Origin of the sequence: Demequina pelophila (assembly GCF_000971175.1) — a bacterium.
In the GTDB taxonomy this organism is placed as follows: Bacteria; Actinomycetota; Actinomycetes; order Actinomycetales; family Demequinaceae; genus Demequina; species Demequina pelophila.
Genome location: NZ_BBLY01000004.1, coordinates 234367 through 347100, shown reverse-complemented (window position 1 = coordinate 347100; position 112734 = coordinate 234367). Strand labels below are relative to the sequence as shown.

The window sequence follows — 112734 nt, the reverse complement described above, 5'->3', positions numbered from 1 at the left end:
TCGGGGTGCCGTCGGACCACACCGCGTCGTCGGCGATCGTGTACTTGACGACCATCGGGTCGTCGCTGATCAGCTCGACGTTGCCGAAGTCCTCGTTGACGTGGATCTGCGCGTTCTCGTCGTAGTAGACGAAGCTCGAGCGCACGCGCTCGTTGATGACCGAGTTGTAGGTCGAGTACGTGGCGGCCGTGAGGTCGTTGTACCCGTTCCACTCGACCTCGCCGGCCGAGTAGAAGATCGTGTCGGTGTTCGAACCCGAGGCCTCCGTGGCGCCCGTGGTCGGATCGGCCGACGTCGCGTCCTCGTCGGACGTGTCGCTGGTCGAGGTGCAGGCGGCGAGGGCGAGCGTCGCGACGGCGACGACTGCGGCTCCCCTACCGAACTTGCCGAACTTCATTGTGGTTTCCTCTCGCATCAGACGCGTCGTCGGACCGACCCGGGGTTTCGGGAAAACGACGACGCGTGATGTGCCGGGGGTGGTTCCCCGCGACGCGGTCAAGAGTAGGAAAGAATCGGTAACAAACAGGTTTCGACCGGCATGGTCGTGGGGACGCCCGGCATCGATGTGACGTTTTTCACACGCATCACGGCGTCAGGGGCGAGCAACGCAACACGGAGTGTGCGTATATGCGGGCCGGGGCGGCGCGTGGGCGGCGCCCGGGCCCCAGCGCCGGGGCGGCCCGGTGTCGGACCCCCCTGTCAGGCTGTGGGCATGCCTCTCGAGCTGCTCATCGCCCTCCTGTCCCTCGCCTGCGGCGCGGCCCTCGGCTACGTCCTCGCCTCCCGGCGCGCCTCCTCCTCGATGGCCGATGCTGCGGTGGCCCGGGCGCGCATCGGCGCCCTGGAGGGGGCGCTCACCGAGCACAAGGAGGCCTCGCGCCGGCGCGAGGCGGAGCTGCGCGCGGAGCACGAGCGCTACGTCGCCCAGGTGCGCGCCGACGAGGCGCGCCTGCGCGAGCAGTTCGGCGCCGTGAGCGCCGACGTGCTGCGCGCCAACCAGGAGCAGCTCGTCGCCATGGCGCAGGAGCGCCTGACGCGCGAGCGGGAGGCCGGCGCAGCCGAGCTCGCCAAGCGGGAGGAGTCGGTGCGCCGCATGGTCGAGCCGCTCGCGAAGACGCTCGATGCGGTGCGCGCGCAGACGGTCGAGGCGGCGCAGGCCCGGGAGGCGGGCCAGGCGCGCCTCGCCGAGCAGGTGCGCCAGATGCTCGAGGCCACGGAGAAGGTGGGGCGCAAGGCGGACGACTTCATCAACACGCTGCGCCGGTCCGACGTCCGCGGCAACTGGGGCGAGGTGCAGCTGCGCCGCGTGGTGGAGCTCGCCGGCATGGTCCAGCACGTCGACTTCACGGAGCAGGACACCGTGCGCGACGAGAACGGCGCCGTCCTGCGTCCCGACCTCACCGTCCGCCTGGCCGGCGGCCGGAGCATCGTGGTCGACTCGAAGGTCGCGCTCGTCGCGCTGCTCGAGGCGTTCGAGACGGACGACGAGGCGGTGCGCGCGGAGCGCCTGCGCGCGCACGCCACCCATATGAAGAGGCACGTGGACTCGCTCGCGGCCAAGCGCTACTGGGCGCAGTTCGACTCGGCGCCCGAGTTCGTGGTCATGTTCGTGCCGTCGGAGGCGTTCTACCAGGCGGCGCTCGAGCAGGACCCGGCGCTGCAGGAATACGCATACGCGCACCAGGTGCTCATCGCGACCCCCACCACGCTCGTGGCGCTGCTGCGCACCGCCGCGCTCGCGTGGCGCGAGGAGTCCCTCGCCGCCAACGCCCGCGCGGTGCTGGAGAACGGCCGCGAGCTGTACGAGCGCCTGGGCACCCTGGGCACCCACGTGGGGCGGCTGGGCCGCTCGCTCGAGCAGGCCGCCAAGCACTACAACGCGGCCGTCGGCTCGCTGGAGTCGCGCGTCATGGTCAGCGCGCGGCGGTTCGGGAACATGCAGCACCTCGAGGCGCGGCTCGAGTCTGTGGAGCCCGTCTCGGGCGACGTGCGCGCCCTCACCGCGGCGGAACTGGTCGACGACGAGGCACGGGAGGGGGCCGGCTCCGACCAGGAGGAGGCGAAGACCGAGCCCATCACGCCGTGACGGCGCGCGCGGCCTCCTGAGCCTTGAGGTCCGCGCGGATCTCGCGCGGGAGGGAGAACATGAGGTCCTCCGTCGCGGTGCGGACCTCCTGCACGGTCTCGAAGCCGCGCCCGGCGAGCGCGTCGAGGACGCCGCGCACCAGGATCTCCGGCACGGACGCGCCCGAGGTCACGCCCACGGTCTCCACGCCGTCGAGCCAGGACTCGTCGAGCTCGCTCGCGCGGTCGATCCGGTAGGCCGTGGTCGCGCCGGCCTGCAGCGCCACCTCGACCAGGCGGACCGAGTTCGACGAGTTCGCGGAGCCCACCACGATCACCAGGTCGCACTCGGGCGCGAGCTTCTTCACCGCCACCTGGCGGTTCTGGGTGGCGTAGCAGATGTCGTCGCTGGGCGGGTCCTGGAGCGCGGGGAAACGCTCGCGCAGGCGGCGCACGGTCTCCATCGTCTCGTCGACGGACAGCGTGGTCTGGGACAGCCACACGACGTTCTCGGGGTCCGGCACCTCGAGGTCGGCCACGTCCTCGGGCGAGTTGACCACGATCGTGTGCTCGGGGGCCTCGCCCGCCGTGCCCTCGACCTCCTCGTGGCCGGTGTGGCCGATCAACAGGATGGTGCGCTCGTCGCGCGCGAAGCGGATGGCCTCCTTGTGCACCTTGGTCACCAGGGGGCACGTCGCGTCGATGGTGAGCAGGCTGCGTGCCGCGGCCGCGTCGCGCACCGCAGGAGCGACACCGTGCGCGGAGAAGACCACGCGTGCACCCTCGGGCACCTCGTCGGTCTCGTCCACGAAGATCGCGCCGCGCTCGGACAGGGTCTCGACCACGTACTTGTTGTGGACGATCTCCTTGCGCACATAGATAGGTGCGCCGTGCAGCTCGAGCGCCTTCTCCACCGCGATGACGGCGCGGTCCACGCCGGCGCAGTAGCCTCGCGGGGCGGCGAGCAGGACACGCTTGGCACTCGTCTCAGGCATGGGCTCCATCCTACGTGGCAGGCTGTGGGGCGTGACAGACGCCCCCTTCCCCACCAACGACCGGGCGCCCGCCACGCTCCCCGAGCGTTCCACGGACACCACGCCCGAGCGGCCGTGGCCGGTGCGCCACCTCTCCCCCAAGATCCGCGACTACGTGGCGAGGCTTCCTGCCGTGTGGGTCGAGGGCCAGGTCCTCAACGTCAAGACATGGCGCCACCTGGTGTTCCTCACGCTGCGCGACACGGAAGCGGACATGTCGATCCGGGCGACGCTGCCCGAGTCCGCCGTGCGCGCGCTGGGCGTCGACCTGGTCGACGGCACGCGCGTGGTCATCCACGCCAAGCCCGAATGGTGGGTCAAGGGCGGCTCGCTGCAGCTGGGCGGCGACGCCGTGCGCCAGGTGGGCGTGGGCGACCTGCTCGCACGGATCGAGGCGCTCAAGGAGTCGCTCGCCGCAGAGGGCCTCTTCGATGCGGACCGCAAGCGCCCGCTGCCCTTCATCCCGCGCACGGTGGGGCTCGTGTGCGCCACCCAGGGCGACGCCGAGCACGATGTGGTCGAGAACGCCACCCGCCGCTGGCCCGCCGTGCGCTTCGAGATCCGCCGGGTCACGGTGCAGGGCGCCCGCGCCGTGCCCGAGACCACCGCGGCGCTTGCCGAGCTCGACGCGCGCCCGGACATCGACGTCATCGTGGTCGCACGCGGCGGCGGGTCCTTCGAGGACCTCGTGGCCTTCAGCGACGAGCGCCTGATCCGCGCGGCGGCCGCGTGCGCGACCCCGGTCGTCAGCGCGATCGGGCACGAGAAGGACTCGCCCCTGCTCGACCTGGTCGCCGACTACCGGGCGTCCACCCCCACGGACGCCGGCAAACGCATCGTCCCCGATGCCCAGGCCGAGGCGACCGGGATCGCCCGTGCTCGCGCCGCCCTGCGCACCGCACTCGCCGCGGGCACGGCCCGCGAACGCCAGCACCTGGCCCAGCTGCGCACCCGGCCGGTGCTCGCGCGCCCGGAGGCCATGCTCGCGCCCTTCGTCGACGAGGCGCTGCGGTGGCGCGACGCGTCTGCCCGCGCGGTCGCGGCGCGCCTGGACGCCGAGCGCTCCCGCGTCCGCGAGCTCGCCGCATCCGTGCGGGCGCTGAGCCCGCAGGCGACGCTCGACCGCGGCTTCGCCGTCGTGCGCACGGAGGACGGGGTGATCGTCCGCGACCCGGCCGCGGCGCCCACAGGCACCGCGCTGCGCGTGCGAGTCGCAGGTGGGGAGATCGCGGCGCAGGCGCGCTGAACGGCGCCCGGTACCGTAGCCCCATGCCCGACTCCCCCTTCACCCGCCCCCTCGAGACCCTGTCCTACGAGGAGGCGCGCGACGAGCTCGTGGCGATCGTCGCCCGGCTCGAGGCCGGCGCCGCGACCCTCGACGAGTCGGTGACGCTGTGGGAGCGCGGCGAGGCCCTCGCGGCGCGCTGCCAGGAGCTGCTCGACGGCGCGCAGGACCGGATCGACGCGGCACGGGCGGCGGACGATGCTCGGGTCGGCGGGGATGCCGCGGGCGCCGCTGCGGCCGGGGACGAGGCGGATGCGGGAGTCGTCGGAATCGTCCCGGACCAGGGCTGACACGCCCGCGCGGGGTGGGACCGAGGTCCCGCCCGGACGTGCCAGACTGGGCGCCATGACGACGGAGTTCCGCATCGAGCACGACACCATGGGCGAGGTCCGGGTCCCGGCCGACGCCCTCTTCCGGGCCCAGACGCAGCGGGCGGTGGAGAACTTCCCCATCTCGGGCATCACGCTCGAGCGGCGCCACATCGAGGCGCTCGCGCGGGTGAAGAAGGCCGCCGCGCGCGCCAACGCCGAACTGGGGGTCCTCGACGCGGACATCGCCGACGCGATCGTCGCCGCCGCGGACGAGGTGGCCCGGGGCGACCACGACGCGCACTTCCCCGTCGACGTCTTCCAGACCGGCTCCGGCACGTCCTCCAACATGAACACGAACGAGGTGCTCGCCTCCCTCGCGACCGCGCGTCTGGGCCGCGACGTTCACCCGAACGACCACGTCAACGCGTCGCAGTCGTCCAACGACGTGTTCCCCACGTCCGTGCACGTGGCCGCGACCGCCGCGATCGTGGGCGACCTGGTCCCCGCGCTCGAGCAGCTCGCGCGCGCGCTCGAGGCCAAGGCCGAGCAGTTCGCGGACGTCGTGAAGTCCGGCCGCACGCACCTCATGGACGCCACCCCGGTGACGCTGGGTCAGGAGTTCTCCGGCTACGCGGCCGCGGTGCGCCACGGCATCGAGCGGCTGATCGTCGCCCTGCCCCGCGTCGCCGAGGTGCCCCTGGGCGGCACCGCCGTGGGCACCGGCATCAACACCCCGGCCGGCTTCCCCCAGCGCGTCATCGCCCTCCTCGCGGAGGACACGGGCCTGCCCATCACGGAGGCCCGCAACCACTTCGAGGCGCAGTCCGCGCGCGACGGCCTGGTCGAGGCCTCGGGCGCGATGCGCACCATCGCCGTGTCCCTCACCAAGGTGTGCAACGACCTGCGATGGATGGGCTCGGGCCCCAACACCGGCCTCGCGGAGATCCGCCTGCCGGACCTCCAGCCCGGCTCCTCGATCATGCCCGGCAAGGTCAACCCCGTGGTCCCCGAGGCGGTCCTCATGGTCTGCGCCCGGGTGGTGGGGAACGATGCGACGGTCGCCTGGGCCGGCGCCTCCGGGGCCTTCGAGCTCAACGTGCAGATCCCGGTGATGGCGCTGGGCGTGCTCGAATCGGCCCGCCTGCTGGGCAACGCCTCGCGCGTGCTCGCGACCCGCACCGTGGAGGGCATCGAGGCGAACGAGGACCGCGCGCGCCGCTTCGCCGAGGCCAGCCCCTCCGTGGTGACGCCGCTCAACCGCGTGATCGGGTACGAGAACGCCGCCACGATCGCCAAGCACGCGGTCAAGGAGGGGCTCACCGTCCGCGAGGCCACGATCGCCCTCGGCTTCGTCGAGCGCGGCGAGATCACCGAGGCCCTGCTCGACGAGCTGCTCGACGTCACCACCATGCTGGGGCGCTGAGGCGAAGGCGACCCGGGGCATCGTCCCCGGCCGGCGCATCGGCCACCGCCACCGCACCACCCCCTCCGGGACCTGAGTCCCGGGTGAGCGGGTAGACTCCCGGACCGTCCCCATCAGCATCGCCGCGGGGGCGGCGATGCCGGGAACGTCTCGCCGCCGCCCGCGGTTGCCCCCTGCAGGAGGTTCCCCATGGCGCGCACGCGAGTCCTGATTCTTGGCGGCGGCTACGTCGGCCTGTACACCGCCCTCACCCTGCTGAGGAAGGCGCGCGACCGCGTCGAGGTCACCGTGCTCGACCGGCGCCCCTACATGACCTACGCCCCCTTCCTGCCCGAGGCCGCCGCCGGGTCCATCGAGCCTCGGCACGCCGTGGTGCCGCTGCGACGCGAGCTCGAGGGCGCGCGCATCCTGCAGGGCCGCGCGACCGCGATCGATCACGCCGGCCGCACCGTCACCGCGGCGACGGACCTGGGCGAGGAGTTCACGGTCGAGTACGACGAGGTGGTGGTGGCGCTCGGCGCGGTGTCGCGCACGCTGCCCATCCCCGGCCTCGCGGAGTTCGGCATGGGCTTCAAGTACGTCGAGGAGGCCATCTCGCTGCGCAACCGGGTCCTGGGCCGCATCGCGCGCGCCGCGACCACGACGGACCCGGCGCAGCGCCGCCGGCTGCTCACCTTCGTATTCGTGGGCGGCGGCTTCGCCGGCTGCGAGGCCTTCGCGGAGACCGAGGACATGGCCAAGGCCGCGCTGCGCTACTACCCGGAGCTGTCCGGTGAGGACCTCAACTTCGTGATGGTGGAGGCGGCGCCGCGGATCCTGCCGGAGATGGGTCCGGAGATGGGCGAGTACACCCGGGTCGAGCTCGAGCGGCGCGGCATGCGGGTGCTGCTCGAGACGCGGCTCGAGGGCTGCGTCGACGGGCGCATCGAGCTGTCGAACGGCGAGCGCTTCGAGGCGGACACGGTGGTGTGGACGGCCGGGGTCAAGCCCTCGCCGGTGCTCGCGGCGTCCGATCTGCCGCTGGGTCCGCGCGGTCACGTGAGCGCGGCGGCGACGCTGCAGGTGGTCGACGCGGACGGCGTGCCGGTGCCGGGCGCGTGGGCCGCGGGCGACTGCGCGCAGGTGCCCAACCTGGTCGAGGGCGAGGGCGACTGGTGCGCCCCGTCCGCGCAGCACGCGGTGCGTCAGGCCAAGCACCTGGGCCGCAACCTCGCGGCGCACCTGTCGGGGGCGCCGCTCGCGGAGTACCGCCACCGGCACCTCGGGCTGGTCGCGTCGCTGGGGCTCAACAAGGGTGTCGCGTCCGTGATGGGGGTGAAGCTGCGTGGCTGGCCCGCGTGGGTCATGCACCGCACGTACCACCTGCTCGCGATCCCCACCTTCAACCGCAAGGCGCGCGTGGCGCTCGACTGGACGGCGGCGGTGTTCTTCCGGCGCGACCTGGTCTCGATGGGCCGGCTGCACGAGCCGCGCCGGGCCTTCCAGGAGGCGGCGCGCAGCTGACCGCGCCGTCCCGTCCTTGGACACTGCGCACGGATTGGCCGACGACACGCCGGTCTCGGGGCGCGATCGTGGCCCCGCGCGCGGCGCGTCGGGCTCGAATCCGTGCGGAGTGTCCGGCCGTGTGGGGGCCGGGGTCGCTTCGGCGGGGTCAGACGCCGGCGACGTCTCCCAGCAGCTCCTCGACCAGGCAGGCGGCCTGCGCGTCGCGGGCGACGTCGTCGAGGGCCTCCGCGCCGAGCTCGAACGACCACACCTGCACCACCGAGACGCCCAGGAGGACGTCCTCGCGGACCGTGGCGTGCGCCTCCTCGGGCCAGTCGGCGCGGGCGCGCAGGCAGGCCGCGACGCGGGTGGCCGACAGGGCCGTCACGAAGTAGCGCGAGCCGTCCTCCGCGAGCAGCCCGGCCTCGAAGCGCGCGTCCTCGAACTCGACGGCAGAGACGGACGGCGCACAGCCGTCGGTCCAGGCGGCGACCAGCCGGCGGAATCCGTCCGCGCACATCGCGCCCTGGCCGTGCTCCCCCACCGTGACCGTGCGGCCGTCGGGGGTGCCGAGCCGGATCGGCAGGTGCGGGGCCGCGCCGGCGATGGCGGCCGCCTGCGTGAGTGCGTCACGGGACAGTGTCATGCCGGACAGGTTAGGCCCGGACCCGCGATTAGCGCAACACCCTCATTGCGTTATTTCTCTCACCGGCACCCCGTCACCCCTCCACACACGCCGGCCCGGAATCGCCGCGAAATCGCTGATATCCGCGCGACACGCCGCCGACACGCCGAGGCGTGTGTGGAGGAGTGTCAAAAGTGTGTGGAGGGGTGACGGGGGCGGGTCAGGCCGATGCGATCGTCGGCTTCGGCGCCCGGCCCTTGCAGCAGTCGGTCGGGCAGACGTCCTGCCACGGGCCCAGGTCGGTGAGCGCCACGCGCTCGCGCGGCGAGCCCGCGCCGGCACCGCCGACGCCCGCAGCACCGGCACCAGCACCGTCACCCACGTGCCGCTCCTCCACCAGGTCGACGAGCCCGGCCACGAAGCGCGGATCGACGCCCACGGTCGGCACGCGCACCGCCGGCAGCGACCGGCCCTCGCACGTCTCGAGCGCCTCGTTGTCGAGGTCCCAGGCGACCTCCATGTGGTCGGACACGAAGCCGATGGGCGAGATCACCAGCCCCGACACGCTCCCGGGCAGCGCCTCGATCGCGTCGTTGATGTCGGGCTCGAGCCACGGCACCTCGGGGGATCCCGAGCGCGACTGGAACACCAGCGACCACTCGACGCCGGGGAACTCGTCGGCGACGCGGTCCATCACCAGCGCGGCGACGGCCCGCTGCTGGGCGACGTACCAGCCGCCACCCGCGTACCACTCGTTCGCGCCGCCGGTGGGCACGGCCTCGCCCGAGGGCAGCGCCTCGCGCGGGCCCGACGCGTCGGCCGCGGCGGTGGGGATCGAGTGGGTCGCGAACATGACGTGCGGCGCCTCGCCCGCGCCCTGGGCGGCCAGCGACCGCAGCCCGTCGCGCACCGCGGAGACGTTGGGCTCGACGAAGCCCGGGTGATCGAAGTACTGGCGCACCTTGTGCAGCTCGACCTCGCCCTCGAGGCCGGCCTCCGCGAGCGCGGCCGCGAGGTCCTCGCGGTACGCCCGGCAGCCCGAGTACGAGGAGAACGCGGTGGTCACGAGGACCAGCACGCGCCGGTGGCCGTCGGCGTGCAGCTCCTGGAGCGCCTCGGCGAAGTACGGCGCCCAGAACCGGTTGCCCCAGTAGACGGGCAGGCCCAGCCCGCGTCGCGCGATCTCGCCCTCGAGCGCCGCCTTGAGCTCGCGGTTCTGCTCGTTGATGGGGCTGATGCCGCCGAAGTGCCGGTAGTGGTGCGCCACCTCCTCGAGCCGCTCGTCCGGGATGCCGCGGCCGCGCGTGACGTTGCGCAGGTACGGGATCACGTCGTCCTGCCCCTCGGGCCCGCCGAAGCCGGCGAGCAGGATGCAGTCGTACGTGGCCGGCGGGGCCACGCGGGACGATGCGGCGAGGGGCGCCGGCGTCGCCTCGGGGGACGATGCGGTGGCGACGGGGGACGGGGACGGCAGCGGGGACTGCGGGTGGGTCATGACGCGAGGACCTCCAGGGCCTCGGCGGTCGTCACGCGGCGACCGGTGTAGAAGGGGAGCTCGTGGCGGACGTGCCGGCGAGCCTCGGTGTAGCGCAGGTCGCGCATCATGTCGACCAGGTCCGTGACCTCGTCGGCCTCCATGGGCAGCAGCCACTCGTAGTCGCCCAGCGCGAAGGCCGCGACGGTGTTGGCGACCACGCCCGTGTACTTGGCGCCCATCATGCCGTGGTCGCGCAGCATCGCCGAGCGCTCCTCCTCGGGCAGCAGGTACCACTCGTACGAGCGCACGAAGGGGTAGACGGTGAGCCAGTCGCGCGGGCGCTCGCCGCGCAGGAAGCCCGGCACGTGGCGCTTGTTGAACTCGGCGTCGCGGTGGACGCCGGCCGCGGACCAGGTGAGCCGGGTGTCGGCGAGCAGCTCGGTGGCGTGCAGCTCGCGCAGCGCGAGCTGGAGGTCCTCGAGCACGGGGCCGTGGAGCCACAGCATCACGGTGCCGTCGGCGCGCAGGCCGGACACGTCGTAGATGCCGCGCAGGGTGACGTCGTGGTCGGCGAGCTCCTCGACGGCGGCGTCGAAGTGCTCGACGATCTCGCCCAGCTCCTCGTCGGGAGCCTCGAGGAGTCCGTCGAGAACGGAGAACAGCGTGAATCCAACGGTGGAATCGGTCATGACACCATCCAACCGCATCCGAAGGGGCCCGATTTCCCCCGCCGGCCCCTGGCGCGGCGGGCGAGATCGCTGGACACGCCCCACATCCCCGACCCGCGCCTCGGCCCCGCCCTCGGTCAGGCCTCCGCCCGCGCCTCGGCGCCCACGATCGCCGCCAGGCCCGTCAGCCCGGCCGCGGATCCGACCAGCTCGAGCCCCTCCTCGGGGCGGGTGTCCGCGACCCTGGCGGGCGCCGCATCGGCCCACTCGACCGCGTGGGTCGCGACCACCTGGCCGGCGTGGAGCGGCACCCCGAGCAGCCGGGACGCGTCGGCCAGCGCGAAGCCCGAGACGTCCTCGCCCGGCGTCACCGCGTAGGACAGCCGGACCACGTGGCGGCCGTGGGCGGCCTCGCGCAGCCAGGCCCACTTGGCGGTGGCGTGGGTGAGCGCCTTCGCGCGCGTGACGCCGCCGATCGCGAGCACGCCGGTGCCGCGCGGCGCCTCGTCGAGCTCGGGCGCGTCGAGCACCAGGGTCACCAGCGCGACCCGCCGGTCGACGCCGCCGGGAGGCTCCGGCAGCCCCGGCAGCAGCGCGTGCGCGGCGGGCTGGGGCAGGGCCACCACGAGGGTGTCCGCCACGAGCGTCCCTCCCCCGGCGCTCACGTGCCATGCCCCGTCCACCCGGGCCACCGCATCGGCCCCGGTCCCCGGGACCAGGCGCGCGCCGGCGCCGGCGGCGGCCTCCGCGAGCGCGGCGGTGAGTCTCCAGATGCCTCCCCGGATGCCCAGCACCGCGCTGCCCGCGGGGGCGAGGCGGCGCCGGCGCTCGGCGAGCGCGGTGAGGCTGCCGGCGTCGCGCAGCTGCGCAGGCAGCGACGGGTCGATCGCGGCGAGGGGGAGATCGTCGAGCGGGCGCGAGTAGACGCCCTGGAGGACGGGCGCGACCAGCCGGTCCGCGACGGCCGCGCCCAGCCGGGAGCGCACCAGCGCGCCCACGGTGACGTCGTCGGGCACGTCGTCGAGGCCCTTGGAGCGCTCGAGCGCGGCCGCGACGGCCGGGCCGAGCCCGATCACGCGGCGCACCTCGGGATCGAGGGGCCGGGTGGGGATGCCCAGCCAGCCGGTGCGGGGCAGCGGGTACGCGGCGTCGGGGGCCACCACCCAGGCGGGACGCGGCTCGGGCGCGACCACGTCCGCCTCGAGCCCCAGCTCGCGCGCCACGTCGAGCACGATCCCGCCGCGGGTGGCGAAGGACTCGGCGCCGGCGTCGAGCGTGAGCCCGGCGAGTTCGTGCGGGCTCACGCGCCCTCCCCACCGGCGGCCCGGCTCGAGCACGGTGACCAGCGCGCCGCGGCGGGCGTGGCGGCGGGCCGCGAGCAGCCCGGCGACGCCGCCGCCCAGGACCAGGACGCGCTCAGCCATCCGCGTGGACCACGTCGACGATGCGCTGCAGCGCCGCGGGGTCCGTGTCCGGCGGCACCCCGTGGCCCAGGTTGACCACGTGGCCGGGGGCCGCGGCGCCGCGCGCGAGCACGTCGCGCACATGGCGCGCGAGCACGTCCGCGGGCGCGGCCAGGCGGGCCGGGTCGATGTTGCCTTGGAGGGGCAGGCCGGGGACGATGCGCGCGGCCTCGTCGAGCGGCAGCCGGTAGTCGACGCCCATCGCCGTCGCGCCCGCCTCCGCCATGGGGCGCAGCAGGTGCGAGCCGTGCGCGGCGAAGTGGATCCGCGGCACGGGCAGGTCGGCCACGGCGGCGAGCGCCGCGGCGGAGCCGGGCAGGCAGTGCGCGACGTAGTCGGCGGGCGCGAGCGAGCCGGCCCACGAGTCGAACAGCTGCACCGCGGAGGCGCCCGCGAGCACCTGCGCGCGCAGGAACAGCCCGGCGGCCCGCGCGGTCCAGTCCGCGAGCGCGTCCCACACGTCCGGCGCCTCGACCATGAGGCGGCGCGCACCCAGGTGGTCGCGCGAGGGCCGGCCGTCGACCATGTACGCGGCGAGCGTGAAGGGCGCGCCGGCGAACCCGATCAGGGGCGTGCCGCCCAGCTCCGCCACGGTGAGCCGCACCGCCTCGCGGATGGGCTCGAGCCCGCGGTCGAACGCGCCGCCGTCGCCGGGCTCGCCCAGTTCGGGCAGCGCGGCGACGTCCGCCAGGGTGCGCACCGGCCGCGCGAACACCGGGCCCACGCCGGGCGCGATCTCGACGGCCACGCCGGCCACCTTCATGGGCACCACGATGTCGGAGAAGAAGATGCCCGCGTCCACCCCGTAGCGGCGCACCGGCTGGAGGGTGATCTCCGCCGCGAGCGCCGGGGTGAGGCACGCCTCGAGCATCGAGGTGCCGCGCCGCGCCTCGACGTATTCGGGCAGCGACCGGCCGGCCTGGCGCATGAACCACACGGGACGATGCGCGGGAGGCTCCCCGCGCAGCGCCGCCAGGAGCGGGGCGTCGGCCAGGCGGCCGTCGGCGGCCGGGTGGGCGGGATCGAGAACAGTGGCAGGGACTGGCATAACCATGATTCTGCCGTGTCCGCGACCCGTGGAAGAATCGCGTCATGGCTCTCCTGTCCCTGATTGCCAGCCACCGCAACCGCGACCTGTCCGTGCTCGACCAGCTCTCCGTCGGCGCCGACGGACTGGGCCGGGCGCTCGTCGATGGATCCGATGCGGTGGCCGGCGCCGTCGTCCTTCCCACCTGCAACCGCTTCGAGGTCTACGTCGAGGCGGACGATGCGACGGTCGCCCGCCGCGACGTCGTCGCCACGATCGCGCGCGCCTCGGGCGCCGCGCCCGCGGACGTCGAGGCCGCGCTCACCCCGTACGAGGACGACGACGCGGTCCAGCACCTGCTGTCCGTCGCCTCCGGGCTGGACTCGATGGTGGTGGGCGAGCGCGAGATCTCCGGCCAGGTGCGCCGCGCGCACCTCGAGGCGCAGCGCCTCGACCACCTCACCCCGCGCCTGGACCGGCTCTTCCAGTCCGCGCTGCGCACCTCCCGGGTGGTCGCATCGTCCACCGGCCTGGGGACCTCGGGACGCTCCGTCGTGTCCGTGGCGCTCGACCTGGCCGGCACGGGCGTCGACTGGGAGGGCGCGCGCGTGCTCCTCGTGGGCACCGGCGCGCTCGCCGAGACCTCCGTGGGCGCCCTCCAGGGGCGCGGCGCGCACGTCATGGGCGTGCACTCGCCGTCGGGCCGCGCGCGGGAGTTCGCGCTGCGTCACCGCACGGAGGCCGTCGACCACGACGCGCTCCCGCTCGCGCTGCGCGAGGCGGACGTGGTGCTCGCCGCGTCCGGCCGCGAGGAGGTGGCGCTCACCGCGGACCTGCTCGCGACCGCGCGCCACGGCGCCGAGTCGCACCCCATCACCCTCATCGACCTGGCCCTCCACCGCGACATCGACCCCGCGGCCCGGGAGCTGCCGGGCGTCACGGTCATCGACCTCGACGAGGTGGGCGCCCGCGCGCCGCACGAGTCGGTGCACGCGATCGAGGCCGCCCGCGCGATCGTCGCGCACGCGGTCGCCCGCTTCGAGTCGCACGAGGCGGAGCGCTCGCTCGATCCGGCCGTGGTCGCGCTGCGCGAGCACGTGTTCGGCCTGCTCGAGCGGGAGATCGCGCGCGTCGCGCCCGCCGCCGGCGCCTCCCCGGAGGCGGTCGCGCAGGCCGACGCGATCGAGCAGGCGCTGCGGCGGTTCGCCCGCACCCTGCTCCACACCCCGACCGTGCGCGCCCGCGAGCACGCCGCCGCGGGCGACTCGGACCGCTACCTCGACGCGATCCGCGCCCTCTACGGCATCGACCTCGACGTGCCGCTCGACGCGTGCCCGGCGGAGCAGATCGCGTCGCACCCGGGGCGCACCATTTAGCGAACGCGCGCATTGCCATAATCGCGTCCGCTGGGCTACGTTAGGCAGGCCTGACCCTCGGCCGGGGGTGGTCACCGCCTGCTGAAGGAGCCCGATGCGCCAGCGCGCCCTCGTCGCGATCGCCGCCGCGATCGTGCTGGTGCTCGCGGTCGCGGCGTCGCTCGCCATCGGCGCCCGCGCGATCGACCTGGGCACGGTGTGGCAGGCGCTCACGGACCTCGACCCGGCCGACCCCGAGCAGCTCATCGTCAGCACGTCGCGCGTGTCCCGCACCGTCATCGGCGCGCTCGCCGGCGCGGCGCTGGGCGTCGCGGGTGCGCTCATGCAGTCGCTCACCCGCAACCCGTTCGCGGACCCCGGCCTGCTGGGCGTCAACGCGGGCGCCTCGCTCGCCGTGGTGATCGCGCTGTCCACGGGGATCGCGACCGGCTTCGCCGCGCAGGTGCCGCTCGCGTTCGTGGGCGCGGGCCTGGCCGCGGTGCTGGTCTACGCGATCGGCGCGCGCGGCGCCGCCGCCGGCACGCCCGTGCGCCTCGCCCTCGCCGGCGTCGCGCTCACCGCCCTGATCTCCTCGGTCACCTACGCGATCCTGCTGGTCAACGACTCGACGCTCGACCAGTACCGCCAGTGGGTCGCCGGCTCGCTCACCGGCCGCCGCCTCGAGGACGTCACCGCGCTCGTGCCGCTCGTGCTCGTCGCGATCGCGGCCGCGCTGGTCTCCTCCCGCCAGCTCGAGGCCGTCGCGCTCGGCGAGGACGCCGCCCGCGCGCTGGGCGTGCGCATCGGCACCGTCCGCGTGCTCGTCATCGTCCTGGTCACCCTGCTCGCCGCCGCGGCCACCGCCGCGGCCGGACCCATCGTCTTCGTGGGCCTCGCCGTGCCCCACCTGGCCCGCGCGCTCGTGGGCGCGTCGCTGCCCTGGCTGCTCGCCGTGAGCGCCCTGGGCGGCGCGGCGCTCGTGCTCGCGTGCGACGTGCTCGGACGCGTCATCGCCCCGCCAGGCGAGGTGGGCGTCGGCATCACCACCGCCTTCCTGGGCGGCATCGTGTTCGCGCTCATGGCCCGCCGCATGAAGGTGGTGGAGCTGTGAGGACGCTGCGCCTGGGCCCCCTGGGCATCACCACGCACCGGCGCACCCTCGCCGTGGGGCTCGTGCTGCTCGCGGCGCTCGCCGCGGTCGCGATCTTCGCCCTCACCTCGGGCCAGTCGAACGTCACCGTCGCCGACGCGCTCAGGGCGGCCGTGGGCATCCCCGTGGGCGCCCCCGCGGACTTCATCGTGGGCCACGTCCGCGCTCCCCGCGCGCTCACCGCGATCCTCGTGGGCGCCATGCTCGGGCTCTCCGGCGCCGTCCTCCAGTCGCTCACCCGCAACCCGCTGGCCTCCCCCGACTTCATCGGCATCAGCGCCGGCGCGGGCACGGGCGCCGTGCTCACCATCTGGCTCATCGGCGCCACCTCGCTGTGGGTGACCGCCGCCGGCGCGATCACCGGCGCGCTCCTCACGGCCGGGCTCATCCTCGCGCTGTCGTGGCGGCGCGGCGTGGTGCCGCTACGGCTCATCCTCGCGGGCATCGCCATGGGCTTCGTCGCCCAGGCCGCCACCCAGTACGCGCTCACCCGCATGGACGTGCACGACGCCGGCAACGCGCTGGGCTGGCTCGTGGGCGCCGTCACCGGCCGCACGTGGACCCACGTCACCGTCGCCGCCGCGATGCTCGCCGTCCTGCTGCCGCTGATCCTGTGGCACGCCCGGTCGCTGCGCACCATGGAGATGGGGGACGATGCGGCGCGCGCCCTGGGCATCCCCGTCGCCTCCGCGCGGGGCGTCCTGGCCGTCGCGGCGGTCGTGCTCGCCGCGGGCGCCGTCGCCGTGACCGGGCCGATCGGCTTCATCGCGCTGGTCTCCCCCGCGCTCGCGCTGCGACTCACCCGCTCCGCCGGCGTCACGCTCATCCCGTCCGCGCTCATGGGCGCGCTGCTGCTGCTGACGGCCGACCAGGTCGCCCAGCTGATGCCGTCCACCCTGCAGTTCCCGGTCGGCATCTTCACCGCCGCCGTGGGCGCCCCGTACCTGCTGTGGCTCGTGTGGCGCGCATCCCGAGGAGGTCCGTCATGACCCGTCTCCAGACCCAGGGCGCCGTGATCGGCTACGGCGGCCCGCCCATCGTCCGCGGCGTCGACGTCGCCATCCCGGACGGGCGGATCACCGCGATCGTGGGCCCCAACGGCTGCGGCAAGTCCACCCTGCTGCGCGCGCTCGTGCGCCTGCTGAACCCCTCAGAGGGCACCGTCACGCTCGACGGCGAGGACATCCACCGGGTGCCCACCCGCGAGGTGGCCCGGCGCATCGGCCTGCTGCCCCAGGCGCCCCTCGCGCCCGCCGGCATCACCGTCAAGGAGCTGGTGGCGCGCGGGCGCACCCCGCATCAGAAGGTGCTGCGGCCGTGGACCGCGGCCGACGAGACGGCCGTGATGTCCGCGCTGCACTCGACGGCGTTGACGGACATCCAGGACTCCGTGGTCGACGAGCTCTCGGGCGGCCAGCGCCAGCGCGCGTGGATCGCGATGACGCTCGCGCAGGACACGCCGCTCATGCTCCTCGACGAGCCCACCACGTTCCTGGACATCGCGCACCAGTACGAGGTGCTCGACCTGCTCCACCGGCTCAACGAGCGCCAGGGCCGCACCATCGTCATGGTGGTGCACGACCTCCACCAGGCCGCCCGCTACGCGCACCACCTGATCGCCATGCACGAGGGCACGGTGGCCGCCGCCGGCGCCCCCGCGGAGGTCCTCACCGCGGAGCTCGTCCGCGACGTGTTCTCCCTCGAGGCCCGCGTGCTCGCGGACCCGGTCACCGGCACGCCCGTCATCGTCCCGGCCGCCCCTCCCGGCGGCATCCACACCCAGCCCTCCCGCTGACCCCACCGAAAGGAACTCTCATGTCCCTCCGCTCCACGCAGGCCCTCGCGCTCGCCGCCGTCGCGGCGCTGTCGCTCGCGGCCTGCTCGGCCGACTCCGGCACCACCGCATCGTCCACGCCCGAGGCGGGCTCGTCGGATGCCCCGGCCGAGACCACCGGCGCCTTCCCCGTCACCCTCGACACCGTCATGGGCGAGGTCGTGGTCGAGTCCGAGCCGCAGCGCGTCGTGACGCTCGGCTCGCACGAGCACGAGTACCTCTACTCGCTGGGCGTCGCCCCGGTCGCGGTGCCGGTCAGCTGGCAGGGCTACGACAACGGCACCGGCCCGTGGGCCGACGAGGCCCGCCTGGCCGTGGGCGCCGAGCCCGAGCTGTTCGAGCCCGGCTCCACCACCTACGACGCGGAGGTCATCGCGTCCTTCGAGCCCGACCTCATCGTCGCCACCTACCCCAACCACACGATGACGCAGGAGGAGTTCGACCTGCTCTCCGGCATCGCCCCCGTGGTGACGCGCCCGGCGACCGACGCCGACGGCAACGAGACCGCCGAGTGGAACGTCTCCCTCGAGGACGAGCTCATGCTGCTGGCGCAGGCCACCGGCACCACCGAGAAGGCCGAGGAGGTCATCGCGGAGATCGACGCGCTGTTCGCCGAGGTCCGCGACGCGCACCCCGAGTGGGAGGGTCTCACCTCGCAGGTGGGCGGCATGTACGAGGGCCAGGCGTTCGTCTACGCGGCCAACGACACCCGCAACCAGTTCCTCGCCAACGTGGGCCTCGACGTCGCCTCGATCGACGGCACCGGCGAGGCCTGGATGCAGCTGAGCGCCGAGCAGCTCGACATCCTGGGCGACCTTGACTCCGTCGTGTGGCAGGTCGCGACCACGCCCGACGCCCGCGGCGAACTCGAGGCGCTGCCCCTGTACCCGTCGCTGAAGCTCGCGGAGAACGGCGGCGCCATCTGGCTGTCCGACCCGATCCTCGAGGGCGCGTTCTTCGCCAACTCGCCGTCGTCGATCCGCTACGCGATCGACGCGTTCGTGCCCATGCTGGAGGCCGCGCTCGACGGCGACCCCGCCACCGAGGTGGTGGAGTTCTCCTCCGAGGGCTGACGCCTCACCCCTCACCCCCGCGCCTCACCACCCGCGCGCGCCACGGGCCCGTATGTCGGACGATCTCCGGATCCATCCGACATACGGGCCCGTTTCTGCACCTCTGCAGGACGATGCGCGGATCGGTCCGACATACAGGCTGGCCGGCCCGCCCGGAAGCACCTACAGGTCGAGCCGCTCGAGCATGTCGGTGACGAGCGCGGCGACCGCGGAGCGCTCCGAGCGCTCCAGGGTCACGTGCGCGAACAGCGGGTGGCCCTTGAGCGCCTCGATCACCGCGGCGACGCCGTCGTGACGGCCCACGCGCAGGTTGTCGCGCTGGGCGACGTCGTGGGTGAGGATCACGCGCGAGGACTGGCCGATGCGCGACAGCATGGTGAGCAGCACGTTGCGCTCGAGCGACTGGGCCTCGTCGACGATGACGAACGCGTCGTGCAGCGAGCGGCCGCGGATGTGCGTGAGCGGCAGCACCTCGAGCATGCCGCGCGCCATCACCTCCTCGACCACCTCGCCGGACACCATCGCGCCCAGGGTGTCGAAGACCGCCTGCGCCCAGGGGTTCATCTTCTCCGACTCGGAGCCGGGCAGGTAGCCCAGGTCCTGCCCGCCGACCGCGTACAGCGGGCGGAACACCATGATCTTCTTGTGCTGGCGGCGCTCCATGACGGCCTCGAGGCCGGCGCACAGCGCGAGCGCCGACTTGCCGGTGCCCGCGCGGCCGCCCATCGACACGATGCCCACGGACTCGTCCAGGAGCAGGTCGATCGCGATGCGCTGCTCGGCCGAGCGGCCGTGGATGCCGAACACCTCCTGGTCGCCGCGGACCAGGCGCACCGCGCCGTCCTCGGTCACGCGCCCCAGCGCCGAGCCGCGCGAGGAGTGGATCACCAGGCCCGTGTGCACGGGCAGCTTCGCCAGGTCCTCGCCCGCGAGCGCGGGGTCCGGCGCGGCGGAGCGGCCGTGCTCCCACAGCGCCGCCATCTCCTCGTCGCCCATCTGGATCTCGCGCATGCCGGTCCAGCCGGAGTCGACCGCGAGCTCGGCGCGATACTCCTCCGCCTCGAGGCCCAGCGCGGACGCCTTGACGCGCATCGGCAGGTCCTTCGACACCACCGTCACGTGGTGGCCCTCGGCGCTCAGGTTCGCCGCGACCGCGAGGATGCGCGTGTCGTTGTCCCCCAGGCGGAAGCCCGAGGGCAGCACGTCCGTGTTCGTGTGGTTCAACTCGACCCGGATGGTGCCGCCCACCTCGTTGATGGAGACGGGCTCGTCGAGCTTGCCGTGGTGGACGCGCAGCTCGTCGAGCGCGCGCAGCGCGGACCGGGCGAAGTAGCCCAGCTCCGGGTGGTGTCGTTTGGCCTCGAGCTCTGTGATGACGACCACGGGCAGGACCACCGCGTGCTCCGCGAAGCGCTTGATCGCGCGCGGATCCGACAGCAGGACGGACGTATCCAGCACGAACGTGCGCAGTGCGGTGTCCTGGTCGGACTCGGTGGTGTGGAGGGTGCTCGGCTCGACGGTCAACGGTGCTCCCAGCGGTTTGGCCGCGGGGCGCCAGCCGCCCCGCGGCGGTCGGCTACGTCAGTCCGGTTCCGGTCCGACGGTGTGTTGATCCCACGTCACCGACGCTACGCCCCTCGGGAGCCGATCGACAGTAGCGAGTGCAGGAATTCACACGAATGTAACTCTGCCCCCGCGGCCGGGCGTGTCCCCCGAGCGGCGGGCGCGGGGCGCCGCCCGGGCGACCGGTGCATCGTCCCCGGGGACGATGCACGGGGCCGCCTCAGCGGCCCAGTCGCCTCTCGCGCTGGCTGAAGTCGCGCAGCGCGCGCAGGAAGTCGGTGCGGCGGAAGTCGGGCCAGTAGGCCTCGCAGAAGTAGAACTCCGAGTGTGCGGACTGCCACAGCAGGAAGCCGCCCAGGCGCTGCTCGCCCGAGGTGCGGATCACCAGGTCGGGGTCGGGCTGGCCCTTGGTGTAGAGGTGCTCGGCGATGTGCTCGACGGAGAAGTCCTGCGCGACCTGGTCGAGGGACAGGCCCGCGTCGGCCTCCGAGCGCAGGAAGGAGCGCACGGCCTCCGCGATCTCGTGGCGGCCGCCGTAGCCCACCGCGACGTTGACGTGGAGCCCGGTCGCCTCGACCGTCCGCGCGACCGCGGCGGACAGCCGGGTCGCGGTCTCCTCGGGCAGGAGCCGCATGTCGCCCACGTGGCGCAGGCGCCAGCGGCCGTCGTCGGCGAGGGTCTCGACGGCGCCGGCGATGATCTCGAGCAGGGGCGCGAGCTCCTCGGGGTCGCGCTCGAGGTTGTCGGTGGACAGCAGCCACAGCGTCACCACCTCGACGCCCGCGTCCTGCGACCACTCGAGCAGGTGGGTGATCTTGTCCGCGCCGCGCTGGTGGCCGTCGGAGGCGCTCGCGCCCATCTGCTTGGCCCAGCGCCGGTTGCCGTCCAGGATGACGCCCACGTGGCGCGGGACGGCGGCCTTGGCGAGGGAGCGCGCCAGCCGCTGCTCGTACAGTCCGTACAAGAGCGAACTGAGTCGCATCGGAGCTCCTGTCTCACGGGGTGGCGGCCGTGTCACCACCGTACTCCGCGCCGCTAACCTACGGTAACGTAGGTCCATGGCTGAGAACCTTCCGGAGCCGGGAAAGCCCCTCCTCCGCGGCTGGTTGCACCTGGGTGCCGCGCCCGTCGCGCTCATCGCTGGGCTCGTCCTCACGGCGGTCGCACCGACGCTCGCCGGCCGCATCTCCTTCGCGATCTTCACCCTGACCGCCGTGCTGCTGTTCGGCACCTCCGCGGTGTATCACCGCGGCAACTGGTCGGAGCAGACCCGCGCAGTGCTGCGCCGCATGGACCACGCGAACATCTTCCTCATCATCGCGGGCACGTACACGCCGCTCACGGTGATGCTGCTCGACCACCCGACCAACGTGTGGGTGCTGTCGATCGTGTGGGGCGGCGCGCTGCTGGGGCTGATCTTCCGCGTGGTGTGGCTGGGCGCGCCGCGGTGGATGTACACGCCCATCTACGTGGCGCTCGGCTGGGTCGCGATCGGGTTCATCGGCCCGTTCTACGAGGCCGGCGGCGCGGCGGTCGTCGCCCTCGTCATCGTGGGCGGCCTGTGCTACACCGTGGGCGCGATCATCTACGGCACCAAGTGGCCTCGTGGATCGACCCGGTACTTCGGGTTCCACGAGATCTTCCACTCACTGACGATCGCCGGCTTCGTCTGCCACTTCGTCGCCGCCTCGCTCGCCGCCTTCCGCGGGGCCTGACGCCCCCTCGGGAGACGCGTCGCCGGGGCGCTTCGACGCGCCCCCGGCCCGGGCATCGTCCCGTGCCGCGCGTTCCGCGGCCTCCTTGGCGCGGACCTTGCGCAGGTGCCTGCTGAGCGAGCGGGACAGCAGCACCGTCGCCACCACCACCGCGAACGTCACCACGAATGCGAGGAACCCGGGGCCGCCGAGAAAATCCTGGGACATCTCCACCTCTCTGTCGGGACTATCCTGCCGCATTATGGGCACCCCGAATCCCGGACACGACGAGCTGGCCTCCCCGGCGCTCCCGCGCCTCAGCCGCAGGAGCTGGACCCTCGTGGGGCTGGGGCTCGCCGCGCTCACCGCGGTGGTCGCCTGGTTCGCCTTCACGCTCGCGGACGAGCCGGTCCGCTGGCGCGACGTGGGCTTCGCCATCGTCTCCCCCACGGAGGCCACCGCGACGTTCGACGTGTTCCTCTATTCCGAGGCGGGCGCGACGTGCACGGTGCGGGCGCTCGACGTGCGCTACGGGGAGGTGGGCGTGGCGACCGTCGAGGTCGACCGCGCGGACGGCGCCGAGCAGCGCGTCACCGCCACGATCCGCACCACGGAGGAGGCCACCTCCGTCACCGTCCAGGGCTGCGTCGCGCGCTGACGCGTTTTGGGGTCGCGGCCCCGCCCTTGCTACCCTTTTCCTTCCGTCAATGAGGAGTGACACGTGACCGAGAGCACCGGAACCTGGCTGACCCAGGAGGCCTTCGACCGCCTGCAGGCCGAGTACGACCAGCTGGTCAACGTGGGCCGCGTCGAGATCGCCAAGGAGATCGACGAGCGCCGCTCCGAGGGCGACCTCAAGGAGAACGGCGGCTACCACGCCGCGCGCGAGGAGCAGGCGAAGATGGAGGCGCGCATCGAGCAGCTGCGCCACATGCTGCGCACCGCGACCGTGGGCGAGTCCGCCGACGACGGCACCATCGGCTCCGGCACCGTCGTGACCGCCGAGGTCATGGGCCGCGAGATGCGCTTCCTGGTGGGCTCGCGCGAGGTCGCCGGCGGCACCGACATCGACGTGTTCTCCGCGCAGTCGCCGCTGGGCGCCGCGCTCATGGGCCGCAAGGCCGGCGAGGAGACCGCCTACACCGCCCCCAACGGCAAGGAGATCACCGTCAAGGTGCTCGCCGCGGAGCCGTTCACCGGCTGACGCCTGCTGCTTTCCCGGCGCGCCCCTTCTGCGCTCCGCCTTCTGGGCGCCCCCGTGGGTCCAGGCGCCCTTCCTGGGTCCGGGACACTGAGGACCGCCCCGGGGAGCATTTCGCATCCTTCGGGACGGTGAGGACCGCTCGACCCTGGTCCCACCGGTCCTCACTGTCCCGAAGTGCGCGGATCGTCGCGATCAGCGGTCCCTACTGTCCCGGACGGTGGGGACGGTGGGGGCGGTGACGACGGCGGGGACGGCGGGGACGGCGACGACCGCGGGACACGGGCCGATGCGCGGGCCGGCTACCCGTGGAAGTACCGCTCCCCCGGGGTCATGTCGTCGATCAGGTCCGGCACCGTGACGAGCGTGTAGCCGTCCGCGAGCAGCGTGTCGATGATCGCCGCGTAGGCGGCGCGGGTGGTCGCGTGGACGTCGTGCGAGAGCACGATTGCGCCGCGGTGGGAGTCGTCGATGACGCGCTCGGTCACGATGGGCGTGTTCTTGTCGCGCCAGTCCTCGGGGTCCACGTCCCACAGCACCTGCGGGAGGCCCAGCTCGGCCGCGACCTCGGCGACCGTGTCGTTGGTCGCCCCGTACGGCGGGCGCAGGAGCGTGGGCCGCACGCCCCCGGCGTCCTCGATCGCGTCCGCGGCGCGCTCGATCTCGGAGCGGATCGAGTCCTCGTCGAGGCGCGTGAGCTGCGGGTGATCCCACGTGTGGTTGCCGATCGCGTGCCCGTCGGCGACGATGCGCCGTACCACGTCCGGGTGCGCGGACGCGTTCTTGCCCACCAGGAAGAAGGTGGCCTTGACGCCGCGGTCGGCGAGCACGTCGAGCAGCTCGTGGGTGCCGGCGACCGGGCCGTCGTCGAAGGTCAGCGCGAGGCAGCGCTCCTGCGAGCAGTCGGTGTCGGCCGGCAGGTCCTGGACCGTGGGCGGCGCGGGGTTGGGCGCGGCCGTGTCGGTCGGGGCGGGCACCGGCACGGCGGGGTCCCCGCCGGGGTCGTTGGTCGCGGCGGGGTCGGGAGTCTCGCCGGGCGAGGGGGTCGGCGTGGCGACAACGGGCTGCAAGGCGGGATCCTCCGGATTCAGTGCGGACTCCTGGGCGAGCAGGCCGAACTCGGACAGCGCGTCCTCGGGGTCGACGGCCACACCGATGGGCGTGGTCGACGTCGACACCTGGGCGCGGTCGAACTCGACCCACAGGTCCCCCGACGGCGTGAAGCCCACGGAGTCGAACGCCTCGAGCTCGCCGTCCATCTGCGCGTACAGCATCTGCTCGTCGATGCGCGGGTCCGCGAGCGCGGCGTCCAGGATGCGGTCGAGCAGGGCGGGCACGCGCTCGGGCTCGAACAGCCCGTCCGTCCACACCCGCTCGCGGGCGTCCACGTCGAGCCACACCGTCTCGGACTTGCCGTCGAAGGCCTCGCCGCCCACCTCCGAGCTCGCGAGCCTCACGCCGAGCGCCCGGGTCGACGCGCCCACGAGGTCCCACGACATGGTGAGCTCGGGGCGGGTGTCGCCCGATGCGCTGGTCTCGACCTCGCGAAACCGCGTGAGCCGGTAGTCGGCCGCCTCGCGCAGCAGATCCGTCAGCTCCTCGCCATTCGGCAGCACCGGGAAGGCCACGTAGGTGTACAGGTCCTCGTCGAGGCTCTCCTCGACGGCGACGTCCAGGTCCGCAATGAGCGCCGGATCCACGGTCAGCAGCTCCGGCGCCACGAACTCGGGCTCCGGCGCGGGTGGCGCGGTCACGGCGGGCTCGCTGTCCGCCGTGGCGACGGCCTCCGTGGTCGACGCGACCGGGACGTCCGCGTTGCCGGTGCAGGCCGCCAGGACGAGCACCGCGAGAGCGATCGACGGGGCGGCGAGACGCACGCGGGAGACCTCCTCAGGCTGGACTCCCATCCTGGCACCGCGCGCCCGGGACCGGAAGCCGCGGCGCGCCGTCAGCGCCGCTCGAGCAGGACCACGGCCTCGTAGTGCGTCGTGTGCGGGAACATGTCGAGCAGCCGGCCGCGCACGGGCACCAGCGACGGCATCGCCGCCAGGTCGTGCGCGAGGCTCAGCGCGTTGCAGCTCGAATAGACCACGTGGCGCGCGTCCGTCGCCTCGAGCCACGGCGCCAGGTCGCCGATCCCCCGCCGCGGCGGGTTCACCACGATCGCGTCCGCGACCGCCTCCTGGCCGCGCGCCCACCGGAAGGCGTCGTCGGCGACGAAGGCGACCGACGCATCGTCCCCCGCACTCAGCCGCGCGGACTCGACGGCCTCCGCGCTCGACTCGACGCCCACGACCGTCCGCCCGGGCGCGCGGCAGTGCAGCGCGAAGCCGCCCACGCCGCAGTAGAGGTCCCACACGGTCCGCGGCGCGGACTCCCCCACCCACTGCGCGACCTGGGCGTAGAGCTCGCGGGCGATCGCGGTGTTGGTCTGGAGGAAGCTGCGCGGCCGCGCGTGGAGGATGACCTCGCCCAGGTCCAGCGGCAGGGAGGCGCGCTCGGTGAGCACGATCTCGCGGTCGCCCTCGAGCACCGCGGCGTGCGCCGGCAGGATGTTGAGCGACGCGACCGCGAGCGCGGGCAGCCGCTCCTGGAGCCACGGCAGGTGCTTGACGATGCGCGTGTGCGCCTCGGTCGAGCGCAGCACCAGGCGGACCATGAGCGCGCCGTCGGGCGCGGCGGTCACGAGCACGTGCTTGAGCTCGCCGCGGCGGGCGGGCACGTCGTAGGGCTCGAGCCGCGCGCGGGCGATGAATTCCGCGAGCACCGGCAGCGCGTCGGTGATGGGCGCCGGATAGAGCGGGCACCCGCGCAGGTCGACGCCGCGGCCGGCATCGTCGAGGATGCCCAGCGTGGGCGCGTCGACCGTGCCGCCCACGACCATCTTGGCCTTGGCGCGGAAGCCCTGCTCCGCGCTCACGAGCGGCGCGAGCCAGTCGACGTCCGCCGCGGGCGCGGCGCCGGCGACGAGGCGCTCGAGCGCCGCCTGCTTATCCGCCACCTGGCGCGCGTGCGGCACCTCGAGCAGGGTGCACGAGCGGCACGTCCCGGACTCGTAGTAGGCGCAGCGCACCCGGCGAGTCTAGGTCAGCGGCAGGTCGCCCACCCGGGCGACCCCCGTCCTGACGGGGGACGATGCACGGGCCGGGCCCGTGCATCGTCCCGGGTCAGTCCTCGTGCGAGGAGTCCTCGGGGTGCGGGCGCCGGCGGATGCGGATCTCGCCGGTCTTCGCGATGACGTCGCGCGCGCGTTGGAGCGCGACCTTGGGGCCCTCGCCGAGCGCCCCGGCATCGTCGTCCTTGTCGGCGCGCCAGTCGCTGTGGAGGCTGCGGGCGAAGGCGTAGCCGAAGGACAGGATGGGCACCGCGATCACGGCGCCCACGAGGCCCAGCAGCAGCGTTCCGGTCGCGACCGTGAGCAGGATGGCGAGCGGGTGCAGCGACACGGCCTTGCCGAACAGCCACGGGTAGAGGATGTTGCCCTCGAGCTGCTGGACCAGCAGCACCGCGCCCATCATGAGCAGCGCGGACACCCAGCCCCCGTCGAACAGCGCGACCGCGACCGCGATCGCGCCGGACAGGGTCGCGCCGATGAGCGGGATGAAGGACAGCAGGAAGACGAAGATCGCGATGGGGATGACGAGCGGGACGCCGATGATCCACGCCGCGAGGCCGATGCCCACCGCGTCGATGAACGCGACGAAGACGCTCGTCTGGGTGTAGCGCCGGAGCGTGACCCACGCGTTGGAGCCGGCGCGGTCGATGGTCTCCTTGCGGGACTTGGGCATGAGCCCGACGAACCACAGCCACAGCGTGCGGCCGTCGCGCAGGAAGAAGAACAGCGCGAACAGCGCGATCGCGGAGCCCGCGAACAGGGTGCCGATGGTGCCGGTCACGGAGAACGCGCCGGTGGCCAGGCCCCAGGCGTTGTCCTGGAGGGCGGAGGTGCCGTTCGCGATGACCTCGTCGATCTGCTCGCGCGACATGTGGATGGGGCCGTCGACCAGCCAGTCGAGGAACTGGTTGAAGCCGCTCACCGCCGCGTCGCGCAGGTCGTCGAAGCCGGCGACGATCGAGCTGCCGGCCGCGAAGGACAGCCCCAGGATGACGACGACGAGGCCCACGAGCGACAGCGCGGAGCCGAGCGTGCGGTGGATGCCCCAGCCCTCCATGCGGGCGACCAGGCGCTCGAGCGGCGCCGCGATGAGCAGCGCGATGCCCAGCGGCAGCACCACGGTGGCGAGCTGAGTGAAGCCGGTGGCGAAGACCCACACGACGATGCCGACCACGATGAGCCGCCACGACCAGGCCGCGGTGACGCGCAGCCACAGCGGCACGTGCTCGGTCTCGAAGTCGGGCGCGGGCTCGGCGGCGCCCGGGAGCTCGGTGGTGCGAGGTTCGGCCATAGCGCGAGACTATCCCGGGGCGGAGGGCGCGAGGCCCGCCACGCGGAACACGCGGCGCCCTCGCGACGTTCGCCCACCGGAAGGGAGTCACCCATGCTCGGAATCGACAAGACCCGCATGGTCACCGCCGACCAGGCCCTCACCGGACGGGACACGCCCATGCAGGTCGCGGACCGCCACGTGGTGCTCGGGACCTCGCTGCACGGCCCGTGGCCGGAGGACTCGGAGGTGCTGTACGTCGCGATGGGGTGCTTCTGGGGCGCCGAGCGCATCTTTTGGCGGCTCCCCGGGGTGCACGTCACCGCCGTGGGCTACATGGGCGGGTGGACGCGCCACCCCAACTACCAGGAGACCTGCACGTCGCTCACCGGCCACACGGAGACGGTCCGGGTGGTGTACGACCCGGCGCAGACGTCCCTCGAGGACCTGTTCGCGGCGTTCTGGGAGAACCACGACCCCACCACGGCCAACCGCCAGGGCAACGACGTGGGCACGCAGTACCGGTCGGCGATCTTCACCACCACGCCCGCGCAGCTCGAGGCGGCGCTCGCCTCACGCGACCGCTACCAGGAGCGGCTGGCCTCCCAGGGCTACGGCGCGATCACCACCCAGATCGCCCCCGCCGAGGAGGCCGGCGACGGGGTCTTCTACCTCGCGGAGGACTACCACCAGGGCTATCTCCACAAGAACCCCGGCGGCTACTGCAACCACGGTTTCTGCCAGGTGGGCTACCAGTAGGGCGACGACGTCGAGAGGCGACGCCGGCGCGCAGCGCAGAGCAGAGCAGAGCAGAGCGTCGCCTCGCGCAGAGCGAATTGTGTCGCTTTGGCGGCGCTGCTGCGTCTCATAGAGCGATTCGTGACGGTGCCCGCCCGAGCCCCGGGTTCACACCCGGGCTCAGGGCCAGGCCCGGCCATGGGGGTTGCGGGGGCCCACCGTCACGATTCGCTCTGCCGCACGCAGGGGAAGCCCCAAACCGACACAATCCGCTCGACCGAGGACGCAGCGCGCCACCGACCCCGGCAGGCCCACGCACGCGCCCCCAGTCCCCGGAACGCAGCGAGGCCCCCGCCGGGTGGCGGGGGCCTCGCTGTGCGGTGACGCTAGTCGCGGCCGCTGAAGATCGCGATGAGGCGCAGGAACTCGATGTAGAGCCACACGAGCGTGACGATGATGCCGAACGAGGCCTTCCACTCGAGCTTCTTCTCGGCGCCGTTCTTCACGCCGTTATCGATGAAGTCGAAGTCGCCGATCAGCGAGATGCACGCGAGCAGCACCGCGACGACGCCGATGACGGCGCCCAGCGGGATGCCGAAGATCTCCACGTCCGTGCGCAGGCCGAAGCCCGAGTTCGAGTCGGAGAAGATCATGTAGCCGATGTTCACCAGGCCGAACACCAGGTAGGAGATCGCGCCGATCATGAAGATCTTGCGCAGCTTCGACGTGTAGCGCACGCGGCCCGAGCGGTACAGCCACAGGCACACCATGAGCGTGATGCCGGTCGCGAGCAGCGCCTGGACGCCGGCGCCGGGCACGTTGAACTGCGTCTCGATGAGCACGGTGATGGCGCCCAGGAAGAAGCCCTCGAGCACCGCGTACAGGCCCACCAGGACCGGCCCGGGGGTGCGCTGGAACGACGCGATGAGGCCGATCACCAGGGCCGCGATGCCCGCGCCGAGCGCCGGCAGCATCGCGGAGACCATCTGGCCCACGAGCACGTACGCCACGGCGCCCATGCCCAGCGTGACGATGCCCAGCCCGGTGGTCTTGTTGATCACCCCGGAGTAGGACATCCGGTCGTCGGCGACGTAGCCGGGCGTGCCCGCGGGCTGCTCGTACTGGCGCTGCAGGTCCGCGGCGCTCGGCTGCGCGAGCAGCGGGTCGGACTTGAACTCCTTGGCATTGCTGAACACGGGACTTGCCACGGTTCCTCCTCGATTGGTGACCGCACTCATCGTAGCGGGCGCCCGTGCGGCGGCACAGGTGTCGTCGGTCAGTGAACGCCCAGGCAGCGCCCGGTGTTGCCGAGGTGTTGCGAGGATCACAGCCCGCCCCTCGGGACGATGCGCGGCGCACCCGGGCGGCCGGCTCGCCCGAGAGTGCCGCCCCGCTCCGCCCGAGAGTGCCGCCCCGCCCCGCCCGACGCTCTGCCGACGCCCTACTTGACGCTCCGCCGCCGCCCCGCCCCACGGCCTCGCCACCCCCACAATCGGGACAAACCTGGGCCCGTTTCTGTTGCTTTGTGTTTGATAATGTGGTTATCTAGCGAAATCAGGCCCGAGCGGGCCGCGACGAGGGAGTCCGATGTACGCGACGGAGCGACAGCAGCGCATCCTCACGCAGGCGCGCACGGCCGGCAGGGTCGAGGTGACCGCGCTCGCCGACCAGCTGGCCGTCACCCCCGAGACCATCCGCCGCGACCTCACCGCGCTCGAGCGCCGCGGGTCGCTGCGCCGGGTCCATGGCGGCGCGATCCCGGTCGAGCGCCTCGAGCTCGAGCCCACACTCGCCTCCCGCAGCGTCCGCCGCACGGACGCCAAGCGGCGCATCGCGGCCCGCGCCCTGGACGAGCTCCCCGACGGCGGCACCGTGCTCCTCGACGCGGGCTCGACCACCCAGGCGCTCGTCGAACTGCTGCCCGTCGACGCGGACCTCACGGTCATCACCGACTCGATCCCGGCAGCCGCCGCGCTCGCCAACCGCCCCGGGATCACGCTGTACGTGCTGGGCGGCCGCGTCCGCGGCACCACCGCCGCCTCGGTGGGCGACTGGGCGGTCGCGGCGCTCGGACAGATCGTGGTCGACGTCGCGATCATGGGCACGAACGGCATCTCCGCCGGCCGCGGGCTCACCACGCCGGACCTCGAGGAGGCTCGCGTCAAGCGCGCCATGGTCGAGGCCGCCCGCCGCGTGGTGGTCGCCACGGACTCCTCCAAGGCGGGCGACGACCACCTCCACCGCTTCGCCCACGTCGCGGACGTGGACCTGGTCATCACGGACGACGAGCTCGCCGAGGACGTCGCCGACGAACTGCGAGCCGCAGGAACGGAGGTGGCGACCGCATGATCGTCACGCTGACCCCCAACCCCAGCGTCGACCGCGCCCTCACGGTGCCGGCGCTCGAGCGAGGCGAGGTGCTCCGCGCCACCGACGTACGCGTGGACGCCGGCGGCAAGGGCGTCAACGTCGCCCGTGCCATCACGGCCCAGGGCGGCGAGGCGATCGCGGTGCTGCCGTCCGGCGGCCCCGAGGGCCACCTGCTCGAGGAGCTGCTCGACGCGGCGGGCGTGGCGCGCCGCTCGGTCCCGGTCGCGGGCTCGTCGCGCATGAACGTCTCCGTCCTCGAGCCGGACGGCACCACCACCAAGCTCAACGAGCCCGGCCCGCGGCTGAGCGGCGACGAGGTCGAGGCGCTCCTCGCGGCGACGCTCGACGCCTCCGGCCCCGCCGCCCGGCCGACCGGGGACGATGCGCCGGACACCTCCCCGTCCCGGCCCACCTGGATCGTGGGGTGCGGATCGCTGCCCCCCGGCGCGCCGGTGGACCTGTACGCGACGCTGGTGGAGCGCGGCCGCGCGGCGGGAGCCCGCGTCGCGATCGACTCCTCGGGCGCGGCGTTCACCGCGGCCGTGGCCGCGCGGCCGGACCTCATCAAGCCGAACCACGAGGAGCTCGCGGAGCTCGTGGGCCACGCGCTGCCCAGCCTCTACGACGTGCGCGCCGCCGCGCGGGACCTGGTCGCCCACGGCATCCCCACCGTCGCGGTGAGCCTGGGCTCCCACGGCGCGCTGCTCGTCACCGCGGACCTGCTGGTGCACGCGCGGGCGACCATCGCCCGCCCCCGCTCGACCGTGGGCGCCGGCGACTGCATGCTCGCCGGCCTGCTCGACGGCTTCGCGGGCGGACTCGAGGGCAACGGCGCCCTCACCCGGGGCGTCGCGTGGGGCGCGGCCGCGGTGACCCTGCCGGGCTCGCGCGTCCCCTCCCCCGACCACACCTCCCGCATCACGGTCGACCTGACCGAGAACCCCGACCTCACCATGGAACTGGGCCACAGCTGACCCAGGAAAGGAGCACCCCCATGCCCCTCATCGACAGCACCCAGGTGGTGCTCGACCTCAGCGCCGGGGACCGGCACGAGGCGACCGCGGCGCTCGCGGATCGCCTGGTCGCCTCGGGACGATGCACGGATCGCGAGGCCTTCCTCGCGGACGTCCGTGCGAGGGAGGAGAAGACCGCGACGGGGCTGCCCGGTGGCATCGCCATCCCGCACGCGAGGTCGGCGGCGATCACCGAGCCCACGCTGGGCTTCGGGCGGCTCGCCGAGGGCCTCGACTGGGGCGCCAAGGACGGCCCCGCGACGCTCGTGTTCCTCATCGCCGCGCCCGAGGGCGGCGGCGACGCCCACATGCAGGTGCTGCCCAAGCTCGCCCGCGCGCTGATGAAGAAGGACTTCACGGAGGCGCTCCGCCACGCCTCCTCCGAGCAGGAGGTGGCGGACCTCGTCAACGCCGAGGTCGGCGACGTCACCCCGGCGACACCCCCGCCCGCGCCGGCGGCCGCTCCGGCGACCCCGGCCGCCGCGACACCCGCAACCCCTGCATCGTCCCCGGCCGCCGCATCGTCCCCCGGCCTGACCCTGGTGGGCGTGACCTCCTGCCCCACGGGCATCGCGCACACGTACATGGCGGCCGAGGCGCTCGAGAAGGCCGCGAAGGACGCGGGCCACACGATCGCGGTCGAGACGCAGGGCTCGGCGGGCGCGACGCCGCTCACGGACGCGCAGATCGCGGCCGCGGACGCGGTGATCTTCGCCCACGACGTCGAGGTCCGCGGCGCGGAGCGATTCGCGGGCAAGCCCATCGTCGACGTGGGCGTGAAGAAGGCCATCTCGGACGGCCCGGCGCTCGTGTCCCAGGCCGCCGGGCTCGCTGCCGAGTGGAAGGCCGACCCCTCGAAGGCCGCGTCCGCCACCCCGGCCGCCGCGTCCGGGCTCACCACCAAGGTGGACAAGGAGGCCGGGGTCGGCACCCGCATCCGCCAGTGGCTGATGACCGGCGTGAGCTACATGATCCCGTTCGTCGCGGCGGGCGGCATCCTGATCGCCCTGTCCTTCATGCTCGCGCAGGTCGCGATCGGCGAGGACGGCGCGATCGAGATCGTCAACTACACGATCGGCGGTGGCGGCGAGTACGACGTCACCACCAACTTCGACGTCACGAGCCTCACCGAGTGGGCCGCGCTGCTGTTCGTCATCGGCGGGGCGTCGTTCGGGTTCCTGGTCCCCATCCTGTCCGGCTTCATCGCCTTCGGAATCGCCGACCGCCCCGGTCTGGTGCCCGGCATCGTGGGCGGCTCGATCGCCGCGACCATGGGCGCCGGCTTCCTGGGCGGCATCGCGACCGGGTTCCTGGGCGGATTCGCCGCGAAGTGGGTGTCCTCGTGGAAGGTCCACAAGGGCGTGCGCGGCGTCATGCCGGTCGTGGTGATCCCGTTGCTGTCCACGCTCATCACCGCGGGCCTGTTCATCACCCTGCTGGGCCGGCCCATCGTGTGGCTGTCCGACGGCCTCAACGACTGGCTCAACGGGCTCACCGGGTCGTCCGCGCTGATCCTGGGCCTCATCCTGGGCGCGATGATGGGCTTCGACCTGGGCGGCCCCGTGAACAAGGTGGCCTACACCTTCGCGACCACGGGCCTCGCGGCCGCCGGCGCCGCGACCGACGCTCCGCAACTCAAGATCATGGCCGCCGTCATGGCGGCCGGCATGGTCGCCCCGCTCGCGATGGCGCTGGCCACCACCGTCCGGCCCAAGCTGTTCTCCGAGCCCGAGCGGGAGAACGGCAAGGCGGCCTGGCTGCTGGGCGCCTCGTTCATCTCGGAGGGCGCGATCCCGTTCGCCGCGGCGGACCCGGTCCGCATCATCGTCTCCTCCGTGGTCGGCTCCTCGATCACGGGTGGCCTCGCGATGGTGTTCGGCACCACGCTGCGCGCGCCGCACGGCGGAATCTGGGTGCTGCCGCTCATCGGCAACTTCCTGCTGTTCCTCCTGGCGCTCGCGATCGGCGTCGCCGTCATGGCGCTCATCGTCATCGCGCTCAAGTCCCGCGACAGCAAGCTCGCGACGGTCGACGCCGTCGCCACCGTCTGAACCACCAGAGAAGGAGATCCCCCATGCCACAGCGCACCGCCACCATCGGCTCGTCCGTCGGCCTGCACGCCCGCCCCGCCGCCCTCTTCGTCGAGGCCGCGCAGGGCACGGGCCTCGACGTCGAGATCGGCCGCCCGGGCGAGGACCCGGTCGACGCGACCTCCATCCTGGGCGTCATGGCCCTGGGCGCCAAGCACGGCGAGGAGGTGGTGCTGACCGCCGAGGGCGACGGCGCCGACGCCGCGCTCGCCGGGCTCGTCGACCTGCTCAACCGCGACCTCGACGCGGAGGAGTGACCGTGTCCGGCGAGCGGCGCAGCGGTGTCGGGGTGTCCCCCGGCACCGCCGCCGGGCCGGTGGTGCAGGTCGCGCCGCCGGTGAAGGCACCCGCGGACGAGCCCGCCCCGGCCGATGCGGAGGCCGCCGCCGAGTCCGTGCGCGGCGCCCTGAGCGCCGTGGGCGAGGACCTCGACGCGCGCGCCGCCGCCGCGGACGAGCACGCCCAGCCCATCCTCAAGGCGACCGCGATGATCGCCCGGGACAAGGGCCTCGCCAAGGCCGCGGCCAAGCAGGTGGCGGCCGGCAAGGGGCCCGCGACCGCCATCGCTGCGGCCGTGGACGAGTTCGCGGCGCAGTTCGAGGCGCTGGGCGGCTACTTCGCCGAGCGGGTCACGGACCTGCGCGACGTGGGCTCGCGGGCCATCGCCCACGTGCTCGGCGTGCCCACGCCGGGCGTGCCGGAACTGTCGGGGCCGTCCGTCATCGTCGCCCTCGACCTCGCCCCGGCGGAGACCGCGGCGCTCGACCGCTCGCACGTGGTCGCGATCGTCACCGAGCACGGCGGCCGCACGTCCCACACCGCGATCCTGGCCGCCCAGATGGGCATCCCGGCCGTGGTGCAGCTGCCGGACGCGACCGGCATCCCCGCCGGGACCACCGTCGCCGTCGACGGCGACGCCGGCCACGTGGTGCTCGACCCCGACACGCGCCTGCTGGAGATCCAGCGGGCACGCCGCGAGAAGCTCGCGGCCGCGCTCGACGAGCTCCACGGCCCCGGCCGGACCGCGGACGGGCACGCGGTCGCGCTGCTCGCGAACATCGGCGGGGTGGACGATGCGGTGGCCGCCGGCGCCGCCGACCTCGAGGGCGTCGGGCTGTTCCGGACCGAGTTCATGTACCTGTCCGCGGCCACGCTCCCGAGCGTCGAGGACCAGGCGGACGTGTACCGGCAGGTGCTCGCGCCCTTCCCCGGCCGGCGCGTGGTCATCCGCACGCTCGACGCGGGCGCGGACAAGCCGCTCGCGTTCGCGGACCTGGGCGAGGAGGAGAACCCGGCGCTGGGGCGGCGCGGGCTGCGCCTGTGCCAGGCCCGGCCCGAGCTGCTCGACTCGCAGCTCGAGGCCATCGCGCTCGCGGCGAAGGACACCGGCGCGGAGGTCAAGGTGATGGCGCCCATGGTCGCCACCACGGACGAGGCGGAGTGGTTCGCCACGCGTGTGCGCGCCGCGGGCCTGCCGTCCGCGGGTGTGATGATCGAGGTGCCGGCCGCGGCGCTGCGGGCGCATCACGTGCTGTCCCACGTGGACTTCGGGTCGCTGGGCACCAACGACCTGGCGCAGTACACCATGGCGGCGGACCGCGGCGAGGGCGAGCTGGCCTCGCTCCTAGACCCCTGGCAGCCCGCGGTGCTGCAGGTGATCGAGGCGGCCTGCAAGGGCGGCCACAGCTCCGACCGGCCGGTCGGGGTGTGCGGCGAGTCCGCCGGCGACCCGTTCCTCGCCCTGGTGCTCACCGGCCTGGGCGTGGCGAGCCTGTCGATGGCGCCGTCGAAGGTGCCCGCGGTGCGGTTCGCGCTGTCGCGTCACACGCTCGCCGAGTGCAGGTCGCTCGCGTCGGCCGCGCTCGACGCCCCCACCGCCGAGCGCGCGCGCCAACTGGTCAAGGCCGGAGCCAAGAACGAGGTGACCGACCTGTTGTGATCCGGGGGCGGGCGGGGTCGGCGCTTGCCGGCTGCCCTGCCTTCCCCGGTGCCTCCGCGCGCCCTGCCGTCCCCGGCGCCTCCGCCCGCCCGCTCGGCCGCCCGCTCGCCCGCCCGCTCGGCCGCCCGCTGGGCGGGCCCGGCGGACGCGCGGCATGGCGAGGTCTCCCACGTAGGATGTCCGGGCCCGCTCACCCGCGGGGCCTTGTCACCCGCAGGGTCTGTTCACCCGCCTGGAGGCCGCCCGTGACGTCCCGGACCCCCGCGCTGCTCGAGGGCGTGTCCGTCGAGATGACCGCCCGCGACCGCGCCACGCTCGACGGCATCGAGCTGCCGGCCGCGACGCCCGTGTCCGTCACCCACCTGGGCTCGGAGTCCGAGCACGACCGCGTCGCCGCCGCCGCGGCCCTCGCCTGGCACGGCCTCGAGCCGGTGGTCCACGTGGCCGCGCGCCGGGTGCCCGGCGAGGCGGCGCTCACGGAGCACCTCGCGGCCCTGCGCGCCACCGGCGCGACCCAGGTCTTCGCCGTGGCCGGCGACCCCCGCGCGCCACGCGGCCCCTACGCGGACTCGCTCGCCCTCATCCGGTCGGGCCTGCTCGCCGAGCACGGCTTCACCCGCGTGGGGATCGGCGGCTACCCGGACGGCCACCCGGCGATCCCCGACCACGTCCTGTGGGAGTCGCTGCGCGACAAGTCCGCCGCCCTCGCCGACCAGGGCCTCGCGGCCTCGATCACCACCCAGTTCTCGTTCGACGCGCAATCCGTGCTGCGATGGGTGGAGCAGGTCCGCGACCACGCCATCGACGCCCCCATCCGGGTGGGCGTCGCGGGCCCGGCGGGCGTCGCGCGGCTCGTGGGCTTCGCCCGCCGGTGCGGCGTCGCGACGAGCGCGGGCATCGCCCTCAAGTACGGCTTCTCGCTGGGCAACCTGCTCGGCACGGCGACCCCCGACAGGTTCGTCGCCGAGCTCGCCGCCCACCTCGACCCGGCCGTCCACGGCGAGGTGCGCCTGCACGTGTTCGCCTTCGGCGACCTCGCGGCGACCAGCGCGTGGGTGACCCGCGCGGAGTAACGTCCGGCCGCGTCCTGGGAGGTGCTCCGTGCTCAAAATGCCTGCTTTTGAGCACTGAGCACCTCGCAGGGCGCACTCGGCACGGCGGCGGGCACTGAGCACCTCGCGGGGCGCACTCGGCACGGCGGCGGGCACTGAGCACCTCGCGGGGCGCAGGGCGCGCTGACCGCTGACCGCGGGGCCCGCACGCGCCGCGGCTCAGCCCAGCGCGGCCTCGTGAATAGCGGACTCCAGCGACGTGCCGTTGAGCTCGAGGTACAGGTGCCGCTCGGTCACGGACACGACGAGCGCGTTGCGCCGCTCCACCAGCGCCGCGGCGGACTCCACGAGCCCGGGGTCGAAGCTGCGCAGCGCGATGTCCTCGCGGCGGTGGATGCGCTTGCCCTCCCACCGCGCCAGCACCTTGGCCGGATCGTGCTGCGTGTAGACCACCGTCCGCGACGCCAGCCGGCTGCCGCGGTGGAGGCGCTCCGCCTCGGGCTGGCCCACCTCGATCCACGCCGTCACGGCGCCGGTGAGGTCGCGGACCAGCACCGCCGGCTCCTCGGTGGTGGAGATCCCCTCGGAGAAGCCGATGCCCTCCGCGTGCTCGAGGCAGTACGCGAGCACGCGGGTCATCATGAACGCCCCGGTCTCGGACGGGTGGCGCGCGACGCGCAGCGAGAAGTCCTCGTAGACGCCGCGGTCGACGTCCGCGAGCTGGACCTCGAAGGTGTTGATCGTCGCGCCGGCAGCCATGGCGCACCAGCCTAGACGAGAGGAGGAGGCTGTCTCGTTCGCGTCCCTCCGCGAATTCATGCGTGATGCACGGGGCGGCCCGCGGTGCCCGTGCATCACGCATGAATTCGCGTACGCGCGCGCAACGGAGGGGGCGCCCTCGGCTGGAAACGGTGCCCCCGGCGGGGTTCGAACCCGCACTGGGCCGGGTTTAAGCCGGCTGCCTCTGCCAGTTGGGCTACGGGGGCGTCGGGCCTCGAGGGCCGATGCGGCGGCTACGGGCGCGCGGCCCGTTCCGCCGCGGATAAGGCGAGTCCGTCGAGGATGTCGTGCTCGCTCGTCACGACGTGGGGCAGCTCTCCCCCGGCGGCCGCCACGGCGTCGCGCACGCGCGCGATGACCGTGCGCCACACCAGCGCGCCCGCCCCGATCACGTCCACCCGCCCGGGATGCATGAACCCCAGGGCCGCCCGCTCGCGCCGCGACGCCCGCAGGAGGGAGTCGCAGGCTGCCAGCGCATCGTCCACCGTGAGGACCGCGCCGTCGAGGCGTGCGGCGTCGTATTCGGGCAGGGCCAGCGCGTGGGCGGTGACCGTGGTGACGGTGCCGGCCAGGCCCACGAGGGTGCGGGTGCGCTCCACCGGGACTCCGCGGAAGGCCTCGTCGAGGGCCGCGTGGATGTCCGCCTCCGCGGCCGCCACCTGGGCGGCGGTGGGCGGGTCGTCGGCGAGGTGGCGCTCGGTCATGCGCACGCAGCCCACGTCCATGGAGTGCGCGGCCTCGACGCGCGAGGATCCCAGCACCACCTCCGTGGAGCCGCCGCCCAGATCGACCACGAGGAAGGGCGCGTCGTGCGCCCGGTCGAGCACCGCGGTGGCGCCCCGGAAGCTCAGCGCGGCCTCCTCCTCGCCGGAGATGACCTCGGGCGTCACGCCCAGGCGCGCGCGGACGCCGTCGAGGAAGGCGCCCCGATTGCGGGCGTCGCGGGTGGCGGAGGTGGCGGCGAAGCGGATCGCCGCGACGCCGTGGGACCGGCACAGCGCGGCGTACTCGTCGACCGCGGCGAGGGTCCGCTCGAGCGCAGCGGCCGAGAACTCCCCGGTCCGGTCCACGCCCTCGCCCAGGCGCACCACGGTCATGGTGCGCACCACATCCGTGAGCGCGCCGTCGCGCACGTCCGCGATGAGCAGGCGGATGGAATTGGTGCCGCAGTCGATGCCGGCGACCCGGGTCACGGGGCGGGCTCCTCCGGCGCGGCGTCGGCGTCGAGGACGTCGCACGTGCACCGCGCGGGGTCGAAGCGGTCCTTGATGAGCGCGAGCGCCTCGTCCCCCAGCGGGTTGACTCCGGGCCCCGCGGCGAGCGCGTGGCCCACGAGCACGTGGAGGCACTTGACGCGGTCGGGCATGCCGCCGGCGCTGATGCCGTGGATCTCCGGCACGTCGCCCAGCGCGTAGCGCTCCTCGAGGTAGCGCTCGTGCGCGGCGCGGTAGGCGGCGGCGAGCTCGGGCTCCTCGGCCAGGCGGTCCTGCATCTGCTTCATGACGCCGTTGGCCTCGAGCGTGGACACGGCGGAGACCGCGTCCGGGTGCGTGAGGTAGTACTGCGTGGGGAAGGGCGTGCCGTCGGGCAGGCGCGGCGCGGTGTGGACCACGGTCGGGTTGCCGCATGCGCAGCGGGCGGCGATCGCGACGATGCCGCGCGGCTCGCGCCCCAGCTGGGCGGCCAGGACGGCGACGTCGCGCTCGGTGGCAGGGGTGTCGTTCACCCGGGGAAGTCTACGGGGCCGGGCTGGCGGCCGGGCCACCGGCGTCGGGAGAGGCGTCGGGAGAGGCGGCGGGAGAGGCGGCGTCCGTGCCGGAATCCGCGCCGGAATCCGCGCCCGCCTCCGCGTCGGCGCCCTCGGCCTCCGCGTCCTCCGGCACCCCGCCGGCCTCCTCGAAGGTGTCCCACAGGCGCGTGTACCAGGTGCCGTCGCGCCGGACGTCGGGCTGCTCGGCGGCCGCCGGCGAGCCCTCCGCGGCGCCCTCGACCACCTCGGGGTCGATGACGCGGTACGGCGTCTCGCCCGGGAACACGTAGGCGAGCCGCTCGCGCGCCTGCGCGACGATGAACGCCGGGTCCTCCCAGCGCGCCTTCTCCGCCTCGAGCTCCTCGACCTCGGCGCGCGCCTGCTCGGCCTCGGCCCGCAGTTCGGCGAGCTCCTCCTGCTGGCGGAAGTACGCGCGCAGCGACGGCAGCACCACCACGGTGGCGAGCGCGATCACCACGACGAGCACGACCATCCGCACCGTCGACGTGGTCATCCAGGACCGGCCCGGCGCGACGGGCTCGATGCGATTGCGCAGCGCCTGCACCCGGGAAGGGGCGGTCGCGCCGCCCGGACGGGACGAGCCCCGGCCCTTGGGGATGCGGGTGCTCTCGCGGCGCCGGCGCGCCTCGGCGGAGCCGGTGGCCGGCTTCGCGGAGCCCGTGACCGGCTTGCCCGGGGACGATGCGCCGGCGGGCCGCGCGTCGCGCGTCGCCCCCGGCTTCGCGCGGCTCGCGCTCGGCTTCACACGGCTCGCGCCCGCCTTCGCGCGCGACCGTCCCCCGGACGCGCGCGGCGTCGAGGGTCGGGAGTCACGGGGCACGCGCCCATTGTCCCGGCCCCAGGTCCCGGCGGGCCGGTGGCGCCGCCGCGAGTCGCGCATCGTCCCCCGGAAATGCGGAACGGGCGCGCCTCCCCGAGGGGAGACGCGCCCGTCAGACGCTGCGGCCGCTCGCGCGGCCGACGGTCTTACTTGCCGTAGCGGCGCGGGAACGCCGACTTGCCGGCGTACTTGGCCGAGGTGTCGAGGATGTCCTCGATGCGCAGCAGCTGGTTGTACTTGTTGATGCGCTCGCCGCGGGCGGGGGCACCGGTCTTGATCTGACCCGAGTTGTAGGCCACCGCGAGGTCCGCGATGGTGGTGTCCTCGGTCTCACCCGAACGGTGCGAGACCATCGCGGTGAAGCCTGCGCGCTGCGCGAGCTGGACCGCGTCCGAGGTCTCGGACAGGGTGCCGATCTGGTTGAGCTTGACGAGCAGCGAGTTGGCCGACTTCTCGTCGATGCCGCGCGCGAGGCGGACCGGGTTGGTGACGAACAGGTCGTCGCCGACGATCTGGACCTTGTCGCCCACCTTCGCGACGAGCGCGGACCAGTCGGCCCACTCGTCCTCGGACAGCGGGTCCTCGATGGACACGAGCGGGTAGTCCGCGACGAGCTGGGCGTAGAACTCGACCATCTCCTCGCCGGTCTTGGTGCCGCCCTCCCAGTGGTACACGCCGTCCTTGAAGAACTCGGTGGCGGCCACGTCGAGCGCGAGCGCGACGTCGTCACCGGGCACGTAGCCGGCCTTCTCGATGGCGACCAGGATGAGGTCGAGCGCCTCGCGGTTCGACGCGAGGTTCGGGGCGAAGCCGCCCTCGTCGCCCAGGCCGGTGGCCAGGCCGCGCTCCTTGAGCACGGACTTGAGGGCGTGGTAGACCTCGGCGCCCATGCGCAGGGCCTCCTTGAAGGAGGAGGCGCCGACGGGAGCGATCATGAACTCCTGGATGTCGACGTTCGAGTCCGCGTGCGAGCCACCGTTGAGGATGTTCATCATCGGGACGGGCAGCGTGTGGGCGTTCGGGCCGCCCACGTACTGGAACAGGTGCAGACCGGCCGACTCGGCGGCGGCGTGCGCGACGGCGAGCGAGACGCCCAGGATCGCGTTGGCGCCCAGCTTGCCCTTGTTGTCGGTGCCGTCGAGGTCCAGCATGAGCTGGTCGATGTAGCGCTGGTCGTTGGCGTCCTCACCCTCGACCTGCTCCGCGATCTCGTTGTTGACGGCGTCGACGGCGTCCTGCACACCCTTGCCCAGGTAGCGACCCTTGTCGCCATCGCGGCGCTCGACGGCCTCGAACGCGCCGGTGGACGCACCCGAGGGAACCGCGGCGCGGGCCTGGGTGCCGTCCTCGAGCTCGATCTCGACCTCGAGGGTGGGGTTGCCGCGCGAGTCAAGAATCTCGCGGGCGTGGACGGCCTCAATGATGGCCATGATGCTCCTTCGCTTGGAATGGATGGACCGTTCGTGAGTCTATCGACGCCCGTGCGAACGCGCTGGGCGACCATTGTCCTACTCGGGTGAACGTTGGGTGACCCTCTCGGCGGCCCGCGCGGCGTCCTCGTAGCGCCTGGTCGCGGCCCGCAGGGCCGCCTCCGCGTCGACGCCGGCGTGATGCGCCTCGACCGCGAGGGCGAGCAGGCGCTCGCCCAGGTCTCCCGCTCCCTCCCGGACACGGGACGATGCGGCGGCCGGCGCATCGTCCCCCGGCACCGGGACATCGAGGTCGGCGCGGGCGGCGCGGCTCGCGATCTTCTGGGCGCGGGCGAGCGAGGGCTGGTCCAGCGGGACGCCGTCGAAGACCGACTCGCGGCGCTTGGTCTCCTTCTTGATGCGCTCCCAGCGGGCATGGACCTCCGCGGCGGTGCCGGCCTCCTCGTCCGCGAAGACGTGGGGGTGGCGCTCGGTGAGCTTGTCGGCGATGAGCGTCGCGACCTCGTCGAGGTCGAAGGGGTCCTCGGGGTGCTCCTGCGCGACGCGGGCGTGGAACACCACCTGGAGCAGGACGTCGCCCAGCTCCTCGCGCAGGTCCGCGCGGGTGCCGTTCTCGATCGCGTCGACCAGCTCGTAGGTCTCCTCGAGCGCGAAGCGGGTGAGCGTCTGGTGCGTCTGCTCGGCGTCCCAGGGGCAGCCGCCCGGGGAGCGGAGCCGGTCCATCACCTCGACGAGGCGGGCGAGGCCCTCACTCATGCGCCGCCCACGGCTGGTCCGCGTCGGCGAAGCCGCTCACGCGGGAGAAGGCGATGAAGGACTGGTCGCCCAGGCCCAGCGAGTCCGCGATCGTGTACGCCTGCGTGATCGAGGTGATCAGCTGCTCGGTGGTGAACTCGCCCACGCGCGGGGAGAAGGTGCCGTCCTCCTCGAGGGCCGCGGCGGCCTCCTCGATGAGCGCGCGGCCGTCGGGCACCGTGGTGAGCGCGTAGAGCGCGGCGATGGCGTGCGTGGAGGCGACCACCTCCGGGCCCGGCTCGGGGTTCTCGATGCCGGCGGCGGTGAGCCACATCTGCGCGAGCGAGCGCGCGTCGCCCTCGCGCACGGGCGTGCCGGCCTCCGCGGCGGCGTCGATGAACGCGTCGCCCAGCAGCTCGTAGGTGAGCGCCACGCGGCGGGTCACGATCTGGGCGCCGTCGGTCTCGTCGTCCCATGCCTGCGTGATCGCGTCGACCTGGGAGGACGTCACGGTCTGGCCGTCCCACGAGGCGAGCGAGCCCGGTGCGCCCTGCCCCGGTACGGCGCACGAGGCGAGGAACAGGGACCCGGCGGCGAGCGCGACAACGCGACGGAGCATCGGCATGGCCGTCATCCTACTGGGGCGGCCGCGTCGCCTTGATGACGCCGCGCACCCAGTCGAGCACCTCCGGCCCCTCGACGGGTTTGCCGCCCAGCCGGGCGGTCATGGGGGCGGGGACCAGCACCTGGCGCACGGCGGGCTTGATGAGCGTGCCGGGGTACAGCCGGTTCACGCGCAGCGCGGCGGAGTCGGGCAGCTCGAGCGGGCTGAAGCGGATGAACTTGCCCTGCGCGACCACGTCGTGGATGCCCGTCTCGCGCAGCTCGACCCGCAGCTGGGCGACGGCGAACAGGTGGCGGACCGGCTCGGGCAGCGTGCCGTAGCGGTCGTCGAGCTCCTCCTCGACGGCGGCGAGCTCCTCGGACGAGGCGGCGTCCGCGATCTTGCGGTACGCCTCGAGGCGCAGGCGCTCGTGCTCGATGTAGGAGGTGGGCAGGTGCGCGTCGATGGGCAGGTCCACCGTCATGGGGGCGCGCTCCTCCTGCTGCTCGCCCCGGAAGCCGGCGACGGACTCCCCGACCATACGGATGTAGAGGTCGAAGCCCACACCCTCGATGTGGCCCGACTGCTCCGCGCCCAGCAGGTTGCCCGCGCCGCGGATCTCGAGGTCCTTCATGGCGACGGCCATGCCCGAGCCCAGGTCCGTGTTCGCGGCGATGGTCTGGAGGCGGTCGTGCGCCGTCTCCGTGAGGGTGCGGTCCGGCGGATAGAGGAAGTAGGCGTAGGCGCGCTCGCGGCCGCGACCCACGCGCCCGCGCAGCTGGTGCAGCTGGGACAGGCCGAACGTGTCCGCCCGCTCGACGATGAGGGTGTTGGCGTTGGAGATGTCCAGGCCCGTCTCCACGATGGTGGTGCACACCAGGACGTCGTACTTCTTGTCGTAGTAGTCGACGATCACCTGCTCGAGCTGCTTCTCGCTCATCTTGCCGTGGGCGACCGCGATGCGCGCCTCCGGCACCAGCTCGCCCAGCTGGAGGGCCGCGCGGGTGATGGTCTTGACCGAGTTGTGGATGTAGAACACCTGGCCGTCGCGCAGCAGCTCGCGACGGATCGCGGCCGTCACCTGGGGGTTCTCGTGCGGTCCCACGTAGGTGAGGATCGGGTGGCGCTCCTCCGGCGGGGTGGCGAGCGTGGACATCTCGCGGATGCCGGTCACCGCCATCTCGAGCGTGCGTGGGATGGGCGTCGCGGACATCGCGAGCACGTCCACGTCCGTGCGCAGCGCCTTGAGCGTCTCCTTGTGCTCGACGCCGAACCGCTGCTCCTCGTCGACCACGATGAGCCCCAGTTTTTTGAAGCGCACGGAGCCCGTGATGAGGCGGTGGGTGCCCACCACCAGGTCGATGGTGCCGTCGGAGAGCCCCTCGATGACCTCCTTGGCCTCCTTGTCCGTCTGGAAGCGCGACAGGGCGGCGACCTTGACGGGGAACTGGGCGAAGCGCTCGGTGAAGGTGTCGACGTGCTGCTTGACGAGCAGGGTGGTGGGGCACAGCACGGCCACCTGGGTGCCGTCCTGGATGGCCTTGAATGCGGCGCGCACGGCGATCTCGGTCTTGCCGAAGCCCACGTCGCCGCAGATGAGGCGGTCCATGGGGACGCCCTTCTCCATGTCGTCCTTGACCTCGTCGATGGTGGACAGCTGGTCGGGAGTCTCGACGTACGCGAAGGACTCCTCGAGCTCGCGCTGCCACGGGGTGTCGGGGCCGAACTCCCGCCCCTTGGTCGCCATGCGCGCGCTGTAGAGGCGGATCAGCTCCGCGGCGATCTCCTTGACCGCCTTGCGCGCCTTGCCCTTGGTCTTGGACCAGTCCGCGCCGCCCATCTTGTTCACCGACGGCGTCTCGCCGCCCACGTACTTGGTGATGAGGTCCAGCTGGTCCGTGGGGACGGAGAGCCGGTCGCCGGGGCCGCCGCGCTTGGAGGACGCGTACTCGATGACCAGGTACTCGCGCTCGATCCCGCGCACCGTGCGCTTGGTGAGCTCGACGAACCGGCCCACGCCGTGCGTCTCGTGGACCACGAAGTCCCCGGGGCGCAGCTGCAGGGGGTCCACCTGGGTGCGGCGGCGGCTGGGCACCTTGACCTTGGGGCCGGCCGCGGAGGCGGCGCGGCCGGTGAGGTCGGACTCGTGCAGCACCAGCAGGCGCTCGCCCGCCACCGCGAAGCCCAGGGCATCGACGGCGGGCAGCACGGCGACCACGCCGGGGTCCGCGTCGAGCGCGTGGTCCGCGACCCGGGCGGGGATGTCGCGCTCGCGGCACTGCTCGGTGATGCGCACCGCGGAGCCCTTGCCGGCCGCGGCCACCACGACGCGCCACCCGTCGGCCAGGCGCGCGCGGACGGTGTCGAGCACCGCGTCGAGGCGACCGCGGAGGCCCTCGACGTCGGCGATCCCGGTCTCCACCGCATCGGCCGCGGCGAAGGGGCCCACGGTCCCCCAGCCCAGGCCGCGATCCTGGGCGGCCTCGTGGACCTCGTCGAGCGTGAGGAAGGCGCCCTGCGCCTCGATGGGCGAGTCGGCGCCCGCGCCGGCGCTCACCCAGGCGGCGGCGAGGAACTCCTGCGCGGTGCGGTGGAGGTCCTCGGCGCGGCGGGCGAGGCGCTCGGGCTCGAGGGCGACGATGCGCGCGTCGCGCGGGAGCACGTCCGGTAGCGGCTCGAGGCGGTCGAGCAGCGCGGGGATGAGGCTCTCCATGCCCTCGACCGCGTGGCCGTCGGCGATGCGGGTGAGCAGGTCCGCGGCGGTGGGCAGCTGTCCCGCGAGGGACGCGGCGCGGCGGCGGACGTCCTCGGTGAGCAGCAGCTCGCGGCACGGCGGGGCCCACAGGCGGTCGACGGCCTCGAGCGAGCGCTGGTCCGCGATGGAGAAGGAGCGCATCGACTCGACCTCGTCGCCGAAGAACTCGAGGCGCACCGGGTGCGGGTCCGTGGGCGGGAAGACGTCGAGGATGCCGCCGCGGACGGCGAACTCGCCGCGGCGCTCGACCATGTCGACGCGGGTGTACGCGGCCGCTGCCAGGGCGTTCGCGAGCTCGGTGAGGTCGCGGGTGTCGCCCGGGGCGACGCGGACGGGCTCGAGGTCGGCCAGGCCGGGGACCAGCGGCTGGAGCACGGCGCGCAGCGGCGCGCACACGATCCGGGGGGCGGGCAGGCCGGACTCGACCGCGGCGGCGTCCGCGTGGACCAGGCGGCGCAGCGTGGCGAGGCGGCGCGCGACCGTGTCGGAGCGGGGGCTGAGGCGCTCGTGCGGGAGGGTCTCCCAGCTGGGCAGGAGCGCGACCGTGCGCGGATCGAGGTAGGCGCTCAGGCGGGCGGCGAGCTGCTCGGCGTCGCCGCCGGTGGCCGTGATCGCGAGGATGGGGCCCGCGTCGTCCGCCGCCGCCCGGGCCAGCAGCGGCGTGGCGGCCGCGGCGGGGGCGTGGACGTGGGCGTCGCCGGACAGGCGCGCGTCGGCCCAGTCTCCGAGGAGCGGGGCGAGGGGCTGGGTCACGGGGCCTCCCGGGCATGCGGACGGACCGGAATCTCCGGCGAGCCCCCATCGTAGGCACGCCCCCGGCCGTGGGTGCCGTCACCTCTCCACACGCCCCGCCCCGTCACCCCTCCACACGCCCCACCCCGAATGGGTAGGTGGTGGTCGGTTTCGCGAGGTTGCTGCGCGCCACGGGTAGCTCATGGTCGTCCGCGTGTGGAGAGGTGACGCGGGGCGGGCCTACGGTGAGGGCATGCCTCGGTCGTCGATGGTTGCTCCCGCGCTCGCCGCCGTGATCGCCCTTGCCGGCTGCGCCGCGGGCGACGAAGGCGCGGCGAGCCCCACGCCCAGCGTCACGGCCACCACGGCCACCGAATCCGCCACGGCCGCCGACTCCACGGCGAGCCCCGCACCCGCCACGTCGGATCCCACCGCGTCCGATCCCGCAGCGTCCGCCACGAGCCCGACCCCGAGACCCACCCCGGCTGCGTCCACGGACGCCGCGACCGCCATCACTCCCACCGGCGTGGGCCCCTTCACCACGGAGATGACGCTCACCGAGGCGGCTGCCGTCACCGGCGAGGACTACTCCATGGACATGGAGGCATTCGGCGGGCACTGCGCCGCCGTCATCCTGGGCGGCGACGGACCGTGGGCACCCATCTGGGCGCTCGCCGAGTCCGAGGGCGCCGACGGGCCCATCGACACCTTCGGCTACGGCATCGCCCAGGACGAGCCGGCCGCAGTGGACGCGCGCACGTCCGAGGGCATCGGACTCGGCTCCACGATGGCCCACATCACCGCCGCCTACGGCGCCGATCTCGAGACCCGGGAGGGCTTCTACGACGTCGCCAGCACGGACGTGTTCGTCGCGGCGGGCCCGGACGGCTTCGGGTACAAGTTCGTGCTCGGCGCGGACGGTGCCGTACGCGAGTGGGGCGCGGGCCGCCTCGAGCAGCTCCACTACGTCGAGGGCTGCGCCTAGCCGAGAGCGAGCAAGCCTGCAGTGCCCGGGCGACGTCACCTCTCCACACGCGAACGACCATGAGTTACCCGTGGCGCGCAGCAACCTCGCGAAACCGACCACCACCTACCAATTCCAGTTGGGGTGTGTGGAGGGGTGACCTGGGGCCGGTCCGGGAGAGCGGCTCGTAGAATCCGAGGAATGACCGATCCGCACGCCGCCGCCGAGCGGATCCTGCGCCGCTTCGCCCGCGCCACCAACCTGCTCATCGCCGGCCGCCCGGTGCGCATCAGCGCGGAAGGCCCCGAGGACCAGCCCCTCGCCTACGCCGTCGCCGCGCTCTTCACCGGCATGGGCGCCCGCCTGGTCGACGAGGTGGGCCCCGCAGAGGAGGCCGCCGTGCTCGGCGTCGAGGTCGCGGGGGACGATGCGACGCTCACCCTGGGCGGCGCGCCGCTGCCGGAGCGCGCCGACGCCCAGGAGCGGCTCGACTTCGCGCTGGCCCACATGCCGGCCTCGCGCGCGCTCGCGGCCGAGCTCGCGGGGGCGGGCACGGTGCGCGGGCTGAGGATCGGCGTCGCCATGACCCTCGAGCCCAAGACCGCCAACCTCGCCCTGCTGCTGCGCGACGCCGGCGCGGACGTCGCCGTGTACGCGCACCCCGACGAGACCGACCCCGCGGTCGCCGAGGCCCTGCGCGCGCAGGGCGTGCCCGTCGACGCGGACCCCGCCCTGTCCGGCGACGCCGAGCGCGCCGCGGCACTGGGATGGCTGCGCCGCGGCTTCGACCTCGTCGTCGACGACGGCAGCCACCTGGTCCGCCTCGCCCACGAGGCCGCGCCCGAGCTCGTCGAGGCCTGGATCGGGGTCACCGAGGAGACCACCTCCGGCCTCACCCCCCTGCGCCTCATGGCGCGCGAGGGCGCGCTGCGCACCCCGGTGGTCGCGGTGAACGATGCCCCGACCAAGACCGGGTTCGACAACCGGTACGGCACGGGGCAGTCGTGCGTGCTCGCCATCGCGGACCTGCTCGAGCCCGCGGGTCTCACCGTGCGCGACCAGCCGGCACTCGTGATCGGCTACGGCCCGGTGGGCCAGGGCGTCGCCGCCCACCTCACGGCGCTCGGCGCGGAGGTGCGCGTCGCGGAGGCCGACCCCGTGCGCGCCCTGCTCGCCCTCCACGACGGTTACGAGGCAGTCGACTCGCTCGAGGGCGCGGAGGGCGCGCTCGTCGTGTCCTGCACCGGCGTGCCCCAGACCGTCACGGTGCCCCTGCTGCGGGCCGCCGCCGTGGTCGCGGTCGCCGGCGGCGTGCCCGGCGAGGTCGATCTCGACGCGGCCGGGCGCGAGGGCGCCGTCCTCGCGCCCCTCGACGGCGCCGCCGCCGTCGACTACATCCCCGGCTGGATGACCCTGGTGCTCGACCGCGGCGGCTGCATCAACGTCACCGCCGCGGAGGGCAACCCCATCGAGATCATGGACCTGAGCTTCGCGACCCAGCTCGCCGCGATCCGCCACCTCGTCGATGCCCGCCCCGGCGTGGGCGTCCACGCCCTGCCGGACGAGGCCGTCGCCCGGGTGGGCCGCGCGGCCGCGGCCGCCCGGGGCGTCCCCCTCGCCGGCGCATCGTCCCCGGGCACCGCGACGACCATGGCCCCCGCCGCATCGTCCCCCGTCCAAGCCACGCAGCCGGACTGGCACTCCCCGCGCTACCGGGACGCGCGATGAGGGTCACCGTCTACTCCGCGGCGCTCGTGGTGCCCGTCACCGCGCCGCCCACGCTCGACGGCGCGATCGCGGTGCGCGACGGGCGCATCCTCCACGTGGGCGAGCGCGCCTGGGTGGTCGCGGCGCTGCGCGAGCGCGGCCTCGACTTCGACGAGGCGCACTGGACCGGCGTGCTCATGCCCGGCCTGGTGAACGCGCACACGCACCTGCAGTACACCGGCATGGCTCAGGTAGGAGCCGGGTCCTACCAGGGCTTCGAGGACTGGGCGCGCGCCTTCAACCCCGTCTACGAGCGCGGGCAGGACTGGGCCGCGGCCGCCGCCGCGGGCGCGCGCGCCGCGCTCGAGGCCGGCACCACCGCCGTCGCGGACGTGGTGACGGACCTCGAGGCCATGAGCGCGCTGCACGACGCGGGCCTGCACGGCATCACCTACTGGGAGGTGATGGACTGGACCAACGAGGACTGGCGGGCGCGCGGGCGCGACCAGGTCGAGGCCGCCCTCGCGGCGCTGCCCACCCCGCCCGGCACGGGCCTGAGCCCGCACGCGCCGTACTCGCTCGAGATCCTGCCGCTGCTGGACATCCCGGACATCGTCCGCGAGCGCGGCAGCCGCATCCATATCCACCTGGGCGAGTCCGCGATCGAGCGCGAGTTCGAGCACGTCGCCGCGGAGCCCTGGCACGCCAAGGGACTCGGCAGCCTCACGGAGTTGCGCCAGGCGGGCTACGGCACGTCCGCCACCGACTATGTGGACCACCTGGGCGTCTTGGGCCCCGACTGCCACGTCGCCCACGGCGTCTACCTGGGCGCCAAGGACCGCGCGATCCTGCGCGCCCGCGGCACCTCGGTGGCGCTGTGCCCGCGCTCGAACGCGGTGATCGGGCTCGACGAGCCGCCCGTCGCCGCGTACCTCCACGAGGGCGCGCCCATCGCCGTGGGCACGGACTCCCTGTCGAGCTCCCCCAGCCTCGACCTCATGGGGGACGTCGCGGCGCTGCACCGGATCGCGCGCGCCCAGGGCTACCGGTGGGACGACCTGCCGGAGCGCCTGCTCGCGGCCGCCACCCACGGCGGCGCCCGCGCGATGGGCCTGCACATGGGCCCGCACCGCACCGGCTACCTGGCCGTGGGCGCCCGCGCGGACCTCGCCTTCCTCGACGTCCCCGTGAGCGACGTCCACACGACGCTGGAGGACACGGTCCTTCACGGCGAGGGACGATGCGCGGCCACCGTGATCTCCGGCCGCGTCCGCCACGCGACGGACGCCTTCGCCCACCAGACGGGAGCCCCCGCATGACCGCCGTCCCGGCCACCGCATCGGCCCTGGGGCTGGAGCCCCACCCCGAGGGCGGCTGGTTCCGCCGCACCTACACCGCCGCGCACGGGGTGGACACCCCGGGCGGCGCGCGGCCGGCCGCGACCTGCATCCACTACCTGCTGGTCCCCGGCGAGGCGTCCGCGTGGCACGTGGTCAGCTCGGACGAGATCTGGCTGTGGCACGGGCCCGGACGGCTCGAGCTGAGCCTGGGCGGCTCCGGCGAGACCCCGGACGATGCGGTGGAGACCGTGGTGCTGGGCCCCGACCGGGCGGGCGAGGCCGCCCAGGCCCTGGTGCCGGCGGGCGTGTGGCAGGCGGCGCGCCTGGTCGACGACGCGGAGTGCCTGGTCAGCTGCGTGGTCTCCCCCGGCTTCGACTTCGCCGACTGGAGGCTCGCACGGGAGGCCGGCGCGTAGACTGGCCGATTGTCCCCCGAGCGATCAACGGCGACCCCGCTCTCCCGACGACACGATGGAGACTCGATGATCACCCGTACGACCCTGCGCACCGCCGCCGCCGGCACCGTCGCGCTCGCCGCCCTCGCCCTCGCGGGCTGCTCGTCCGACTCGGACGACTCGACCGCCGCCGACGGCGCCCTGCCCACCCTCACCGAGGGCAAGCTCACCATCGCGACCGGCGAGCCGGCGTACCAGCCGTGGGTCGTGGACGACGACCCGACCTCCGGCGAGGGCTTCGAGTCCGCCGTGGCCTACGCGGTCGCCGAGGAGATGGGCTTCGCCGAGGAGGACGTCGTGTGGGTCCGCTCCGCGTTCGACGCCGCGATCGCGCCCGGCGCCAAGGACTGGGACCTCAACATCCAGCAGTTCTCCATCACCGACGAGCGCCGCCAGGCCGTCGACTTCTCGAGCCCGTACTACACGACCACGCAGGCCGTCGTCGCGACCGAGGGCTCGGCCGTCGCGGACGCCGCGTCCGTCGAGGACCTCGCCGGTGCGATGATCGGCGTCGCGGTGGGCACCACCTCCTACGACGTCGCCGTCGCGCAGCTGGGCGAGGACGACCTCCAGGTGTTCAACTCCGTCGCCGACGTGGTGGGCGCGCTCAACGCCGGTCAGATCGACGCGTTCATCACCGACCTGCCCGGCGCCTTCTACTCGGCCGCGGTCGAGGTCGACGGCGGCGTGATCGTGGGCCAGTTCGAGGGCACCGAGGGCGGCGACGAGTTCGGCTTCGTGCTCCCCAAGGACTCCGAGCTCACCGCCTCCGTGACCGATGCGGTGGACGCCCTGCGCGAGGACGGCACCCTGGCGGACCTGGAGGCCGAGTGGCTGTCCGAGGCCGTCGACGTGCCGGTGCTCGGCTGAGCGCCGTAGCGCCTCGACCGAGAGCCTGATCGCATCATGACCGACCGAGTGGCGGAGGGCGCCTGGACGCCCAGCGAGCTCGAGCTCGAGCGACGCCTGCACCGGCGACGCGCCTCCCGCCGCTCGGTCCTGGTCGCGCTCGTCTCGACGGTGCTGTTCACCGTCGCGGCGGGCTGGCTGGTGGTGGGCTCCCCCAACTGGGACGCGGTCCAGCAGTCCTTCTTCAACCTCGAGATCGCGGCGGACTCGTTCCCGCGGATCCTCGAGGGCCTGTGGCTCAACCTGCGGGTGCTGTTCTTCGCGACCATCGCGGTCGCCATCGTGGCGACGCTGCTCGCGGTGATGCGGTCCCTGCGCGGACCCGTGTGGTTCCCGCTGCGCGCGCTCGCCACCGGCTACACGGACCTGTTCCGCGGGCTGCCCGTGCTCATCGTGCTGTACCTGGTGGGCTTCGGCATCCCGGGGCTCGACACGACGGTGCGCATCCCCGTCGCCGTGCTGGGCACCATCGCCATCACCCTGTGCTACTCGGCGTACGTCGCGGAGGTGCTGCGCGCCGGCATGGAGGCCGTCCACCCGTCGCAGCGCATCGCGGCCCGCTCCCTGGGCCTGGGCCACGGCGAGACGCTGCGCATCGTGGTGATCCCGCAGGCGCTGCGCAAGGTGGTGCCCGCGCTCATGAACGACTTCGTGTCGATGCAGAAGGACGTGGGCCTCATCTCCGTGCTCGGAGCGGTCGACGCGGTGCGCTCCGCGCAGATCGTCAGCCAGACCACCTACAACTTCACGCCCTACGTGGTGGCCGGCCTCATGTTCGTCGCCCTCTCCTTCCCCATGATCCGCCTCACCGACTACGTGTCCGCGCGCATGGCCAAGCGCGAGCAGATCGGGGGGACGGTGTGAGCGCGTCCTCCGGCGCATCGTCCGCCGCCTCCCCCGTCCTCGAGCTGCGGGACGTCCACAAGCTGTTCGGCGACAACCACGTCCTGCGCGGCGTGGACCTCACGGTCGCGGGCCACGAGGTGGTCGTGGTCATCGGCGCGTCCGGCTCCGGCAAGTCGACGCTCATGCGCACCATCAACCTCATCGAGCGCGTCGACGACGGCCGCATCCTGCTGTCGGGCGACGACATCACGGACCCCGGCGTCGACGTCGACAAGGTGCGCGCGCGCATCGGCGTGGTCTTCCAGCACTTCAACCTGTTCCCCCACATGCGCGTGATCGACAACGTCACGCTCGCCGCGCGGCGGGTGCACGGCGTCGACGCGGACGTGGCGCGCGACCGGGGCATCGGGCTGCTCGAGAAGTTCGGGCTGGGCGAGAAGATCCGCGACTACCCCGACCGGCTCTCCGGCGGCCAGCAGCAGCGCGTCGCGATCGTCCGCGCGATCATGACGGATCCCGAGCTGCTCCTGCTCGACGAGATCACCTCCGCGCTCGACCCCATGCTCGTGGGCGAGGTGCTCGACCTGGTGCGCGACCTCAAGGCGCAGGGCTCGACGATTCTGATGGCGACGCACGAGATGTCCTTCGCACGCTCCGTGGCCGACCGCATCGTCTTCATGCACGGCGGCCGCCCCCTCGAGTCGGGCACGCCCGAGCAGATCTTCGAGAACCCTCAGCGTCCGGAGACGCAGGAGTTCCTCGCGCGCATCATGCACCGCTGACCAGGTCCTGCCCCCACCCCGGCGTCACCCCCGCACCCCGGCGTCACCCCTCCACCCCGGCGTCACTCCACCACCCCGGCGTCACTCCACCACCCCGGCGTCACTCCTCCACACACGCGGGCCTGAAACCGCCGCAAAAATGCTGATATCTGCGCGACACGCCGACGACACGCCGGTCGGCGTGTGGAGCAGCGCAGATTCCGTGTGGACAGGTGACGCGGCGGCTGGCTAGTCGTCGTCCTCGTCGTCCGACTGGTCCACCACCGCGGGCAGCGAGGCGGTGACCACCGTGCCGTCCGCGCGCATGGTGCCGTGGAAGGCGGAGGCGTCGGGGGCGCCGGGGATGCGCGGCCCCTGGTGCTCGAGCGGCACCACGGTCTCGTCGCCGCGCAGCACGCTCACGCGCTTGCCGCGCACCTGGACCAGCAGGCCCTGGCCCTCCTCGACGTGGAACGCGACCGCATCCTGGGTGACGGTGACGCGCAGGCGGGTGCCGTGCTGCGTGACGCGGAACACCAGGGACGGCCACGACTCGGGCAGGCGCGGGTCGAAGGACAGCACGCCCCCGTAGTCGCGCATGCCGCCGAAGCCGTGGGCGAGCGCCGACCACACGCCGCCCGCGGAGGCCACGTGGACGCCGTCGGCGGTGTTGTCGTGCAGGTCCGCGAGGTCCACGAACAGCCCGTCCCAGAAGTAGCGCAGCGCGAGCTCGTGGTAGCCCACCTCGGACGCCATGATCGACTGCACCACGCCGGACAGGGTCGAGTCGCCGGTGGTGATGGGGTCGTAGTAGTCGAAGTCGGACTTCTTCTCCTCGGCGGAGAACTGGTCGCCCTGGAGGAACAGGGCGAGCACCACGTCGGCCTGCTTGAGCACCTGGAAGCGGTAGATCACCAGCGGGTGGAAGTGCAGCAGCAGGGGCCGCTGCTCCGGCGGGGTGTTCTCGAGGTCCCACATCTCGCGCTCGTGGAACAGGGCGTCCTGCGGGTGAATGCCCAGGTCCTCGTCCCACAGGATGGCCATCGACTCCGCGGCGGACTCCCACTCGACCACCTCGGCGTCGTCGAGGTCGAGCCGCGCGACCATGCTCGCGTACTGGTCCGGCCACATCGCCGCGAGCTTGCGCACGGACTGCGCCGCACAGCGCAGATTGAACCGCGCCATCACGTTCGTGTAGAGGTTGTCGTTCACCACGGTGGTGTACTCGTCCGGCCCGGTCACGCCGTGGATGCGGAAGCTCGAGCCGCCGCCCTTGACCGTGCGCCAGAAGCCCAGGTCGGCCCACATGCGCGCCGTCTGGACCAGGATGTCGATGCCCTCGCGCGCGAGGAACTCGTCGTCGCCGGTGGCTTTGACGTACTTGTCGATCGCGAAGGAGATGTCCGCGTCGATGTGATACTGCGCGGTGCCCGCCGCGTAGTAGGCGGACGCCTCCTCGCCGTTGATGGTGCGCCACGGGAACAGGGCGCCGTGCTGCGCGAGCTCGGCCGCGCGCTGCACGGCGGACGGCAGCATCCGGTACCGGTAGCGCAGCGCGTTGCGCGCGATGCCGGGCGACGTGTAGATGAAGAACGGGATGACGTAGACCTCGGTGTCCCAGAAGTAGTGGCCCGAGTACCCCGAGCCCGTCACGCCCTTGGCGGCCACCCCCAGCCCGTCGCCGCGCGCGGCGGCCTGGGCGAGCTGGAACAGGTTCCAGCGCACGGCCTGCTGGACGCGGTCGTCGCCCGCGACCTCGACGTCGGAGCGCGCCCAGAAGTCGTCGAGCCAGGCCCGCTGGTCCTCGAACTGCTTCTGCACACCCTCGGACTTCACGCGGATGAGGGTGCGGTGGCAGCGGTCGCCCAGCTCGCGCGCGGGCACCATGCGGCTCGTGTGGTACGTGACCACCTTGGTGAGGGTGAAGGTGCGCCCGGGCGTCGCGCGGTAGCGGAACACCTCCTTGGCGTAATCGGGGTCCACCATCGTGTCGACCTCGACGTCGCCGTCGTAGTCGTAGGTGTGCTGCATCGCGACGGCGAGCGTCATGCCCGAGTTCGCGCACTTGTAGCCCAGCAGCAGGTGGTCGTCGTGGTGGGCGTGCAGGCGCGGCTCGAGCACGCGGTCCTCGAGCGCCTCCGCCTTGCGCGGGTCGAACGCGACGTCGCCGGTCTCGCTGGAGCGGTACTCGTCGGCGCCCGCCTCGCGGTTGAGCAGGTGGGAGGAGACGGCGACCGGGGCCTCCTTGTCCAGGAGCGTCACCTCGAACTGCATGATCGCGACGTGACGCTGCGTGAACGACACCATGCGCCGGGCGCGCACGCGCACCCGGTTGCCGGCGGGCGTGCGCCACAGCACGTCGCGCGTCAGCACCCCGGAGCGCATGTCCAGCGTGCGCGAGTACTCGGGCAGGTCCGCGACGGAGAGCATGAGCGGCTCGTCGTCGACGTACAGCCGGATGATCTTGGGGTCCGGCACGTTGACGATGGTCTGGCCGGTGCGCGCGAAGCCGTACGCCTCCTCCGCGTGGCGGATGCGCCACGTCTCGTGGAAGCCGTTGATGAAGGTCCCGTGCGCGTGCGCGTCGTGGCCCTCCTGGATGTTGCCGCGCAGGCCCAGGTAGCCGTTGCCCAGCGCGAACAGGGTCTCGGTGGTGCCCAGGTCCGCGTGGTTGAAGGACGTCTCGATGAGGCGCCAGGGATCCGCGGGGAACCGCAGCCGGTCGACGTAGTCGGGCGAGGTGGTGTCGCGCAGGGCTCGCTTGGCCGCCTTCATCGCGCGATCAGCTCCGCCAGGTCCTTGACCACGATCTCCGCGCCGCCCTCGAGCAGCTCCGCCTCGCCCGCGCCGCGGTCCACGCCCACGACCAGCCCGAAGCCGCCCGCCGCACCGGCGGCCACGCCGGACAGCGCGTCCTCGACGACCACCGCGGTCGCGGCCGGCACGCCGAGCAGCTCCGCCGCATACAGATAGGTGTCGGGCGCGGGCTTGCCGGCGATCCCGTGGTCCGCGGCGACCTGTCCCGAGACCACGACCTCGAAGCGGTGCGCCAGGCCCGCGGCCTCGAGGACGGCGGGCGCGTTGCGCGAGCTCGACACCACGGCCATGGCGCAGCCGATCGACTCGAGGTGGTCCATGAGCGCGACGGAGCCGGCGTACGGCTCCACGCCGTCCTCGCGCAGGATCGCGGAGAACGCATCGTTCTTGGTGTTGCCCACGCCGCAGATGGTCTGCGTGCCCGCGGGGTCCTCCGGGGTGCCCTCGGGCAGCGTGACGCCGCGCGAGGCGAGGCACGCGCGCACGCCGTCGTAGCGCGGCTTGCCGTCCACGTACGCGAAGTAGTCCGCGTCCGTGTACGCGGGCTCGACCCCGTTCGCGACGAAGAAGTCGGTGAACATCTTGCGCCACGCCGCCATGTGGACATCGGCCGTCGGCGTGAGCACGCCGTCGAGGTCGAACAGCGCCGCGCCGTAGGCGCGACCGGGAGTCTGGGGAATGATCCAGGGGGTCGAGTCAGTGGTCACAGGGGTTCCCTCCCGCAGTCGCCGTCAGGGCGCGCTCGCGCGAGGATCACCCCGCCGCGCCGCCTGTCGTCACACTACCAACGGGGCGGGGATCGGGCCGTCCCAGCGGGGGACGATGCGCGGGCCGGGTCGGGCACGAGCGCCCCGCCCGGAGGCGGGCCGCGAGGGCTCGGCGCGCCGGGCGCTGAGAGCACCCGGGGCCCGGACCGCACGGCCCGGGGTCCCGCCCGGCGATGCGCGTCCCTGCGTAGAGTGGACGGATGGACAGTCGCGTACTGGAACCGGGAGGCCCGGAGGACCTGGGCGAGGGCGGCCTGCTCGAGTACCTGCACTTCGACGGGCTCGAGTTCGGCGACGTGGACGTCGACGGCGCGGAGCTCTCCGAGTGCATGTTCAGCGACACCGTCGCCGGCGAGTGCCGCTTCACCTCCCTGCGCATGTCAGCGACCCGCTACGTGGGCTGCTCCGTCACGAAGCTGGAGATGCCCGGCGCCACCATCTTCGGCGGCGGGTACAAGGGCGTGCGGGTCGGCGCGCTGCTCGCGGACCGCGCCGACATGTCCGTGTTCACCATCGAGGACTCCCGCATCGACGTGCTGTCCATCCGCGACGCGCGCGTGCGCCGGGTCGAGATCAAGGACTCGCGGATCGGCCTGCTCGACCTGACGAACTCGCGCCTGCGCGAGGTGGTCGTCACCGGTGGCCGCATCGAGGAGCTCATCCCCTCCCGCGGCCGCATCGACGGATTCGACATCTCCGCCACCCGCGTCGACCGGATCACCGACGTCGCGGCGCTCAAGGGCGTCACCATCTCCGCCGCGCAGGCGGCCGAGCACGCGCGCGACCTGGCCGAGCACCTCGGCGCGATCGTCGTCGACTGAGACCCGCGCGGCGCGGGCCCAGTCCTCGCACGCGGCTCGAGCCGCGCGCCCGCCCCGCGCCCGGCCCCGGGTGCCTACCCGCGGGTGTGGAACCTCATCTGCGCCGCCTCGAGGCCGCCCTCGAGGATGGCCTCCACCGCATCGGCCCCGTCCGACAGCAGGAAGGGCAGCTCCTTGCGCTCGGCCGCGGAGAACGGCTTGAGCACGAACGCGGCCGCCTCCATACGGCCCGGAGGCCTTCCGATCCCCACGCGCACGCGAATGTAGTCGGGGGTGCCGAGCGCCTTGGTGATGTCCTTGAGCCCGTTGTGGCCGCCGGAGCCGCCGCCGCGCTTGAGCTTGACGGTGCCGAACGGGATGTCGAGCTCGTCGTGCACCACGATCACGTCGGTGGGCGCGACGGAGAGGTACTTGGCCATCGAGGACACGGGTCCGCCCGACAGGTTCATGTAGGACATGGGCACCGCGAGGGTGACGGCCTCTCCCCCGATGCGCACGGTCGTGGCGCGGGTGCGCGTCTTCTTGTTGACGGACAGCGCCGCGGAGCCGCGCCCGGCCAGCTCGTCGACGACCATCTGGCCCACGTTGTGGCGGGTGGCCTCGTACTCGGGGCCCGGGTTGCCCAGGCCGATCACCAGTGCGCTCACGCTGTCCTCCGGTAGAGACGACGACGCCCGGCCCACCAGTCGGGTGAGCCGGGCGAGCATCGTGATGGATTACTCCGCGGCGGGGGCCTCGTCGGCCGCCTCGGCCGCCGCGTCGGCGGCCTCGTCGGCGGCGGAGGCGCGCGGCACGGAGATGACGACGATGGCGGTGTCGCCCTCGGTCACCAGCGTGACGCCCTTGGGCAGCTTCAGCTCGGAGGCGTGCACGACGGCGCCCTCCTCGAGTCCGTCGATGCCGACCTCGATCTGCTCGGGCAGGTGGGTCGCCTCGGCCTCGATCGCGAGCATCGCGTGCTCGAGGACGTGGATGGTGCCGGGGTAGGACTCGCCGGTGACGTGCACGGGCACCTCGACCGAGATCTTCTCGCCCTTCTTGACGAGCAGGAGGTCCACGTGGTCGATGGTGCGGCGCACCGGGTCGCGCTGGATGTCCTTGACGATCGCGAGCTCCTTGGTGCCCTCGATGTCGAGCGCGATCAGCGCGTTCGCGTGACGGGTCGCGAGCAGGGTCGCGTGGCCCGGCAGCAGGATGTGCACCGGGTCGGTGCCGTGGCCGTAGAGCACGGCGGGGATCTGGTGGGCGGCGCGGGCGCGGCGGGCCGCGCCCTTGCCGAACTCGGTGCGCTTGGTCGCGGCGAGCGTGGTCTGGTCGGACATGATGTCTCCTCTTGCGTCAGATGGGGCCACGGCAAGGCAGGGCTTCACGCATCTGCCGCGTCGATCACGGAGCGCCCGAAGGGCCTCCCTCGCCGAGGAACGGGTCAAGTGTACCCGCTGAAGCGCCGGCCGTGCGCGGGGACGATGCGGGGGCCGGGTTGCGGCGAGAGGCGGCCGTGGTCGCAGGTCCGGGCGCCGACCGTCATCCGGAATGACCGGGGCCCCCACCCGGTTGGCACCGGCATGGCATCCTCACCGATCCGGGAGGCTCGCTCGGGGTCCTCCGGCGACGCGTGGGAGACCGGCGCCCGCGGCGGATTCGTCGTGTCGGGCGTGCTCCACCTGATGCTGGGCTACGTGATCGTGCGGATCGCCTTCGGTGGCGGCGGCGAGGCCAGTCAGGGATCCGTGCTCGAGAGCATGCGCGGCACCGCGGTCGGCGTGGTGCTGCTGTGGGTCTTCGCGGCGGCGCTCGCGGCCCTTGCGGCCTGGCAGGCCGCGGATGCGGTCCACCTGCGCGACACCGCGGATCGGGCGAAGGCGGCGGGCAAGGCCGCGCTCTATCTCGCGCTCACGGGAACCGCGGTGACGGCGGCTCTGGGCACGGGCGGGTCGAGCGGCGACCAGCAGGCGCAGGGGCTGGCGGCGCGGCTCATGGGGCTGCCGGCCGGGCAGCTGCTCGTCGGCGCGATCGGGCTGGGGATTCTCGCGGGCGGTGGCTACCACGTGGTCAAGGGCGTGACGCGCAGGTTCGAGGACGACCTCGAGCGGCCCTCCGCCGGGGAGATCGGTGCCGCGGCCCGATGGCTGGGCACCGTGGGCTACTGCGCCAAGGGGGTGGCGCTGGGAGCTGTAGGGGTGCTCTTCGTCTACGCGGCCGTCACCCACGATCCGGACAGGGCCGAGGGCGTCGACGGCGCCATCCGCAGCCTGCGGGATCTGCCTGGCGGGCCGGCGATCATCGCCGTCGTGGGCGCGGGGTTCGCCGCCTACGGGCTCTACTCTTTCGCGCGCGCCCGCTACGCGCGGCTCTGATCGGCGCAGACGCGGAACGAGGCCACCTGGGTCAGGCGGCCTCGTTCCGGGACGGGTGGACGCCGCTCAGGCGCGCCGGGCGCGGCTCAGACGTGCCCGTCGAACAGCGAGGTGACCGAGCCGTCGTCGAAGACCTCGCGCACGGCGCGGGCGAGCAGCGGCGCGATCGACAGCACGGTGAGCTTGTCGAACTGCTTCTCCTCGGGGATCGGGAGGGTGTCGGTGACGATGACCTCGGAGACGCCGGACGAGGACAGGCGCTCGACGGCCGGGCCGGACAGCAGCCCGTGGGTCGAGGCGACGATGACGTCCTTGGCGCCGTTCTCGAACAGCGCCTCCGCGGCCTGGACGATGGTGCCGCCGGTATCGATCATGTCGTCCACCAGCACACACGTGCGGCCCTTGACCTCACCGACGAGCTCGTGGACCTTGACCTGGTTGGGGATCGACGGGTCGCGGCGCTTGTGGATGATCGCGAGCGGCGCGCCCAGGTGGTCGGACCACTGGTCGGCCAGGCGCACGCGGCCGGCGTCCGGGGAGACGATGGTGAGGTTGCCCGGGTCCAGGCGCGACTTCACGTAGTCGGCCAGCATGGGCATGGCCCACAGGTGGTCGACCGGGCCGTCGAAGAAGCCCTGGATCTGCGAGGTGTGCAGGTCGACGGACATGACGCGGTCCGCACCGGCGGTCTTGAACAGGTCCGCCATGAGGCGCGCGGAGATGGGCTCGCGGCCCTTGTGCTTCTTGTCCTGGCGGGCGTAGCCGTACGACGGCACGATCACGGTGATGCGCTTGGCGGACGCGCGCTTCATCGCGTCGACCATGAGCAGGTGCTCCATGATCGCCTCGTTGATGGGCGCGGCGTGAGACTGGAGCACGAACGCGTCGGCGCCGCGGACGGACTCGCCGAAGCGCACGTAGAGCTCGCCGTTCGCGAAGGTGTACGCGGTGGTGGGGAGCACGTCGATCCCGAGGTGACGCGCCACGGCCTCCACGAGGTCCGGGTGCGCGCGGCCCCCGGCGAGGACGAGGCGGCGCTCGCTCGGGTTCGAGATCACGGCGTTCATGCTTCTCCCTTGTCCTGGGCGGCCGTGCCGGCGCGCTCCTGCTGTGTGGCCGACGATGACTCAGGTCCCGACGTTACCCCGGCCGAACCGGGACCGTCCTGGGCGGCGCGTGCCGCATCGGCGGAGGGGGTGCCCGGGCGGCGGCGCTCGACCCATCCCTCCACGGTCTGCTGCGAGACGGAGTTGAGCGCGAGCGCGCCCGCGGGCACGTCGTGACGGATGATCGCGCCGGCGCCGGTGTACGCGCCGTCGCCGATGTTCACGGGCGCGATGAGCGTGTTGTCGGAGCCGATGCGCACGTGGCTGCCCACGCTCGAGCGCGACTTCGCGACGCCGTCGTAGTTGACGAAGATGGTGCCCGCGCCCACGTTCGAGTGGTCCCCGATGGTCGCGTCGCCCACGTAGCTCAGGTGCGGCACCTTGGAGCCGTCGCCGATCACCGCGTTCTTGGTCTCCGAGAAGGCGCCGATCTTGCCGGCGGCGCCCAGCACCGTGCCCGGGCGCAGGAAGGTGAAGGGGCCCACGGTCGCGCCGGCGCCGATGCTCGCGCTGGAGCCGTGCGTGCGGGTGACGCTCGCGCGCGGCCCGACGGTGACGTCCGTCAGCGTGGTGTCCGGCCCGACGGTCGCGCCCTCCTGCACCACGGTCGCGCCGTGGAGCTGGGTGCCGGGCAGGATGGTGGCGTCGCGCTCGAGCATGACGTCCGCGTCGATCCACGTGGTGGCGGGGTCGACGACCGTCACGCCCGCCCTCATCCACCCGGTGACGATGCGCCGGTTGAGCGCCGCGCCGGCGGTCGCCAGCTGCGCGCGGTCGTTCACACCCTCGACGTCGCTCGCGACCGGGGCGACGAACGACCCCACGCGGCCGCCCGCCTCGCGGGCGAGGGCGAGCGCGTCGGTGAGGTAGAGCTCGCCCTGCGCGTTGTCCTGCGTGAGCTGCGCGAGCCCGTCACGCAGGCGGGCCGCGTCGAAGACGTAGATGCCGGCGTTGATCTCGCGGATGGCGCGCTGGGCGTCGGTGGCGTCCTTGTGCTCGACGATCCGCAGCACCGCGCCGGCGTCGTCCCGGACGATGCGGCCGTACCCGGTCGCGTCCGGCACCTCCGCGGTGAGGACGGTGACGGCGTTGCCGGCGGCCTCGTGCGCGCCCACGAGCGCGGCGAGCAGCTCGCCGTCGACCAGCGGGACGTCGCCGCTGGTGACCACCACCGCGCCCTCGAGGGCGCGGTCGAGGTGGTGCTCCCCCGCACCGTCGGTCGCGACCGCGGCGGCGATGGCCGCGGCGTCGAGCGCGGACAGCCCGCAGCGGACGGCGGAGCCGGTGCCGGGGACCTCGTCCTGGTCGGCGATGAGCGCCTCGGGTGCGATCTGCGCGACGTGCGCGGCGACGGCCTCGCGCTCGTGGCGGACCACGACGCACAGGCGGCCGGGCTCGAGCGCGTGCGCGGCGGCGACGGCGTGGTGCAGCAGCGTGCGACCCGCGATGGAGTGCAGCACCTTGGGGGTGGCGGACCTCATGCGGGTACCGGCGCCTGCGGCCAGGATCATGACGGCTGCGGGCGATCGTGTCACCAGGTCCCCATTCGTTCCGGGCGGCTGCCCCACGGTTCGGTCGCCCCAGTGTAAACCGCTCCGCCCAGAGGATTCGAACCTCTACCGCAGGGCTCCAAAGGCCCGCATGCTGCCGTTACACCAGGGCGGAAGGGGGGCCGCCCGGCCCCTCGAGGCATCAAGTGTGCCAGGATTCGCGGCACACTGGGTCACGTGACCCTCGAGCCCCGCCGCACGCCGCGCGCCCGCATGTCCGCCCGCGAGCGCCGTGAGCAGCTGCTCACGGTGGGCCGCGCCCTGTTCGCGGAGAAGGGCTTCGAGGGGACCTCCGTCGAGGAGATCGCGTCCCGCGCGGACGTCTCGAAGCCCGTGGTCTACGAGCACTTCGGCGGCAAGGAGGGCATGTACGCGGTCATCGTCGACCGCGAGGTGGAGAACCTCCTGGGCGCCCTGTCGGGGGCGCTGTCGCAGCGCGCCCACCCGCGTCAACTGGTCGAGCGCACGGCGCTCGCGCTGCTGGGCTACATCGAGGTCTCCCCCGACGGCTTCCGCATCCTCTCGCGCGACTCGCCCGTGGCCCAGGCGTCGGGGACCTTCTCCTCGCTGCTGGGCGACGTGTCCGCGCAGGTCGAGGGCCTGCTCGCGGCCCAGTTCGTCAAGCGCAACCTCGACCCGAACGTGGCCCAGTACTACTCGCAGATGCTCGTCGGCATGGTGGCACTCACCGGCCAGCACTGGGCGGAGGTGCGCGAGCCCTCGAAGCAGGAGGTCGCCGCGCACCTGGTCAATCTCGCGTGGAACGGCCTGTCGCGCCTCGAGGAGCAGCCCACCCTGCCCTCGTCCTGAGCCACCGGCGCGCGGCAGGCGCCCGGCTCCGGCGGGTCGCCCGCGCCCACGCACCGGCCGGGTTAGATTTCGGACAGAGGCGCCCGAAGGGCGCACGCTGACACGAAAGGCACCCTTGTGATCCAGGGCTTCAAGAACTTCATCATGCGCGGCAACGTGGTCGACCTCGCGGTCGCCGTCGTGATCGGCGCGGCGTTCGGCTCGGTGGTGACCGCGATCGTCGACGGGCTCATCACCCCGCTCGTCGCCGCGGTCTTCGGCCAGCCCAACCTCGCCGCGGTGGGCAACTTCACGCTCAACGGCGCGGACTTCAGCTTCGGCGTGGTGCTCCAGGCGCTGTTCAACTTCCTCGCGGTCGCGGCCGCGATCTACTTCCTCATCGTCGCGCCGCTCAACGCGCTCGCCGAGCGCCGCAAGAAGGACGAGCCCGCGATCGACGAGCCCGCCTCCCCCACCGAGGTCGAGCTCCTGGTGGAGATCCGCGACGCGCTGCGCGCCGAGCGCTCCTAGCCCTGCCGGACCGGCGGCGCCCTACCCGACGAGCACCGTCCCCGACGCGGGGGCCGATGCGGTGACCACCGCATCGGCCACCCGCGCGGCGTCGAGGTGCGCCGCGATCGCGAGGGCGTGCCGCCGGCTGTGCGCGAGCGCGGCCACGGTGGGCCCGGAGCCGGACACCATGACGCCCAGCGCCTCCGCCTCCTCCGCGGCGGCGAGCACGGCGCCCAGCCGCGGCGCCAGCGCCAGCGCGGGCGCCTCCAGATCGTTGGCGAGCGCCGCGCCCAGGGACTCCGCGTCGCCGGCGAGCAGCGCGCTCATGATCGCGTCGCGGGCGCGCATGTCGGACGGCTCGAGGTCGCCGGCGGCCACCTGACGGTCGTACTCGGCGAACACGGCCGGCGTCGACAGGCCCTCGGCCTGCGTCGCGAGCACCCAGTGGAACTCGCCACGGGTCATCACGGGGGTCAGCTCGTCGCCGCGCCCCAGCCCCATCGCGGTGTGGCCGTGGAGGCTGAACGGCACGTCTGCACCCAGTCGCGCGCCCAGCCGCGCGAGGTCCGCCCGCGTGGCGCCCAGATCCCAGGCGTCGGCGCACGCGACCAGGGCGGCCGCCGCATCGGCCGATCCCCCGGCCATCCCCCCGGCGACCGGGACGCCCTTGGTGATCGCGAGGTCGACGCCGTCGGCGATGCCGTACTCCTCGGCGAGCAGCGCGGCCGCCCTCCACGCGAGGTTGCGCTCGTCCGTGGGCACGGCGTCGATCGCGACGGGCGCGCCGGGCGCGGCGTCCACGGTGAGCGTGATCCGGCCGTCGGCGCGCGGGGCGGCGACCACGTGCTCCCACAGCGCGAGCGCCTGGAAGACCGTCACGAGCGGGTGGTAGCCGTCCTCGCGGACGGGGCCCACGGTGAGCTGGAGATTGACCTTCGCGGGCGCCTTGGCGTGCGAGGTCACGTCAGCCGCCGGACGATGCGACGGTCGGGGCCTGGTCGAGCGCCACGGCGATGCGGGCGAAGTCCTCGACGGCCAGCTGCTCGCCGCGGGTGAGCGGGTCGATGCCGGCCGCACGCAGGGCGGCCTCCGCGGCCGCGCCCGAGCCCGCGATGCGGGACAGCGCCCCGCGCAGGGCCTTGCGGCGCTGGCTGAAGGCGGCGTCGATGACGGCGAACACCCGCTCGCGGCGGGCGGTGGTCTCCGGGACCGCGCAGCGCTCCATGAGCACCAGCGCGCTGTCGACGCGGGGCACGGGCCAGAACACGGCGCGGCCCACGTCGCCGGCGCGGCGCACGTCGCAGTACCAGGCGGCCTTCGCCGACGGCACGCCGTACGTGCGGGAGCCGGGCGGGGCGGCGAGCCGGTCGGCCACCTCCGACTGCACCATCACCAGCACGGTGCGCAGGGTCGGGAACGTCTCGAGGAAGTGCAGGATCACCGGCACGGAGACGTTGTAGGGCAGGTTCGCCACGAGCGCGGTGGGGGCCTTGTCCAGGGCGTTCACCGTGAGGGCGTCGGCATGGACGCACGCGAACCGGTCCGCGTGCTCGAGCGCGCGCTCCTCGATGGTGCGCGGCAGCGCGGCGGCGAGCACCGGGTCGATCTCGACGGCGGTGACGCTCGCGCCGGTCTCGAGCAGCGCGAGGGTGAGCGAGCCGAGCCCGGGTCCCACCTCGACCACGTGCTCGCCCTCGCCCACGCCGGACAGGCGGGCGATGCGCCGCACGGTGCCGGCGTCGACCACGAAGTTCTGCCCCCACTTCTTGTGGGGCGCCGTGTCGAGCGACTGCGCCAGGAGGCGGATGTCGGTGGGGCCGAGCAGGCGGGCCACCGGGGTCAGTACCAGTTCTTGGCCACCGAGTGCGACCAGGCGCCGCACGGGGTGCCGTAGCGGCCCTTGATGTAGCCCAGGCCCCAGCGGATCTGCGTGGCGGGGTTGGTGGCCCAGTCGGCGCCGGCGGAGGCCATCTTCGATCCGGGCAGCGACTGCGGGATGCCGTAGGCGCTGGAGGTGGGGTTGGCGGCGCGGTGGTTCCAGCCGGACTCCTTGGTCCACAGCTTCTCGAGGCAGTACCACTGCTCGCCGCTCCAGCCGTACATCGAGGCGGCCATCTGCTGGCCGAGCGCCCGGTTGCCGGTGGGGTTGGAGGCGGCCGCGCTCGCGCCCACGGAGCCGCCGCCGGAGCCGCTGCCACCGGAGGAGACCACGACGGGCTCCTCCTTGGTGCCGATCGCGACGACCTCGTCGATCGGGTCGGCGACGCGAACCGTGATGGACTCGGTGCGGCCCACCTCCTCGCCGCCCACCGCGGTCACGTCGTAGGTGATGCGCTCGGACCCGGGCTCGCCCTCGGTCACCACCTTGGTGGTGCCCTTCTCGAGGTTCGGGTCCTCCTTCTCGATCTTGTCGAAGCCCAACTCGCGGGTCTCGGTCTCAGAGGTGACGGTGACGCCCTCGTCGGCGCCCACGGCGATCTCGGGCAGCGCGGTCAGATCCGCGGCGATGACGGTGGGCTCGGCGGCGGGGGCGGTCGGCACGGCTGCCGCGGCGATCGAGCCGACGGCGAACGATGCGACGGCGACGCCGAGGCCCGTGTGCAGCAGCACGCGGTGGCGCGACTGACGTCGCGTGCGCTGCTCGCGGCGCCCGTTGGGCGCGGGGGTGGTGCGTCGGTAACTCACTCGGTGCCTCTCGTCGTGCGGCCTCGCGGCCGCGCTGTCTGGAGACTTTTATCTCATATTGGTAACGGTGTTGGCCAACCCGGACTTGGGGCCCAACCTGGCCTTCTCCTCACATCGCCCGTCTACCAGGGGCCATACAGATCGTTCGATGTTTCGGAGACGGCCTCGCAGGCCCGCTCCTCGGACACGCCGAGGACGTCCGCGATCACGCGCAGCGTGAGCGGGATGAGGTAGGGGGCATTGGGGGCACCCCGATGCGGGTGCGGCGTGAGGAACGGCGCGTCGGTCTCGACCAGCACGCGGTCCAGGTCCGTCACCGCGAGCGCCGCGCGCAGCGCGTGGCCGTTCTTGAAGGTGACGGGACCGGCGAAGGACAGGTAGTAGCCGCGCTCGCCGCACAGCCGCGCCATGCCGGCGTCGCCGGAGAAGCAGTGGAACACGGTGCGCGCCGGGGCGCCGTCGCGCTCGAGGACGTCGAGCACGTCCGCGTGCGCGTCGCGGTCGTGGATCTGGAGCACCAGGTCGAGCTCCTTCGCGAGCGCGATGTGATCGCGGAAGGAGCGCACCTGGGCCTCCCGGCCCTCGTCGCCGGTGCGGAAGTAGTCGAGCCCGGTCTCCCCCACCACCCGGATGCGCGGGTGGCGCGCGAGCTCCGCGATCCGGGAGAACGCCTCGTCGTAGCCGACCCCCGACTCGTGGGTGCCCGCCGCGTGCAGCGGGGCCTCGTTCGGGTGGAGGGCCACGCCGCCGAGCAGTTGCGGGTGCAGGTCCACCTGCTCCGCCGTCCACGCCGCGGAGTCGAGCTCGCAGCCGATCTGCACGAGCCGGTCGACGCCCACGGCCGCCGCGGCCGCGAGGTGGGCCGCGACGTCGAGCGGCCCGTCGCCGGCCGGGAAGTCGAGGTGGGTGTGGTTGTCGACCACGGGCACCGCGAGCGCCTCGGGCGCCGCCGGCCAGGCTCCGGGCCGCACCGCTACTCGTCCGCCATTCGCGCGAGCTCCTGGGCCACCACGTCGTCGTCGAGCTTGGTGAAGATGGGGCTGGGCGCGGGCACCGGGGTGCCGGCCGCGAGCGCGCGGCGTCCCCACAGGCCCTTGGCGCCGGTGTACTCGCCGGTGATGATCGGGTACTCGCGGCCCTCGAGGTCCAGGTCCGAGACCTCCTCCATGCGCGGCATGTGCGCGAGGATCCCCTCGCCCCCCAGCGCCTCGTGCACCTTCTGCGACGAGTGCGGCAGGAACGGCGACATCAGCGTGTTCGCGTCGGACACGAGCTGGGCGGCGACGCCCAGGACGGTGCGCATGCGCTCGGGGTCGGTGTTCTTGAGCTTCCACGGGGCGGTGTCCGCGAGGTACTTGTTCGCGTCGCCCACCACGCGCATCGCCTCGGACACGGCGGCACGCTGGCGCTGCGTGCGGATCAGCTCGCCCACGGCGTCGAACGACTGCTCGGAGGCGGCGAGCGCCGCGCGGTCGACGTCCTCGAGCTCGCCCAGCTCCGGGATGGAGCCCACGTTCTTGTGCAGCAGCGAGGCGGTGCGGTTGACCAGGTTGCCCCAGCCGGCCACCAGCTCGTTGTTGGTGCGCTTGACGAACTCGGACCAGGTGAAGTCCGCGTCCGAGGTCTCCGGGCCGGCGACCGCGATGAAGTAGCGCAGCGCGTCCGGCTGGTAGCGCGCGAGCATGTCGCGCACGTAGATGACGTGGCCGCGCGAGGAGGAGAACTTGGCGGACTCCATGGTGAGGAACTCGCTCGAGACCACCTCGGTGGGCAGCTGCAGGTCACCGAACTCGCTCAGCGACCCGCCCTTGTCTCCGCGGCCGTTCGCGGCGAGGAGCTCACCGGGCCAGATCTGCGAGTGGAAGGTGATGTTGTCCTTGCCCATGAAGTAGTAGGACAGCGCCTCGGGGTCGTTCCACCAGTCGCGCCAGCGCTCGGGGTCGCCGATGCGGCGGGCCCACTCGATCGAGGCGCTCAGGTAGCCGATCACCGCGTCGAACCACACGTAGAGGCGCTTGGACGGGTTGTCCTCCCACCCCTCGAGCGGGACCCGGATGCCCCAGTCGATGTCGCGCGTCATGGCGCGCGGGCGCACGTCGACCAGCAGGTTGCGCGAGAAGTTGAGGACGTTGGGGCGCCAGCCCTGACGCGCGCCCAGCCAGTCGGTGAGCGCGGGCACGAGCGCCGGCAGGTCGAGGAAGAAGTGCTCGGTCTCGACGAACTTGGGGGTCTCGCCGTTGATCCGGCTCACCGGGTTCTTGAGGTCGTGCGCATCGAGCTGGTTGCCGCAGTTGTCGCACTGGTCGCCGCGCGCGCCGTCGTCGCCGCAGATGGGGCAGGTGCCCTCGATGTAGCGGTCGGGCAGCGTGCGGCCGGTCGACGGGGAGATCGCGCCGCGGGTCGTCTGCTTGATCATGTAGCCGTTCGCGTGGACGGCCTTGAACATCGCCTGCGCCACCTGGTGGTGGTTGCCCGTGGTGGTGCGCGTGAAGAGGTCGTAGCTGAGGCCCAGCGAGGTGAGGTCCTCGACGATGACGCGGTTGTAGCGGTCCGCGAGCTCCTGGGGGCTCACGCCCTCGCCCTCGGCCTGCACGAGGATGGGGGTGCCGTGCTCGTCCGTGCCCGAGACCATGAGCACGTCGTGGCCCGCCATGCGCATGTAGCGGCTGAAGACGTCGGAGGGGACGCCGAAGCCGGCGACGTGGCCGATGTGACGGGGGCCGTTGGCGTACGGCCATGCGACCGCGGACAGGATGCGAGACATGGCGTCCATCCTAATGTCGGGCGCCCGCCGCCACCCCGGCCTCAGTCCTGGTAGTCGGGCGCCGCCTCGAGCCCGAAGAACTCCTCGAGCGTCCAGACCCCGCGCGCGTGCATCTCCGCGGCGAGCTCGGGGCCCACGTACCGCAGGTGCCAGGGCTCGTACTCGTAGCCGGTGATCGCGTCCTTGCCCTCCGCGTAGCGGATGACGAAGCCGTACTCCCACGCGTGCGCGTCCGCCCACCGGCCGGCCGCCGTGTCGCCGAAGCACGCGAGCAGGTCGCACGCGCCGCCGTCGTGCATGTCCGCCGCGAGGCCCGTCTGGTGCTCGGAATGGCCCGGCCGCGCGGAGTAGGTGTCCGCGCTCGCCTGCCCCGAGCGGTTCACGTAGCCCCAGTACAGGCTCGACTGGTGGTCGTAGCCGCGGTACGCCGTGGAGATGGTGAAGGCGGCGCCGTCGGCCACCGCGTCCGCGTGCATGCGGCCCAGCGCCTCCGCGGCCTCCGCGCGCATGGTCGCCCCGGAGGGCATCCCGGGGATGGTCACCAGGTCCGTGGGCACGTAGTCCTCGGGCTCCATGGGTCGACGCTTGTTCACCACGACCCACGGCGAGGCGGGATCGGTGAGCGAGTAGGCCTCCATGTCGAAGCCGTCGGCGTCCGCGGACGCCTCGGGGGACGATGCCTCCGGCGAGGGCTCGGTCGACGCCGCCGGGGAGGGGGTCGCGACGGGGGACGATGCGTCGGCCGCCGGGGTCGCGGAGGGTTCCGTGGCGAGCGCCGCGAGGGTCGGGTCCGGGGAGGACTCGCGCGTGGACGAGGCCTCGGCCGCGGCGGTCGACTCCGCCGACGCGCCGTCGGCGCCGGCCCACAGGCTCGCGCCCGCGAAGCCCAGGAGGCCGCCGAGCACGGCGACGCCGAGGCCGGCGAGGCGGCGTCGGCGTCGGTAGACGGGCGCGTGGGAGACCCTCATCGCTGCCTCCGCGCGCGGAGGGCACGAATCATGGCAAAAATCCTATTCCACGCGAGTACTCGAGCGTGAATCCGCGCCCCTGCGGGTTGGTGCAGCGCAGGCCCTCGTCGAGCGTGAGCAGGCAGTCGAGCGCGCCGATCGCGGCCGGGGTGTCGAGCGGCAGCACCTCGCCGCCCTCGAGGTTGTCGTCGAGGCACGGGTACTCGGGGGCGGCGTCCGACCACAGCCCCACGGCCACGCCGTCCGCGTCCCCGTCGCAGGCCTGCGCGGGCGGGTCGTAGTTGATCGAGGGCTGCTGGCACAGGAGCCACGTGAACCCGTCGAGGTCCTCCACCTCGCAGCGGATGTTGCCGGACGGGCTCTGGAAGGCGAGCGTGCCGCCGGCCTCGAGCGTGGGCACGGGCGAGGGCTCCGGCGCGGGCGTCGCGCTCGCCTCGGGATCGGGCGAGACGGAGGGGTCGGGCGAGGCGGAGGGGCCCGGGGTCGCGCTCGGCGCGACGGAGGGGTCGGGGGTGGCCTCGGCCGTGGCCGCCACGCTCGGCGAGACCGACGCCGCGGGCGAGGCTCCCGCCTCGGCGACCGGAGCATCGTCCCCGGTCACGAGCCACCACGTGCCCAGGCCGAACAGCAGGGCGACCGCCGCGACCCCGACCACGATGACCGCGATGGCGGCCGCGGGAAGTCCCCGGCGGGCGTGGGCCTGGCTCACGGGCGCTCCTCTCATTCTCTCGCGAGGCTAGCGCCGCGGCGGGCGCCCGCGGCCGGGGCGCGCGGCGCGCACGCCCGATCCGCGCGTCAGCCCTGGCGGGCCTGGAGCACCGCCGCGTAGAGCTCGCGGCTGGGCACCCCGGCGGTGGCGGCGACGTCCGCGACCGCGGCCTTGGCGCGCTCGCCGTCGCCGATGCGCGCGAGCACCTCCGCGACGAGCATGCCCATGCCCGGCGCCTCCGCCGGCCGGCCGGCGACGCACACGACGATCTCCCCGCGGGGCTGCTCCGCCTCCGCCCACGCCGCGAGCGCGGCGAGGCCGCCGCGGCGGGTTTCCTCGTAGGTCTTGGTGAGCTCGCGCGAGACGGATCCGGCGCGGTCCGCGCCGAACGCCTCCGCCATCGCGGTCAGGGTCGCGGCGAGCCGGTGCGGCGCCTCGAAGAACACCATGGTGCGCTCCTCCGCGGCGAGGGACGCGAAGCGGGAGGCCCGCTCCCCCGGCTTGCGCGGCGGGAAGCCCTCGAACGCGAAGCGGTCGGTCGCGAGGCCGGACAGCGCGAGCGCGGTGAGCGCCGCGGACGGCCCGGGCAGCACGGTCACGTCGACGCCCGCGCGCGCGGCCTCGCCCACGACCCGGAAGCCGGGATCGGACACCGCGGGCATGCCCGCGTCCGAGACCACCAGCACGGTCGCGCCGGCGAGCGCGCGCTCGACCAGCTCGCGCGCGGCCTCGCCCTCGTTGTGGTCGTGGTGGGCGACCAGGTCGCCGACGATCCGCAGCCCCAGCCGGGTCGCCAGGTCGCGCGTGCGACGTGTGTCCTCCGCGGCGACCACGTCCGCCGTCGCGAGCGCCTCGCGCAGCCGCTCCGACGCGTCCCCGGAGTTGCCGATCGGCGTGGCGGCGAGCACGATGCGTCCGGTCATGCGCTCACTGTGGCACACCGGGAGGCCCGGTCCGGGCCCGGTTAGGCTTCCGCCTGTGACTTACGCGGCCCTCTATCGCTGGCGCGGCGCGCTCATGCTGGCCGGCGTGGCGCTGATCGCCGGAATGGTCCGCATGCTGTCGCTCAGCCACCCCCACGCGCTCGTGTTCGACGAGGTCTACTACGCGCGCGGCGGCTACTCCCTCACGGTGCTCGGCTACGAGGGCGACTGGACCGGCGACGGCCAGGCGATGGTGGACGGCGACTACTCGGGGCTCAGCACCGAGGGCGACTACGTGGTCCACCCCATGGTGGGCAAGCTGCTCATCGCGCTGGGCATCCAACTCTTCGGCGCCAACCCCGTGGGCTGGCGCATCGTGGGCGCCGTGCTGGGCACCGTGATGTGCGTGCTCGTCGCCGTGCTCGCCCGCCGCCTGCTGCGGTCGACCCTATGGGGCGGCGTGGCCGGCGTGCTCCTCGCGCTCGACGGGCAGGCGATCGTCATGTCCCGCGTCGCCGTGCTCGACGGCTACGCCGCGTTCTTCATCGTGCTCGCCGCCTGGCTGCTGGTCCTCGACCACGACGCGGCGCTGCGGCGCCTCACCGCCGGGGCCGCCCGGGACCGCGAGCGGCTGCGCGCACGCACCCTGGTCCCCGCCGGGGGCGGCGGGGACGGGGAGGCGACCCGCGCATCGTCCCCCGTGACCGGGGACGATGCACCGGCCCGCCTTCCCGGAATGGGGCCCGGCCTGGGCGTGCGCTGGTGGCGCCTCGCCGGCATCGTGGCGCTCGCGCTGGGCGCGTCGGTCAAGTGGTCGACGCTGTACTACGCCGCGGCCTTCCTGGTGCTGTCCGTGGTGTGGGACCTGGTCGAGCGGCGCCGCGCGGGCTACGCGGGCTGGTTCTGGGGCGCGGGGCTGCGCGCGATCCCGGCGGCGCTCGCCACGGTGGTCGTCATGCCGCTGGTGTATGTCGCGACGTGGGCGAACTGGTTCCTCACGGACGGCTCGTACGGGCGGCAGTGGGCGGCGCAGAACCCGGGCCAGGGCGTCACCTGGCTGCCCGACGCGCTCAACTCGCTGTGGCACCTGCAGCAGCAGTGGTGGCGGTTCCACAACGGCCTCACCACCGAGCACACCTACATGTCGAACCCGTGGCTGTGGCTGGTCCAGCAGCGGCCCACCGCCTTCTACTTCGAGGACGTGCCGGAGGCCGCGTGCGGGGCGGAGCGCTGCGTGAGCGCGATCCACGCGCTGGGCAACCCGCTCATCTGGTGGCTGGGCACGCTCGCGCTGGGGTGGGCCATCTGGAGGGTGGTGCGCCACCGCGACATGCTCGCGGCCACGCTCGCGGTGGGCGTGCTGGCGGGCTGGGTGCCGTGGCTGCCGTACGCGTACCGCACCATCTTCACGTTCTACACGGTGACCATCGCGCCGTTCATGGTGCTGGTGCTGGTGTGGGCGCTGCGGCGGGTCGCGCAGCCCGAGCGGCTCGACGGGGGCTGGTCCCGGCGCGGCACGGTCGTGGCCGCCGTCGCGGTGGCGCTGTGCGTGCTGGTGGCGGCGTTCTTCCTGCCGCTGTGGACGGGCGACCCCGTGCCCTACGAGTACTGGCGCCTGCACATGTGGATGAGCAGCTGGGTGTAGGCGGCGCGCGCGCTATCCCCTGCTATCCGTCGCGGCGCTCGATGAGCGGCGACAGCACGATCGCGGAGCGCGTCTTGTCGACCTGAGGGGCCAGGCGCACCTTCTCGAGAGCCGTCTCGAGGTCCGGCATGGTCGCCGCCTTGAGCCGCAGGACCGCGTCCGCCTGGCCCGTGACGGTGGACGCCTCGACCACGTTGGGGATGGCGCCCAGGATGCGCCGCAGCTCCGCGGGCGCCACCGTGCCCCGACAGAACAGCTCGACGTGGGCCTCGGTGCCGCCGCCGTCGAGCGCCGGGTCGAGCCGCACCGAGAAGCCGCGGATCACGCCGTCCGCGATCATCCGGTCGACGCGGCGCTTGACCGCCGACGGCGACAGGCCGATCGACACGCCCATGTCCGCGAAGGTGGCGCGGCCGTCGATGCGGAGCAGATCGATGATGCGACGGTCCAGCTCGTCGATCGCCATGAGGACCCCCGATCTCGCCGGACGCACCGACCATGCGCCCAGGCATCAATCCTTGCACGCTTCCCGCGCGATAGGCCACAAAGCCGAGCGAGAACACTGTCATCCTGAGGGGACGGATCGGGCGCTTCGCCCGAAGCGCCCGGAACGCCGCGGGAGCGGCACGCGAGGAGGATGCCCGATGGTGATGTTCGTGGATGTCGCGCACATGCGGGGCTGGATGGCGGAGCACGGGGTCGAGACGCTGATCGCCGACCTGATCCCGCACCTCGAGGAGGACTTCCGGCGCTGGCCGGAGTTCGACAAGGTCGCCCGGATCGCGAGCCACTCCCCCGTGGGCGTCATCGAGCTCATGCCCGTCGCGGACTCCCACGAGTACGGCTTCAAGTACGTCAACGGCCACCCGTTCAACCCCCGCAGCGGTCGCCAGACCGTGACCGCCTTCGGCGTCCTCGCCGACGTCCAGACCGGCTATCCCGTGCTGCTCGCGGAGATGTCCCTGCTCACCGCGCTGCGCACCGCCGCGACGTCCGCGATGGCGGCGCGGGCGCTCGCCCGGCCGGGCTCGCGCGTGCACGCGCTCCTCGGCGCCGGCTCCCAGTCCGAGTTCCAGGCGGTCGCCATGCGTGCGGCGGTGGGTGCGGACCGGGTCCGGGTGTGGGACACCGACCCCGACGCGATCGACAAGTTCCTGCGCCACGCGGCGACGCTGGGGATCGAGGCGACCCGCGCATCGTCCGCGGTGGACGCCGTGGCGGGCGCGGACATCGTCACCACCTGCACCGCGGACAAGGCCAACGCGACCATCGTGACGGACGCGATGGTCGAGCCCGGCATGCACCTCAACGCGATCGGCGGCGACTGCCCGGGCAAGACGGAGCTGGACGCCGCGATCCTGCACCGCGCCTCGACGTTCGTCGAGTACGAGCCGCAGACCCGGATCGAGGGCGAGATCCAGCAGGTGCCCGCCGACCACCCCGTCACCGAGCTGTGGCGGGTCCTCACGGACGCGGCGCCGGGGCGCACCTCGCCCGACCAGATCACCGTGTTCGACTCGGTGGGCTTCGCCGTCGAGGACCGCGCGGCGCTGCGCTTCCTGCGCGACTCCGTGGCGGGCACCGCGCACTGCACGGACATCGACCTGGTCGCCGAGCCGCGCGACCCCAAGGACCTGTTCTCGCTCGTATCTCCCGCTCTGGCCGCCTCTCGGGTATAGCCTGGCGCCGGGTGCGCGCCCCGGCGGGCCCACGAGGGAGCATGCGATGCAGCAGTTTCACACGACCCCGCCCGCCGCCGAGTCGATGGGCCTCGAGATCGATCCCGCCGTCCTCACCGCACGCGCCGTCACGGCCGTCCGCGTGGCGTTCGGCCTCATGGGGGTGTTCGCCCTCGCGCTCGGCGTCGCGCTGCTCGTGTGGCCCGGCCGCACGCTCGCGGTGGGCGCGGCGCTCACCGCCGTCTACTTCGTGATCGCCGGCGTGGTGCGCATCGTCATGGGCGCGCTGGGCTCGGCGCTGTCCGCCGGCATGCGCGTGCTCGGCATCCTGCTGGGCCTCCTGCTCGTCATCGGCGGCGTGGTGATGCTGCGCAACCTCGCCGCCTCGACGGCGGTGCTGCTGCTCATCGCGACCATCACCGTGGGGCTCGGCTGGATCATCGACGGCGTCATGGCCTTCATCGAGTCCGGCCACGCCCGCTCGCGGGGCCTCGCGATCGTCTACGGCGTCGTGGCCCTGGTCGCCGGCATCGTCGTGGTGGCCTGGCCGGGGATCTCCGCCTCGGTGTTCGTGTGGCTCAACGCGGTCGCGCTCGTGGTGCTGGGCGTGGTGGGGCTCGTGCGCGCCTTCACGTTCGGGCGCGCGGCCCGCGTCCAGGGCTGAGCCGTGGCGGACCTGCCGTCGGACGTGCCCGAGGACCTGCCCGAGGACCTGCCCGAGGACGTGCCCGCGGACGTCGCGCGCGCGGCCACCCAGGCCCAGGCCCAGGCCGACCCCGGGCCGCCGGCGTGGCTCGGCCGCGCCGTCCGCGCGTCCGCGTGGCGGATCGTCTGGGTGCTGCTGCTCACGGGCGGCATGCTGTGGGTCGCCTTCCAGCTGCGCCACCTGCTGGGCATCCTCGCGGTCGCCCTGTTCCTCGCGCTCGCGATGATCCCCGGCGTCAACACGCTCACGCACCGCTTCAAGATGCGCCGCGGCGCGGCCGTGGGCCTCATCTACCTCGCCGGAATCGTGGGGCTCACCCTCCTGGTGGCCGTCATCATTCCGGCGATCGCGCGGTTCGCGGGGCTGGTGAGGGACAACGCCTCGGACTGGTACGCGAATCTGCAGGCCTGGGGCGAGGAGCACCTGGGGCTGCCGATCGTCGACGCCGACGCGGCGGCCGACGGCACCAGCACGATCGCGCAGGCGCTGCTGTCCTGGGCGGACGATGCGCTGGGCCTGCTCACCTCCGGCCTGGGCCTGGTCTTCGACCTGGTCACCGTCGCGACCTTCGCCTTCTTCATCGCGGTCGAGTGGCCCAAGCTGCTGCGCGCGATCCTGTCCCGCATGCCTCCCGCGCGGCAGTACGTGGCCGCGTGGATCGCGGACACGTCGATCCGCCAGACCGGCGGCTACTTCTACTCGCGCCTGCTGCTCATGGTGATCTGCGGCGCGGGCGGGTTCGCCGTGATGCTCATCGTGGGGCTGCCGCTCGCCTTCGCGCTGCCGCTCGCGGTGTTCATGGGCTTCGTCAGCGTGTTCATCCCGTTCGTGGGCACGTACATCGGCGCGGCCGTGCCCATCCTCATCGTGCTCGCGGTGAACGGCCTCATCCCGGCGCTGGTGCTGCTCGCGTGGGTGCTGGTGTACCAGCAGGCGGAGAACTACTGGCTCAGCCCGCGCATCTCCTCGCAGACCATGGAGCTGTCCGGCGCGGTCGCGTTCGGCGGCGCGCTCGCGGGCGGCGCGCTGGCGGGCCCGCTGGGCGCGTTCATGGCGCTGCCGGTCGCGGCGCTCATCACCGCGATCGTGAAGAACACCGGCCGCACCTACGAGGTCGTGGCCGTCACGGAGGACGGCGCCCCCACGGGCGCGGACGTCAGCCCAGCAGCACCGGGGCCCGCGGGTCCTCCTTCGGAAGGCTCTCCGCCCGCGCCGTGACCTCCATGCGCTCGAAGACGATGGGCGCACCGATGGTGGTGAGGAACGCGATGTCCGCCGCGTCGCGGCCCGTCGCCACGCGCACCATCACCTCGCGGGGGGCGAGGCCGGTCGCGTCGACCACGTGCCACTCTCCGTCGACCAGCGCCTCGACCACCGCGTGGAAGTCCATGGGCTCGAGTCCCGGCGCGTAGACGGCGACCGTCCGTGCGGGCACGTCGAGCGCGCGCAGGTGCGCCACCACCACGTGGGCGAAGTCGCGGCACACGCCCGCGCGCGCGAGCAGCGTCGCCGTGGCGCCGTCGGTGGGGCCGCTCGCGCCGGGCGCATACGTGAGGTGGTCGCGCACCCAGTCGGTGACGGCCCGGAGCTGCTCGAGGCCCGACAGCGCGCCGAACATCTCGATCGCGGTGGGCAGCAGGATGTCCGACTCGCAGTAGCGGCTGGGGCGCAGGTAGCGGATCGTGTCGAGGGGGTCCACGGGGGCCGGCGCGGCGCGGCCGGCGACCCGCGCGCGGTAGCGCACCTCGACCTCGCCCTCGTCGACGTCGACCAGGTGCAGGCGGGTGCCGTGCTGGTCCACCGCCTCTTCGACGGGGACCGGCACGCCCTCGTGCTCGACGACCAGCTCCTCGTCGATCGCCAGCCCCTCGTCGCCGTCCGGGCCGGGGGCCACCGCGATGGCGAGCACCAGGCGCACGGGCCCGGTGGCGTGCAGGCCCAGGAGGGAGGAGACGTGGCGAGGCATGCGCGCATCGTCGCACGCCGGAGGCCGGGACCACGCCGCCGCCCGGTCCCGGGCCGGGCGGGGCGCGTGCATCGTCCCCCGGCGGGGGCCGCATCCCGGCCGGACACGACGACGGGGGCCGGGCGAGTGCCCGGCCCCCGTCGTGGAAGGAGTGTTAGTTGGCGGAGAGGATGTCCACCACGAACACGAGCGTCGAGTTCGCGGGGATCGAGCCGCTCTCCTGCTCGCCGTACGCGAGGTCCGGCGGGATGACGAGCAGCACCTGGCTGCCCACCGTCTGGCCGGCGAGGCCCTGGCCCCAGCCCTGGATCACGCCGTTGAGGCTGAACGATGCGGGGGTGCCGCGGTCCCAGGACGAGTCGAACTGCTCGCCGTCCCACAGCCAGCCGGTGTAGTGGACGGTGACGGAGGCGCCCTCGGCGACCTCCTCGCCGTCGCCCTTGATCAGGGGCTGGACCACGAGCTCCTCGGGCATGTCGCCCGCCTCGTCGAACGAGATGGACGGCGTGCCGTCCTCGGCGAGCGTGATGACCGGCAGGCCCTCGGCGGACTCGACGGCCTCGCCCTCGGCGCGCTCGAGCGGCGTGGTCGCCTTGGTCGCGGTGACGGCCATGAAGATGGCCGAGCCGTCCGAGGCGGACACGTCGGGCGCGCCGTAGAGGAAGTTCACGCCCACGTTGGCGCCGTCGAGCACCTCGATGAGCACCGGGTCGACCGAGCCCTCCTCGAGGGTCACGGACTCGGGGGCGCCGGACTCGTAGGTCGAGTACACGGACTCGCCGTCGACGCCCGAGAACACCACGTAGTCGAGGGTGACGATCTGCCCGGTGGTGATCGCGTCGCCGTCGCCGTCCTCGATGAGGCGGGTCGCGGAGGTCGTCATGGTGAGCGGGCCCTCGAAGTCGAGCGTCGGCGCGTCCTCGCCCTCCTGGCTCCACTCGATGGCCTCGAGGTTCGCGAGGTCGTCGGCGGTGGGCTCGGCGATGCCGGCGTCCGTGGTCGCGTCGGCCTCGGCGTCCACGGACGGCGAGGCGGAGGCGTCGACGTCATCGGCGGCGGTGCAGGCCGTCAGGCCCAGCATCGCGACGGCGCCGACCGCGGCCGCGGCAAGCAGGTTCTTCTTCATGGGTCTCCTCGGATTAGTCCGCGGCTGCGCGCTCACGGGCGCGCCGCACGGGTGTCCCCGAGCCAACCGACGGGCGCCCGCAAAGGTTCCCGCGTGCAAGGGTCGGATTCACCTCACCGCGCGCGAGCGCGCTACCAGGGTAACCCGGGACCCCGCGGGACCGGCACTCGGTGCCTCCCACCCGGACACTCCGCACGGATGTCGAGCCGACACGCGGGCGTCGGGGGCCGATGCGCGGGCCGGCCACGGCGTGTCGCCCGCCAGTCCGTGCGGAGTGTCCGCGGGAGGGGGCGCGGAGCGCGCGGCGGGCTACCGCCCTCGCAGGCGCTGCGTCACCACGTGCGCCTGCTCGACGAGCACCCGCCCGATGAGGGGCCGCCGCTCGTCGTCGAACCGTTGCTCGACCCCGGTCGCGGACAGCGCCCACGCGGGACGCCCGTGCGCGTCGAAGATCGCCGCGGCCATGCCCCAGCTGCCCTCGACGATCAGCCCCGGGTTGACCACGTAGCCGTCGGCGCGCGCCCGCGCCAGCCGCTCGCGCAGCGGCCCGGCCGCGTGCGCCGCGCCCCACGCGGGCACCAGGTCCACGCGGCGCAGGTAGTCCTCGCGGTCGCGCTCGGGCAGCATCGCCAGGATCGCCAGCCCCGCCGACGCGACGCCCAGCGGGAAGCGGATCCCCTCGTGCAGCACGTGCGAGCGCAGGGGGAAGGCGCCCTCCTCCCTCAGCAGGCACACCGTCTCGTCGCCGCGCCGCGCGGACAGGAACGCGCTCTCCCCCGTCGCGACCGCGACGGCGCGCACCGCCTCGGCCGCCGTCCCCGTGATGTCGTACCGGTCCGCCGCGAGCGCGCCCATGACGTACAACTCCGGGCCCAGCACCCAGGCCGCGCCGCCGGGCTCGCGGTCGACGAACCCCTGCTCCGCGAGCGCCGTCAGGAGCCGATGCGCGGTGGGCCGGGTCAGGCCCGTCGCCTGGGCGAGGCGGGTGGTGGTCATCGGCTCGCCGGAGTCGGCGCTGAGCGCGCGCAGGAGCCGGGCCGTGCGCTCGACCACCTGCGCGCCGTCGGTCACCGCCGCCTCCCGTGGAGCCCCGTGACGTTCACGATCTGGACGCACGTCCAGTCCATGAACGGATATCGCAGTGTTATTGACCTGGAGCCCGCGCGTCAATAGCGTCGGCGTATCCACGATATGGGCGCGCGGGCACCGCGCGCCGAGCGACGCGACGCCGACGAGGAGGTCTGGATGAAGCTGCGGGCGAGCGCCGCGGAGGCGCTGGCGGGGGTGGTCCGAGACGGGCAGACGATCGCCGTGGGCGGCTTCGGGCTGAGCGGCAACCCCACGGACCTGATCGAGGCGCTGCGCGACACGGGCGTGCGCGACCTCACGATCGTGAGCAACAACATGGGCGTCGACGGCAAGGGGCTGGGGATCCTGCTCGAGTCCGGCCAGGTGGCCACGGTGGTCGCGTCGTACGTGGGCGAGAACCGCCTGTTCGCGGAGCAGTTCCTCGCCGGCGACCTGGACGTCGAGTTCGCACCTCAGGGCACCCTGGCGGAGCGGATGCGCGCCGGCGGCGCCGGCATCGCGGGCTTCTACACCCGCACGGGCGTGGGCACCCCCGTCGCGGAGGGCAAGCCCACCATGGACTTCGACGGCGTCGAGCACGTGCTCGAGCGCGGCATCGTCGCGGACGTCGCCCTGGTCAAGGCGCACCGCGCGGACCTCGAGGGCAACCTGCGCTACCGCTTCACGGCCCGCAACTTCAACCCGCTCGCCGCCATGTGCGGGCGGGTCACCGTCGTCGAGGCCGAGGTGATCGACAACGCCCCCCTCGACCCCGACACCGTGGAGACGCCCGGCGTCTTCGTGCAGCGGCTCGTGGCGTCGACACCGCGGGTCAAGGACATCGAGCAGCGCACGGTGAGGAGCGCCTGACATGTGGACACGCGAGGAGATGGCCGCACAGGCGGCCCTGGAACTCGAGGACGGCCAGTACGTCAACCTGGGGATCGGCATCCCCACCCTGGTCGCCAACCACCTGCCGCCCGGCGTGCGCGTGACGCTGCAGTCGGAGAACGGCATGCTCGCCATGGGTCCGTTCCCGGTCGCGGGCACCGAGGACGCGGACCTCATCAACGCCGGCAAGCAGACCGTCACGGTCCTGCCCTTCGGCAGCTTCTTCGACTCGGCCACCAGCTTCGCGATGATCCGCGGCGGCCACATCGACGCCGCGATCCTGGGCGCGCTGCAGGTCTCCCACCGCGGCGACCTCGCGAACTGGACCATCCCCGGCAGGCTGGTCAAGGGCATGGGCGGCGCGATGGACCTGGTCGCCGGCACCCGCCGCGTCGTGGTCCTCACCGAGCACGTCGCCAAGGACGGCAGCCCCAAGATCGTCGAGGAGTGCACGCTCCCCCTCACCGGGCGCGGGGTGGTGCATCGCATCGTCACCGATCTCGCGGTGCTCGACGTCGAGCCCGAGGGCCTCGTGGTGCGTCGCCTCGCGCCGGGCGTGACCGAGTCTCAGGTGCGCGAGGCCACGGGCGCGCCGGTGCTGTTCGACCTGGAGGTCTCCGCATGACCGTCGTGATCGCGGGCTACGCCCGCACCGCCTTCGTCCGCTATTGCGGCGCGTTCGCGCGCGTGCCCGCCACCGCGCTCGGCGCGCACGCCATCGCGGCCGCCCTGGCCGACGCGGGCGTCGACCCCGCGGACGTCGGCCAGGTGGTTGCGGGCCAGGTCCTGCAGGGCGCCGCGGGGCAGAACCCCGCCCGGCAGTCCGCGGTGGGCGCCGGCATCCCGCTGACCGTCCCCGCGTCGACGCTCAACGTGGTGTGCCTGTCCGGCACCGAGGCGGTCGCCGCGGGCGCGCGGCTCATCGCGGCGGGCGAGGCGCGCATCGTCGTCGCTCTCGGCCAGGAGTCCATGACGCTCGCGCCGCACGCCTCGGCCGCGCGCATGGGCCGCCGCTACGGGTCCATCGACCTCATCGACACCATGGCCCACGACGGGCTCACGGATGCGTTCGAGCGGCGCTCGATGGGAGCCTCGACCGAGCACCACGGCGAGCGTCACGCGATCCCGCGCGCGGACCAGGACGCCTGGGCGGTCGAGTCGCACCGGCGCGCCGCGGAGTTCCGGGACCTGGCCGCGGCGGAGATCGCGCCCTACGAGGTCAAGCCGGGCGCCGACGCGGTGGCCGTCGACGACGGCGTCCGCCCGGACGCCTCGACCGAGGCCCTCGCGCGCCTGCGTCCCGCCTTCGGGGAAGGCGGCACCATCACCGCCGGCAACGCGTCGCAACTGTCCGACGGGGCCGCGGCCGTGGTGCTCGCGGACGAGTCGCTCGGCACCCGGGCCCTGGCCCGCGTGCTCGCGACCGCGCTGGTCGCCGGGCCGGACGTGTCCCTGCACGAGCAGCCCGCCGCGGCGGCGGAGGCCGCGCTGGTCCGGGCCGGGCGGCGGGTGGAGGAGCTGGCGACGGCGGAGATCTCCGAGGCCTTCGCCTCCGTGACCCTCGCGTCCGCCCGGCGGATGGGCCTCGACCTGGCCCGGGTCAACCCGCACGGCGGGGCCATCGCGATCGGGCATCCGATCGGCGCCTCGGGGGCGCGGCTCGTAGGCCACGCGGCGCGGACGGTCGCGGCGGCGGGGCCGGGCGCACTGGGCGTCGCGACCCTGTGCGGCGGCGGCGGCCAGGGCTCGGCGGTGCTCGTCGAGGCCGTCTGACCCCCGGCGAACACCGGCGGACACTCCGCACGGATTCACGCGCGACACGCCGCCCATCCGGGGCCGACGCGGGACTCACCCCGGCGCGTCGCCGCCCATTCCGTGCGGAGTGTCCGGGGTGGGGGCGTCGCGGGCCGCCGCGCGCACCAGCGACGCGAGCGCGTCGGGGCTCACGCCCAGGGCGCGGGCGCGCGCGGCCAGGGCCGCCGCATCGTCCCGCAGGAGGGCGAGCGCCTCCACCCGGTCCGACACCACGGCGCCGCGGCCGCGGCGCATCTCCACCAGGCCCTCGTCGCGCAGCAGCTGATACGCCTTGAGGACCGTGTGGAGGTTGACGTCGAGCGCGGCGGCGACCTCGCGCGCGGACGGCAGCCGGTCGCCGGGGGCCACCCGCCCGGCCGCGGCGTCCTCCCGGACGGACGCCGCGATCTGGTCGTACAGCGGCGCCTCCGAGGACGGGTCAGTCCTGATCAGCACGGGAGGCCTCCGCGTACGCCTCGAGCAGCCCCGCGGCGGTCGCGGCGTCGTCCACCGTGACGACGAAGCGGCGGCCCGACACCCGGGTGACCTCGAGCGCCTCTCCCGGCCGCACGATCACTCCGGTCGCGCCCGGGATCGACCGGATCCCGTAGCCGCCGAAGTGCGCGATGCCGGACACGTCGATCACCCCGACCGACGCGATCTCCTCGATGGGCACGCGGAAGCGCGGCCAGCCGAGCGCCGCGCGGACCACGAGCCCCTCGCGGTCGACCCGCACGGAGAAGACGGTGAACATCGCCATCATGGCCGCGAGCAGCACGGCGATCGCCGTGACGAGCCATGCGGCCGCCGTGTCGCCCACGACCCACATCGCCACCGCGCCGAGCGTCACCGCGCCCACCGCGGCGAGGATGAGCGCGAGGATCCCCCGCGTGATCTCGGCATGCCCGAGCCACACCGCGCGCTCGCCGGCGCGCAGCTCGAGCGGCCGGGCGGGCACTGCGGGCGACGCGGTCGACTCGTGCACCGGCTGGAGGAACCAGCCGATCAGCCCGGCGACGGCGCCGGCGCCCAGCCCCCCGAGCAGCCAGGGCAGGGCGCTCGGGGCATCCGCAGCATCGTCCAGCCCGCGCTGGACGGCGAGCGAGCCGGTCAGCATCACCGCGAGCATCACCGCGAGGAACAGCGCGGTCGCGGGCATCATCCGCAGCGCGAAGCCGCGCTCGCCGCGGCGGATGGGCACGATCACGGAGGCCGCCATCGCGACCGGGAGCACGCCGGTGGTGAGCGCGGAGATGAGGACGGTGGACCACGCCGGCCCGAAGCCGTCGGGGCCCTCGGAGTTCCAGTGGATGGCGACCGGATCCGGCAGCTGCGGGATCATGGCGATCTGGAGCGCGAGCGCCACCAGGGCGACCGCGACGGGCAGGGTGAGGCCCACGAGCACGGCGCGGGACAGGGCGCGGTCGGCGACGGCCATCGTCACCACTCCTTCCGAGTTGTTATAGGAATACTATAACAACTCGACAACCGCGCGCGCGAGCGTCGACGGCCGCCCGCTACTCCACGATCTGGAAGGGCATGAAGAGGTCGAGGCCGGAGCCCCCCGGGGATCGCTCGAGCGGCGTCGCGGCGCACATGTCGCCGTAGAGCCAGCGGAACGAGTCGAGCAGCACCGCCGTGTCGTACACCGAGTCACCGATGTCCTGGACGCTCAGCACCAGCGTGAACCGGCCGTCCTCCGCGCCCGCCACGAAGCGGGTGTGCGCCTCGAGCGCGACGGTCGTGCCGTCCATGCCCGTGTCCGTCGCGCGGCCGAAGCCCAGCACGGTGCCCACCGTCGCGATCTCGCCGTCCGGGTCCACGGCGAAGCTGCGCGGCGCCTCGATGCGATCGCCGGCCACCGTGACGTCCGACCTCCCCAGCTCGGCGGTGAAGACGTCGTTGTACTCGCCGTCGAGGAACTCCGGGTACTCCTCGGAGAGGAGCTGGTAGTCGAGGGCGAGGCAGCGGGCGCCCGCCGGCGGCACGAGCGTCAGGCTCAGCTGCGACAGGTCGTTGCCGTCGGCGCCGCGCGCGTCGCCCAGCTCGGTCGACAGGTCGTCGACCGGGTCCCCGCCGGGCACGTCGGCCGCGACCCCGGTGGAGAGGATGACGTAGTCGTCGCCCGTGCGCGGGAAGGTGCCCAGCGCCTCGCCGGCCACGGCGGCCGCCTCGGGGGCGCCCCGCAGGCGTGCGCTGTAGATGGTGCCGTCGGGCACGTCGAGCGCCGCGGCGAAGTCGAGCGGGGAGGCCTCCCCGGGGGACGATGCGGCGGTCGCCGTCGGGGCGAGCGTCACCACGGTCATCGCGGCGAGCACCGCCGCGGGAATCGCCCGTGTGCGCATTCCGGCCTCCGATTCGTCGGGCGCGCCGCGCCCGCTTCCTTGCAGGGTAGCAATGAAGGGGCGCGGCCCGCCATGCCCGCGGAGGAGGACGCCGGCCCGGGACCCCGAGGCCCGGAACCGGCGCCGCCCTCCGCGCGTCAGGGCAGCAGGCGGACCAGCCCGCAGTTGGACCACGCCGGCAGGCCGCGCAGCCGGTCCACCATCCAGGCCGTGCTCTGGACGCTGCGCGTGATCGCCGGGGTGAGGTGGTTGAGCCCGGTGCCGCCGCTGGGCACCAGCTGCGGCACCGGGACGTAGGAGACGTCCGCGCCGCTCGCGCACCAGTCGAGCGCGAGCTGGCGCGCCTGGCCGTGGTCGACGATGTCGTCCTGGGTGCCGGTGACGATGCGCACGGGTGCGGTCGGGGTCAGCCCGCCGATGCGCTGCGCGCCCACGGCCTCCTGCACCGCGGGGATCCGGGCCGCCACCGCGGCCAGCGACTCGCCGCTGGTGGTCCACTCGGAGGTGGAGGCGAAGGCCGTGCCGGTCGCGATGACGGCGTCGCCGATGCAGGCCGTCGAGAGCCGCTCGAGCGTCTCCCAGCCATCCTCGCTGATCTCGGACTCGAGCGCCGCGGCCATCTCCGGGTGGTACTGGAGCAGCCCGTTGAGCGCCCAGCCGATCACCCCGGTGAGGGACGTGTCGTCCGCGGACTTCATCACCTCGACCAGGTCGGCCGGCGGCGCACCCGCGTAGGCGCCCACCACGTCGAGCTCGGGCGCGTAGGCGGGCGCGAGCTCCGCGGCGGAGGCCGCGGCACCCCCGCCCTGCGAGTACCCGTAGAGGCCCACGGGCGAGTCCGCGGTGACCGTCGCGCCGGGCAGGGCGCTCGCGGCGCGCGCGGCGTCGAGCACGGCGCGGCCGGAGTCGAGCCGGTTGACGTAGGAGTGCAGCCGGTCGGTGGTCCCCAGCCCCACGTAGTCGGTCACCACCACGGCGATCCCCTGCTGCAGGAACCCGTAGATGAACGGGATCTCGTACCCGACGGCGAGCGCCTCGGGATCGATCACGAGCCCCGATTCGAGGGTCTTGCTGGGGGCGCACGCGTCCCCCTGCCCCTGGGTGCCCACGGAGAACGACACGAGCGGGCGGTCGCCGGAGCCGAGCCACGGCGCCTCGGGCTCGAGGTAGGAGCCGGAGACCGCGACGGGCTCGCCGGTCTCGTCCAGGGACGAGTACAGGAGCCGCGTGGCGGTCGCCGGCAGCGGCGCGATGGCGCCGCCCAGGTCGACCGACACCGCCAGGTCGAGCGGTGCGGTGCGGATCAGCTCGCCCTGGGCCTCGGGGACCTCGTCGGGCGGGGTGTAGAAATCGCCGCTCGCGGCGGCGGGAACCGCGACGGCCGTGGCCACCGCGAGGGCTGAAAGAACGGCACACGCCATTGTGCGTCGCATGGAGCCTCCATCTTGAGTTGTTGTCTGGCATTTCGGACGCTACGTGGGGTTTTACCGGATTGTCCAGGGGGTTCCGGACAGAACTGTCCGCAAGATTTCGCGCCGAACGGCCCCGATTCGCGCCGGGGCCGTGCGAACGCGCGCGGGCCGCCGAAAAACGCCGCATCCTGCGCGAGGTCGGATGAGGCGCCGGCCGGCGGTCGCGGCCCGGCGCACGCACCCGGAAACGACACAACCCCCGGCGCCGCAGCGGGCGTCGGGGGTTGAACGTGGAACTTGGAGTGGAGCTGAGGGGAATCGAACCCCTGACCTTCTCATTGCGAACGAGACGCGCTACCAACTGCGCCACAGCCCCAAGTGCTGGAATAGGTTAGCACCTTGCGGGACAGTCGCCAAAACGCCGCTCGACCGATGCGCGGCCCACTCGCCACCGCATCGTCCCCCCACTATTAAAGAGTTCGTCATATGACGGCAACGGTGCCGATACCCGGCCCGCCTACCGTCAGCGGAGGAAGGGAGGCCGGCATGTATGACGACGTCGACCCGTTCATCGGGACCCAGGCGACGTCCCTGCCTGCCCCGACCGGCCTCGCGGCCGCGTGGTGGTGGCCCAAGCCGCAGGTGGGCAACACGCACCCGGGCGCCTGCTACCCGCTGGGCATGGTGTCCGCGTGCGCGTACTCGGGCGGCTATCCCACGGGCTACGGCCTCTACGACCTGTCGACGGAGGGCGTGCCCACGCGCCTCCACGAGGGCCCCGTCGCGTCCGGCTTCACGCACTTCCAGCAGTCGGGCACCGGCGCCATCCGCAAGTACTACAACTACTTCCGCGTCACGCCCATGGTCGAGCCGCTCGACGAGCTCGACCGCTTCTGGGGCCTCGAGGAGGAGTCCGCCCGACCCGGCTACTACGCCGCGACCCTGGACAACGGCATCGAGGCGGAGCTCACCGCCGGCCCCAAGTCCGTGATCCACCGCTACCGCTTCCCCGCGCACCCCAACGCGCGCATCGTCGTCGACTTCTCCACCGGCGGCCTCGAGATCCCCTACGGAGGGACGCTGCCGCTGCGCGCGAGCCTCGAGTGGGTCGAGCCCGGGATCGCGCAGGGCGAGATCGTGGTCGAGGGCGTGCCGCTCGCGGTCTACATGGAGTGCGACGCGGAGCAGTGGCGCCAGATGCTCTGGTACGACCGCCGCCTCATGCCCGCCGGCACGCGGCTCGACCTGGACTCGATCCGCCCCACGACGGTGCGCCCCTTCGGCCTCATCTGGGCCGGCACGGCGGAGGAGGGCGAGGCCGTCGAGCTGCGCATCGGCTTCTCCCTGCGCGGGGTCGAGCAGGCCAGGCGCAACCTCCACAAGGACATGGGCGAGCTGGGCTCCTTCCAGTCCCGCCACGCCAGCACCCGCGAGCAGTGGCGCCACCTCTTCGAGGCCGTCCAGGTGGAGACCGACGACGACGAGCGGCGGCAGGTGTTCGCCACCGCGCTGTACCACTCGCTCATCAAGCCGTGCTTCGCCCCCGACGAAAGCCCGTTCTGGACCCAGCGCGGCCCGTTCGTCTTCGACGTGTCGACCATGTGGGACATCTATCGCACGCAGCTGCCCCTGCTCACGGCGCTGCTGCCCCACCGGGCGGTCGAGTTCGCCAATGCGATGCTGTCGATCGGCGAGCAGGAGGGCAACCTGCCCATCGGGTACCGCATGGCGCGCGGCTCGGACCGCTTCTCCCGCCAGGGCTCCGCGCTGCTGCACCCGCTGCTCGCGGACCTCGCGCACCTGGGCCTGGGCGGCATCGACTGGGACTGGGCGCTGGTGCACATGCAGACGGACCTGCGCCGCAGTTACGGCGAGGAGTATCTGCTGCAGGGCTACGCGCAGCCCATGAGCCACACCCTGGACCTGTCGTTCGGCTACTGGTGCGCCGGCGTCATCGCGGAGATGCTGGGCGACCGGGCGCTGGTCAACGAGAACGTCGACCTGGCCGGGCGCTGGGTCAACGCCTTCGACCCGGAGACCGGCCTGCTGCGCGACTCCACCTACTACGAGGGCACCAAGTACAACTACTCGTTCCGCCTCATGCACGACATGCGCGCCCGCATCGCGCTGGCCGGCGGCGACGCGCGCTTCGTCGCGCTGCTCGACGCCTTCTTCGGGTTCGGGGCCGATGCGGTGGTCCAGCCGGGCGAGCGCCCCGCCTCCGCGGAGATGGCGGCGGGCTACGCGCTCGGCCGCTTCGAGGGCCTCAACAACGAGCCGGACATGGAGGCCCCGTGGGCCTACCACTACGCGGGACGGCCGGACCGGACCGCGGAGGTGGTCCATCACATCGTCCACCAGCAGTTCGGCCCCGGGCGCGGGGGACTTCCTGGAAACGACGACTCCGGCGGGTTATCGTCGTGGTACGTCTGGGCCTCCCTGGGGCTCTTCCCCGTGGCGGGGCAGAACATCTTCCTGCTCCATCCCCCGGCCTTCGCATCGGCGCGGATGCGGATGGCACGCGGAGAACTTCACATCGTCTGCGAGGGCTTCACCGAGCCCCGCCGCGGCGGCCCGGCGCAGTACGTCCGGTCCGTCACGCTCGACGGGTCGCCCGTCGAGTCGTCCTGGATCGCCGGATCCGAGCTCCACCTGGGAGGGGAGCTCCGATTCGTGCTCGGCGACAGCCCGAGCGACTGGGGACGCGACCGGCGTCCCCCTTCCACCCCCCGCCCCACCCTGGGCCTGCTCCCGTGAGAGGAGTCGAGATGAACTCACCGATCGACCGTCGACTGGTCATCATCGTGCGCGCGGATCCCGTGATCTGCGGCCATAGCTCCGAGGCGCGCAACCTGGCCGAGGTGGCGCTCACGCGCGGCTTCGACGAGGTGCGCATCGTCACCTGGCCCCTGGACCGGCTCGAGGAGTCCGGCCTGCCGCTCAAGCCCATGGAGAGCGTGCTGCCCTACTCCCCCGGGATCGTCGTCGAGCGGCCCGGCCCCGTGGGCGGCTACAAGATCCCCGACGGCCGCTACCTGGCGGGCATGACCGGGCGCCTGGTCGAGCTGTTCACCGACGGCGTGCCCACCGTCGCGATGTCCCTGTACCTCCACCCGCACACCACGGCGGTGGCCGATGCGCTGCGCATCGCGCGCTCGACCGGCCTGCCGGTGCGGGTCACCACGATCGCCGAGGCGGTCGGCTCGGACGTCACCGAGGTGGTGCGCTCGGCCGTCGACCACGGCGAGTTCGGCGCGGCCGCCGCGGTGCTCGCGAACTACCTCTCGCAGGACCTGTGCGTCGCGGTGTCGGAGTACACCAAGAAGGTCATCGTCGAGTCCGCCGCGGAGCTGGACGCGCTGTACGGCACCGCCTTCGCCGCGCAGTGCGAGAAGCGCGTGGAGATCTCCTATCCCGCGATCGACACGTCCGCGTACCTGGGGCTGCCGGAGTCCGAGACCGCGCGCGTGCTGGCGGCCCGCGGGCTCGAGCCCGGCGGCTACGTGCTGTACCTGTCCCGCCTCCAGAGGGCCAAGGGCGTCGACGACCTGATCCGCGGCTTCGCGGCGTCGGAGGCGTGCATCTCCCAGACCCTGGTGGTCGCGGGGCGCGGGCCGGACCGCGAGCACTTCCGTGCCCTCGCGGCGGCCACGTCCGCCGCGGACCGCATCGTGTTCCTCGACGACGTGGGCGACGAGGAGAAGCCGCACCTCATGGCGGGCTGCTCGGCGTACGCCCTGCCGTCCCGGCCGGCGCCCGAGTTCACCGAGACCTTCGGCATCGCCCTGGTGGAGAAGATGCTCGCCGGCGGCGGGCCCGTCATCACGTGCGACACCGGGGGCATCCTCGAGGCCGTGGGCGACACGGCCGTGGTGGTGCCGTCCGGCGACCCCTCCGCGATCACCGTGGCCCTCAACGCGTGCGTCGCGGGGCTGGACCCCGCCGAGCGCGAGTGGTGGCAGGGCCGGGCGCGCGAGCACGCGATGCAGTTCGACCGCGTGAATGTGTTCGACCTGCTGTTCGAGCGTCTCACCCGTGCCGTGCACCCGGCCGCGCAGCCGGCCCTCATCGCGAGCCCGCGGCGCGTGCGGGTCTAGGGGCGGCGGCGCCGTCCCGCGCCTACGCGGTGCGGGACTTGCGGCGCGCGAGGATCGCGTCGAGCGAGCCCGTCGCGTCGGAGGCCGCGGCCTCGGAGGCGTCCTCCTCGGCGGGCGCGCGGTAGGACGCGGCGGCGATGTCGCCCGTGTCGAGCGGGCGGGCCTGGCCGGGCTTGACCTCGGCCTTGAGCGTGTAGGCGGGGAGCGGCATCTCGCGCGGGCTCCACGCGGCGGACTCCTCGACGGGCGCGGACGCGGTGACGGCGGGAGCGCCCACGGGCTCCGCCACCACGGGCGAGGGCACCGACAGCGGCGCGATGTCCGCGGAGGTGACGATCTTGATGGCCTGGGTCTCGACGTCCGAGGGCTCGGCGTGACGGCCGGCGGCGCGCTCGCGGGAGACCTTGCGCAGCGCCTGCGTGGCGGTGGCGGCGGCCTCCACCTCGCGGGCGACCAGGGCGAGACGGGCGTCGACGCGGCGCTGGGCGGCCGCGGCGCGGGCACCCGCGGCGACCACGCCGGCGAGCAGCGCGGTGGCGATGGCGCCCACGAAGGCGGGAACCGGCGCGACGAGCACGGACACCCAGGCGGCGACGGTGAGGGCGAGCGCTCCCAGGGCCACGCGGCCCCGGCGGCGCGCCTGCGCGCGGCGCTCGGCGAGCGTGGCGGCACGGTCGTGGTGCATCGACAGGCGCTGGCGCTGGGCGGCGGCGGCGGCGCGGTCGATGGGTCCGGTGGGGCGCGACATCGCGTCGGCCCCCAGGCCCACGATCGAGGCGCGGGCCGCGCCGGTCACCAGCAGCGGGTTCTCGCCGGTGTCCGTCGACGGGCGGGCGGCGGGCTTCTCGAGGCGCTCGGCGGTGGTGCGGATGACCCGCATCTCGGCGCTGAACCGGTCCTCGGTCCGCACCAGGGCGTAGTCGGAGCGCTCCTTGATCCGCTGGGGGATCACGTACGCGAGCACCATTCCGAGAGCGATGATCGCGAGGAGTCCAGCGGGAGGCATGGCACGACGCTACGATGCACGCGCGCGTTCGGGCCGCACCGCGCGCGGCGTGTCAGGAACCCGGGTCCCAGAAAGGGCCGATGCGCGGCTCGTCCGCGATCCGCGCGAACACCTCGTGGTCGCGCCACTGCCCGTCGACGTGGAGGTACCTGCGACGCACGCCCTCGGAGGTGAATCCCAGCTTCTGCGCGACCCTCCGGCTCGCGGAGTTGTCGGGCCGGGTGGCGAGCTCGATCCGGTGAAGCCCCAGGTCGAAGCCGTGCGCGCAGATCATCGCCGCCGCGCGGGGCGCGAGCGCGCGGCCGGCGAGGTCGCGGTCGATCCAGTAGCCCAGCATCGCGGAGCGCTGGGCGCCCCACTCGATCCCGGCGAGCACCACGCGGCCCGCGAGCGCGCCGTCGACCTCCATGACGAGCCCGAGCGCGGAACGCTCGCGGCGCTGACGGCGCTCGAGCCGCACGAGCGCGCCGAAGCCGAGCGCCTCGCCTCCCGCGGGCGGGGTCGCCTCCCAGGGCCGCAGCCAGTCGGCGTTGCGCGCGCGCAGCTCGCGCCACTCGCGCTCGTCGCGGCGGCGCATCGGCCGCAGCCGCAGCGGCCCCCGCTCGAGCACGTCGCCGAAGGAGGGCCCGTCCATGTCAGTCGTCCCAGACGGAGCAGCGCAGCGTCTCCCCCGCCTCGACGCGGGTCGCGCCCGGCTCGACCCAGGCGATGCCGTCGGCCATGCCCAGCGCGGACAGCGGCACGGCACCGGGATCGCCCACGACCGAGGCGGTGATGGCGCCGGCGCCGTCGAGCCCCAGCGCCACGGGCACGGCCTGGACCACGCCCGCGGGCGAGTCGAAGCCGCGGTCCACGCGGGCGCGCACGCCCGGGCGGACCGTCTCCGTGAATCCGCACATGCGCCGCAGCGCCGAGCGGACGTAGGCCTCGAAGCCCAGCGCCGCGGCGACCGGCGAGCCCGGCAGCGCGATGGCGGGCACCTCGCGCACCTCGGGGTCGCCCAGCATCGCGAACGCGTGGTGGGGGCCCGGGGCGAAGGCGAGCCGCGCATCGTCCACCGTCCCCAGCGAGCGCAGCACCGCCAGCACCGTGTCGTGGCTGCCCGCGGACAGCCCGCCGGTGAGGATGAGCAGGTCCGCGCGGACCAGCTGGTCCTCGATCGCGGTGCGCAGGGCCTGGCGGTCGTCGCCCACGGGTCCCACGCGATAGGCCTGGGCGCCGGCGGTGCGCGCGGCGACGGCGATGAGGTGGGCGGTCTGCTCGGGGACGCCGTGGCGGCCCGAGCCCGCGTCGACCAGCTCCGAGCCGACGGCCAGCACGACCACGCGCGGCACCGGCCGCACCCGCAGCCGGGACTGGCCCAGCGCGGCGGCGAGCGCGATCTCCCGCCCGCCCAGGCGCCGCCCGGCGGGGATGAGAACCTGCCCGGCCGACGCGTCGTGCCCCGCGGGACGCACGCCCTCCCCCGGCGCGACCGCGGCGCGGAGCTCGACCCGCGGCACGCCCTCGTCGGTGGCGGCGAGGGGGACCACCGCATCGGCCCCGGTCGGCATGGTCATGCCCGAGGCGACGCGGGCGGCGGTGCCGGGCAGGTGGCGGCGCGGGCCGCGGTCGGAGAAGGACACGTCGTGCGCGACGGGCAGGCGGGCGGGGGCCTGGGCCACGTCCGCGGCGGCGACCGCGTAGCCGTCCCACGCGGCCACGTCGACGGCGGGGAGCGGCCGGTCCGCCACCAGGTCGTCGGCGAGGACCGCGCCGGCGGCGTCGCCCGCGAGCACGGACAGCGCCGGGATGGGGGCGAGCGCCCGCTCCACGGTCTCGCGATGGTCCTTGAGGGCACGCGCGGCGCCGTGGTCGACGGGAGCGGTCATGCGATGAGAGTAGGGACATGCCGCGCGGAGGAACAAAGATTTACCAACCTTTGGCACAATGGACAGCATGACGCCGACCGAGGGCACCCTCCGAGCCCCCGACCCGAGCGATGCCAAGGCCGCGCTGCGCGCGACCATCCGGCATGAGCGGCTCCAGCGCAGCGAGCGCCGCCTCCACGAGCACGCGCTGGCCCTGCGCGACCGCGTGCTGGGGCTGCCGGCCGTCGCGGACGCCGACTGCGTCTCCGTCTACGCGTCGCGTCCCCACGAGCCGGGCACCTACCCCCTCATCGAGGCGCTCCACCGGCGCGGCATCGAGGTGCTCATCCCCATGCTGGGCGACGGGCTGCAGCGCGGATGGGGCCGCTACCAGGGACCCGAGGACCTGGTCGAGCGCGCGCCCGGCCGCCCGCCGGAGCCCAGCGGACCCTTCCTCGCGCCGCACGCGCTCGCCGATGCGGAGGTCATCGTGGTGCCCGCGCTCGCCGTGGACCTCGCGGGGACGCGCCTGGGTCAGGGCGGCGGCTGGTACGACCGCGCGCTCACCGAGTCGCGCGAGGAGATCCCCATCATCGCCCTCACCTTCGACAACGAGGTGCGCGAGGAGCCCCTGCCGCGCGAGCGGCACGACCTGGGCGTGTCCATGGTCATCACCCCCGCGCGGGTGCTCGACCTGCCCCGGTAGGGAACGGGTCCCTGTCGCGGACGCGGACCGCCGCGTACACTTCCGCCATGCCTACCTACTCCTACGCCTGCACCGCGTGCAGCCACGCGTTCGACGCGGTGCAGTCCATCCACGACGACGCCCTCACCGACTGCCCCGAGTGCACCGGCGCGGTGCGCAAGCAGTTCGGCTCCGTGGGCGTGACCTTCAAGGGCTCCGGCTTCTACCGCACCGACTCGCGCTCCGAGTCCAAGAAGCCCGCGAAGTCCGCCACGTCCTCGAAGTCCTGACCGGACGGCTCTGACCCGGGTCCGGTGACCCGGGCGCAGCCGCGCCGGCGGGCGTTCACGCCCGCCCGTCCGCCGCTCACCAGTGCGGCGGACGCTCCCGCAGGATCTCCTCGTCGCGGCTGGACCGCTCGCGGCCGCCCCAGCCCTCGTCCATGTCCTCGCGCGCCCGCGTGGGGATCAGCGGACGGTCGGTGCCGCGCGCCGGCCTGGCCTTGACGGGGGACGATGCGCCGGTCGCCTCATCCTCGTCCGTCGGCTTCTCGTCGGCAGGCGCCGGGTCGGCCGCCTGCTCGTCGGTGGTCGTGTCGTCGGCGGGCTGCGCGTCGGCGTCCTCGGCCACGTCGTCCTCCTCGGTCTGCGGCCGCTGGGCCTCGTCCGCGTCGAGATCCAGGTCCAGGGCGGGCTGCTCGACGGTCACCTGCGCGGCGGCCTCCTGCGCGGCGGCGCGACCCGCGTGGCGGTCCGCGAGCAGCTGCTCGGCGAGCATGACGGAGATCCCGAGCGTCACGTCGGGAGCCTCCGCGACGGGCGCGGAGGTCGCCTCGGCTGCCGCGGGCGCGGCGGCGGGACGCTCGTCGGGCTCCCCGCCCTCGAGCCCGGTGGAGCCGAAGTCCGCGGCGCCCAGCTCGGCGGCGCCGAAGGCGGGCACGCCGTGCCCGTCGCCCAGCACCTGGTCGACCGACTCGGCGTCGAACACGTCCTCGACGGGCACCCGGATCTGGGACGTCTCGACGCCCAGGTCCAGGGAGGGCTGCTCCCACACGATCGGCTCGCGCCGGCCCTCGACCGCGGACACGATCGACTCGACCGCCGCATCGGGATCCATGAAGACGTCGAGGGTCCACAGCGACACGACCGTCCAGCCGAGCGCCTCGAGGTGGGCGTACTGGCGGCGCATGCGGTCGCGCACGCTCACGTGGCCCGCGAGCGCGGCCTCGTCCGTGACCACCGCGACGCGGTAGCCGCGGTCGTGGCGGCCGCCCACCACCAGCGGGATCGCGTCCGCGCCGATGCCGTAGCGGACGTGGACGGCGTAGCCCTGGGCGCGCAGGCGGTGCGCGATGTCCGCGAGCAGCCAGTCCCCCGGCGCGGGCTCGGGGCGCTCCGCCGGGACGGGCGAGGCGGCCGCGGCCTGGAGCAGGTCGCGCAGGCCGTCGAGGCCCTCCGCGTCGCGGCCCTCGCCGATCGCCCCGAGCGCGTCCGCGTCGAGCGCGGTGACGACGGTGAGGCGCTCGTGGGTCGCGACCGCCGCCTGGGCGAGCGCCTGCGGGCCCCACTCCTCGGTGAGCACGCCGAGCCGTCCGGGCAGGGTGCCGGTCTCGTCGGGCGCGTAGCCCAGGGTGAGGATCACCTCGTCGACGTCGTGGCCCGCGGCGTTGCCCAGGCTCACCACCTCGACCGCGTCGGCCAGGCGGGCGCCGCGCTCCTCGAGCGCGTCGCGCAGGCGGGCGGCGTGGAGCTCGTTGCCGGCCACCACGAGCACGCTGCGGTGGGGGACCTCGTGCACGGCCGCATCGACGCGCGCGACCACGGCGTCGACCTCGGCGCGGGTCGACTCGACGGCGGAGGCGCCGGCGACGGGCAGCCCGGTCGCCTCGAGGATCTCCACCTGGAGGGCGTCGACCACGCCCGCGGCGGGCAGGGAGGACAGCGAGCGGCCGTACGCGAGCGCGCCGAGCACGCCGGTGAGGCGCGGGTCGCGCGACTGCGGCAGCGCGTGGAGGTCGACGCGCGGCAGCAGCTGCGCGAATACGGACACGGCAGAGCGCGTCGCGGAGGCGGCGTCGCCCACGACCACGACCTGGCGGGCACGGGCCAGCGTGGGCACCGTCTCCGCGAGCGCGAGCGACTCGGAGGCGAATACCACCGCGACGTCGACGCAGCGGCTGGGCGGGGCGAGGCGCGAGACCTGCTCGGCGGTCGCGAGGGTCACCGGCCGCAGCGCGGCGACCAGGGGCTGGAAGTCGCGCCACAGCTCGCGGTAGGGGGCGTCGGCGCCCTCGACCAGCGTGGCGAACAGGTCGCGCGCGAACTCGGGGTGGCGGGCGATCGCGATGCGGCGGCGCTCGGCGACCGCGCGCATGAGCGGTCCCACGCGGGCGGCCCCGAAGGCGCGGTCGCGGCGCAGGAACTCCTCCACCACGCGGCCCATGGCGCCCTCCTCGGTCAGGCGCGGGTCGGCGGCGACGATCGCGTCGAAGGCGGAGGCCCACCACGCGAACTCGAGGTCGCGGCGGGCCTGCTCCGCGGACGCGCCGCGGGAGCGCAGGTCCGCGAGCAGCGGGCCCAGCCCGGCCTCCTCGAGGTCGCCCTCGACGGGCACGGACTCGATCGCCTCGAGCGTGCCCGGGACGCCCTCGGCGAGGCGCTCGAGCACCTCCGCGATGCGGGCCCACGGCTGGTCGAACAGGTCGCGCTCACCCGACGCCTTGGCGACGGGCTCCGCGAGCCGCTCCCACAGGCGCTGGACCGTCTCGACGCGGTCGGCGTAGAGGTCGAAGTCGTCGGGCACGAGCGGCCAGCCGCCCGCCGAGCAGTGCGCGCGCCAGCGCAGCGCCTGGGCGTGCGCGGCGACCAGGTTCTCGTGGAGGTTCTCCTTGGTGCGTCCGGGCCGCAGCAGCTCGATCGCACGGCGGCGCAGCGCGCGCCGGTCGCGGCGGGCGAGCTTGCCCGCCTGCGGCGAGCCCGGGGGCGCCGTGGCCGCGACCAGGTCGTGCAGCGAGCGGTGGAACACGGCCGGGGAGAAGATCTCGAGCGTGGCGCGCAGGTCCGTGAACAGGGTCACCTGGTCCACCCACGCGGTCATCGTGGGGGCCTCGTCCATGCCGGTCTCGTGCGAGGCGATCTGCGCCTCGGCCCGCATCTTGGGCAGGTGCCGGGTCACCAGGGTCGCGAGCGCCTCGTCGAGCGTCGCGCCCTGCGCGGGGTCGCTCGTGGTGTCCGACCACCAGGGCACCATCGACACGACGTCCTCGGCGGGTTCCTCGACGGGTGCGGGCTCCTCGACGCGGGCCTCGAGCTCGCCGGCGATCGCCTGGGCGACCGAGGCGAAGCCGTGCGTGGCGACGAAGGCGGCCGCGTCCGCCCCCAGGCGCACGGGCGTCTGCGGCGCGGGCGGCGTGGAGATGAGCCGCACCACGGCCTGGACGGCCTCGAAGGCGCTCACGTCCCAGGGACGATGCGACCGGTGGAGGGCGTCGAGGCGCGTCTGGAGCTCGTGGCGGGCGGTGAGCAGCCCCTCGCCGGCGGTGCGGATCTCGTCGTCCGAGACGTCCTCGACGGCCATGGTCATCGAGGTGAGCAGGCGGCGGCGGGCGACCTCGTTCCACGAGGCCGTCGCGCCGGAGACGTACGCGTCGGAGGCCCCGACCCGGTCGAGCCGCTGCGCGACGGCGCGCACGGCCGCCTCCGACCCGCCCACGGCGAGGGCGCAGCGGCCCGAGGCCGCCGCATCGGCCACGATGGCCGCCACGGTGCCCACGGGATCCGAGCCCGGGGGCGCCTGGAGGAACACGGACCGGCCGGTGGCGATGAGGTCGAGCGCCGCGAACTCGACGTCGTCGAGGTCGCCCACGCCGCGCTCGGCGAACGGGTCGCGGTCGCCCAGCGGGAAGGCGGGCAGCGGCTGCGCGAGCGTGCGCTGCGCCTCCTGGTCGCCGGCGATCGCGGCGACCGTGTCGGAGGCGCTGATGACGGGGTCCAGGTCGTCGAGGTCGTCGATGAGGCGCTGCTCGGGGTCGTCGAACGCGCCCACGAACAGGCGGTCCGCGACCTCGACGCCCGGGAACGCGTGGTCGAGTCCGCGCACGTGCTGCCACAGGGGGCGGGGATCGAACTCGACGCCGGGGCCGGCGGGCGGCGCGACCGCGGCCAGGCCCTCCTCGACCCCGCGCAGGCGCGCCTCGGTGAGGAACACCGGGTTGACGGCGACGGAGTCGAGCATCGTGAGGAGCATGTCGCCCTGGCGGGCGGGCTCGATGTGCAGCGGGCGCATGACCAGCGGCATCTCGCGGCGGCGGCGGCCGTCGGTCCACGCGACGGTGCCCACGACCAGCGCCGCGGTCCACACGCCGGTGGTGGCCTTGACGCGCTCCGCGGACTCGTGGATGAGCCGGACGCGGTGGACGGCCTGCGCGAACACCTCGGAGTCGCGCAGCAGCGCGCTCAGCGGCGTCGCGCGGCCGGCGAACAGCGGGGCGAGCCCGCCGGGGTGCGAGCCCCTCAGATCGACGATGCTCGACTCGGACAGGGCGAGCTCGCGCAGGGGCGACACGGTCGCCAGTTCCTGCAGCTGCTCGCGCCACTCCTGGAGCGCATCCGCGACCAACGCGCGGCCGATGTAGTCCACCACTCGACTACGGTAACCGCGCCGACCCGGGCCGCCCGGCTGCCACGCCGCCGCCCCGCGCGCGAGGGGCCGGACGGAGGCCGACCCGGCCCGCGCATCGTCCCCCGCCTCGCCTCACCGGCGCCGGTAGCGGCGCAGGACGTCCCTCAGCGGCGGCACGACCACGCCCTCCGCGGCCATGTCCGCGCGGGTGCGGCGGCGGTTGCGCAGCACGCCCGCGACGCCCACGATCCACACGATCAGGAGCGTCGCGAAGGCGATCCGGTACTCGTCGAGGGAGTACGTGGACGCGCCCTCCGGCGACACCGCCTGCAGCGTCCCGCCCACGAGCGCGATGCCCGCGATGGTGGCGACGAAGCCGCCCACGTTGACGAAGCCGGTCGCGGTGCCCAGGCGCTCCTCGGGGCTGAAGGTGCGCGCGTAGTCCATCGCGATGAGCGACACGGGGCCGCCCGCGCCGATGACCACCATGAACACGCACAGCTGCCACAGCGGCCGCGGCGTCGACGGCGCGAGGATCGACACCCAGGCGACCAGGGTCGCGCCCGCGGAGGCGAGCACGAGCCAGCTGCGGCGCAGCGGGTGGCGGGCGGTGTACATGCCCGCGACGGGGCCCGCGACCATCTTCGCGAGCGTGACGAGGGTGAGCAGCAGGCTCGCCTCCGCGACGGTGCGGCCCTGCGCGGTGACGAAGAAGGGCACGCCCCACAGCAGCGCCATCGTGTTGGCGGAGAACAGGGACACGAAGTGGGTCCAGAAGCCCAGCCGGGTGCCCGCGGGACGCGTCGCCTCGCGGATCTGGACCAGGAGGTTCTCGCCCGCGCGCTCCTCGCGCGGCGTCACCGAGGGCGGCATCCGCACGCCCACCGCGGCGAGCCCGCCCAGCGCGAGCGTGGTCGCCGCGAGGATGGCGAACGCGGGCGTCCACCCGAACGAGTGCAGCAGCCACGCGACCGGGATGGCCGTGGCGAGCTGGCCGGCCTGGCCCGCGAAGCCGGTGATCTGCACGAGCACGGGCACGCGCCGGGCCGGGAACCACAGCGGGATGAGGCGGCACGCGGAGATGAAGATGGGCGCGTCGCCCGCGCCGATGAGCACGCGCGCCACGAGCGCGAGGGGGAGGCTGGTGGTCACGGCGAGCAGGCCGGTGCCGGCGGCCATGACGATCGCGCCGCCGATCATGACCCGCCGCGCGCCGAACCGGTCGAGCAGCGCGCCCGCGGGCATCTGCAGCGCCGCGTAGGCGGCGATCTGCGCGATCGCGAGCATCGACAGCCAGGTCGCCTCGATGCCGAACCGGTCGATCGCGTCCACGCCGGCGACGCCCAGCGCCGTGCGGTTGACCACCGCGGTGAAGTACAGCGCGATGCCCGCGGCGAAGGCCAGCCAGGCCGCGCGGGGGATCCTGTCCGGGGACGATGCGCCGGCCGGGTTCGCGCCCGCGGCGCCTCCGCGCGCGCTCACTTCGCTCCCCCGCGACCGCGCAGGGTGTCGCGCAGCAGCGGCACCTCGACGCCCTGCGCCGCGAGGTCCGCGCGCACCGAGCGGCGGTTGCGGATCACGCCCGCCACGCCGACGAGCCACGGCAGCGCGAGGGCCGCGAGCGCGAGCCGGTACTCGGCCAGGGTGTAGTCGCCGGCGCCGCCGGGGGCCACGAGCCGGAGCACCAGCCCCACGAGCGCGACCGACGCGATGGTCGCCGCGAACCCGCCGATGTTCACGAAGCCGCTCGCGGTGCCCAGGCGCGCGACCGGGGCGAAGGTGCGGGCGAAGTCCATCCCGACGAGCGAGACGGGGGTGCCCAGGCCGGTGACCATGGCGAAGATCGCGAGCTGCCACAGGGGGCGCGGGGTGTCGTGCACGAGCACCCAGATCCACGCGAGCGCGATGGCGCCCGCGGTGCCCAGCACCAGCCAGCTGCGGCGCAGGGGGTGGCGCGCGGTGAACATGCCCGCGAGCGGCCCGCCCGCCATCGCGGCGACGGTCAGCAGCGTGATGAGCAGGCTCGCCTCGCCGGGCGTGCGTCCCTGCCCCTGGACGAAGAAGGGCACGCCCCACAGCAGGGCGAGCGTGTTGGGCGCGAACTGCGCCAGGAAGTGCGACCAGAAGCCCAGCCGGGTGCCCGCGGGGCGCACGGCCTGGCCGATCGACGCCCACAGGCGCTGGCGGTCCGGCTCGTCGGCGGCGTCCTCGGGGTTGCGGATCCGCAGGGCGGCCATCAGGCCCACCACGACCGTCGCGGCGGCGAGCACGGAGAACGTGGTGGACCACCCCGCGCGGTGCAGCAGCGCGGCCACGGGGATCGCGGAGGCCAGCTGGCCCGCCTGGCCCACGAGTCCGGTGACCTGCACGAGCACGGGCACCTGCCGCGCGGGGAACCAGCGCGCGATGAGACCCGTGACGCCGATGAAGATGGGCCCGTCGCCCGCGCCGATGAGCACGCGCGCGATCAGGGCGATCGCGAGGCTCGGAGTGAACGCCATGAGCGCCTGGCCCAGCGCCATCACCGCGAGCCCGGTGGCCATCACGGCCTTGGGGCCGAAGCGGTCGATCATGCGACCGGCGGGGATCTGGAGCGCGGCGTACGCGGCGATCTGCGTGACCGACAGGAGCGCGAGGCCCACCGAGTCCGTGCCGAACCGGTCGAGCGCCTCGACCCCGGCGATGCCCAGCGCGGTCCTGTTGACCACGGCGACGAAGTACGCGCCCACGGCGGCCGCCAGCACGATCCACGCGCCGCGCGCGGCTCGCTCCCTCGTCACCATGAGCCCTCCGTGTCCCGGCGCGGTCGCCGCAGGGGGCCAGTATCGCCCCCGCGGGCGCAATCCGGGCGTGACCTGAGCCCCGACCCTCGCGATCAGGGACGATGCGCGGGCCGGGGCAGGGTGTCGACCCCCGGACGGGCGCGACGCCCGGCCGGGGGGAGTCTCAGGCGGGCGAGGCCACGTGGGCCGCGAGCCGGGGGTAGACGCGCAGGGCGTTGCCCGCGAAGATCGCCTCCCGGTCCGCGTCCGTGATCGCCGCCGCGTCCACGTACCGCTTGGTGTCGTCGAAGTAGTGGCCGGTCTCCGGGTCGATGCCGCGCACCGCGCCCACCATCTCCGAGCCGAACAGCAGGTTCCTGGCCGGGATCACGTGCGTGAGCAGGTCGATGCCGGGCTGGTGGTAGACGCACGTGTCGAAGAAGACGTTGTTCATGAGGTGGCCCGCGAGCGCCGGCTGGCCCAGCATGTCCGCGAGCCCGCGGTAGCGGCCCCAGTGGTAGGGCACCGCTCCCCCGCCGTGGGGGATGATGAGGCGCAGCGTGGGGAAGTCCGCGAACAGGTCGCCCTGGAGCAGCTGCATGAAGGCCGTGGTGTCCGCGTTCATGTAGTGCGCGCCGGTCGCGTGGAACGCGGGGTTCGCGGAGGCGGAGACGTGGATCATCGCCGGCACGTCGTGCTCGACCAGCCGCTCGTAGATGGGATACCAGTAGCGGTCGGTGAGCGGCGGCGACGTCCAGTGCCCGCCCGACGGGTCGGGGTTGAGGTTGGCCCCGATGAATCCGCGCGCCACGCACCGGTCGAGCTCGGCGATCGCGGCCTCGAGGCCCTCGCCCGCGGCCTGGGGCAGCTGGCAGACGCCCACGAAGACGCCCGGGTAGAGGTCGGCCGCGCGCGCGATGAGGTCGTTGCTGCGGCGCGCCCACTCGATGGAGGTGCCCAGGTCGCCCTGGTGGTGTCCCATGACCGAGGCGCGGGGCGAGAAGATCGTGACGTCCGCCCCGCGCTCGCGGATGAGGCGCAGCTGGTTGGCCTCGAGCGACTCGCGGATCTGGTCGTCGGTGATCTCGGGGTACTCGGGCGCGCTGTCGCCCGCCTCCCATGCGGCGAGCTGCGCCGCGCGCCAGTCCGAGTGCGCCGCGGGGGCGGTGGTGTAGTGGCCGTGGCAGTCGATGATCATGCGTGCTCCTCCTGTCGACGCGAGCCCGCCCGCGGGCCCGCGGCTGCGCGCACCGCATCCACGAGCGCGAGCGTGCTCTCCTGCGGCAGCACCTCGCCGAACTGCGCCGCCCATCGCTGCCGCGCGACGGTGGCCTCGGCCATCCACGGGGTGACCCCCGCATCGGCCACCGTGCCGGCGGCCTCCTGCATCTCCTCCGCGCGGCGGACGCCGTGCTCGAGCGACCGGGACATGAAGTACCCGGCGATCGCCTCCCAGTCCGCCTCGGGCAGGATGTTGGACAGCGACCGCAGCACCTCGCCCTCGACGCCGTAGTGGCGCGCCGCGAGCAGCGACTCGGTGAGCAGCGACTCCATCCCCTTCACCACCACGGAGCGGCACAGCTTGGTGGCCGCCGCGACGCCCACCTCCGCGGCCCCGACCGTGGCCGCCACCAGGCCGAACGCTCCCGCGGCCGCCCCGAACGCCTCCGCGTGCGGACCCCCCAGGATGAACGGCGCGCCCAGCCGCCGCGGCTCGATGGGCGACATGAGCGCGGCCTCGACGTAGCGCCCGCCCGCGCCGTCCACGGCCGCCGCGGCCGCGCGCTTGTGGCCCGGCGAGCTCGAGTTGAGGTCGAAGAACCAGGCGTCGGGCTCGATCCCGCCCACGACGGACGATGCGGCGGCCACGCAGTTCATGGCGGTCACCGCGGACACGACCAGGGTCGCGCCACGCACGGCCTCCGCGGCGGACGCGGCGGGCGCGATCCCGAGCGCGGCCGCGTGGCGGCTCGCGCGCGAGGCCGGGTCCGCGAACGCGGTGTCCCAGGCCCGGATGTCGCGCACGCCAAGGGCGGCGAGGTCCTCGGCGAAGACCCGCCCCACCTCGCCGAGCCCGATCAGGGCGACCGCGGCATCGTTCCCGGTCACGAGCGCGCGTCCCGGCTCGGTCGCGGGTACACGCGGCCGTCCATGATCATGCGGGCGGTGCGCGCGATGCCGGTCATGTCAGCCGGCCTCGGGATGGCGGCGGTAGGTGACGCCCATCTCCTGCAGGCGCGGGCGCATGCCATAGCGGTCGAGGCCCAGCTCGCCTCCCAGGAATGCCGTGCGCGTCGCCTCTTCCTTGGCGAGGCGGGCGCGGGACTTGGCCAGCGCATCGTCCGCCTCGAGGCGAGGGACCACGACGATGCCGTCGTCGTCGCACACGAGGATGTCGCCCGGGTCGATCGCCTGGCCGCCCAGGATCACCGGCACGTTGACCGCGCCGGGCGTGTTCTTGACCGTGCCCATCACGTTGATGTGGCGCGCCCAGACCGGGAAGCTCATGTCCCGCAGCTCCTGCGTGTCCCGCACGCCGGCGCCGATGATCGCGCCGACCACGCCGCGCTGCTGCAGGCTGGTCGCGAAGAGCTCCCCGAACATCCCCTGCTCGGACGGCGAGCGGGTGGCGACGACGAGGATGTCGCCGGGGCCGCACTGCTCGATCGCCGCGTGGATCATGAGGTTGTCGCCGGGCCAGCTGAGCACCGTGACGGCGCTGCCCGCGATCCGGGTGCCCTGCTGGATGGGCCGCAGGTCGGAGCCCAGGTCGCCCGAGCGGCCCAGCGCCTCCCCCACCGTCGCGGCGCCGATGCCCGAGAACTCCTCGACGACCGCGCGGTCCGCGCGCGGCACGTCGGTGACGATGACCGTCTCCACGCTCACACCCCCTTGTCGACGGCGGCGGTCTCGTCCGGGCGCTCGCCGCGCTTGGCACGCTGGATGAGCTCGTAGACGTGGCCGCGCAGCTCGCCGAAGCGCGGGTCGGAGCGGGTGGTGAGCTGGTCGCGCTCGGGGGGCAGGTCGACCTTCACGTCCTCCATGAGCACGGTGGGCCGGTTGGACAGGACGATGACGCGCTCGCCCAGGTAGACCGCCTCGTCGATGTCGTGGGTCACGAACAGCACGGTGACGCCCAGGTGCTTCCACAGGGAGCGGACCAGGTCCTCGAGCTCGGCACGGGTCTGCGCGTCGACGGCCGCGAACGGCTCGTCCATGAGCAGCACGGTGGGCTCGAAGGCGATCGCACGGGCGATGGCCACGCGCTGCTGCATGCCGCCGGAGAGCTGCCACGGGTGCTGCTCGGCGGCCTCGCTGAGGCTCACCTCCTCGAGCGCCCGGTCCACCTTCTCGCGGCGCTCGGCCTTGGGAATGCCCTTCTCCTTGAGCGGCAGCTCGATGTTCTGGCGGACGGTCATCCACGGGAACAGGCTGCGGCCGTACTCCTGGAACACCACGGCCATGCCCTCGGGCGGGCCCGTCACGGTGGTGCCGTCGAGCACCACCTCGCCGGCGGTGACGTCGAGCAGGCCCGCGATGGAGCGCAGCAGCGTGGTCTTGCCGGCGCCGGACGGGCCCACGACGCAGACCAGCTCGCCGCGACGGACCTGGAAGTCGAGGTTGCGGATCGCCTCGACGTGGGGGCGGCCGGGGGTGTCGTAGGTCTTCTGGACGTTGCGGAGGTCGAGGGCGACGTCCGTCTTGGGCGCGGCCGGGGCCTGTGCTCCGCGGCCGGACAGCATGGTGGTGATGGACATCTCTACGCTCCTCGTTCGATCTGGCGCTGCCCGACGTACCAGGCGAGCATGCGGTTCTCGACAACCTTGAACAGGGTCGCCAGCAGGACTCCGATGAGGCCGAGCACGATCACGCCCGTCCACATCTGGGGGATGGCGAAGCTCCTCTGGAACTGGACGATCGCGGCGCCGAGGCCACGGTTGGCCCCGAACAGCTCCGAGATGACCATGAGGATCACGCCGATGGACAGCGACTGGCGGGCGCCGGTGAAGATCCGCGGGCTCGCGCCGGGCAGCACCACGAACACCAGCCGCCGCCACGGGCTCAGGTGGTAGCTCTTGGCGGTGTCGCCCAGCACGGGCTCGAGCCCGCGCACGCCCTCGACCGTGTTGAGCAGGATGGGCCACAGGCAGCCGAGCGCGATGGTGACGATCTTGCCCAGCCAGCCGGTGTAGCCGGCGAACAGCGCGATGATCGGCACCAGCACCGGGGGCGGCACGGCGCGGAAGAACTCGAGGACCGGCTCGGACAGCGCGCGCAGCGTGGGCGACAGGCCGATCGCGGTGCCCAGGACGATGCCGACCACCACCGCCAGGCCGAAGCCGATGCCCAGCCGGGCGAGCGACGGGAACACGTCGCCGACGATGCGGTCCCAGGTCCAGGTGCTGGGGAACGTCTCGATGATCGTGGACAGCGGCGGCCAGAACGGGCTCGTGGAGTTCGCCGAGCCGAACCACCAGGCGGTCAGCAGGATCACGGGGAGGCCGAGGACGTACCCCGTCGCCTTGAGGAACCGGATCATGAGTGCTCGCTCCTCACCGAGGGGTGCCACCAGAGGGCCTTGCGCTCGACGAACCGTGCGAGCAGGTTGACGGCCACACCGATGAGGCCGATGACGATCACGAGCGCGTAGGTCTCGGGCACGGCGCCGGAGCTCTGCGCGATGCCGAGCTCGCGGCCCAGGCCGTCCACGCCGATCACCAGCTCCGCGGTGATCTCGAGGATGAGCGCCACCGCCGCGCCGAGCCGGAACGCGGTCATGATGTACGGCAGCGCCGTGGGATAGATGACGGATCGTGCGACGCGCAGCGGCCCGAACTGATAGGACTTCGCGGTATCGCGGGCGACCGGGTCCACGTCCGCCACGCCGTAGAGGACCTGCACCAGCACCTGCCAGAAGGCCGCGTAGACCACGAGGACGAACGCCGACTGCGGCTGCGTGCCGAACAGCAGGATCACCAGCGGGATCAGCGCGACCGAGGGGATCGGGCGCAGGAACTCGATGGTCGAGTTGGTGAACCTCCGGAGGAACGGGATCGAACCGATCACGAAGCCGACCACGATGCCGAGCGCCATGGCGGCGGCGAGGCCGAGCGCCCAGCCGCGCACCGTGAGCCACAGCGCCTCCCAGAACCAGCCCTCCCCGAGCATCTCGAACAGGGCCGCGTACATCGCGGTGACGGGCGGGAGGAAGTCGGGATTGACGATCCCGGTGCGGGACAGCGTCTCCGCTCCGGCGAGGACGATGAAGACACCCGCGACGCCGAGCCAGAGGTCACGGCTGCGGCCCGACCTTCGGGAGCGAGTGGTGGCCCGCGATCGGGCGGGCGGTGCCAGCGTGGCTGGACTCGAGGACACGGGGAGCCTCCGATTCGACGGCGGACCGTCGGGTGGGGATGAGGGGGGGAAGGCGGACGACGCCGGGGTGAGGTCCGGGGCCGCGGCGCGGCACGCCGCGGCCCCGGTCTCACTACTTGAGGGCGGTCAGGTCCGGGACCTCGGTGAGCGTCCCGTCCGTCACGGCAAGCTCGGCCTGCAGGTCGACCGAGGCGGCGTCGATCTCGCTGGGCCAGCCCGGCAGTCGCACGGCGTTCGCCGTCTCCTCGTCCATCCGGGTGTAGGTCAGCACGATCGCGCGGACCTCATCGGGGTTGTCCGTGGCGTACTCGAACGACTTGGCGAGCGCGGCCTCGAAGCCGGCGACCGTCTCGGGGTTCTCGGCCGCGTAGTCGGACGAGGTGAAGTACTCGGCGATCATGAACGTCGGGCTCATCGCGAGGAAGTTCGAGCCGATGCTCACCAGATCCTGGTTCACACCCGCGGTGCGGAAGGGCTCGACCACCTGGCCGGCGTCGATGTCACCCGCCAGGATCGCGGGAACGATGTCCGGGAACGGCAGCTCGACGTAGGTGATGGTCGAGGGGTCGCCGCCGTCGTCGCGCACCATCTGGCTGATCGTGGCGGTGTTGACGTTGGCGAGCGCGTTGACGCCCACCTTCTTGCCCTCGAGATCCTTCGCGGTGGAGATCCCCGAGTCGGCCGGGGTGAGCACCGCCGCCATGTCCTCCTCGGTGCCGTTGGTCGAGGCGCCGGGGCCGACCGCCTCGAGGCCCACGCCGGTGGCGTTCGCGAGGATCAGCGAGGTGACGTTGCTGAAGCCGAACTCGTAGTCACCCTGGCTGACCGACGGGATGATGAAGGAGCCGCCCTGGGCGAGCTCGAGCGTGAGGTTGAGGCCCTCCTCCTCGAAGAACCCCTGCTCGACGCCCAGGTAGATGGGGGCGACGTCGAGGATCGGGATGAGGCCGACCGTGACGTCGACCGGCTCCATCATCGCGTCGTCGGTCTCCGCCGGCTCGGTGGTCGAGTCGGCGGTGTCGGTCGCCGCCGGGGCGGCGTCGTCGGTCGCCTCCTCCTCGGAACCGTCGGAGCTGCACGCGGTCAGCGTGGCCAGGCTCATCGCGGCGACCGCCGCGAATATCGCACGCATGCGCGTGCTCGGGGACTTCGTGGTCATCTGCTCTCCTCCTTGAAAGCGACCGCTCACCGGCGAGCGGTGTGGCATTCCTCACGCTAACAGCATTGGCGACAATTTTGTAGCCGATTTTGACAACGACTTGGTCACGGCCGTCGGAGGGGTGCTCGGGGGGTGCGCGGAGGCCACACGTGGGCGCTCGAAAGCGCCGCGGGAGCCTCGAAGGAGCGCTCGGCGACCCTAGAGGAGCGCTCAGCGCCCCTCGAAGGTGCGCAGCACGTCGATCACGGAGCCGATGTGCTCCCGCATCGCCTGCTCCGCACGCGCGGGGTCGCGCGAGACCACGCCGTCGATGATCGCCAAGTGCTGGTCGAGCGAGACCGCGGGGCGGCCCGGCACGCGCGAGAGCGCGAACTGGTGGCGCACCATCTGGCCGTGGAGGCGCTCGATGATGCGGTTCGCCTTCCCGTGGTGCGCGATGTCGCGGAGGGTCGCGTGCAGGCGCCCGTTGAGCTGCCCGTAGGTGACCACGTCGCCGGTCGCGACCGCGACCCGCATCGCCGCACCGATGGTCTCGAGCTCCGCGGCCTGATCGTCCCGCACCCGCTCCGCCGCGCGCCGCGCCACGAGCCCCTCGACCACCTGGCGGACCTCGCTGATCTCGACGGCCTCGTCGATGCCGATCTCCCGGATGCGGGCGCCGCGGTTGCGCTGACGCTCGACCAGGCCGTCCGCCTCGAGGGACTGGAGCGCCGCGCGCACGGCGAAGCGGCTCGCCCCCAGGTCCTCGCACAGCTCGGCCTCGACGAGCCGCTGGCGCGGCGCGAAGTCGCCCCGCAGGATCGCGGCCCTCAGTTCTTCGAGCACGCGCTCATCCGACGCCATCGTCGCCTCCCCCTGCGGCCCCGAGGGCCGCCGCCAACATCACTGACAATATTGTAGACAATATTGTCGCAAGGACGGTAGCGGCGCGGGCGTGGCGTCGACACGGCGGCCGATGGTCACGCCCCGGTCGCCGCCGGGGCCGTCCACCGCATCGGCGTCCCGGGCCGACCACCGCATCGTCGCCCGGCTAGAGGTGCGGCACCACCGTCGGGTCGTCGAAGAAGCCGGCGAATCCGTGCCGGGCCGCGCCCACGAGCCCGGCCCGCGGACCCAGCAGCCCCAGGCTCAGCTCGACCGGCGCAAGGGCGCCGGTGCGCGGCGCGAGCTGCATCTGGATGCCGGGCTCGATCCACCGCGCGAGCGAGCCCAGATACCCGCCCAGCACGATGTGCGTGGGGTTCACCACGTCGTACACCGAGCGCAGGGCCGCGCCCAGGATGTCGCCCGCCCGGATCGCGACGTCGATCGCGCGCTTCTCCTCGCGTCCCAGGCGGGTGCGCAGCTCGTCCATCGCGGCGGCGGGCCCCGCATGCTCGTAGGTCTCGGTGAGCCGCGCCGAGGCCGCGAGCGCCTCCGGCCCCACGTACGCGGTCAGGCACCCCGCGGCGCCGCACGCGCACGGCCGGCCGCGCCAGTCGACGGTCACGTGCCCCAGCTCGCCCGCGAAGCCGCGGCCGCCGCCCAGGATCCGGCCGCGCGAGACCACTCCCCCGCCGATCGCCGCACCTCCCTCGAGGTAGAGCATCACCGACGGTCGCGGGGCGGGCAGCGCGGCGTACTCCGCGAGGGCCGCCGCGCTCGAGTCGTTGACGAGCGTGATGGGGATCTCGCGCGGCGCGCCCGCGTCCCGCATCAGCCGCACCAGGTCGAGGTGCCCCCAGCCGAACTGCGGCGAGTCCGCGACCCGGTTGTCCGTGCTCACCGGCCCCGGCACGGTCACCACGCAGGACACGAGCACGGCCTCGAGCTCGGCGGCCGTCGCCATCGCCTCGCCCAGCCGCGCGACGAGCAGCGGCGCGAGTTCCCCCGTGAGGGCCCATCCGAGCGCGAGGTCCTGGCGGTCCGAGGAGAGGAGTCGCCCGGTGCTCGTGTGCAGCTCGCACGTGACGCGGGCGCGCTCCACCCGGACGGCGAGCACCAGGCAGCGGTCGTCGGCGGGCACGATCATCATGCGCGGGCGGCCCCGTGCCCGCGTGTGCGGCTCGGTCTCCTGCGTGACGAGGCCGCGGGTCTCGAGGTCCTCGACCAGGTTGAGGACGGTCGCGGGCGCGAGCCCCGCGTCGCGCTCGACGTCGCGCCGCGCCACGGGGCCGCGGTCGCGCAGCATCCGCATCACGATGCCCAGGTTGTGCGCGCGCGTGGTCGCGGCGTCCGCGCCGCGCTCCGCGGGCGTCCGCACGTCGCCGGAGACGGGCCTCACCATGGTGGTCACAGCGTACGGCGCCGCGCGGCCACCGCCGCGCGCCAGGCCGCGGGCACGAAGCCGGGCAGTGACGCGATGACGAGCGCCTGCTCGCGCGGCGAGGCCTGCTCCTCGAGGAATCGCAGCACCCGCGCGGGCGGGTTGCGGCGCCACAGCGCTCCGAACACGTCCCGTGCGCCGTCCGGGTTCCGGTGGACGATGCGCAGCAGCGCCCCGTCGAGGACCCCCGGCCAGCGCCGGGGAGACGTGGCATGCGCCGGGTCGCGACCGGCCGCGAGCGCCGCGGCGATCGCCTCCGCATGCCGCTGCATGCGGGCGAACCCGTAGCCCGTACTCGCGCGCACGAGGCCCGCCCGCGCGCCGACGGGGACCAGCGGGCCGTCCGCCACGTCCGGCGGGCGCCGATGCAGGGGGATGGTCCCGCGCTCCTCCCCCGCCTCCTCCCACGTGCCGGAGCCCTGGGCGCCCAGGCCCAGGACGTCGCGGACGTAGGCGTGGAGGTGCGGCCGGTGCGGGGACGGCGCGCTCGCGCCGAACGCGTACACCGTGCGCTCAACGAGCGCCGCCCGCGCCGAGGTGGGCAGCACGTAGACAAAGGCCACCCCGTCGGCCTGGTCGGTACGGAAGTCCATGAGGGTGACCGTGTCCCGGTCGAAGACGTCGCGCGGAGCCGTCACCCTCACGCCGTGGAAGTCGAGCCGCGCCGCCGCTGCCTGGCCGGCAGCGAGCCCGGCCGCTCCGCCCGCACCGCTCCCCGCGCCCACCCGTGCACCCATGTCCCGCCCCAGGCCCACGCTGTCGAACACCCACCGGGCCCGCAGGTCGACCCGCGCCCCGGCGGGGTCCTCGATCACCACCTGCGCGCCGCCGCCCGGCCCCTCCGGCACGGCCGACAGCGCGCGGCCCCGCACCCGCCGAACCCTCACCCGGCCGGCGCGCTCGGCCCGGGCCAGTGCCGCATCGGCCACCGATGCGAGCCCCTCCCCGCCGATCGCGCGGTACGCCAGCGGTGCGAGCGGCCCCTCGCGTGCCCAGCCCTCACCGGCGAGGCGGACGCGGGACCACGAGCCGGACGCCGCATCGTCCATGGGTCCGCCTCCGGCGGACCACCAGGCCCAGGCGCGGTCCTCGAGCGGCGCGGAGCCGTCCTCGACGAGCGCCAGGCTCCCGGCCCAGCCGGAGCGGGCGAGCGCCGCGGCCAGGGACAGCCCGGCGGCGCCGGCGCCCACGATGGCGACGTCGACGCGCTCGGGCCCGCGCTCCCCCACGGCTCCACGCTACGTCCCCGCGCCCACCCTGGACACTCCGCACGGATTGCGGCGCGACACCCCGGCCTCGGGACGCGGAACCGGGCCAGCGCGCGGCGTGTCGGACTCGAATCCGTGCGCAGTGTCCGGGGGCGGGGTGGGCGCGGCGTCCGGGAACGGGACGAGGCCCGGGGCTTGCGCCCCGGGCCTCGCCGGTCGGTCGGGGTCGGAACCCGTCGGGTCAGGACTCGGTGCGAGCCTGGTCCGCGACGGTCTCCGCGCCGGGCACGGCCTCCTCGGCGCCGATCGAGCGCGCCAGCTGGAAGCCGCCGTGGACGGCGGAGAGGATCGAGTCGGCCTCGACCGCGTCGCCGATGACGGAGACGTCCACCTTGCCCTCGAGCTGCGCGAGCAGCTCGTCGTTCGGGGTGTAGCCCGTCGCGATGATGAAGGTGTCGGCCTCGAGCGAGCGGACCTCGCCGGCCTGCTCGTAGGTCACCGCGTCCGCGCCGAACTCGTTGACGCGCGCGCCGGTGATGAACTCGATCTGCGAGTCCTCGAGGAGCTGCTCGAGCGCGAGCTCGTTGTTGCGGCAGTGCTCGACGGTCGCGAGGATCGTGTCCGCGGCCTCGATGACGGTGACGGAGTCCGCGGTCTGGGCGCACATGGCGGCCGTCTCGCAGCCGACCAGGCCCGCGCCCAGCACCACGACGCGCTTGCCGTGGGGCTTGGCGCCGGTGAGGACGTCGTTCGCCATGGCGACCTTGGCGCCGTCGATGCCCGGGATCGGGGGCACGGAGTGGCGGGCGCCGGTCGCTAGCACGACCTTGTCCCAGCCGCCCTCGGCGATCTCCTCGGCGGTGCCGTCCTTCATGGTGCGGACGGTAATGTTCGCGCGGTAGACCTTGTTGACCAGGTGGGTCGCGTAGTCCATGACGTCCTGCTTGAACGACGGGCCGCCCGCCGCGAGCAGGGTGCCACCCAGCTGCGGGCGCTTCTCCCACAGCTCGACCTCGATGCCGCGCTCGGCGGCGGTGAGGGCGAACTCCATGCCGCCGGGGCCGCCGCCCAGGACCAGCGCGCGGGTGGGGCGCTCGACCGGGGTGATGGGGTTCATGTCCTCGGCGTAGCACTGCGGGTTGACGGCGCACACGTAGTGGCCGCCCTTGAAGCCGGCGAACAGGCACTCGTTGCAGCCGATGCACGGGGTGATGTCGTGCGCGCGGTTCTCCGCGACCTTGTTGACCCAGTGGGGCTCGGCGAGGGCGCCGTGGCCCAGGCCGATGATGTCCGCCTGGCCGTCGGCGAGGGCCTTCTCGGCCACCGCGGGGTTGTTG

102 protein-coding genes and 3 tRNA genes (2 of these 105 cut by a window edge) are annotated in these 112734 nt (G+C 73.8%); 42 read left to right on the top strand and 63 right to left on the bottom strand.

Annotated elements, in window-relative coordinates:
- Nucleotides 1–397, bottom strand: partial view of an ABC transporter family substrate-binding protein gene (locus AOM03_RS07325; protein ID WP_062379839.1) — the 5' portion only. 1394 nt of this gene lie to the left of the window's left edge; the window shows 397 of its 1791 coding nt (coding positions 1–397); it begins with the start codon at nucleotides 395–397; its stop codon lies beyond the left edge, outside the window.
- Between the two features lie 315 nt (nucleotides 398–712).
- Here AOM03_RS07325 and AOM03_RS07320 point away from each other — a divergent pair, with 315 nt between their 5' ends.
- The gene (locus tag AOM03_RS07320) at nucleotides 713–2086 is read left to right on the top strand and encodes a DNA recombination protein RmuC (RefSeq protein ID WP_062379837.1); all 1374 of its coding nucleotides are present in this window, start codon (nucleotides 713–715) and stop codon (nucleotides 2084–2086) included.
- Here the strand turns inward: AOM03_RS07320 and AOM03_RS07315 are convergent.
- A complete protein-coding gene (locus AOM03_RS07315) occupies nucleotides 2076–3059 on the bottom strand; it encodes a 4-hydroxy-3-methylbut-2-enyl diphosphate reductase (RefSeq protein WP_369345445.1) in 984 nt (327 codons plus the stop codon). The two genes, AOM03_RS07320 and AOM03_RS07315, sit on opposite strands and share 11 nt — an antisense overlap.
- Before the next feature lie 31 nt (nucleotides 3060–3090).
- Between AOM03_RS07315 and xseA the strand changes: the two genes are divergently transcribed.
- The 4 genes from xseA to AOM03_RS07295 all read left to right on the top strand — a co-directional run bounded on the left by xseA (nucleotide 3091) and on the right by AOM03_RS07295 (nucleotide 7620).
- Entirely contained in the window at nucleotides 3091–4344 is a 1254-nt protein-coding gene (gene xseA / locus AOM03_RS07310) for an exodeoxyribonuclease VII large subunit (RefSeq protein ID WP_227589924.1), read from the top strand.
- Between the two features lie 23 nt (nucleotides 4345–4367).
- On the top strand, nucleotides 4368–4673 hold the full coding sequence (locus AOM03_RS07305; RefSeq protein WP_062379834.1) for an exodeoxyribonuclease VII small subunit: 306 nt from the start codon (nucleotides 4368–4370) through the stop codon (nucleotides 4671–4673).
- 55 nt (nucleotides 4674–4728) lie between these two features.
- Nucleotides 4729–6117, top strand: coding sequence for a class II fumarate hydratase (locus AOM03_RS07300; protein ID WP_062379832.1), 1389 nt, complete (start codon nucleotides 4729–4731; stop codon nucleotides 6115–6117).
- A gap of 189 nt (nucleotides 6118–6306) precedes the next feature.
- Nucleotides 6307–7620 (top strand): NAD(P)/FAD-dependent oxidoreductase, encoded by a 1314-nt coding sequence (locus AOM03_RS07295; protein WP_062379830.1) that lies wholly within the window; start codon nucleotides 6307–6309, stop codon nucleotides 7618–7620.
- A 148-nt stretch (nucleotides 7621–7768) separates the two neighbouring features.
- Here AOM03_RS07295 and AOM03_RS07290 read toward each other — a convergent pair whose 3' ends face one another.
- The 5 genes from AOM03_RS07290 to hemE all read right to left on the bottom strand — a co-directional run bounded on the left by AOM03_RS07290 (nucleotide 7769) and on the right by hemE (nucleotide 12883).
- Nucleotides 7769–8248 (bottom strand): hypothetical protein, encoded by a 480-nt coding sequence (locus AOM03_RS07290; protein ID WP_062379828.1) that lies wholly within the window; start codon nucleotides 8246–8248, stop codon nucleotides 7769–7771.
- 199 nt (nucleotides 8249–8447) lie between these two features.
- The gene (locus tag AOM03_RS07285) at nucleotides 8448–9722 is read right to left on the bottom strand and encodes a ferrochelatase (RefSeq protein WP_082092229.1); all 1275 of its coding nucleotides are present in this window, start codon (nucleotides 9720–9722) and stop codon (nucleotides 8448–8450) included.
- Nucleotides 9719–10393, bottom strand: coding sequence for a hydrogen peroxide-dependent heme synthase (hemQ, locus tag AOM03_RS07280; RefSeq protein WP_082092228.1), 675 nt, complete (start codon nucleotides 10391–10393; stop codon nucleotides 9719–9721). Before hemQ ends, AOM03_RS07285 begins: the two co-directional genes overlap by 4 nt.
- Nucleotides 10394–10509: 116 nt before the next feature.
- Nucleotides 10510–11796, bottom strand: a complete 1287-nt coding sequence (locus AOM03_RS07275) for a protoporphyrinogen/coproporphyrinogen oxidase (RefSeq protein WP_062379824.1) — start codon at nucleotides 11794–11796, stop codon at nucleotides 10510–10512.
- The gene (gene hemE, locus AOM03_RS07270) at nucleotides 11789–12883 is read right to left on the bottom strand and encodes a uroporphyrinogen decarboxylase (protein WP_062379822.1); all 1095 of its coding nucleotides are present in this window, start codon (nucleotides 12881–12883) and stop codon (nucleotides 11789–11791) included. The genes AOM03_RS07275 and hemE overlap by 8 nt, the downstream gene beginning before the upstream one ends.
- Before the next feature lie 44 nt (nucleotides 12884–12927).
- Between hemE and AOM03_RS07265 the strand changes: the two genes are divergently transcribed.
- From AOM03_RS07265 to AOM03_RS07245, 5 genes are all read left to right on the top strand, one after another.
- A complete protein-coding gene (locus AOM03_RS07265; protein ID WP_062379820.1) occupies nucleotides 12928–14238 on the top strand; it encodes a glutamyl-tRNA reductase in 1311 nt (436 codons plus the stop codon).
- A 94-nt stretch (nucleotides 14239–14332) separates the two neighbouring features.
- Nucleotides 14333–15328: a FecCD family ABC transporter permease gene (locus AOM03_RS07260; protein ID WP_062379817.1), complete on the top strand. Its 996-nt coding sequence runs from the start codon at nucleotides 14333–14335 to the stop codon at nucleotides 15326–15328.
- Nucleotides 15325–16356 carry a FecCD family ABC transporter permease gene (locus AOM03_RS07255; RefSeq protein ID WP_062379815.1) on the top strand — a complete coding sequence of 344 codons (1032 nt, stop codon included), beginning with the start codon at nucleotides 15325–15327 and terminating at the stop codon, nucleotides 16354–16356. The genes AOM03_RS07260 and AOM03_RS07255 overlap by 4 nt, the downstream gene beginning before the upstream one ends.
- Nucleotides 16353–17162, top strand: coding sequence for an ABC transporter ATP-binding protein (locus AOM03_RS07250; protein WP_062379812.1), 810 nt, complete (start codon nucleotides 16353–16355; stop codon nucleotides 17160–17162). Before AOM03_RS07255 ends, AOM03_RS07250 begins: the two co-directional genes overlap by 4 nt.
- Before the next feature lie 20 nt (nucleotides 17163–17182).
- Nucleotides 17183–18274 (top strand): ABC transporter substrate-binding protein, encoded by a 1092-nt coding sequence (locus tag AOM03_RS07245; protein WP_062379810.1) that lies wholly within the window; start codon nucleotides 17183–17185, stop codon nucleotides 18272–18274.
- A 162-nt stretch (nucleotides 18275–18436) separates the two neighbouring features.
- On the opposite strand, the gene phoH2 is transcribed toward AOM03_RS07245, so the two are convergent.
- Nucleotides 18437–19798 (bottom strand): RNA 5'-3' helicase PhoH2, encoded by a 1362-nt coding sequence (gene phoH2, locus AOM03_RS07240; protein WP_062379808.1) that lies wholly within the window; start codon nucleotides 19796–19798, stop codon nucleotides 18437–18439.
- A gap of 259 nt (nucleotides 19799–20057) precedes the next feature.
- A complete protein-coding gene (locus AOM03_RS07235) occupies nucleotides 20058–20819 on the bottom strand; it encodes an isoprenyl transferase (RefSeq protein WP_062379806.1) in 762 nt (253 codons plus the stop codon).
- 76 nt (nucleotides 20820–20895) lie between these two features.
- On the opposite strand from AOM03_RS07235, the gene trhA reads away from it, so the two are divergent.
- The 3 genes from trhA to greA all read left to right on the top strand — a co-directional run bounded on the left by trhA (nucleotide 20896) and on the right by greA (nucleotide 22735).
- Entirely contained in the window at nucleotides 20896–21552 is a 657-nt protein-coding gene (gene trhA, locus AOM03_RS07230; protein ID WP_062379803.1) for a PAQR family membrane homeostasis protein TrhA, read from the top strand.
- 241 nt (nucleotides 21553–21793) lie between these two features.
- Complete coding sequence (locus AOM03_RS07220; protein WP_062379798.1) at nucleotides 21794–22189, top strand: DUF4307 domain-containing protein; 396 nt, start codon at nucleotides 21794–21796, stop codon at nucleotides 22187–22189.
- Nucleotides 22190–22252: 63 nt separating this feature from the next.
- Nucleotides 22253–22735 (top strand): transcription elongation factor GreA, encoded by a 483-nt coding sequence (gene greA, locus AOM03_RS07215; protein ID WP_062379796.1) that lies wholly within the window; start codon nucleotides 22253–22255, stop codon nucleotides 22733–22735.
- 299 nt (nucleotides 22736–23034) lie between these two features.
- Here the strand turns inward: greA and AOM03_RS07210 are convergent, their stop codons facing one another.
- The 3 genes from AOM03_RS07210 to AOM03_RS07200 all read right to left on the bottom strand — a co-directional run bounded on the left by AOM03_RS07210 (nucleotide 23035) and on the right by AOM03_RS07200 (nucleotide 27138).
- Nucleotides 23035–24639, bottom strand: a complete 1605-nt coding sequence (locus AOM03_RS07210; RefSeq protein WP_156157670.1) for a polysaccharide deacetylase family protein — start codon at nucleotides 24637–24639, stop codon at nucleotides 23035–23037.
- Between the two features lie 41 nt (nucleotides 24640–24680).
- Nucleotides 24681–25805 carry a 23S rRNA (uracil(747)-C(5))-methyltransferase RlmC gene (gene rlmC, locus AOM03_RS07205; protein WP_062379792.1) on the bottom strand — a complete coding sequence of 375 codons (1125 nt, stop codon included), beginning with the start codon at nucleotides 25803–25805 and terminating at the stop codon, nucleotides 24681–24683.
- A 94-nt stretch (nucleotides 25806–25899) separates the two neighbouring features.
- A complete protein-coding gene (locus AOM03_RS07200) occupies nucleotides 25900–27138 on the bottom strand; it encodes an AI-2E family transporter (RefSeq protein ID WP_062379789.1) in 1239 nt (412 codons plus the stop codon).
- 93 nt (nucleotides 27139–27231) lie between these two features.
- Between AOM03_RS07200 and msrA the strand changes: the two genes are divergently transcribed.
- Entirely contained in the window at nucleotides 27232–27876 is a 645-nt protein-coding gene (gene msrA, locus AOM03_RS07195; RefSeq protein WP_062379787.1) for a peptide-methionine (S)-S-oxide reductase MsrA, read from the top strand.
- Nucleotides 27877–28241: 365 nt separating this feature from the next.
- Here the strand turns inward: msrA and AOM03_RS07190 are convergent, their stop codons facing one another.
- Nucleotides 28242–29063: a Bax inhibitor-1/YccA family protein gene (locus AOM03_RS07190; protein WP_227589923.1), complete on the bottom strand. Its 822-nt coding sequence runs from the start codon at nucleotides 29061–29063 to the stop codon at nucleotides 28242–28244.
- A 379-nt stretch (nucleotides 29064–29442) separates the two neighbouring features.
- On the opposite strand from AOM03_RS07190, the gene AOM03_RS07185 reads away from it, so the two are divergent.
- The 6 genes from AOM03_RS07185 (at nucleotide 29443) to AOM03_RS07160 (ending at nucleotide 36340) form a co-directional block, all read left to right on the top strand.
- Nucleotides 29443–30204, top strand: coding sequence for a DeoR/GlpR family DNA-binding transcription regulator (locus AOM03_RS07185; RefSeq protein WP_062379783.1), 762 nt, complete (start codon nucleotides 29443–29445; stop codon nucleotides 30202–30204).
- Nucleotides 30201–31199 carry a 1-phosphofructokinase family hexose kinase gene (locus AOM03_RS07180; protein ID WP_062379781.1) on the top strand — a complete coding sequence of 333 codons (999 nt, stop codon included), beginning with the start codon at nucleotides 30201–30203 and terminating at the stop codon, nucleotides 31197–31199. The genes AOM03_RS07185 and AOM03_RS07180 overlap by 4 nt, the downstream gene beginning before the upstream one ends.
- Nucleotides 31200–31219: 20 nt before the next feature.
- The gene (locus AOM03_RS07175; RefSeq protein WP_062379778.1) at nucleotides 31220–33289 is read left to right on the top strand and encodes a PTS fructose transporter subunit IIABC; all 2070 of its coding nucleotides are present in this window, start codon (nucleotides 31220–31222) and stop codon (nucleotides 33287–33289) included.
- Nucleotides 33290–33312: 23 nt separating this feature from the next.
- Nucleotides 33313–33585, top strand: coding sequence for an HPr family phosphocarrier protein (locus AOM03_RS07170; protein ID WP_062379776.1), 273 nt, complete (start codon nucleotides 33313–33315; stop codon nucleotides 33583–33585).
- Nucleotides 33586–33587: 2 nt separating this feature from the next.
- Entirely contained in the window at nucleotides 33588–35267 is a 1680-nt protein-coding gene (ptsP, locus tag AOM03_RS07165; protein ID WP_062379774.1) for a phosphoenolpyruvate--protein phosphotransferase, read from the top strand.
- A gap of 245 nt (nucleotides 35268–35512) precedes the next feature.
- Nucleotides 35513–36340, top strand: coding sequence for a methylenetetrahydrofolate reductase (locus AOM03_RS07160; protein WP_062379773.1), 828 nt, complete (start codon nucleotides 35513–35515; stop codon nucleotides 36338–36340).
- Nucleotides 36341–36538: 198 nt separating this feature from the next.
- On the opposite strand, the gene AOM03_RS07155 is transcribed toward AOM03_RS07160, so the two are convergent.
- The 9 genes from AOM03_RS07155 to mfd all read right to left on the bottom strand — a co-directional run bounded on the left by AOM03_RS07155 (nucleotide 36539) and on the right by mfd (nucleotide 45967).
- The gene (locus AOM03_RS07155) at nucleotides 36539–37078 is read right to left on the bottom strand and encodes a YaeQ family protein (RefSeq protein WP_062379772.1); all 540 of its coding nucleotides are present in this window, start codon (nucleotides 37076–37078) and stop codon (nucleotides 36539–36541) included.
- A gap of 153 nt (nucleotides 37079–37231) precedes the next feature.
- Nucleotides 37232–37305: transfer RNA gene (locus AOM03_RS07150), tRNA-Leu, on the bottom strand.
- Nucleotides 37306–37332: 27 nt separating this feature from the next.
- Nucleotides 37333–38292 (bottom strand): Ppx/GppA phosphatase family protein, encoded by a 960-nt coding sequence (locus AOM03_RS07145; protein ID WP_062379771.1) that lies wholly within the window; start codon nucleotides 38290–38292, stop codon nucleotides 37333–37335.
- A complete protein-coding gene (locus AOM03_RS12995; RefSeq protein WP_062379770.1) occupies nucleotides 38289–38825 on the bottom strand; it encodes a DUF501 domain-containing protein in 537 nt (178 codons plus the stop codon). The genes AOM03_RS07145 and AOM03_RS12995 overlap by 4 nt, the downstream gene beginning before the upstream one ends.
- 10 nt (nucleotides 38826–38835) lie before the next feature.
- Nucleotides 38836–39690 carry an FtsB family cell division protein gene (locus tag AOM03_RS12990; RefSeq protein ID WP_227589922.1) on the bottom strand — a complete coding sequence of 285 codons (855 nt, stop codon included), beginning with the start codon at nucleotides 39688–39690 and terminating at the stop codon, nucleotides 38836–38838.
- A gap of 146 nt (nucleotides 39691–39836) precedes the next feature.
- A complete protein-coding gene (eno, locus tag AOM03_RS07130) occupies nucleotides 39837–41120 on the bottom strand; it encodes a phosphopyruvate hydratase (protein WP_062379768.1) in 1284 nt (427 codons plus the stop codon).
- Between the two features lie 78 nt (nucleotides 41121–41198).
- Nucleotides 41199–41876 carry a nucleoside triphosphate pyrophosphohydrolase gene (gene mazG, locus AOM03_RS07125; protein WP_062379765.1) on the bottom strand — a complete coding sequence of 226 codons (678 nt, stop codon included), beginning with the start codon at nucleotides 41874–41876 and terminating at the stop codon, nucleotides 41199–41201.
- A complete protein-coding gene (locus tag AOM03_RS07120; RefSeq protein WP_062379763.1) occupies nucleotides 41869–42480 on the bottom strand; it encodes a hypothetical protein in 612 nt (203 codons plus the stop codon). The genes mazG and AOM03_RS07120 overlap by 8 nt, the downstream gene beginning before the upstream one ends.
- A gap of 10 nt (nucleotides 42481–42490) precedes the next feature.
- Nucleotides 42491–45967 (bottom strand): transcription-repair coupling factor, encoded by a 3477-nt coding sequence (gene mfd / locus AOM03_RS07115; RefSeq protein ID WP_062379761.1) that lies wholly within the window; start codon nucleotides 45965–45967, stop codon nucleotides 42491–42493.
- Nucleotides 45968–46199: 232 nt separating this feature from the next.
- Between mfd and AOM03_RS07110 the strand changes: the two genes are divergently transcribed.
- The 7 genes from AOM03_RS07110 (at nucleotide 46200) to AOM03_RS07080 (ending at nucleotide 52949) form a co-directional block, all read left to right on the top strand.
- Nucleotides 46200–46931 (top strand): hypothetical protein, encoded by a 732-nt coding sequence (locus tag AOM03_RS07110; protein WP_062379757.1) that lies wholly within the window; start codon nucleotides 46200–46202, stop codon nucleotides 46929–46931.
- Nucleotides 46932–47111: 180 nt separating this feature from the next.
- A complete protein-coding gene (locus tag AOM03_RS07105) occupies nucleotides 47112–48638 on the top strand; it encodes an adenosylhomocysteinase (protein ID WP_062379755.1) in 1527 nt (508 codons plus the stop codon).
- Nucleotides 48635–49936 carry an amidohydrolase family protein gene (locus AOM03_RS07100; protein ID WP_062379753.1) on the top strand — a complete coding sequence of 434 codons (1302 nt, stop codon included), beginning with the start codon at nucleotides 48635–48637 and terminating at the stop codon, nucleotides 49934–49936. The genes AOM03_RS07105 and AOM03_RS07100 overlap by 4 nt, the downstream gene beginning before the upstream one ends.
- Nucleotides 49933–50373: a cupin domain-containing protein gene (locus AOM03_RS07095; protein ID WP_062379751.1), complete on the top strand. Its 441-nt coding sequence runs from the start codon at nucleotides 49933–49935 to the stop codon at nucleotides 50371–50373. The genes AOM03_RS07100 and AOM03_RS07095 overlap by 4 nt, the downstream gene beginning before the upstream one ends.
- Before the next feature lie 66 nt (nucleotides 50374–50439).
- Entirely contained in the window at nucleotides 50440–51282 is an 843-nt protein-coding gene (locus tag AOM03_RS07090; protein WP_062379748.1) for an ABC transporter substrate-binding protein, read from the top strand.
- Between the two features lie 36 nt (nucleotides 51283–51318).
- Entirely contained in the window at nucleotides 51319–52185 is an 867-nt protein-coding gene (locus tag AOM03_RS07085; RefSeq protein WP_062379746.1) for an amino acid ABC transporter permease, read from the top strand.
- Complete coding sequence (locus AOM03_RS07080; protein WP_062379744.1) at nucleotides 52182–52949, top strand: amino acid ABC transporter ATP-binding protein; 768 nt, start codon at nucleotides 52182–52184, stop codon at nucleotides 52947–52949. The genes AOM03_RS07085 and AOM03_RS07080 overlap by 4 nt, the downstream gene beginning before the upstream one ends.
- A gap of 228 nt (nucleotides 52950–53177) precedes the next feature.
- On the opposite strand, the gene AOM03_RS07075 is transcribed toward AOM03_RS07080, so the two are convergent.
- Together AOM03_RS07075 and AOM03_RS07070 are read right to left on the bottom strand one after the other, a co-directional pair.
- Nucleotides 53178–55703, bottom strand: coding sequence for a glycoside hydrolase family 65 protein (locus tag AOM03_RS07075; protein WP_062379742.1), 2526 nt, complete (start codon nucleotides 55701–55703; stop codon nucleotides 53178–53180).
- Entirely contained in the window at nucleotides 55700–56452 is a 753-nt protein-coding gene (locus tag AOM03_RS07070; RefSeq protein ID WP_227589921.1) for an HAD-IA family hydrolase, read from the bottom strand. Before AOM03_RS07070 ends, AOM03_RS07075 begins: the two co-directional genes overlap by 4 nt.
- A 260-nt stretch (nucleotides 56453–56712) precedes the next feature.
- Between AOM03_RS07070 and AOM03_RS07065 the strand changes: the two genes are divergently transcribed.
- Entirely contained in the window at nucleotides 56713–57333 is a 621-nt protein-coding gene (locus AOM03_RS07065) for a pentapeptide repeat-containing protein (RefSeq protein WP_062379739.1), read from the top strand.
- Between the two features lie 74 nt (nucleotides 57334–57407).
- On the opposite strand, the gene pth is transcribed toward AOM03_RS07065, so the two are convergent.
- Together pth and AOM03_RS07055 are read right to left on the bottom strand one after the other, a co-directional pair.
- On the bottom strand, nucleotides 57408–57980 hold the full coding sequence (gene pth / locus AOM03_RS07060) for an aminoacyl-tRNA hydrolase (RefSeq protein ID WP_439645034.1): 573 nt from the start codon (nucleotides 57978–57980) through the stop codon (nucleotides 57408–57410).
- A gap of 69 nt (nucleotides 57981–58049) precedes the next feature.
- A complete protein-coding gene (locus AOM03_RS07055; protein WP_062379735.1) occupies nucleotides 58050–58655 on the bottom strand; it encodes a 50S ribosomal protein L25/general stress protein Ctc in 606 nt (201 codons plus the stop codon).
- A 243-nt stretch (nucleotides 58656–58898) separates the two neighbouring features.
- Here AOM03_RS07055 and AOM03_RS07050 point away from each other — a divergent pair, with 243 nt between their 5' ends.
- A complete protein-coding gene (locus AOM03_RS07050; protein WP_062379733.1) occupies nucleotides 58899–59690 on the top strand; it encodes a DUF1206 domain-containing protein in 792 nt (263 codons plus the stop codon).
- An 86-nt stretch (nucleotides 59691–59776) separates the two neighbouring features.
- On the opposite strand, the gene AOM03_RS07045 is transcribed toward AOM03_RS07050, so the two are convergent.
- The 3 genes from AOM03_RS07045 to AOM03_RS07035 form a co-directional block, all read right to left on the bottom strand.
- Nucleotides 59777–60757, bottom strand: coding sequence for a ribose-phosphate diphosphokinase (locus tag AOM03_RS07045; RefSeq protein ID WP_062379731.1), 981 nt, complete (start codon nucleotides 60755–60757; stop codon nucleotides 59777–59779).
- Nucleotides 60754–62277 carry a bifunctional UDP-N-acetylglucosamine diphosphorylase/glucosamine-1-phosphate N-acetyltransferase GlmU gene (glmU, locus tag AOM03_RS07040; RefSeq protein WP_439645033.1) on the bottom strand — a complete coding sequence of 508 codons (1524 nt, stop codon included), beginning with the start codon at nucleotides 62275–62277 and terminating at the stop codon, nucleotides 60754–60756. The genes AOM03_RS07045 and glmU overlap by 4 nt, the downstream gene beginning before the upstream one ends.
- A 112-nt stretch (nucleotides 62278–62389) precedes the next feature.
- A tRNA-Gln gene (locus AOM03_RS07035) sits at nucleotides 62390–62461 on the bottom strand.
- 98 nt (nucleotides 62462–62559) lie between these two features.
- Between AOM03_RS07035 and AOM03_RS07030 the strand changes: the two genes are divergently transcribed.
- A complete protein-coding gene (locus AOM03_RS07030) occupies nucleotides 62560–63156 on the top strand; it encodes a TetR/AcrR family transcriptional regulator (protein ID WP_062380158.1) in 597 nt (198 codons plus the stop codon).
- Between the two features lie 117 nt (nucleotides 63157–63273).
- Nucleotides 63274–63666 carry a large conductance mechanosensitive channel protein MscL gene (mscL, locus tag AOM03_RS07025; protein WP_062379726.1) on the top strand — a complete coding sequence of 131 codons (393 nt, stop codon included), beginning with the start codon at nucleotides 63274–63276 and terminating at the stop codon, nucleotides 63664–63666.
- A gap of 21 nt (nucleotides 63667–63687) precedes the next feature.
- On the opposite strand, the gene AOM03_RS07020 is transcribed toward mscL, so the two are convergent.
- The 8 genes from AOM03_RS07020 to rsmI form a co-directional block, all read right to left on the bottom strand.
- Nucleotides 63688–64611, bottom strand: a complete 924-nt coding sequence (locus tag AOM03_RS07020) for a 4-(cytidine 5'-diphospho)-2-C-methyl-D-erythritol kinase (RefSeq protein ID WP_062379723.1) — start codon at nucleotides 64609–64611, stop codon at nucleotides 63688–63690.
- Between the two features lies 1 nt (nucleotide 64612).
- A complete protein-coding gene (gene rsmA / locus AOM03_RS07015; protein WP_227589920.1) occupies nucleotides 64613–65530 on the bottom strand; it encodes a 16S rRNA (adenine(1518)-N(6)/adenine(1519)-N(6))-dimethyltransferase RsmA in 918 nt (305 codons plus the stop codon).
- The gene (locus AOM03_RS07010; RefSeq protein ID WP_062379720.1) at nucleotides 65488–66333 is read right to left on the bottom strand and encodes a G5 domain-containing protein; all 846 of its coding nucleotides are present in this window, start codon (nucleotides 66331–66333) and stop codon (nucleotides 65488–65490) included. Before AOM03_RS07010 ends, rsmA begins: the two co-directional genes overlap by 43 nt.
- 122 nt (nucleotides 66334–66455) lie before the next feature.
- On the bottom strand, nucleotides 66456–67304 hold the full coding sequence (locus tag AOM03_RS07005) for a TatD family hydrolase (RefSeq protein WP_062379718.1): 849 nt from the start codon (nucleotides 67302–67304) through the stop codon (nucleotides 66456–66458).
- 2 nt (nucleotides 67305–67306) lie between these two features.
- On the bottom strand, nucleotides 67307–69097 hold the full coding sequence (gene metG, locus AOM03_RS07000) for a methionine--tRNA ligase (RefSeq protein ID WP_062379717.1): 1791 nt from the start codon (nucleotides 69095–69097) through the stop codon (nucleotides 67307–67309).
- A 41-nt stretch (nucleotides 69098–69138) separates the two neighbouring features.
- Nucleotides 69139–70065, bottom strand: coding sequence for a M15 family metallopeptidase (locus AOM03_RS06995; protein ID WP_062379715.1), 927 nt, complete (start codon nucleotides 70063–70065; stop codon nucleotides 69139–69141).
- Nucleotides 70066–70093: 28 nt separating this feature from the next.
- Complete coding sequence (locus AOM03_RS12900) at nucleotides 70094–70774, bottom strand: hypothetical protein (protein WP_062379713.1); 681 nt, start codon at nucleotides 70772–70774, stop codon at nucleotides 70094–70096.
- 86 nt (nucleotides 70775–70860) lie between these two features.
- The gene (gene rsmI / locus AOM03_RS06985; RefSeq protein ID WP_062379711.1) at nucleotides 70861–71697 is read right to left on the bottom strand and encodes a 16S rRNA (cytidine(1402)-2'-O)-methyltransferase; all 837 of its coding nucleotides are present in this window, start codon (nucleotides 71695–71697) and stop codon (nucleotides 70861–70863) included.
- A 55-nt stretch (nucleotides 71698–71752) separates the two neighbouring features.
- Between rsmI and AOM03_RS06980 the strand changes: the two genes are divergently transcribed.
- The gene (locus AOM03_RS06980) at nucleotides 71753–73342 is read left to right on the top strand and encodes a dolichyl-phosphate-mannose--protein mannosyltransferase (protein WP_062379709.1); all 1590 of its coding nucleotides are present in this window, start codon (nucleotides 71753–71755) and stop codon (nucleotides 73340–73342) included.
- A gap of 22 nt (nucleotides 73343–73364) precedes the next feature.
- On the opposite strand, the gene AOM03_RS06975 is transcribed toward AOM03_RS06980, so the two are convergent.
- The gene (locus AOM03_RS06975; RefSeq protein ID WP_062380153.1) at nucleotides 73365–73802 is read right to left on the bottom strand and encodes an Lrp/AsnC family transcriptional regulator; all 438 of its coding nucleotides are present in this window, start codon (nucleotides 73800–73802) and stop codon (nucleotides 73365–73367) included.
- A 184-nt stretch (nucleotides 73803–73986) separates the two neighbouring features.
- Here AOM03_RS06975 and ocd point away from each other — a divergent pair, with 184 nt between their 5' ends.
- From ocd to AOM03_RS06960, 3 genes are read left to right on the top strand one after another with little or no spacing between them, the layout of a single operon-like run.
- The gene (gene ocd, locus AOM03_RS06970) at nucleotides 73987–75021 is read left to right on the top strand and encodes an ornithine cyclodeaminase (RefSeq protein ID WP_062379707.1); all 1035 of its coding nucleotides are present in this window, start codon (nucleotides 73987–73989) and stop codon (nucleotides 75019–75021) included.
- Nucleotides 75022–75067: 46 nt separating this feature from the next.
- Entirely contained in the window at nucleotides 75068–75685 is a 618-nt protein-coding gene (locus AOM03_RS06965) for a DUF308 domain-containing protein (protein WP_062379705.1), read from the top strand.
- A gap of 3 nt (nucleotides 75686–75688) precedes the next feature.
- A complete protein-coding gene (locus AOM03_RS06960; protein ID WP_062379703.1) occupies nucleotides 75689–76945 on the top strand; it encodes an AI-2E family transporter in 1257 nt (418 codons plus the stop codon).
- Here the strand turns inward: AOM03_RS06960 and AOM03_RS06955 are convergent.
- The 3 genes from AOM03_RS06955 to AOM03_RS06945 form a co-directional block, all read right to left on the bottom strand.
- On the bottom strand, nucleotides 76884–77693 hold the full coding sequence (locus AOM03_RS06955; protein WP_062379701.1) for a transglutaminase-like domain-containing protein: 810 nt from the start codon (nucleotides 77691–77693) through the stop codon (nucleotides 76884–76886). The genes AOM03_RS06960 and AOM03_RS06955 overlap by 62 nt on opposite strands.
- 154 nt (nucleotides 77694–77847) lie before the next feature.
- Nucleotides 77848–78819 (bottom strand): FKBP-type peptidyl-prolyl cis-trans isomerase, encoded by a 972-nt coding sequence (locus AOM03_RS06950; protein WP_062379699.1) that lies wholly within the window; start codon nucleotides 78817–78819, stop codon nucleotides 77848–77850.
- Between the two features lie 309 nt (nucleotides 78820–79128).
- Complete coding sequence (locus tag AOM03_RS06945) at nucleotides 79129–79890, bottom strand: IclR family transcriptional regulator (RefSeq protein ID WP_062379697.1); 762 nt, start codon at nucleotides 79888–79890, stop codon at nucleotides 79129–79131.
- Nucleotides 79891–80064: 174 nt separating this feature from the next.
- Here AOM03_RS06945 and AOM03_RS06940 point away from each other — a divergent pair, with 174 nt between their 5' ends.
- The 3 genes from AOM03_RS06940 to AOM03_RS06930 are packed head-to-tail and all read left to right on the top strand — an operon-like array spanning nucleotide 80065 to nucleotide 82551.
- Nucleotides 80065–80757 (top strand): CoA transferase subunit A, encoded by a 693-nt coding sequence (locus AOM03_RS06940; protein ID WP_062380150.1) that lies wholly within the window; start codon nucleotides 80065–80067, stop codon nucleotides 80755–80757.
- Nucleotide 80758: 1 nt separating this feature from the next.
- Entirely contained in the window at nucleotides 80759–81403 is a 645-nt protein-coding gene (locus AOM03_RS06935; RefSeq protein WP_062379695.1) for a CoA transferase subunit B, read from the top strand.
- On the top strand, nucleotides 81400–82551 hold the full coding sequence (locus AOM03_RS06930; RefSeq protein WP_062379693.1) for an acetyl-CoA C-acyltransferase: 1152 nt from the start codon (nucleotides 81400–81402) through the stop codon (nucleotides 82549–82551). Before AOM03_RS06935 ends, AOM03_RS06930 begins: the two co-directional genes overlap by 4 nt.
- Before the next feature lie 75 nt (nucleotides 82552–82626).
- Here AOM03_RS06930 and AOM03_RS06925 read toward each other — a convergent pair whose 3' ends face one another.
- From AOM03_RS06925 to AOM03_RS06905, 5 genes are all read right to left on the bottom strand, one after another.
- Complete coding sequence (locus tag AOM03_RS06925) at nucleotides 82627–83028, bottom strand: GntR family transcriptional regulator (protein ID WP_062379691.1); 402 nt, start codon at nucleotides 83026–83028, stop codon at nucleotides 82627–82629.
- Nucleotides 83012–84010: a DUF1648 domain-containing protein gene (locus tag AOM03_RS12475; RefSeq protein WP_082092223.1), complete on the bottom strand. Its 999-nt coding sequence runs from the start codon at nucleotides 84008–84010 to the stop codon at nucleotides 83012–83014. The genes AOM03_RS06925 and AOM03_RS12475 overlap by 17 nt, the downstream gene beginning before the upstream one ends.
- Before the next feature lie 79 nt (nucleotides 84011–84089).
- Entirely contained in the window at nucleotides 84090–84917 is an 828-nt protein-coding gene (locus AOM03_RS06915) for a choice-of-anchor L domain-containing protein (RefSeq protein ID WP_062379687.1), read from the bottom strand.
- Nucleotides 84918–85054: 137 nt separating this feature from the next.
- Complete coding sequence (locus AOM03_RS06910) at nucleotides 85055–86350, bottom strand: lipase family protein (RefSeq protein ID WP_062379685.1); 1296 nt, start codon at nucleotides 86348–86350, stop codon at nucleotides 85055–85057.
- Nucleotides 86351–86632: 282 nt separating this feature from the next.
- Nucleotides 86633–86705, bottom strand: a tRNA-Ala gene (locus AOM03_RS06905).
- Nucleotides 86706–86875: 170 nt separating this feature from the next.
- On the opposite strand from AOM03_RS06905, the gene AOM03_RS06900 reads away from it, so the two are divergent.
- Nucleotides 86876–89086 carry a glycoside hydrolase domain-containing protein gene (locus AOM03_RS06900; protein ID WP_062379681.1) on the top strand — a complete coding sequence of 737 codons (2211 nt, stop codon included), beginning with the start codon at nucleotides 86876–86878 and terminating at the stop codon, nucleotides 89084–89086.
- A gap of 11 nt (nucleotides 89087–89097) precedes the next feature.
- The gene (locus AOM03_RS06895) at nucleotides 89098–90426 is read left to right on the top strand and encodes a glycosyltransferase (protein WP_062379679.1); all 1329 of its coding nucleotides are present in this window, start codon (nucleotides 89098–89100) and stop codon (nucleotides 90424–90426) included.
- A 22-nt stretch (nucleotides 90427–90448) separates the two neighbouring features.
- Here the strand turns inward: AOM03_RS06895 and AOM03_RS06890 are convergent, their stop codons facing one another.
- From AOM03_RS06890 to AOM03_RS06880, 3 genes are read right to left on the bottom strand one after another with little or no spacing between them, the layout of a single operon-like run.
- Nucleotides 90449–91432: a hypothetical protein gene (locus AOM03_RS06890; protein ID WP_062379677.1), complete on the bottom strand. Its 984-nt coding sequence runs from the start codon at nucleotides 91430–91432 to the stop codon at nucleotides 90449–90451.
- A gap of 52 nt (nucleotides 91433–91484) precedes the next feature.
- On the bottom strand, nucleotides 91485–92066 hold the full coding sequence (locus tag AOM03_RS06885; protein WP_062379676.1) for a GNAT family N-acetyltransferase: 582 nt from the start codon (nucleotides 92064–92066) through the stop codon (nucleotides 91485–91487).
- A gap of 1 nt (nucleotide 92067) precedes the next feature.
- A complete protein-coding gene (locus AOM03_RS06880; RefSeq protein ID WP_062379674.1) occupies nucleotides 92068–93303 on the bottom strand; it encodes a molybdopterin molybdotransferase MoeA in 1236 nt (411 codons plus the stop codon).
- 67 nt (nucleotides 93304–93370) lie between these two features.
- Between AOM03_RS06880 and AOM03_RS06875 the strand changes: the two genes are divergently transcribed.
- Together AOM03_RS06875 and AOM03_RS06870 are read left to right on the top strand one after the other, a co-directional pair.
- A complete protein-coding gene (locus tag AOM03_RS06875) occupies nucleotides 93371–93988 on the top strand; it encodes a 5-formyltetrahydrofolate cyclo-ligase (RefSeq protein ID WP_227589919.1) in 618 nt (205 codons plus the stop codon).
- Between the two features lie 47 nt (nucleotides 93989–94035).
- The gene (locus AOM03_RS06870) at nucleotides 94036–94257 is read left to right on the top strand and encodes an FmdB family zinc ribbon protein (protein ID WP_062379670.1); all 222 of its coding nucleotides are present in this window, start codon (nucleotides 94036–94038) and stop codon (nucleotides 94255–94257) included.
- A gap of 76 nt (nucleotides 94258–94333) precedes the next feature.
- Here AOM03_RS06870 and AOM03_RS06865 read toward each other — a convergent pair whose 3' ends face one another.
- From AOM03_RS06865 to AOM03_RS06800, 14 genes are all read right to left on the bottom strand, one after another.
- Nucleotides 94334–98608, bottom strand: a complete 4275-nt coding sequence (locus tag AOM03_RS06865; RefSeq protein WP_062379667.1) for a PDDEXK-like endonuclease domain-containing protein — start codon at nucleotides 98606–98608, stop codon at nucleotides 94334–94336.
- A gap of 111 nt (nucleotides 98609–98719) precedes the next feature.
- Nucleotides 98720–100069: an MFS transporter gene (locus AOM03_RS06860; protein ID WP_082092222.1), complete on the bottom strand. Its 1350-nt coding sequence runs from the start codon at nucleotides 100067–100069 to the stop codon at nucleotides 98720–98722.
- Nucleotides 100066–101370: an MFS transporter gene (locus tag AOM03_RS06855; RefSeq protein WP_062379665.1), complete on the bottom strand. Its 1305-nt coding sequence runs from the start codon at nucleotides 101368–101370 to the stop codon at nucleotides 100066–100068. The genes AOM03_RS06860 and AOM03_RS06855 overlap by 4 nt, the downstream gene beginning before the upstream one ends.
- 163 nt (nucleotides 101371–101533) lie before the next feature.
- On the bottom strand, nucleotides 101534–102547 hold the full coding sequence (locus AOM03_RS06850) for an amidohydrolase family protein (RefSeq protein WP_062379662.1): 1014 nt from the start codon (nucleotides 102545–102547) through the stop codon (nucleotides 101534–101536).
- A complete protein-coding gene (locus tag AOM03_RS06845; protein ID WP_062379659.1) occupies nucleotides 102544–103458 on the bottom strand; it encodes a DUF1932 domain-containing protein in 915 nt (304 codons plus the stop codon). Before AOM03_RS06845 ends, AOM03_RS06850 begins: the two co-directional genes overlap by 4 nt.
- 78 nt (nucleotides 103459–103536) lie before the next feature.
- A complete protein-coding gene (locus AOM03_RS06840; protein WP_227589918.1) occupies nucleotides 103537–104235 on the bottom strand; it encodes a 4-carboxy-4-hydroxy-2-oxoadipate aldolase/oxaloacetate decarboxylase in 699 nt (232 codons plus the stop codon).
- Nucleotides 104232–105107, bottom strand: coding sequence for an ABC transporter ATP-binding protein (locus AOM03_RS06835; protein ID WP_439645032.1), 876 nt, complete (start codon nucleotides 105105–105107; stop codon nucleotides 104232–104234). The genes AOM03_RS06840 and AOM03_RS06835 overlap by 4 nt, the downstream gene beginning before the upstream one ends.
- A gap of 2 nt (nucleotides 105108–105109) precedes the next feature.
- On the bottom strand, nucleotides 105110–105889 hold the full coding sequence (locus tag AOM03_RS06830; RefSeq protein WP_062379654.1) for an ABC transporter permease: 780 nt from the start codon (nucleotides 105887–105889) through the stop codon (nucleotides 105110–105112).
- On the bottom strand, nucleotides 105886–106725 hold the full coding sequence (locus tag AOM03_RS06825; protein WP_082092221.1) for an ABC transporter permease: 840 nt from the start codon (nucleotides 106723–106725) through the stop codon (nucleotides 105886–105888). The genes AOM03_RS06830 and AOM03_RS06825 overlap by 4 nt, the downstream gene beginning before the upstream one ends.
- Nucleotides 106726–106837: 112 nt before the next feature.
- The gene (locus tag AOM03_RS06820; RefSeq protein WP_062379652.1) at nucleotides 106838–107884 is read right to left on the bottom strand and encodes an ABC transporter substrate-binding protein; all 1047 of its coding nucleotides are present in this window, start codon (nucleotides 107882–107884) and stop codon (nucleotides 106838–106840) included.
- A 210-nt stretch (nucleotides 107885–108094) separates the two neighbouring features.
- Nucleotides 108095–108727 carry a GntR family transcriptional regulator gene (locus AOM03_RS06815; protein WP_062379650.1) on the bottom strand — a complete coding sequence of 211 codons (633 nt, stop codon included), beginning with the start codon at nucleotides 108725–108727 and terminating at the stop codon, nucleotides 108095–108097.
- A 187-nt stretch (nucleotides 108728–108914) separates the two neighbouring features.
- Nucleotides 108915–110150: an ROK family protein gene (locus tag AOM03_RS06810; RefSeq protein ID WP_156157669.1), complete on the bottom strand. Its 1236-nt coding sequence runs from the start codon at nucleotides 110148–110150 to the stop codon at nucleotides 108915–108917.
- Between the two features lie 5 nt (nucleotides 110151–110155).
- Nucleotides 110156–111418 (bottom strand): lycopene cyclase family protein, encoded by a 1263-nt coding sequence (locus AOM03_RS06805; protein ID WP_062379646.1) that lies wholly within the window; start codon nucleotides 111416–111418, stop codon nucleotides 110156–110158.
- A gap of 220 nt (nucleotides 111419–111638) precedes the next feature.
- Nucleotides 111639–112734, bottom strand: partial view of an NAD(P)/FAD-dependent oxidoreductase gene (locus AOM03_RS06800; protein ID WP_082092219.1) — the 3' portion only. The gene runs 878 nt beyond the window's last position; the window shows 1096 of its 1974 coding nt (coding positions 879–1974); the start codon falls outside the window, past its right edge; it ends in the stop codon at nucleotides 111639–111641.

Excerpts from the sequence above, each read along its gene's own strand:
- AOM03_RS07320 (WP_062379837.1), top strand. The coding sequence starts at position 713 with ATGCCTCTCGAGCTGCTCATCGCCCTCCTGTCCCTCGCCTGCGGCGCG.
- AOM03_RS07315 (WP_369345445.1), bottom strand. The coding sequence starts at position 3,059 with ATGCCTGAGACGAGTGCCAAGCGTGTCCTGCTCGCCGCCCCGCGAGGC.
- AOM03_RS07305 (WP_062379834.1), top strand. The coding sequence starts at position 4,368 with ATGCCCGACTCCCCCTTCACCCGCCCCCTCGAGACCCTGTCCTACGAG.
- AOM03_RS07300 (WP_062379832.1), top strand. The coding sequence starts at position 4,729 with ATGACGACGGAGTTCCGCATCGAGCACGACACCATGGGCGAGGTCCGG.
- AOM03_RS07295 (WP_062379830.1), top strand. The coding sequence starts at position 6,307 with ATGGCGCGCACGCGAGTCCTGATTCTTGGCGGCGGCTACGTCGGCCTG.
- AOM03_RS07290 (WP_062379828.1), bottom strand. The coding sequence starts at position 8,248 with ATGACACTGTCCCGTGACGCACTCACGCAGGCGGCCGCCATCGCCGGC.
- AOM03_RS07285 (WP_082092229.1), bottom strand. The coding sequence starts at position 9,722 with ATGACCCACCCGCAGTCCCCGCTGCCGTCCCCGTCCCCCGTCGCCACC.
- hemQ (WP_082092228.1), bottom strand. The coding sequence starts at position 10,393 with ATGACCGATTCCACCGTTGGATTCACGCTGTTCTCCGTTCTCGACGGA.
- AOM03_RS07275 (WP_062379824.1), bottom strand. The coding sequence starts at position 11,796 with ATGGCTGAGCGCGTCCTGGTCCTGGGCGGCGGCGTCGCCGGGCTGCTC.
- hemE (WP_062379822.1), bottom strand. The coding sequence starts at position 12,883 with ATGCCAGTCCCTGCCACTGTTCTCGATCCCGCCCACCCGGCCGCCGAC.
- AOM03_RS07265 (WP_062379820.1), top strand. The coding sequence starts at position 12,928 with ATGGCTCTCCTGTCCCTGATTGCCAGCCACCGCAACCGCGACCTGTCC.
- AOM03_RS07260 (WP_062379817.1), top strand. The coding sequence starts at position 14,333 with ATGCGCCAGCGCGCCCTCGTCGCGATCGCCGCCGCGATCGTGCTGGTG.
- AOM03_RS07250 (WP_062379812.1), top strand. The coding sequence starts at position 16,353 with ATGACCCGTCTCCAGACCCAGGGCGCCGTGATCGGCTACGGCGGCCCG.
- AOM03_RS07245 (WP_062379810.1), top strand. The coding sequence starts at position 17,183 with ATGTCCCTCCGCTCCACGCAGGCCCTCGCGCTCGCCGCCGTCGCGGCG.
- AOM03_RS07235 (WP_062379806.1), bottom strand. The coding sequence starts at position 20,819 with ATGCGACTCAGTTCGCTCTTGTACGGACTGTACGAGCAGCGGCTGGCG.
- trhA (WP_062379803.1), top strand. The coding sequence starts at position 20,896 with ATGGCTGAGAACCTTCCGGAGCCGGGAAAGCCCCTCCTCCGCGGCTGG.
- AOM03_RS07220 (WP_062379798.1), top strand. The coding sequence starts at position 21,794 with ATGGGCACCCCGAATCCCGGACACGACGAGCTGGCCTCCCCGGCGCTC.
- AOM03_RS07210 (WP_156157670.1), bottom strand. The coding sequence starts at position 24,639 with ATGGGAGTCCAGCCTGAGGAGGTCTCCCGCGTGCGTCTCGCCGCCCCG.
- AOM03_RS07200 (WP_062379789.1), bottom strand. The coding sequence starts at position 27,138 with ATGGCCGAACCTCGCACCACCGAGCTCCCGGGCGCCGCCGAGCCCGCG.
- msrA (WP_062379787.1), top strand. The coding sequence starts at position 27,232 with ATGCTCGGAATCGACAAGACCCGCATGGTCACCGCCGACCAGGCCCTC.
- AOM03_RS07185 (WP_062379783.1), top strand. The coding sequence starts at position 29,443 with ATGTACGCGACGGAGCGACAGCAGCGCATCCTCACGCAGGCGCGCACG.
- AOM03_RS07180 (WP_062379781.1), top strand. The coding sequence starts at position 30,201 with ATGATCGTCACGCTGACCCCCAACCCCAGCGTCGACCGCGCCCTCACG.
- AOM03_RS07175 (WP_062379778.1), top strand. The coding sequence starts at position 31,220 with ATGCCCCTCATCGACAGCACCCAGGTGGTGCTCGACCTCAGCGCCGGG.
- AOM03_RS07170 (WP_062379776.1), top strand. The coding sequence starts at position 33,313 with ATGCCACAGCGCACCGCCACCATCGGCTCGTCCGTCGGCCTGCACGCC.
- AOM03_RS07155 (WP_062379772.1), bottom strand. The coding sequence starts at position 37,078 with ATGGCTGCCGGCGCGACGATCAACACCTTCGAGGTCCAGCTCGCGGAC.
- eno (WP_062379768.1), bottom strand. The coding sequence starts at position 41,120 with ATGGCCATCATTGAGGCCGTCCACGCCCGCGAGATTCTTGACTCGCGC.
- mazG (WP_062379765.1), bottom strand. The coding sequence starts at position 41,876 with ATGAGTGAGGGCCTCGCCCGCCTCGTCGAGGTGATGGACCGGCTCCGC.
- AOM03_RS07120 (WP_062379763.1), bottom strand. The coding sequence starts at position 42,480 with ATGCCGATGCTCCGTCGCGTTGTCGCGCTCGCCGCCGGGTCCCTGTTC.
- AOM03_RS07110 (WP_062379757.1), top strand. The coding sequence starts at position 46,200 with ATGCCTCGGTCGTCGATGGTTGCTCCCGCGCTCGCCGCCGTGATCGCC.
- AOM03_RS07105 (WP_062379755.1), top strand. The coding sequence starts at position 47,112 with ATGACCGATCCGCACGCCGCCGCCGAGCGGATCCTGCGCCGCTTCGCC.
- AOM03_RS07100 (WP_062379753.1), top strand. The coding sequence starts at position 48,635 with ATGAGGGTCACCGTCTACTCCGCGGCGCTCGTGGTGCCCGTCACCGCG.
- AOM03_RS07095 (WP_062379751.1), top strand. The coding sequence starts at position 49,933 with ATGACCGCCGTCCCGGCCACCGCATCGGCCCTGGGGCTGGAGCCCCAC.
- AOM03_RS07090 (WP_062379748.1), top strand. The coding sequence starts at position 50,440 with ATGATCACCCGTACGACCCTGCGCACCGCCGCCGCCGGCACCGTCGCG.
- AOM03_RS07085 (WP_062379746.1), top strand. The coding sequence starts at position 51,319 with ATGACCGACCGAGTGGCGGAGGGCGCCTGGACGCCCAGCGAGCTCGAG.
- AOM03_RS07075 (WP_062379742.1), bottom strand. The coding sequence starts at position 55,703 with ATGAAGGCGGCCAAGCGAGCCCTGCGCGACACCACCTCGCCCGACTAC.
- AOM03_RS07065 (WP_062379739.1), top strand. The coding sequence starts at position 56,713 with ATGGACAGTCGCGTACTGGAACCGGGAGGCCCGGAGGACCTGGGCGAG.
- AOM03_RS07055 (WP_062379735.1), bottom strand. The coding sequence starts at position 58,655 with ATGTCCGACCAGACCACGCTCGCCGCGACCAAGCGCACCGAGTTCGGC.
- AOM03_RS07050 (WP_062379733.1), top strand. The coding sequence starts at position 58,899 with ATGGCATCCTCACCGATCCGGGAGGCTCGCTCGGGGTCCTCCGGCGAC.
- AOM03_RS07045 (WP_062379731.1), bottom strand. The coding sequence starts at position 60,757 with ATGAACGCCGTGATCTCGAACCCGAGCGAGCGCCGCCTCGTCCTCGCC.
- glmU (WP_439645033.1), bottom strand. The coding sequence starts at position 62,277 with ATGAGGTCCGCCACCCCCAAGGTGCTGCACTCCATCGCGGGTCGCACG.
- AOM03_RS07030 (WP_062380158.1), top strand. The coding sequence starts at position 62,560 with ATGTCCGCCCGCGAGCGCCGTGAGCAGCTGCTCACGGTGGGCCGCGCC.
- metG (WP_062379717.1), bottom strand. The coding sequence starts at position 69,097 with ATGTCTCGCATCCTGTCCGCGGTCGCATGGCCGTACGCCAACGGCCCC.
- AOM03_RS06995 (WP_062379715.1), bottom strand. The coding sequence starts at position 70,065 with ATGAGGGTCTCCCACGCGCCCGTCTACCGACGCCGACGCCGCCTCGCC.
- rsmI (WP_062379711.1), bottom strand. The coding sequence starts at position 71,697 with ATGACCGGACGCATCGTGCTCGCCGCCACGCCGATCGGCAACTCCGGG.
- ocd (WP_062379707.1), top strand. The coding sequence starts at position 73,987 with ATGGTGATGTTCGTGGATGTCGCGCACATGCGGGGCTGGATGGCGGAG.
- AOM03_RS06965 (WP_062379705.1), top strand. The coding sequence starts at position 75,068 with ATGCAGCAGTTTCACACGACCCCGCCCGCCGCCGAGTCGATGGGCCTC.
- AOM03_RS06955 (WP_062379701.1), bottom strand. The coding sequence starts at position 77,693 with ATGCCTCGCCACGTCTCCTCCCTCCTGGGCCTGCACGCCACCGGGCCC.
- AOM03_RS06950 (WP_062379699.1), bottom strand. The coding sequence starts at position 78,819 with ATGAAGAAGAACCTGCTTGCCGCGGCCGCGGTCGGCGCCGTCGCGATG.
- AOM03_RS06940 (WP_062380150.1), top strand. The coding sequence starts at position 80,065 with ATGAAGCTGCGGGCGAGCGCCGCGGAGGCGCTGGCGGGGGTGGTCCGA.
- AOM03_RS06935 (WP_062379695.1), top strand. The coding sequence starts at position 80,759 with ATGTGGACACGCGAGGAGATGGCCGCACAGGCGGCCCTGGAACTCGAG.
- AOM03_RS06930 (WP_062379693.1), top strand. The coding sequence starts at position 81,400 with ATGACCGTCGTGATCGCGGGCTACGCCCGCACCGCCTTCGTCCGCTAT.
- AOM03_RS12475 (WP_082092223.1), bottom strand. The coding sequence starts at position 84,010 with ATGGCCGTCGCCGACCGCGCCCTGTCCCGCGCCGTGCTCGTGGGCCTC.
- AOM03_RS06915 (WP_062379687.1), bottom strand. The coding sequence starts at position 84,917 with ATGCGCACACGGGCGATTCCCGCGGCGGTGCTCGCCGCGATGACCGTG.
- AOM03_RS06910 (WP_062379685.1), bottom strand. The coding sequence starts at position 86,350 with ATGCGACGCACAATGGCGTGTGCCGTTCTTTCAGCCCTCGCGGTGGCC.
- AOM03_RS06900 (WP_062379681.1), top strand. The coding sequence starts at position 86,876 with ATGTATGACGACGTCGACCCGTTCATCGGGACCCAGGCGACGTCCCTG.
- AOM03_RS06895 (WP_062379679.1), top strand. The coding sequence starts at position 89,098 with ATGAACTCACCGATCGACCGTCGACTGGTCATCATCGTGCGCGCGGAT.
- AOM03_RS06890 (WP_062379677.1), bottom strand. The coding sequence starts at position 91,432 with ATGCCTCCCGCTGGACTCCTCGCGATCATCGCTCTCGGAATGGTGCTC.
- AOM03_RS06885 (WP_062379676.1), bottom strand. The coding sequence starts at position 92,066 with ATGGACGGGCCCTCCTTCGGCGACGTGCTCGAGCGGGGGCCGCTGCGG.
- AOM03_RS06880 (WP_062379674.1), bottom strand. The coding sequence starts at position 93,303 with ATGACCGCTCCCGTCGACCACGGCGCCGCGCGTGCCCTCAAGGACCAT.
- AOM03_RS06875 (WP_227589919.1), top strand. The coding sequence starts at position 93,371 with ATGACGCCGACCGAGGGCACCCTCCGAGCCCCCGACCCGAGCGATGCC.
- AOM03_RS06870 (WP_062379670.1), top strand. The coding sequence starts at position 94,036 with ATGCCTACCTACTCCTACGCCTGCACCGCGTGCAGCCACGCGTTCGAC.
- AOM03_RS06855 (WP_062379665.1), bottom strand. The coding sequence starts at position 101,370 with ATGGTGACGAGGGAGCGAGCCGCGCGCGGCGCGTGGATCGTGCTGGCG.
- AOM03_RS06850 (WP_062379662.1), bottom strand. The coding sequence starts at position 102,547 with ATGATCATCGACTGCCACGGCCACTACACCACCGCCCCCGCGGCGCAC.
- AOM03_RS06835 (WP_439645032.1), bottom strand. The coding sequence starts at position 105,107 with ATGTCCATCACCACCATGCTGTCCGGCCGCGGAGCACAGGCCCCGGCC.
- AOM03_RS06830 (WP_062379654.1), bottom strand. The coding sequence starts at position 105,889 with ATGATCCGGTTCCTCAAGGCGACGGGGTACGTCCTCGGCCTCCCCGTG.
- AOM03_RS06820 (WP_062379652.1), bottom strand. The coding sequence starts at position 107,884 with ATGACCACGAAGTCCCCGAGCACGCGCATGCGTGCGATATTCGCGGCG.
- AOM03_RS06815 (WP_062379650.1), bottom strand. The coding sequence starts at position 108,727 with ATGGCGTCGGATGAGCGCGTGCTCGAAGAACTGAGGGCCGCGATCCTG.
- AOM03_RS06810 (WP_156157669.1), bottom strand. The coding sequence starts at position 110,150 with ATGGTGAGGCCCGTCTCCGGCGACGTGCGGACGCCCGCGGAGCGCGGC.